We start from the raw sequence: 115,343 nt of genomic DNA on the forward strand, positions 1-115,343 counted from the left end.
GGTCTATCAGTCCGGCTGCGTTAAACGAGTCGATGAGGGCGCCGCCACCGACCAACCACGTGCGGCCGGCGGGCAGTTGTTGGGCCAGTTGCTCCACCGAGTCGGACCAGAGCCAAATGCGCGGGTCAGCGGAAGTAGGCAGCGTGCGTTTGGTGCACACGTAAGTATCAAGGTTCTTGTAGGGCCACTCGGGCATGTCGAACCCGAGTACCTGCTCGTAGGTGCGCGAGCCCATTACCACTGCCTTCAGCGACTTCTGAAACTCGGCGTAACCGTAATCCTGCCCCGAGTTTTCGTAGGGTTTCAGGAACTCCACGCTGCCATCTTCGGCAGCAATGTAGCCATCGAGACTGGCGGCGATGTACAATACAACTTCACGCATAACGGAAGATAGCAACCAAGCCCTAGGTGCAAAAACAAAACGCCCGCGGTTCCGGCCGCGGGCGTTTTGTTTTTGCACCTAGGGCTTGCTTAGCAGACCCACAAAGCAGAAGTGTTAGTTTGCCACCTCGCTCAGGAATTTGATGCGCATCAGGCGCAAGTCTTCCTCGGTGTAGTCGTCGGTGCCGAGTTCCTTCAGGGCCACCGCAATGTTATCGGTGGTGGCGCTCATGAAGTAGTCGTAAATCTCGTCTTGGCGGTCTTGGTCGAGTACCGAGTCGATGTAGTAATTGAGGTTGAGCTTCGTGCCCGAGTAGCAAATGTGCTCAATCTCCTCAATCAGCTCGCGCATATCGATGCCCTTGGCGGAAGCAATTTCCTCCAGGTCCATCTTTTTGTCGATCTGTTGAATGATGTAGATCTTGATTTTCGACTTGTTAACGGCCGATTTTACTACCACGTCGGCAGCCGTTACAATGTCGTTTTCCTCCACATACTTCTTGATCAGCTCCAGGAAGGGCGCACCAAACTTCTGCGCTTTGCCTTGGCCTACGCCCGACACGTGCGCGAGGTCTTCCATCTTCACGGGGAAGGTGGTAGCCATTTCTTTCAGCGAGGGGTCCTGAAACAGCACGTAGGGCGGCAGGCCTTTCTGGGCGGCCAGTTTCTTGCGCAAGGCCTTCAGCATGTCGAACAGCGCGGCATCGTGCCCAGCCGATTGCTGCACTTCTTCTTTCTGCTCTTCCTGCTGTACTTCTTCCTCGTAGTTGTGGTCCTTCGAGAACTTGATGGAGTACGGCTCCAGCAAAAAGGCTTCGCCTTTTTCGGCCATCTTCACCACGCCAAAATTCTCGATGTCTTTTTCGAGGAAGCTGGCAATCATGCACTGCCGGATAACCGAGTGCCAGAAGGGCATATCGTGCTCGGCGCCTCTGCCGTACACGGGCAGGCGGTCGTGGCCGTAGCTCTCCACATGCGGGTTTTTCATGCCCGTGAGCACCGTGGTCAAGTGCTCAATACCGAAGCGCTCCTCGGTTTGCTGCACGGCCTGCAAGGCCAGCTTCACAAAATCCTTGGCCTCGTACTTCTCGCGCGGGTGCTTGCAGTTGTCGCAAAAGCCGCAGTCCTTTTCGTACACCTCGCCGAAGTAGTGCAGCAGCTGCTTGCGGCGGCACACCGCCGAATCGGCGTAGTTGGCCATTTCCTGCAGCAGCAGCTTGCTGTTGTCGCGTTCGGTTACGGGCTTGTCCTTGTTGAACTTCTCCAGCTTCACGATGTCGTCGTAGCTGTAGAACATTAGGCAGTGGCCGTCGAGCCCGTCGCGGCCGGCGCGGCCGGTTTCCTGGTAGTAGCCTTCGATGCTCTTCGGCGTGTCGTAGTGAATCACGAAGCGCACATCGGGCTTATCAATGCCCATGCCGAACGCAATGGTCGCCACAATCACGTCGCACTCTTCGTTCAGGAACGCGTCCTGGTTGTGCATGCGCGTTTGCGGGTCGAGGCCGGCGTGGTAGGGGAGGGCGCGCACGTCGTTGACGCGCAGCAACTCGGCAATTTCTTCTACCTTCTTGCGGCTCAAGCAGTACACAATACCTGCCTGGCCTTTCATGCCCTTTACAAACTGAATGAGGGCCTTTTTGGTCTGGTGCTTGGGCCGAACCTCGTAGTAAAGGTTGGTGCGGTTGAACGACGACTTAAACACCGAAGCGTCGTCCATCTGCAGGTTTTTCTGAATATCGAGCTGCACCTTGGGAGTGGCCGTTGCCGTGAGGGCAATGATGGGCACGTTCATCCCAATGTTGTCGATGATGCCGCGGATGCGGCGGTACTCGGGCCGGAAGTCGTGGCCCCACTCCGAAATGCAGTGCGCCTCGTCGATGGCCACGAACGAGATAGTAGCCTTCTGCAGAAAGTCGAGCGTTTCGTCCTTGGTAAGCGACTCGGGCGCCACGTACAGCAGCTTTACGTCGCCGTTAATCACGTCGCGCTTAACCTTGTTGGCTTCGGTTTTGGTGAGCGTGGAGTTCATCACCTGCGCATTCACCCCGAAAGCATTCAGCTGATCGACCTGGTTTTTCATCAGGGCAATGAGCGGCGAAATAACGATGGCCGTACCCGGCAACACCAAAGCCGGCAACTGATAGCACAGCGACTTACCCGCGCCCGTGGGCATAATCACGAAGGTATTGTGGCCTTCGATGACGTTTTGGATGATGGCTTCCTGCGTACCTCGGAACTGACCGTAGCCAAAAACTTCCTTTAACTTGGCCTTCAAATCAGCCCCTAGGGGTTTGGCAGCCTTTTTAACGGGAGCCGTAAGTTCTGCTGTGTTTGCTGCTTCTGACATCGTTCTTCCTCGCTGAGCAAAGGGGTAAACCGGGCGAAAACTACGTTCGGGCTTTACTGCTCAATCTAGACAAATTTAGATTGAAACCGTTGACTGACGTCAATACCATAGGAAAAAATGTGCTTCTGCAAGAAGCAGAGGCCATTCGAGGTGTAGCCGAGGCTATTAGCCAAACCGGAGATTTCCAAGAATGTGTTACTACTATTCTCGGGCTTCGCGGCCGGGTAGTAGTAACCGGCATCGGCAAAAGCGCCCACATCGCCGGCAAGATGGTGGCTACCCTCAACTCCACCGGCACACCGGCCTTGTTCATGCACGCCGCCGATGCCATCCACGGCGACTTAGGCATGATTCAAGCCGGCGATTTTGTCATCTGCATCAGCAAATCGGGCGATACGCCCGAGATAAAAGTGCTGGTGCCGCTGCTGCGCCGCAAGCAAGTGCCCATGGCCGCCTTGGTAAGCAACCGCGAATCGTACCTGGCCAAGCAAGCCGATTTCATCTTGCACGCCCCGGTAGAGCGCGAAGCCTGCCCCCACAACCTAGCGCCCACCACCAGCACCACCGCCGCCTTGGCCTTAGGCGATGCGCTGGCCGTGGCCTTGTTGGAGTCGCGCGGGTTTACCTCGCGCGATTTTGCCCACCTGCACCCCGGCGGTACCCTAGGTAAAAAGCTGTACCTGAAGGTGGGGGATGTAAGCCGACAAAACCAAGCTCCGCAGGTATCCGATAACGCCGGCTTGCGCGAAATAATTCTGGAGATTTCGGGCAAACGTTTGGGCGCTACGGCCGTACTAGACGCCGCCGGCTCCTTGCAAGGCATCATCACCGACGGCGACCTGCGCCGCATGCTCACCAACTTCGAGCCCGAGCGCCTAGGTGAGGTGCGGGCCCGCTCCATCATGACCCCCAACCCCGTTACCATTGAAATAGACGAGTTTGCGGCCGAGGCCCTGGCCCGCATGCAAGCACGCAACATCACACAGCTTGTGGTAACCGAAGCGGACCGTTTTCAGGGGTTTATTCACCTGCACGATTTGCTGCGCGAAGGGCTGGTATAGCCCAGTAGTTTTTCGGCTGAAGAAAAATCGGATATTAGGCGCACAGGTGCCCCTCGGTTTTCTCTTCTTCCTCTCCAACCAAACCGCATAATGGCTTCTCCCGGTGCTCCTTACTTAGTGGTTATGGCCGGCGGCATTGGCAGCCGCTTCTGGCCTTTCAGCCGTACTCACCACCCCAAGCAATTCCACGATGTACTTGGCGTCGGCAAGTCGATGCTGCGCATTACGGTTGATAGATTTCAGGGTATCTGCCCGCCCGAAAACGTGTTCGTGGTTACCAACCGCGACTACGTGGAATTGGTGCAGCAGCACCTGCCCGAAATTGCCCCCGACCAGATTTTGGCCGAGCCCATTGGCCGCAACACCGCCCCGTGCATTGCCTACGCGAGCTACCGCATTGCGCAGCGCGACCCGCAAGGGGTAATCGTGGTAACGCCCGCCGACCATGCCGTACAAAAGGAGGACGAATTTCGGGGAGTAATCCGTACGGCCATTGATGCTGCCCGCACGCAGGATGTGCTGATTACCCTAGGTATTCAGCCCTCGCGCCCCGACACGGGCTACGGCTATATTCAGTTCCACGACGACGAGGCGCAGCAGCTGGGTGGCGGCCTGAAAAAGGTGAAAACCTTTACCGAAAAGCCTAATTCTCAGCTGGCTCACATGTTTGTGGAAAGCGGCGACTTTTTGTGGAACTCGGGCCTGTTTATCTGGCGTGCCGATTCCATTCTGCGGGCTTTCCACCACTACCTCTCCGACATTGCCGAGGTGTTCGACGAAGGCCGAATGCTTCTAGGTACCCCAGCCGAGAAAGGCTTTATACAGCAGGCGTATTCGCGCTGCCGCAACATCAGCATCGACTACGGGGTGATGGAGAAGGCCGACAACGTGTACGTGCTGCCCGCCGACTTTGGTTGGAGCGACCTAGGCACCTGGGACTCGCTGCACCGCATGGGCCACCACGACGCCGACGGCAACGTGGTGGATGGCGACGCCCTGCTCTACGATACTCGCGAATGCGTAATTAAAACGCCGTCGGAACGCCTCGTGGTAGTGCAAGGCTTGGAGGGTTACATTGTGGCCGAGTACGACAACGTGCTGCTCATTTGCAAGCGCACCGAGGAGCAACGCGTGAAGGACTTTGTGGCCGACGTGAAAAGCAAAAAAGGCCAAGGGTACAACTAACTCTTGCGGCTAATCGTGAAACAAAGAAGCCGGACTCAGCTGAGTCCGGCTTCTTTGTTTTCAGTGTGCAACAGCTTACTGTTGAGGTGCCACCAAGCGCTGGCGCAGTACCTCGTACAGCAAAATGCCGCTGGCTACCGACACGTTCAGCGAGCCGATTTGGCCAATCATCGGAATGCGCAGGCGGGCATCGGCCAACTCGAGCAGGTCGGGGTTGATGCCGTCTTCCTCGCTGCCCATTACCACTAGCAGCGGGCCGGTCATATCAATCGTGGCTTGCTCGAGGCTTTCGTTGCCTTTCTCGGTACAAGCCACCACTTGCAGGCCCGAGTCTTTAAGGCGGCGGATGGTAGAGTGCAGATTAGGCTCGCGGCACACCGGCACGCGCATTAGGGCGCCGGCCGAGGTTTTCAGCGCGTCGCCGTTCAGCTGGGCGGCGCCACGGCTGGGCACCACCACGGCATCTACCCCCAAGCACTCGGCCGAGCGGGCAATGGCGCCAAAGTTGCGCACATCGGTAATGCGGTCGAGTACCAGCAGCAGCGGGCTTTTGCCTTGCTCGAACAAGCCGGCCAGCAGGTTGTCGAGCGGGGCGTAATCGATGGGCGAAAGGAAGGCAACCGCGCCCTGGTGGTTTTTGCGGGTGAGGCCGTTGAGCTTCTCGATGGGCACCAGCGAAACCGGCGTATCGGCGGCGCGGGCCAACTCGCTGATTTCCGCAACCAGGCTGTGCTTCTGGCCTTTGAGCAGGAAGATTTTTTCGAGCGTCTTGCCTGCGTGCAACGCTTCCAGAATGGGGCGCAAGCCGAAAATCATATCGGCCGTGCGCTCAGCCGATTGCTGGCGGGGTGGGTACTTTTTATAGGAAGGGCGGCCTTCGTTCATCGGGCGGCCCCCTGCGGGACGGTCAAACCTTTTCTCCATTGCTCTACGGCACGAAACCAGAGCCATTCGTACTCGGGCCGGCGCACCAATTCGTAGTATTCAGTAGCAAAGGTACTGGGTTTGGGGCGGAACACGTACGGGCCGCCCTGCACGGGGTCGAGGTACTCCCAACGTTCCTCGGTGCTGGTGCGAAGCACCCGTTCGGGCGGGCCAAGTACCACGTACAGCAGCCCGCGGTCGGTCATCCAGCCGGGCTTATGCGCCGAAAACAAACGGTTGGCATCGGCCACGCGGCCGTAAAACGTGCGGATAAGCTGCCGGGCCACGGGTTGCTGGTCGGCGGCCGCGCGCAGCCAAAACAGGTCAACAGCACGCTTCGGAGAATCGGCCCGCAGCAGCCGCTCGCGTTCGGCGGTGGTGCTGAGGTAGCGCAGCGGCTCGATAAGCTCCGTGGCAGTGCGCATCTCGGGGAATAAAGGTGGCTGCACCAATAAACCCATCGGCGCGGCATTGGCCACTTGCAGCGTATAAAGCCCCGGCTCGGCAATGCGCAACCACTGGCCAGCACGCAGCTCGGTTACCTCGCGGGCCGATAAAGTACGGCTGCTAGGTCCTTGCACGGCGGGGTTGGTGTGGGGCGGCAGGGCAGGGGCAAAATCGTCGGCGAAGCGGCGTAGCGTGGCAGGCCGGTCGGGGCCGTAGCAGTCAACTTGCACTACTTCGTTGGCAAGTAAATAGCGGCGCAGCAGCGGCTGGTTGCTAGAGTCGGTTAGCACGAATGGCCGGTTCAGTACTTCAGGGGTGAGCACTAGCCAAGCAGCTGCCCCAGGGCTATCCGGAATGGCTGTGCTGGGCCAAACGGCCAGTAGCTTAGCCGATTGCAAGGCCGCGGCCGGTACACAAAAGTCAATCCACACGGGCTGTTCTGGGTCGCGGTGCTGCGGCCCGCGTTGCCGCACAGTGTCCTGCCACACGGGCTGGCGGGCATCGTAGTTGGCCCACGCCACTACCCGCAGTGGCTGCCTAGGCGAGTACAGCCCGCTTGAGCTAGGCAACCGCACATACAGGCGCAAACTATCGCCTTCGCGCCGGGCTTCGGCTACGGCGTGTTGCTGCGTTTGGTAAAGCCCCGCAAGGTTCAAGCGATTGAGCACGGGCAGCCGCTGCCCCACCGCGGCGGCGCTTACAAGCAGCTGAAGCAAAACCAGTAGCACACGCATGGTGCGGTAATTAACGCAAACCCGGCGAAAAGCTGCAAAAGGCTGATGCTAAATGCACAAAATCAACGCGGCCCCGCTGGGTAGCGGGGCCGCGTAATACCTAGGGCAAGGGTACAGGCTAACCTTGCGGGTAGTACTGCTGCAACAGTTGCAAGGCCCGGGTGGCGCGCGTACGGTCGCCGATTTGCTCGGCGGCGCGGTACACGCTTTGCAGCGTGAGCAGGCTCAGCTGCATTTCCACATCAAACAGGCTGCCCTCGGGCGAGGTGCTGTAGTAGGCCAAGGCTTGTTGGGCGCGGTTGGTCATGGTATCCATGATTTCGTTGGCCTTTTGCGTTTCGCCCACTTTCACCAGCGGTACCACAAACTGCGGCACGTAGTAATCGTACGGAATGCTCTTGTCGGGCATCACCTTGAAGCAGTAATCCATTACCTCCTTGGCCTTGGCCAGGTTGCCGGCATCCACGTAGCTCTGGGTTAGGCGGTAGAACTTGTCGCGGTAGTTGGCCGGGAAGCGCAGGTTGTTTTCGTCGTAGAAGATGTCGGCGCGGTCGAGGTTGCGGAAGGCAAAGCGCTTCATCAGGATGTCGTGCATCAAATCGTTCACCACGTAGCCCTCGTTTAGGCCGCGCGGGTCGTAGTTCGGATCCTTAAGCGGCAGCACGCGGTAGGCCAAGCCCTCGAGCTGGAAGTACGGCTGCAAGCTCATGAAGTCCTGCGAGTTCACGGTCGAGGAGAAGTAAACCGGGCGCTGCCAGTTGTTGGTGGCCAGCATGTCCAGAATCACCAGGTTCTTCTTCTCGATAGCGCCCCGGCCCATATCCCATTCCATGCGCGATACCAGCTGGCCACGGCGCTCGGCCGGAATGATGCCCAGCTTTTCAACGGCAGTGGTGTCGATGGGGAGGTAGAACTTGCGCGTGGGGAACGACAGCAGCGGGCGGCCGCTTTGCGTTTGCACTTGCAGCAGCGGCGAGTTTTGCTTCACCAACTGCATAAACTCGTTCAGGTTCACCGAGGCCACCGAGGGGTTTTCCACGAACGGCAGATAATCGTTGGTGCCTTGGCGGTAGGTGGCATTATCCATCGAAATGGGCAGCGGCTGCGACTTGTAGCTGCGGCGCTTCATTTGATCGATGTACCAATCGGTGTTCAGGTAGCTGAGTACGGCCACGCGCACGTCGGTGCGCACGCCTTCCACCTCTTGGGCGTACCACAGCGGGAAGGTGTCGTTGTCGCCGTTGGTGAACAAGATGGCGTTGGGCTGCAACGAGTTCAGTAGGTTTTTGGCCGAATCGACAGAGTTGTAGCGGTCGGAGCGGTCGTGGTCGTCCCAGCCTTGGGCTACCATCAGCACGGGGGCCAGCAAGCCTAGGGCTACGGCTACGCCGCCGCGCAGGCTATCGGCTTTCAGCACGGCCCGTAGCAAATCGGCTAAGCCCAGCACACCCAGGCCAATCCAGATGGCAAAAGCGTAGGTGGCGCCGGTAAAGGTGTAATCACGCTCGCGCGGCTCGATGGGCGGCTGGTTGAGGTACACCACAATGGCCAAGCCCGTGAACAGGAACAGCAGGCCCACCACCAAGGCATTGCGGCCGTCGCGGCGCACGTGGAAGAGCAGACCTAGGACGCCCAGCAGCAGCGGTATGGCGAAGAAATTGTTGCGGGCTTTGCTATCGGCGATGCGCTCGGGCAGGCCGCTTTTGCCAGCTTCGGTAGGCCACAGCACGCCGGCTTGTTGCACATCGGAGTCGCGGCCTACGAAGTTCCACAGGAAATAGCGCCAGTACATGTGGCCCATTTGGTAGCGGAACAAGAAGCCGAGGTTTTGGCCCATGCTTGGCTTCGCGTCGGGCTGAATATCTACCCACTTCTGGTACTGCTGAATGTGGCCCGGGTCGGGTGAATACAGGCGGGGCAGCAGCATCTTGTCGGCATCGTCGTAGATGGTTTCCAGGCGGTGCTCGGCTACTACGTACTTATCGCCCTGGCGCACGTAGCGGGGCGCGCCCTCTTTCTGATCAATGGGCTGGGCGTTGAACTGCGGGCCGTACAGCAACGGCCGGTCGCCGTACTGCTCGCGCTTCAGGTAGCTCACAAACGAAAGCACGTCGTTGGGCGTGTTTTCGTTGATGGTGGGCAGGAACGACGAGCGGATCGGGATGATCAGGTACGAGGTGTAGCCGATCAGGATGAACACCAGGCTCAGCAGGGCCGTGTTCAGCAGGCGGTTGCCGGTGCGGAAAGAGTATCGGAAGCCAATCCACAGCAGCCCGACGAACAGAATCAGGAAGAAGATTACGCCCGAGTTGAAGAAAAGCCCAAGGGAGTTGACGAAGAATACTTCGATGCTACCGGCAATTGACGGCAGGCCCGGGATAATGCCTACCAAAATCAGCCCCACAATGATGCTGCTGATAACGAGCGTAATCAGGCTGCCAACCCAAGTAGGCTGAGCCGTGCGGCGGAAGTAATAAATCAGACCTAGGGCCGGAATGGCCAGCAGGTTGAGCAAGTGCACGCCAATGCTGAGGCCCATTACGTAGGCAATCAGAATCAGCCACTTATCGGAGTCGGCTTCGTCGGCGCGGTTTTCCCACTTCAGCATCAGCCATACCACCACCGCCGTGCACAACGACGACATGGCGTACACCTCGGCCTCCACGGCGTTAAACCAGAACGAATCGGAGAAGGTGAGGGCCAGCGCCCCCACTACGCCGCTGCCCAAAATAAGCAGCGTTTGGCCCGTGGTGGGCTCCAGCGTGCGGTCGTCGTGCATGCCGGGGCGGTGCATCACCAGCTTTTTGGCCAGCATGGTAATGCTCCAGAACAGGAACAGCACCGTGAACGACGAGCTAAGCGCCGACAGGGCATTGACCAACACGGCCACCTTGGTAACGTCGCCGAACGAGAGGAGCGAAAACAGGCGCCCCAACAGCAAAAAGGTGGGCGCCCCGGGCGGGTGCGGCACCAACAGCTTGTAGGAGCAGGCAATAAACTCGCCGCAGTCCCAGAAACTAGCCGTGGGCTCGAGCGTGAGCAGATAGGTAACGGTGGCAATGGCAAATACCAGCCAGCCCACCAAGTTATTCAAACGCGAGTAACGCTGCATAGAGGGTTGTTCAGGAAGGCCAAAAGTAGGCATAAAAGCGGCACGTGCCCAGGTGCCTATGCGCAACGACCCCTAGGCGCAAAAAAAGCCGCCGCTCTTGGGTAAGAACGGCGGTCCGCGGCGGAGCTTGTACGAGGCAAGCAGTTAATTCTGCAACGTCAGGCGCTTGGTAGCTACTACTTGCTCATCCATCAGCAGCGAGCAGAAGTAAATGCCGCCCGGCAGCGTCGATAAATCGATGAGCTGGCCCTGCACGGCCGTTTCGGAGCGAAGCTGTACCGAGCGCACTTCGCGGCCAATAATGTTGCTGATGCGCAGGCGGTACGCTTTGCCCGGTTTGCTTTCGTTGAAAGCGATGGTGGCCTGCCCGCCCCGCACCGGGTTGGGGTACACCGTGAGCGGGGCCGCGTTTGCTACCGGCTCCTGCGGGCCTTGCGCTCGGCTGCGGGCACCTAGGCGCAGGTGCGTGGCCGTGGCAACCAACTGCGTGAGCAGCAGCGCGGTGAATACCAGGATGTATGTAAAAATTTTCATCGGAGTTGGAGCAGGTAAGGTACTGTATGGTACAGCAGTGTGTTGATAAATAGACGGTTAGTTGCCTGGCAAGGTTGCTCAGCTCAACCGCTCTATTTCACTATGGCAAGCGCCGTGCCGCTAATTCGACCTAGGCAACTTGCTGCTTTCTCAGACAAGCAACCCGGCCTAAAGTTTAACCGCGTTCGGCAGCACGTGCTTTATCTCCTGCAGGCCAAACTGCCGGTGCTGCCCGTTGCTTAGCTCCAGCACCAGCTGTCCGGTTTCGGTTACGTCGGCAATGCGGCCCTGCAGCGGTTGGCCGGCTACCTCAAAGGCGTGCCACTCGCCATCGTGGCGGTACAGCACGCGCAGGTAATCGGCGCGCAAGGCTTGGTACTGGCCGGCGCGCAGCTGCAGGTAGCGGCGCTCTAGGTGCTCGAGCAGGCGCGTGGCCAACGGACCTAGGGCATAGGCGCGCCCAGTGAGCAGCCCGAGCGACGTGGCCGTGGGCACGCCGAAGCCGGTCTGGTTAATGTTCAATCCAATTCCGACTATACTAAAATGAATTTGTGCGCCGCTAAGTGTGTTCTCGATCAGAATGCCGCCCAGCTTCTGATCTTGGTAAAACAAATCGTTGGGCCATTTTAGCCGCAGGGCGGGGTCGGGGCCGAGCAAGCCGGCGGCCCAATCGTGCACTCCCAACGCTACGGCAAGGTTCAGCTGGAACTGCGCCGCTGCTGGCAAAAACACCGGCCGCCACACCACCGATAACGTTAGGTTTTCGCCAGGCGCCGCCTCCCACTGGTTGCCCCGCTGCCCACGGCCGGCCGTTTGGCTGTTCGTTATGACGGTGCAGCCCTCGGTGGCGCGGTTTTGGCCTAGCAACTCGCGTGCTTCGGTGTTTGTGGAGCCGCATTCGGGCAACCATATTACCTGTTGGCCCGTGAACAGGGTTTGAGGGCTGATTTGCTCCACCTGATTTTTCCTACTTTGTGTTGACAAACCTACTTCTCTCACATGAAAATTACCCCGGTTCGGCAGGATTCGGACAACTTGGCAGACATCATCGTGCGCGGCATGCAGGACAAAAAGGCGTCCGACATCGTTGTGCTTAATCTTAAAAATCTCAAAAACGCTGTTGCCGATTACTTCGTCATCTGCTCGGCCACTTCCGATACCCAGCTCGATGCCATTGCCCGCTCGGTGGAAGAAGAAGTAGAGAAAACCACCGGCCAAAACCCTTGGCAGAGCGAAGGCCGCCAGAACCGCGAGTGGGTACTGCTCGACTACGTCGACGTAGTGGTGCACGTGTTCCTGCGCGACCGTCGTTCGTTCTACGCGCTCGAGGAGCTGTGGGGCGACGCCGAAATTTCGTACATCGAAGAGGAAACGGCGGTTAAGTAAGCCGACCGAAGCAGCTTTGCCGGTTTTTTCTTGCCCCTAGGTAAAGTAATGCCGGCAAAGCTACGTCTGCCCTGCCAACCCCTGCTGCCCCGCACATAATGCAGCCGGACCGAACAAACCCCCGGCGCGGGGTGTTCTCCTTACTGTGCTTCTTTAGTTGAAGACTTTCCTTATACATGCCAGATAACACCCCTTCTCCGAAAAAGAAAAAGCCCATGCTGCCCACGCCCGGTGCCCCGCGCCCCGGTGTGCAGCTGTGGGTGCTGCTCGGGCTGACGGTGCTCGTGTTTGGGTTTTACTACCTAAGCAAGGGCAGCTCGGCTATCGAAATCAAGCAGCAAGAGTTCGAGCAGATGCTGCAGGCTGGCGACGTGCGCGACGTAACCCTCGTGAACGACCGCCTGGTAGAGGTAACGCTGAAGCGCGAAGCCCTGCAAAATGCCAAATACAACCAACAGCTGCGTACCCGCGGTCCGCTCGTGTCGGACCAAGGCCCGCACTACAGCTTCCGCGTAATCGACGGCAAAACCTTCAAGGAAGACTACGACAAGCTGCAGGCCACCATTCCGGCCGAGCAGCGCGTAGGCCTTGGGGTAGATACCCGCACTGGCTTTGGTGAAATATTTACCAACTGGGCGTTCTTTATCATTCTGTTGGTGGGCTTCTGGTTCTTGATGCGCCGCATGAGCGGGGCAGCCGGACCCGGTGGCCAGATTTTCAGCATCGGTAAGTCACGCGCGGCTTTGTTTGAAGGCGGCGACAAGGTGAAAATCACCTTTAAAGACGTAGCCGGCCTCGAGGAAGCCAAAGAAGAGGTGCAGGAAATCGTAGAGTTTCTGAAGAACCCTTCGAAGTTCACCGTGCTGGGTGGCAAAATCCCGAAAGGCGCTTTGCTGGTAGGCCCCCCCGGCACCGGCAAAACCTTGCTAGCCAAAGCCGTAGCCGGCGAGGCCGATGTGCCTTTCTTCTCGCTGTCGGGTTCCGACTTCGTGGAGATGTTTGTGGGTGTGGGCGCTGCCCGCGTGCGCGACTTGTTTAAGCAAGCCAAGGCCAAAGCTCCCTGCATCATCTTTATCGACGAGATTGACGCCATTGGCCGCAGCCGTTCGCGCGGCAACGTGCCCGGCGGCAACGACGAGCGCGAGAACACGCTGAACTCGCTGCTGGTAGAAATGGACGGTTTCGGTACCGACTCGGGGGTTATCATCCTGGCCGCTACCAACCGCCCCGATACCCTCGACTCCGCGCTGCTGCGTCCCGGTCGCTTCGACCGTCAGATTTCCGTCGACAAACCCGACATCATCGGCCGTACCCAAATCTTTGGCGTGCACCTGAAGCCGCTGGCCTTGTCGCCCGACGTGGACGCCAAGAAGCTGGCCGCCCAAACGCCTGGCTTTGCCGGCGCCGAAATTGCCAACGTTTGCAACGAAGCCGCTCTTATTGCCGCCCGCCGCGACAAGAAGATGGTAACGATGCAGGACTTCCAAGATGCCATCGACCGCGTGATTGGTGGCCTCGAGAAGAAGAACAAGCTTATCTCGCCCGAGGAAAAGAAAATCGTAGCCTACCACGAAGCTGGCCACGCCATTGCGGGCTGGTTCCTGGAGCACGCCGATCCGTTGGTGAAGGTGAGCATTGTGCCCCGCGGTGTGGCTGCCCTAGGTTACGCGCAATACCTGCCCAAAGAGCAGTTTCTATATAACACGGAGCAGCTCACCGACGAGATGTGCATGGCCCTAGGTGGCCGCGCCGCCGAGGAGTTGGTGTTCGGCAAGATTTCAACGGGTGCTTTGTCCGACCTGGAGCGCATCACCAAGATGGCTTACAGCATCGTGACGATGTACGGCATGAACACCAAGCTGGGCAACATCTCCTTTTACGATTCGAAAGGTTCGGGTGAGTACGGCTTTACTAAGCCCTACTCCGAAGCCACGGCCCAGATGATCGATGAAGAAGTGCGCAAAATCATCGAGGATGCCTACAACCGCACCAAAAACCTGCTCACTTTGCGTCGGCGCGAGTTGGAAATAGTAGCTCGCGAACTGCTCGAAAAGGAAATCCTGCTGCAGGACGACTTGGAGCGCCTCGTAGGCAAGCGCCCGTTTGATGCGCAAACCACTTACCAGGCCCACACCGCCGGAACCGACCGCTCCGAAACCCTGAGCGAACGGAAGCAAGAGCACCCGGTGCCCCTGAGCAACGACTTGCCCGAGCTGAACCTGCCAGGCCACACCAACGGCACGCCGGATGGGCACTCGGCCGCGGAGCCATCGGTACCAACCGGCAGCACCATTGCCTAACGCTTATCGGTGGCTACCTAGGTAGCGAGCAACAAAAAAGAGGAGTCGCGGCCCGTCTGGCAGCGGCTCCTCTTTTTTTCGGTTGTCTCTTCATTTTAAAGAAAAAAACCGCAGCCAAGGGCCGCGGTTTTTTCAACACACCTATTGCAACAACCTATACAGAAGGACAACTACTAAGTAATTGATCCTCCGGAGTATGGTACCTGAGCCGGCGCCGCGTTGCAAATCGACGCCGAGCTTTTATATTGGGTTGGTCCGGCGGTTCCGGAACACACAGTGTTCAAGCATTTGCAGCCGCTACGCTGAGCTGGCCGTTTTCGAAGTGGCCAGCTTGCCCCGGGTTATTGGGGTTTTGGCTGCCTTTCTGATACAATGTTACGGCACGCTACGAGGGAAGTAAAGGAAGAAAACGCCTTCTGTGTGACAGGGATTTATCGTGGCTTGTTGTGCTCGTTTCGAAGGCGGCTAAATAATAAAACAGCTTGTTTGGCCAGTATTCCAGCTTTTTACCACGGTTATACTCTTGTTGCTGCCAAGAAAAGGCTTTCAATAAATGGGTGAAATGTGACAAAAGGCCCCCTAAAAAAGGTGCTAGCAGCGGCTATTTATGCCCCGATCGGGTAGCTAACAGCGCGTGCAGGCAAATAATGGTAGTAGCCAAAGGCAGCGCTGCCCCCATTACTACCCACCAAGCCGCAGGCTCGAGCCGAGCCGTGGCCAGCGTGCGGCCCCAATCGGCGCGCTCGGGCGATAAGCCAACACCCAAAAACGCCAGCGTGGTTTGCAAGGCAATGCACGTGGCCAAGTTTAGCGGCAGCGCGGCCCGCAACGTGGCCCAGGCGTTGGGTAACACGTGGCGCAGCAGCACCCGCCTCGCAGTGAAACCTGCGGCGTATGCTGCCTCGATGTAGCCTTGCTGTTTTATTTGAATTACCTGAACGCGAACCAGCCGGGCGGTAGACGGCCAGCACGTGAACGTGAGCAAACCGATAAGCCACAAGGTGGAAGGAGCGTGGACGGCCGCAAGCAGCAGCACCAGCAGTAACCGCGGCAACGAGCCCAAAAAAGTGCTAACTAATTGCAGCAGCTGATCGAGGGGTATGGCAACGGAGCGTTGGGGCACACGGCTGGCAGCCGCAGCCGCAAGCAAAGCCGCCGTAACCCACCCCAGAAAATGAGCTGCCGGCATCAATAAGGCTAGTAGCAGACCGGCGCCAGTTACACCCAAAGCCAGCCTAGGTGCCCGCAGGCCCGCGTTGCCCCAAGAGCCGGCCGCTGCACCCAGCAACATGCCGCACAGCGAGGTAAGCACCGCCGCCGGTACACTCAGCGTCAGCAGCGAATGGGTACCGGCCACCACGTCGCGGAGCACGTCGCGACCGAATGCATCGGTGCCGAGCCAGTGCTGCCCCGAGGGCGGAAGATTGATTTGCAGCACATCAACCGGCACGGTAAGCCACTGCTCGGGCCGCAGCACGGCAAGCGCCGCTGCAACGCCCAGCAACAGCAGCCAAGCTACGGCCGCCGCACGCCCAACCCAAGCTGCCGACGCTGTGCGCATTAGCTGGTGCGGGTGCGTGGGTCGATTACCATTTGCGCAGCATCGGCCAATACCCACGCCAACACGCGCGCCACGGCCACTAGCAGCACTCCGCCAATTAGCAAGGGCAAGTCGCGGCTGGCGGCGGCCTCCACCAGCAGGCGGCCCATACCGGGCAGGGCAAACACCAGCTCAACTACCACTGCGCCGGCCACAACCTCGGGCAGCAGCTCGGTTACGCGGCTCACAAAAACGGGCAGCGCATTGGGCAACACGTGCCTCCGCCAAACCCTTGGGGCGGGCGTGCCCTTGGCCAGGGCCGTGGTAACGTAAGGTTGCTGCCACTGCTGCCGCAGCGCCGCCGCCGTAGGCAAAAACACAGCCGGGAAGCCGACTACTACTAGGCTCAGCACCGGCAGCACCAAGTGGTAAGCTCGGTCGAGAAACGGGTTGCCCAGCCAGGGCGCCGCGCCCGACTCAAGGCCGTAGGAAGGAAACAGCGGCCAAAAATCGGGGCTGGCCAGCAGCACCAGCAACAACAAACCCACCACAAACAAAGGCAAGCTATCGAATAAGTACACCAGCGGCAGCAGCAAGCGGCGTACGGGTGCCTTGCGCGCAGCGGCCATGGCTGCACCTAGGGCCAGCAATGCCGTTAGCACCAGCGCCGTGCCTGTAAGCGGCAACGTAACCCGCAGCGCAGCTCCGAGGTGCTCTTCCACAGCGGTGCCGTCGCGGTACGAGGTGCCTAGGTGCCCGCGGCTTAAATGGGTTAGCCAGCGATGGTACTGGTTGCGCGGGCCGTGCCACTGCCAAGGCAGCAAGCCAAAGTAAAACAACGGTTGATGCAGGCCCAAGCGCAGGCGATATTGCTGCTCCGTTGCTACGCGGGCAGCCGAGCTGGCTGTGGGCGTAAGCTGCTCGGCGGCAAACAGCTGCGGCGAGCTGGCGGCCACGGCGCGGCTCAGCAGAAACACCGCCGAGGCCACCAGCCACGCAGTGCCGAGGGCTACGCCAATGCGCCATACCAGCAGTTTTGCCATGCGCACCTAGGGCCTTGGGGTTGGCGTCAGGGTGAAGGCGGGCAAGTCGTAGCCTGGTTCGAGGCCGCTCGGGCGCACGCTGCCGAAGCGTTTCGCCACGGCCAGGCGGTTGGGTTCGAAAAACAGCGGCACCATGGGCGTTTGCACGTACAGCACCGTTTGCAGCTTGTGCAGCAAACGCACCTTTTGCGTCGAGTCTTCGGTGCTCACGATAGCGTCGAGGAGGCGGTCGGAAGCGGGGTTGCCGAAACGCGTACGGTTTACCCCGCCTTCGCCGATGCTGCCCGTATGCAACAGCGGGCGTAGGTCGTACGAAAATGGGTTGCCGTACAACGTGCGCAAGCACAAATCGAAGTTGCCCTCGCGGCGCAGGGCCGAGAGCTGCCCGGCTTCGGTGGGGTGCAGGCTAATGGCAAGGCCAATTTGCCGAGCTGCTTGTTGCAGCAGCAAGGCAATGGTTTCGTAGGTACGGTCGCCGGCGGCGTAAAACAAGCGCGGAGCCAGCACTTGGGCATTGTTGCCCGCACGGCGCCAACCGTTGGAGCTACGCTGCCAGCCAGCTTGCTGCAGCAAAGCCGCGGCCTGCGGAGGCGAATAGGGGCGCAGGGGCAGGCTATCGTGGTAAACCCACCGCTCGCGCGGGCTAATAAGACTCGTGCTGCGCTGGCCCAGCCCAAATTGCGTTGCCTGCATCAGGCGCTGGGCATCAACCAAATGAGCAAAAGCCTGGCGGGTACGCGCCTCGCTTAGGCTGCGCTGTTGGGTGTTGATTTCCATCACCACCACCCGGTACGACGCCGGGGAGTACAAATGAAAATCAACCGAATCGGTGTTGCGCAACTGCGCAAAATCGGGGCCTGGCATGTTTGGGTACACATCCAGCTCGCCGCGGCGCAGGGCCAACAGAGCCGTTGCAGCGTTGGGCACTATGTGAAACTCCAGTCGCCGCGGATTGGCCACCAACGGAAAACCGGCGTTTTGGAGCGCATCGCCCCACCATTTGTTTTTGCGCTCCAACACCACGCGCTGGCCCGCTTGCCAGCTTACGAGCTGATACGCGCCGCTGCCCCGCACGGTGCGCGGGTCGCGCCACTGCCCGCCTTGCTCAAAGCGCTGCCGAAAAGCCTGCACCGCAGCCACCTGGTTTAGTGCCGAGTCGCCGGCGAGCAGCTGGCGCGCGGGCACCCGCCGGAGCAGTGTATCGGGGTCGAGCAAGTACTCGGGCAACACCGGGAAGTCGCCGCTGGTGGTGCGGTATTCCGGCGCGTAGCCCCGGCACACCAGCGTAAAGCGGCGCGGGTTTTGGGCATCGAGCTGCACATCCTGCACAAAGCCCAGCGTGCTGCGCAGGCTTTCGTTGGGCAGGCCTGGGCAGGCAATGGTTTTCAGGCTAAATAATACGTCCGAAGCCAACACTGGGCGGCCGTTGTCCCAGGTAGCTTCGGAGCGTAGTTGGTAGCTGATGTATGTCAGGGAATCGGTGCGCCGCACCACCGGCATGGCGGTGGCCAGCCACGGCACAAAGCGGCGCTGGCTGCCATCCACCGTCAACAGGCTTTGGTAAAGCAGGTTGTTGATTTGGATGGCGTAGGCGTTGGGCAGGGTTACCGGGTTCAGGGACTCAGGGTCGCGGGGCCAGCACACCCGCACCGTAGTCGGCGCGGACGATTGCTTGGATGACGACGAGGTACAAGCGCAGCAAACGCACAGGCTGAGAACAACAATCAGCCTAGGGAACGAGAATTGTAACATGAGCCTGGCGCGTCCGGAGTAGATGAACCGGCCCAAGTTACCGAATACTGCTCTGAAGACGCGAATTAGTGCGTTTCGCCCCACCCGTTGCCGCCAATGCTGGGGGTGCCGCTAGGCGGCGGCGGGGTGGTTCCGGTGCCGGGGCCAGTGGGTTGCGGCGATTGAGACTGAGCCGCGCCGCCAGCCGGGTTAGGGGTGGCGTTCTGAGTTGTGGTGCCAGCACCCAACAAGGTGCCTAGCTTCAGTAAAGCAATGAGTAGCAGCTCCAACATTGTGGTATGATTTGGGGTGGACTATAACCGAGGACACAACAAACATACCAGGTATGCAGGGCTAAGTAAAGGAAGAAACCAGCGTGTATGTGACTGACAAATAGAAAGACTAATTGTAAAAAAAGCAGCCGATAAAGCCCTTTTGGCCTATGAGGCTACACTTTGGGCTATTAGAGCTGAAAAATATTGACCTGTTTGTGACATAGTGCCGCACAAAAGCTACATCTTTCATCCTGCAAATGTGAGGTGGTTGCCCGGCCTATAAAAGGAAGAAATCGGGTATTCTGTGACGCTGGGTATTGGGCCCTTGTGCGCTGTCAAATGCAGTTGGCGCGCGTTAATCGTACGTTTTTCGATGCACGAGCTGATAAATTTGGCCAAAATTGTGACCAACCGCCGCCTATCAACGCTGCCGTTGGTCGACTTTGCCGAGGGCCACGCTTCGAAGTCGAGAGAGGAGGAATTGCTGGAGCTTTTGGTGTCGGGTGAAAGCCTGACTAACCTGCAAGTGGCCAAGCGCTTATACCAAAGCACCTCGGCCAACAGCATGGCCGCGCTGCGCAAGCTTAAGCAGCGCTTGCAGGAAAAACTGCTCAACCACTTGTTTTTCCTCGACCATACCGACCTGCGGCACCCGGCGTTTCGGCGCTACGAGCAACAGTGCCTCGATTTGCTGTACCAAGCCACCATGCTGTGGCGCGAAAGCGAGCGGGTGCTGCTGCCCCAACTGCTGCGGAAGGTGGTGCGACTAGCGGCAAGCGGCGAGTTTACCCAGCAGGAAATCAGTGCGTGGGAAATGCTGCGCACGCTTTACGCCGAGTCGAACGACTACACCCAGTACCAGCACTGCGTGAAGCAACTGGCCAAGCTCTACGAAACCCTGGCGGTAGAGCGCGAGGCCCAACGGATAAACTGGGACGCCAAAATGAAGCTTGTCCGCTCGGTGGTGGCCCGGCGCCGCTTGCTGCAAGAGCTACCCGGCATAATCAGCAAGCTGGAAAGCCTGTACAAACAAGTGCCCACTTACAACGTGTACGACCCGTTGCTAAAGATGCGGCTGATGCAGCAGGAGCTTAGTGGCAACTTCGAGGAGATTATTCGCATTACCACCGCCGCCGAAAACCTGTTCGCCGCCGGCAAGCTCAACCCCAAGCGTTTCGATAGCCGCTTTACCAAGTTTTACAGCATGTACGCCCACTTGCGGGCGCGGCGCATTACCGAGGGATTGGCGCTGGCCGAGGGCTACCTCGAGGCTTTTCACCGCTCCAACAACAACTGGTTCGCTTTTTTGGAGCTGTATTACTTGTTGGCCATGCACGACGGCGACTACGCGCAGGCCGGCATCTTGCTGCGGCGCATGCAGCAGAACCCGTTCGTAACGAAGATACCGTTGCCCGCGCAGCAGCGCTGGGAGCTGATGCAGGCGTACTTGTTTTTTGTGCGCCCGGCCGAGGCGCGCCTGCGCCCCCTGCAGTTTGCGCAACTGGTGCAGCGCATCCCCGACCACAGCCGCGACAAACAAGGTTACAACGTGGCCATCCTGATCCTGCAGTTTTTGCACTACCTGCGCGAGGGCAACAAAGAGGCTTTGCTGGCCCGCCTGGAGGGCTTACGCAAGTACGAAAAGGCACACTTGCGCGAAGCCTCTACCTTGCGCAGCCGGCTTATGTTCCGGCTGCTGCAACTAACTGTAAAGGAGAACTTTGAGCCCGAAGCCAGCGAGAAAAAAGGGCAAGCGTTGCTGGCGCGTTTGCGCGACACGCCCCCGCCCGGCGAGGCCTTTGCCGAAATCGAGATTATACCTTACGAAAACCTATGGGCGCAGGCCCTAGGGCTGTTGCGCGAGCTGCACGCCCAGCAAAGCAACTAGGCACCTAGGGGTGCTGCGCGGCCACGGCCTGGGCGGGCGCAGCGGCCGGAGCGGTGCTGGCAACCAGTTGCTCGTAGCGGTGGAGCTGCGTGGGCGTCAGTACGGTTTTCAACTGAGCGTAGTAGGCATCGGCTACGGCTTGCAGCTTGGTTTTGCGGGCGTCGGCGTCGCCGGCGTACATACGCTCCACTTCTTGCTCTTGTTGCAGGCGCTGATAGGTAAGGCTTTTCACCTTCAGGATGCGGGCGTCGTCGAGGCCAAGCTGCGGCGTGAGGGCGCGCGTAGCTTCGGCTGCTTTTTGGCTGAGTGTGCCGCCGTCTTGGGCAATGGCGCCCGTAAAGCAGCAGGCAAGTACAGCAGTAACGATTAGCTTTTTCATGAAGGTGTGTTGGTATTAAGGTTATATTTGATAGGATTTACGTGACAAATAAAGCGAAAATTATATATAAGCTGAACAATTGCGATAAATAATTGCACATTATTCGCGGGGTTGGCTTTGCGCTGAACTCGGCCATACCGGCTGCGGCGCTATGCGCCCATGGGCGGCCCCTTTGGCCGCACGGGCCGCCGCCACCTAGTCCGCTGGGGCGCGCCACAGCAGCCCCAACCAGCGCCGGTTTGCCGGGCTTGGTTGGCAAAGCCGGACGCCTGCTGTACCTTGCTGCGGTTGCACACGCGCCTGCCGTTTTTCCTTCCTCAGACGTACCTGCTTGCCTAAGCCGATGCCCGCCACCGCTGCCCCACGTACCGCCGATTTCCTCGACCAAATGACCCGCGCTGTGGAGGAAGCGCGCACCGTTGCGCAGGAGCGTTTCCGGCCCCTCAGCGAAGACCAGCTCAACCGCCGGCCTTCGCCCAGCAAGTGGAGCGTAGGCCAGTGCCTCGAGCATCTCAACATCATCGGCGGCCTGTACTTGCCCGTAATGAGCCAGCGCGTGCGCAAAGCCCAGGAGCGCGGTGCCCGTCCGGCCGAGTTCGTGAAAAACGGCTTTATCGGCCGCCGCCTTACGGCCGCCATGCTCACGCCCGCCCGCGAAAAGCCCATGAAAACGCCCCAGCAGTTTGCGCCCAGCGGCTCGCGCCTGCCGCGCACGGTGGTGGAGGTGTTCATTCGCCAGCTCGACGAACTGCTGAACGTGTTGCACCAGGCCCGCGACATCAACGCCAACGCCGTGCGCATTCCCAACACGCTCATCCCGTTGGTGCGCCTGCGCCTTACCGATCAGTTTGCTTTCCTGATTGCGCACCTGCAGCGCCACGTGGCCCAGGCCGAGCGCGTGCTCGACTCGAAACCGCGCTAGCTGCCTATGCCCGCTGCGCCGCCGGCCACCTAGGGCTTTGGCGCCCAGCTCGCTTCGCCAACCAGATAGGCAGCCGTAAGCTGCGAGCTGCTCAGGTAGTACTGGTGGCGGCGGTGCCGTTCGATGTAAGCCGGCAAAAGCTGCGAGAAAATAGGCGCCACGCCCAGCTGCACCTGCGTGCGGCCGTGCCGGTAACCTACGCCTGCTTCGGCCCCCAGGTAAAACGGACGGATGTCGCCGGTGCGGCTTCGGCCGAATGTAAAGCCGTAACCGCCTCCTGTGCTATTGAGGTAGCCGTACGTTAGAGCTTTGGCGCCGCTGTAGTGCTGCGTGCCGGCCAGCGGCCCGGCTGCATAATGCCGCTTCTCGTCGTAAACATCAGAAGCCGAAGTGCCTACGCCGGCCTGGCCGCCCGCGTAAAGGTGCCAGCCGGCGGGTGCGCGTTTGCCCAGGGCCAGCACTACGCGCATGGCTGCCTGCATGTAGTTTAGCCTGATGCGGCCCCGCTCGCGGATGAAGATTTAGTCGGAGGTGCCAGCGTACAGCAATTGCTCGCTCCGGTACTGGTAGCCCTTGTTAATATTGCCCAGGCTGGCTTGCGCGCTCCACCGGCGCGTGAGCTGCTTTTCAGCCCAGCAGCGGCGAGGTATCCTCGGTTTTTTCGCCCGCTACGCGCACTTGCGTGAGCACCGGCCCGGCCTGCAGCCCCTAGCGCGTTTGGGATACGCCCGCGGTTGCAATCAGCAGGCACGAGCCCACGGCAACCACCACGATAAGCCGGGGCCAGCGGGCTCTCCGGGCATCAGGTACATAAACTGGCATAACAGTTGGCAATAACACGTAGGCAATTGCGACTAAGGTAAACGGGGCGGACCACGCCGCGCAGGTTGCCGGCAAAATATTGCTACTTCGGATGTGGAATCGGGGCCGACGCCGCATCTAGTTGGCAGAAGCTCCCACCGCTTACCCTGCTTTGCCCATGCGTTTCTTTCTGCTCATCCTGGCTGCCTGGCTGTTGCCGATGGTTGTTCCTTCCAATGCCTCGGCCCCGCCGGCGGGCGGGCCCTACGCCGCGCAGTGGAAAAAAATCGACGCGCTGTTGGCCAAAAACCAAACCGAGGCGGCCCAAAAGCTGGTGCTCGGCATTTACCAGAAAGCCCGCGCCGCCAACCAACCGGCCGATTACGTGCGCGCCCTGGTGTACCGCCTGCATTTGCTGCGGCAGCGCGAAGAAGACGCCGACGCCAAAGGCATTCGCTTGCTCGAAGCCGACCTAGGCGCGGCCACGTTTCCGGCCCGGCCCATTTTGCACAGCCTGCTGGCCGAGCAGTACCACCAGTACCTGCGCCAAAACCGCTACCGCCTCTACGACCGCACCCAGCTGGCCGCCGCCACTGCCGACTCCCTAGGTGCCGCCGACCTCCAGACCTGGGATGCCGCCCGCCTGGCCGCGCAGGTGGTGCGCCACTACCGCGCCTCCGTCGGAACCGAGGCCGCCCGCCAGCAGCAAACCACCTTGCGCGACCTGGGCCAACTCGCCATGCCCGCCGATGCCCAAGGCCAGCAGTTGCGCCCCACGCTCTACGACCTGCTCGCCCACCGCGCCATCGGGGCCCTCAACGACGACGAGCTGTACCTCACGCGCCCCGCCGAGCAGTTTCGCTTTATTGATGCGCGCCTGCTGGGGCCCAACGAGGAGTTTGCCCAACTGCCCCTAGGTGCGCCGGCCGCCGACTCACTCAACGGCCCGCTGCACGCCTTGCGCCTGTGGCAACAGCTCACGGCTTTCCGGCTGCGCGATGCCCAAAACCAAGCCGCTCTGGCCGATGTGGAGCGCTTGCGCCTGGCCTTTGTGCACGAGCGTGCGGCCTTTGCTAACAAAACCGTGGCCTACACCGCGGCCCTGCGCCGCGCCCAGCAGCGCTACGAGGCCTTGCCTGCGTGGGCCGATTTTCAGGCTGACATTGCGGAGCAAGCCCAGCGCCAAAAGCGCCTCACCGAGGCCATGGAGCTGGCGCGGGCCGCCGTGCAGCGTTATCCCAAATCGGTGGGCGCAGCGCGGGCGCAGGGCATCATCAACGAGCTGGAGCGGCCCGAATTGCAGGTGCGAACAGCCGAAGTACAGCTGCCCAACGAGGCCATGCTGCTGAGCGTGCGCTACCGAAACCTGAAGCAGGCGTACGGCTTTGCCTGGCGGCTGCCCGCCGCGGCCATGCTGCGCGAGCGGCAAGGGCTGCGCAATACCGACATTCAGAAGGCCTACGCCAAACGCCTCGGCACCAAACCCACCGCTACCTGGGCAATGGCCCTGCCCGGGCCCACCGATTACCGCGCGCACCGCGCCGAGGTAGCCGGACCCAAGCTGCCCGCCGGGCATTACCTGGTGCTGGTGAGCACTGCGGCCCAGCAGCCCGGCAAGGAACGCGACAACATTGCCACGGCCTACGCTTTTGTATCGGTGAGCGAGCTGGGCGAGGTGCACCGCGCCGCCCCCGCGAGCGGCACCGACCTCTGGACGCTCGACCGCCGCACCGGCCAGCCACTGGCGGGCGTGGGCGTGCAGCTGTGGTACCAGGATTACACCAACGCGAAAGTGCGACACTACGCCGGCCCCATGCGGCCGAGCAGCGCCGAGGGCTTCCTGAACATACCGCCCGATGATAACCGCCGCGCCTATCAACAAGCCTTGCTGCTGCGCCGCGGTGCCGACACCCTGGTGGTGGAAACCAACATAGGCAACAACCGCCCCATTCCGAACCGCAACACCGAGCAGGAGCGGCGCCCGCGGGCTTTCCTCTACACCGACCGCGCTATTTACCGGCCCGGCCAAACGGTGTCCTTTAAAGGCATTGTGGCGCAAAACCTAGGCGGCCGCAGCCAAGTGCTGAAGAACACGCAGGTGCAGGTACGCTTGCTCGATGTGAACGGCCAGCCCGTGCAGGAATTTGCCTTCACCACCTCCGATTACGGCAGCTTCCACGGCTCCGTAACGCTGCCCACGGGCTTGCTCAACGGGCAAATGCAGCTGCAGGCGCGCACCAAGTACTTGGGTGAAGAACAGTACCTAGGCGAAGCGTTTATATCCGTCGAGGACTACAAGCGCCCTACGTTCTTCGTCGCGCTCGACCCCATAAAGGGCACGCCCAAGCTCGGCGATACGCTCTCGGTGCGCGGCACGGCCACGGCCTACGCCGGCCAGGCCATCGATGGCGCCACGGTGCAGTACCGCGTGGTGCGCCGCACGGTGTGGCCTATGTTCGGGTGGGCCGAGCTGAACTTCGGCTTCGGCAGCTCCTCGGGCATCCGCCGCCCTTACTACCCAGGCCGCGGCGGCGAGCAGCAAATTGCCACCGGCACTGCTACTACTGATGCGCAAGGCCGCTTCCGGGTAAGCTTCGCGGCCACCCCGCCCGACGAAGCCGCCAACGACGACACGCCCGAAGAGGGCGAAGACGATGAAGACGGCTACCGCCCGCCCAGCCCGTGGCGCCCCAGTTACGTGTTCGTGGTAACCGCCGATGTAACCGACCCCAACGGCGAAACGCGCTCCGCCGAGCGCGGCGTAACCCTAGGTGGCCAAGCGCTGAACATGTCCCTGAGCGGCCCTAGGTTGGTAAATCAGCAGCAGATTGAAGATGCGTTTGTGCTGCGCAGCCAGAACGCCACCGGCGAGGCCGTGCCCGCCACCGGTACCCTGCGCCTTTACCGCCTCACGCCGCCGGTGCGCGTGCTGCGCCCGCGCCTGTGGCCAACTCCCGATCAGCCCGGCCTCGGCCGCGACGAGCACCAGCAGCTTTTCCCGCACGATGCTTGGCTCAGCGAAGACAACCCCGACAAATGGCCGCGCACGTTACTAATTGAGTGGCGTTTCGATACCGGCCAGCGCACCCAATTGCCCGAGGTGGCCCGCGCCCTAGGTGCCCAAACGCCGGGCGCTTACCTGCTGGAGGCCAGCACCCTTGCCGGCACCGATACGGCCCGTACTCGTCTGGGCTTCACGCTCTACAACCCTGCCGCGCCGCAGCTGCCGTTGCCCGTGCCGCAGTGGCTTACGGCCCTGCAGGATACCGTAGCCCCGGGCCAAGCCGTGCAAGTGCTCGTCGGCTCGGGTTTTGAGGCGGTGCAGGCCCGGTTGGAGGTAGAAAGCCAAGGCCAGCTAATACGCACCGAGTGGCTGCCGCTGCGCCGCGGGCAACGGCTCATCAGCCTGCCCACCACAGCCGCCAACGCCGGGCCCATGCACGTGCGGCTGATGTTTGTGCACGCCGGACGTTTCTATCAGCAGGAAGCCACGGTGCAGGTGGCTGAGCCGCAACGGCCGTTGCAGCTTGCAATCAGCACCTTCCGCGACAAGCTGCAGCCCGGCCAGAAGGAAACCTGGCGCCTCACCATTCGCAATAGCCAAAACCAGCCCGCCGCGGCCGAGCTGCTGGCCTCGCTCTACGATCAGTCGCTCGATTACTTCCGTCCGCATGCTTTCGCGAAGCCCGAGCTGCCGCAGCCGTATTTCGGGCAGCGGTTTGGGTGGATTGCAGCGTCTTTCGGGGCCGAGAACTGGGAGTTGCTGCTGGATGAATTTGCTGGCAAGCCCACGGGTTTGCAATACTATAGCCACCCCGAACTCCGTCTTGTTCTGTGGCAGTGGCAATTGTTAAGCGTGAAGTTTACGCCGCCGGTTATCAAGCACGACGACGAAATTCCTGACCAGGAAGCGTTGCCGAGTCGTGGCGGTGGCGTACGAAGGGCACTTCAGGGGCGAGCTGCAGGAGTTATGATCCGCGGAACTGCCGCACCGGCCCCCGTAGCCGCCATGGCTGTAGCCGATGCTTCCACCGAGTCGGCATCAAGTAAAAAACAGTTAAATGAAGTCGTAGTAACTGATTTAGGAGCACCGCAACAACCCAAAACCTCAGACCTCGCTACCGTACCCGTCCGCTCCGACTTCCGCGAAACGGCCCTGTGGGCACCCGCCGTGCGCACCAACGACCAAGGCGAAGTGGTGCTGGAATTTCAGATGCCCGAGGCCGTGACCCGCTGGCAGCTGCTCACGCTGGCGCACACGCCCGATTTGCAAACCGGCATGCTGGCGCGGCAGCTCGTTACGCAAAAGCAGCTGATGGTAACGCCCAATGCCCCGCGCTTCTTCCGCGAAGGCGACCAGCTGCGCCTCACGGCCAAAATCAGCAACCTCACCGGCAAAGCCCTAGGTGGCACGGCCCAACTCATCTTGTTGGATGCCCGCACCAATCAGCCCATAGCCAAGCAACTGCTGCGCGGCAAAGCCCAAACGAAGTTTAAGGCAGCCGCCAACCAGAGCACCACGGTAGGGTGGGAGCTGAGCATTCCGGCCGGCCTCGAGGCCGTAACCTACCGCGTGGTGGCGCAAGCCAAAAACTACTCCGATGGCGAGGAAAACACCCTGCCCGTGCTGCCCAACCGCCTGCTCGTAACGGAGGCGCTGCCGCTTACCGTGCGCGGCAACTCGGTGCGCGAGTTTGAGCTGAAGAAGCTGACCAGCACCACCTCGGCCACGCGCCAAAACCAGAGCCTCACGCTGGAGCTAACCAGCAACCCGGCCTGGTACGCCGTGCAGAGCTTGCCCTACCTGATGGAGTACCCCTACGAGTGCTCCGAGCAGGTTTTCTCGCGCCTCTACGCCAATACGCTTGCCGCCCGCATTGTGCAGCAAAATCCGCGCATCCGGCCCGTACTGGAAGAGTGGAAGCGCGCCGTTGCCAGCGGCGACCCGAACGCGCTGCGCTCCAAGCTCGAGCAAAACCAGGAGCTGAAAGCCCTGCTGCTGCAGGAAACGCCGTGGGTGCGCGAGGGGCAGTCGGACACGGAGCGCATGCGCCGCTTGGGCGAGTTGTTCGACGAGCCGCGCCTGCAAGCCGAAACCCAGCGCGCCGCCCAAAAGCTCCAGGAGCTGCAAAGCCCCAGCGGGGCCTTCCCGTGGTTTAAGCAAATGCCCGACAACCGCTACATCACGCAAGTGGTGGTGGCCGGCTTTGGTCGCCTGCGCCGCTTAGGTGCTTTCGATGCCTTGCAGGATGCCCGCACCGCCGACATGCTGCGCCGCGCCGTGGCTTACCTCGACCGCGAACTAGCCGACGACTACGCCCAGCTGCGGCGGCAAAAAGGCGTAAAACTCACCGACGACCACCTAGCCGACGCCACGTTGCAGGCGCTCTACGCCCGCTCGTTTTGGGCGGCCGAGCTGCCCGTACCCGCCGAGGCCAAACCGGCCTACGACTACTACCGCGAGCAAACCGCCAAGTACTGGCCCAAGCGCAACCGCTACCTGCAAGGCTTTGCCGCCATAGTGCTGCACCGCAACGGCCAGGCCAAGTCCGCCCGCGAGGTGGTAGAGGCGCTGCGCCAAAACGCCCTCCGCTCCGACGAGCTCGGCATGTACTGGAAAGACGTGCAGCCGGGCTTCTACTGGCAACAGGCACCCACCGAAACCCAGGCGCAGCTAATCGAGGTGTTCAGCGAAGTAGCCCAAGATCAGCCGTCGGTGGAGGAAATGCAGCTGTGGCTGCTGGCGCACAAGCGCACCCACAACTGGGAAAGCACCCGCGCCACCGCCGATGCCTGCTACGCGCTGCTGCTGCAAGGCGGGCGCAACTGGCTCGAGCCCGCGCAGCCGCTGCAGGTTTCCCTAGGTGCGCAGGGCATCAACACCAGCCAAGGAGCCGAGGCTGGCACCGGTTACCTCAAGCGCAGCTACCCAGCCGCCGAGGTAAAGCCGGCCCTGGGCAAAGTGCGCGTGCAGAAAACCGACGCCGGTGTGGCGTGGGGCGCGCTGTACTGGCAGTACTTCGAGCGACCCGATAAGATTACGCAGGCCGATAAAGCGCCCATTACGCTCACGCGCCAGCTCTTCCGCGAAACACCGAGCAACAACGGCCCGGTACTGGCGCCCATGCAAGCCAATGCCCCACTGCGGGTAGGCGAAGTGCTGGTGGTGCGCCTGGTGCTGAAAACCGACCGCGAGCTAGAGTTTGTGCACCTGAAAGATACCCGCGCCGCGGGCCTCGAGCTGATTGGCCAAACCTCGGGCTACCGCTACCAGCAAGGCCTCGGCTACTACGAGAGCCCGCGCGATGCCGCCACCAACTTCTTCCTGGACGTGCTGCCCCGCGGCACGCACGTGTTCGAGTACCGCTTGCGCGCGGCCCAGGCCGGCGACTTCTCGTCGGGCATTAGCCAGGTGCAGTGCCTTTACGCGCCGGAATTCACCAGCCACTCGGCCGGTCAGCGCCTGCGCATCGGGGCGCAATAACCAGGGCCGCCTAGGGCACTGGGTAGCTACGCAGCAACCAACTGCCGGCTATGTCGGCAGCTGGTTGCTGCGTAGCTACCGGCGCGCGCCCGCCTTCGGTGGTACATGTGGTGCCCAAAAAACCTCGGACATGAGTTGTTTCCGCGCTGCTGAGCCAAGCCCTGTTTGGGCAAGAGCCGCGAAGTACCTATAGGTTAAACAAAGCCGTTTTTCAGCGTTTAGGCGGCATATCTTAGCTCGACTATAATAAGTAGGCGGGCTGCGGCGTTTTTCACCTTTCCAGGAATAAAATGGCCGCTAAGATGCTATTCAGCAGAGGTTTTGCCTCTTTCCAAGATGCGTGGTATTTTTGCGCCCCGGTTGATTTTTTGGACTGAGAGGATTGCTGATGATACGAACCGCTTTACTTACGGCTGCCCTGGCCGCTCTTGCGCTGACTACCCAGGCCCAACAAGGGCGCCGTTCGGCCGTTTCGCACGCCAAGCAGCCCGATACGGCCGGCAAAGTAGCCGTACCCGTGGGCCCCGTGTTACCCGGCGAGGAAACCCTTTCGGCCCAGGAGCGCGCCGAGCGTACTTTCCTGATGCCGGTGCGCAAAAAGATGCCCTCGGCCGTGCGCCCCGGCGCCGCCCCGCGCCCCCAACTCGACCCCGCCAGCGCCGATGCCGTAGCCATTGGCCCGCCCACGGCCGAAGAGGCAGCCGAAGAAGCCGCCAGCAAGGCCGAGGCTGCTAAAACCACCGCTGCGCGTTCGTCTCGCTCACGGAGCAGCAGCGCCCGGCGCAGCAGCAGCTCGCGCAGCCGGAGCAGCAGCAAAAAGAGCTCTTCGGCGCGGCGCGGCACGGCCAGCAAAAAGAAGAGCACAGCCAAGAAAAGCACCAGCAAATCCTCGGCCGCCAAAAAGAAAACTTCCTCGCGCCGCCGGCGCTAGCACCCCAGGCCATCAACAAAAAAGCACCGCCCGTTGGCGGTGCTTTTTTGTTGATGGCCTGGGACCAACGGGCAACGGCACCTAGGGCTAGGCGTTTTGCGGCATTAGGCGCACCACCAACCCATCGAGGCGGGACGTAATGCGGATTTGGCACGACAAGCGGCTGCCGCTCGACATAATGGGCAACGATTCGAGCATGGCCATTTCGTCGTCGCCGGGCTCGGGCAGCTCGGGGCCGGCCAGCACCTCCACGTGGCAGGTACCGCACAGGGCCATGCCGCCGCAAGTAGCCTGAATATCATAGCCCGAGGCTTTCATTACCTCCATCAGGCTCAGGCTCATGTCGGTAGGGGCTACCAGCTCGGTACGCTGGCCTGGGGCGTCCTCAACGTATACGCGTACTTCGGTAATATCTTCCAGGCTCATAGCAAGAGTTCTTGGTTGTCAGTTGCGAGTTGTTGGGCTTGGCAATTGGCCCAACGGCGGTGCGAAAAAACGCAAAAACCGGGAGCCAATCTGCATTGGCTCCCGGTTCTTGCGCATCAGCCCGGTAAGCTGACAACTAACAACTGATAACTGACAACCGATTTACAACGTGGGTACGCCGTTTACGGTGGTGTACTTCAGCACGTACTTTTTGTCGGGGTACATGTATTTGTAGGCTCCTTGCGCCATCAGGGCCGCTTCGTGGAAGCCGCACAAAATCAGCTTCAGCTTGCCGGGGTAGGTGTTGATGTCGCCGATGGCGTACACGCCGGGTACCGAGGTAGAATAGTCGAGGGTGTTCACCTTCACGGCGTCGTCTTCGAGCTCCAGGCCCCACTCGCCAATCGGGCCGAGCTTGGGCGTGAGGCCAAACAGCGGAATAAAGCTATCGACGGTGATGGTGTTGGTGCTGCCGTCGTTGGCCGTGATGGTAACGGCCTCCAACTGCTCCTGGCCGTGCACGTGCGTCACGTTGCTGCTGAGCACCAGGTTTACCTTGCCGGCTTCGTGCAGGGCTTTTACTTTCTCGGCCGAGTCGGCGGCACCGCGGAAAGTGGTGCCGCGGTGCACCAGCGTAACCTCCTTAGCCACGTTGGCCAGGAAGATCGTCCAGTCGAGGGCCGAGTCGCCGCCGCCGGCAATCACGATGCGCTGGTCGCGGAAGGTTTCGGGGTCGCGCACCATGTAGTACACGCCCTTGCCGCCTTCGTACTTCTCTAGTTCCTCGATGGCGGGCTTGCGGGGCTCAAACGAACCTAGGCCGCCGGCAATGGCAATGGCTTTGCAGCGAATCTCGGTGCCGTCGGTGGTGGTCAGCACAAAGGAGCCGTCCTCCAGCTTCTCGAACGACTCAACCCGTTCGCCCAGCGTGAAGGTGGGGTGGAAGGGCTCGATCTGGCGCATGAGGTTTTGCACCAAGTCGCCGGCCAGTACCTCGGGGTAGCCCGGAATGTCGTAAATGGGTTTCTTCGGGTAGATTTCCGACAGCTGCCCGCCTACTTGCGGCAGGGCGTCGACTACGTGGCAGCGGAGCTTAAGCAAACCGGCTTCGAAGACGGCAAACAGCCCCACGGGGCCGGCGCCGATGATGCAGATGTCAGTGGAAATGGTAGCGTGCATTACGGAGGTAAAACAATCAGCAAAGGCCACCGCGGCCGGCGGTTGCCCGTTTGTATCTGGTAGATAACCAATGCCAAGGGCAAGAGGTTGCCGCTCGTGCAAAAACGGTGCGCAAAGGTACGGCGCTTCGGTTAAAACATAGTGCCCTAGGTATAAACATGCTGGCGGCCGGCGGGGTCCAAACGCACCACGGGCGGGCGCACCTAGGTGCGCCCGCCCGTGGGCTGGGATGAGAGCTGAAGGGCTAGCGCGCTAATCCTGCAACTCCACGCGTACAAACGTGCTTTGCTTGCCCGTAACGAGGCGCGCAATGTAGAGGCCGCCGCGCAGTTTTTGCTTGGCAAACTCGTAGCGGTACTGCTGGCCCACGCGGCCTTCGCCTTCGGCCAGCACGCGCACCACGCGGCCTTGCATGTCAATCACCTCGAGGCGGAACGGCCCGTTTTGCGGCACCTCGAACGAGAAGGTGGTGCGGCTGCCGGCGGGGTTGGGGGCAGCCGTGAGCACGGCGGCGGCCGGTGCGGCAGGCGCGGCCTGCGCTACCTCGGCGCCGCACACGCCCAGCTTGTCGCCGTGGGCCAGGTGGTCGGTGGCACCTAGGGCATCCACGCACAGGGTGCGGCCGTTGTGGCACACCTGCACCTTGTCGTTTTTGTTGCCGCAGCGCATATCCAGCACCGTAATGGTTACCTGCGCGGTTTCCACGCACTGGTTTTTATCGGTGGCGGTTACGGTAAAGGTGTAAGTGCCAGCCTGGGTGGGCGTAAAGACGGTTTTGGCTTCGGTAGGCATGCTTAGGCCCGTAGCCGGCGCCCAGCGGTACTGCTCGAAGTCGGCGCTGCGAGCGAGCAGCGTTACGCTTTGCGGGCCGTAGCCCAGCACAATGGTGGTAGCGGGCTGACCAGTGCGTTCGGCCGAGTAAGTCGGAATCACATCAATGGTGGGGGCCACGCAGGCGTACATCGGCGGCAAGTCAAACGCTTCTACTTGGTCGAGGCGGCTGGTGTTCAGGCCTTGCTTGGCGCTGAAACCCAGGCCGCGGCGAGCAAACACCTGCCAGATCAGCTTCTGGTTTTTGCCGCCGTAGCGCAGCTGATCGGCTTTCAGGATGGCGTCGCGGGCATCCACAAAGCCGGGGCTACACGGTTGCAGCTTCAGCCCGTCGATTACCAAGAACATGGCCATGTTGTTGCCGCCGGTGCCGGTGTGCAGGTTCGCATCAAAGCCGTAGCGCTCCACAAACGCCCAGGTCATGTCCCAGAGCATAGTGGCCCACACAAAGCCCACGCCGTGCGGCTGCGATATGGCCGGGTTGTTGGTGGCGGCGTATGTAAAGTTGTTGATGGCAAAATCGGTGCTGTAGGGTGCCGGCCGAATGCCGCGGGCCGTGGTGGGCTGGCCCTGGGCATAGGTGCCAATGCCGCGCACTTTGCCGCCCTTGTCGCCGGGCTTCATGGTCAGCATCAGGCCAAACCAGTCGCTCCAGCCTTCGCCGGCTTGCTCGGCGTTGTTGAGGCAGCTCGAGGTAAGGCGGCCGCCCGTCAGGCGCGTCGAAATGCCGTGGCCGTACTCGTGGGCGATGATGCCGTTGTCGAAGTCGCCGTCGATTTCGGGGCCCGCGCCGGCGTTTTTCAGCGCCACTTCCACGGACGTGCCGGTATCAAGCAGCGCGCGCAGGGTAGCGCCGTCTTGTTGGCTGATCATCAGGGCCGGAATGGTTACCGGAGCTGCGGGCGTGCCGCCCATCACGATGGGGGCTCCCGGTGCGTTGTTAATTACCACCACGGCGCGCGCGCCGGCTTGCTGCGCGTTCAGGGCTTTAAGCCAGAAGTCGCAGCCGCCGCGGTACACCACCGCAATGTTGTTGGCTACGGCTTCGGGGTTGCTTAGGGCCGAGCAGCCTTGCTCGCTGATGCCGGTGGCGGTGGCCACAAGCACCAAGCGGCCTACGAGCGGTGTGGCGGTAAGCGGCTTGCTGAAAGCGGCCTCCACGGCCGGGTAAGTGGCCGCAACGCGGGCCGGGGCGGTTACCCGAAACATTTCGCGGTCGGGGATGCCACTCCACAGGTACATCTGCATGCGGGGCCGGAACCCGTCGATGGGCGTGAAGAAGTTGGCGTTGTTGCGCGTGGTGGCAATGGTGCGGCTGTCTTGGGCTTCGGCGCGCACATCGTCGTTGGCGCCGGGTGCGCCGCTGTAGTTCGTCACCTGAAAGTTACCGCTGGCTTCGTCGAACCCGTAGCGCTGCCACACGTCGTGCATCATGTTGTTCAGGTAGAACAAGTTGGTGATGGCCGCGTCGCGGTATTCGGCGGGCTGCTTGCTGAAGTCGACGGGGTAATCGAACAGCAAAGCGGGGCCGGCGTTGGGGCTGTAGTTGAGCGCGCCGTTGTTGTTGTTGGTGGGGTCTTCGTAGGCGTGCACGTTGTTGCCGCGCGTGGTGGTGTGCTCAGGCCCGGCTTGTCCGTTGGTATCGTGCCAGCCATAGGGCGAGGCTACGGCATCGGCCGTGGTGCCGCTCACGTACGCGCGCGGGCCGTGGCTGGGGCTTTCGGCGGGCAGCGCAAACACGTGGTAGGCGTTGCTGGTGGGGGCGGCATAGGGCGCTTGCGCGGCGGCCGGTTGCGGGGTAAAGGGCGCCAGCAGCGGGTGCCGCTCGTTTAGGGCCACGCCGCCGGGGCCGTCGTTGTCGAACTCGCAGTGGGTTACCAGGTTGTTTTTATCGAGCACTTCGCCCGAGCTGGCATCGAGCCGAATGTTCCAGCAGTTCAGGGCGCTTAGCTCGTAAATGGTTACCTCCCAAGCCAGGCGGAGCGTGCCGTCGGGCAGGGGTTGGTACACCAGTTTGGCCGTAATGGGCTCGAGCGAAATGCCGGCAGTGCCAAACACGGTGCTGCGGTCGGCCTCGGTGCTGCGGCTGCGCGCAGCCAAAGCGCCCTTCGGGCTCAGCCCTAGGTGCCGGGCGGCCGCGGCCACGGCGGCATCGGCCGTGAGCGTGGTGCTGCCGGCCTTGGCGCGCCGGCCCAGGTTGTTGTAAAAGCGGTTGGCCACGTGCAGTACCTCGTCGGTACGGCTGGTGTTCACGGTGCTGATGGCGTTGTGAATTTCGATGCCGCGGTAGCGCTGCTGCACGTACAGGTGCCGCATGCCGTTGTGCTTGCTTTCGGCCTCGCTGCTGATTACCAGGTTGCTGAGGTCGTCGTCGGCCATTTGCAGGGCCTTTTGCTGCTGCCGCAGCTGCTGGGCCACGCGGGTGGGCACGGCTTGGTTGCGGCCTTCGGGCCGGGTTTGCGCGAAACCGGCAGCGCCAGCCAGCAGCGCCGCCGATAACAGCAAGGGCCGCCCTAGGGTAAGTAGATGGTTTGGCATAGAATAGTGGGTAAAGCGGTTATTGATGAGGTAATATATTTATATTATAGTTACATTGTATATAATTTAAATTATATTCATACGTCCCGTTAATAGTGCTATTGTCGGGCTCACGCTCAAAAAAGCCTCACAACCACCTAGGGCGCCGGCTTACCAAATTGGGTTGCCAGTGGTGTATAATGCTTGTCCGGCCACACCGGGTTTGGGGCTGGGCACAAAAGCAACGGCCGGTGCAAGCCAAGCCCGCACCGGCCGTTGCCAGTATGCCGTGGTAGCCTAACGGCCGCGGCCGTAGCGCTCAAAATCATCGTCTTCGCCGTATGAGTCGCGGCCGCGGCGGCTACCGTAGCTGCTGCCGCTGCGGCCGTAGTCGTCGTCGAGGCTACCCGAAAACTCGTTGCCAAACGACGAGCCGTACATCGAGGCATCGTACGAACCGTAGTTGGAGCCGTAGTTCAAGTTGTTGCGGCCCATGTCGCCCGTGCTGCCCGCGCCGCTCATGCCGGCCCCGCGGTGGCTGCCGCCGCGGTAGTTGTCGGTGTTGTCGTAGCTATTGCGGTTGCCCATGCTGCCGAGGTGGCGGTCCATGTCGCGGCTAAACGACTGGTCGCGGCCGCCCATGCCCATGCTGCCGCGGCCCGACGCTGAGCCGTAGTTGCTGCTGCCGTAGCCATCGTAGTCGGAATTATCGCCGCCGCGGCCCATGCTGCCGCGGTTCATGGCGTTGCCACCGCCGTAGCCGCCCGGGTGGCGGTTGTTGCCGAAATCATTGTCGTCGTACCTCGACGAAAAAGTACCACCCGAGTAGCTACCGCGGTCCTGCATGCCGTAGCCGCGCGAGTCGTCGTCCATGCGGCCCGTCGCGTCGCCCATTCCAAAGTCCGAGCGGCCGCCGTAGCCTTGCGCACCGCCTATGCCGCCGCTCATGTCGCGGCCGCCGCGGTAGTCGTCGTAGCCGGAACCCATACTCATTCCGTAGCCTCGCTGCTCGCGCATCGAGTTGCCTTGCCTCGAGTGCATGTCGCCGCGCGAGTCGCTGTAGTCTGCGCCGCGCCCGTAGCTGCTCCGGCCTTGCAAATCGCGGTTGCTGCCCGAGTACGGGTTGCGGTTCCGGCTATCGTATCGGTCGTCGTCGCGGTACTGATTTTGATTTGCCATGGTACAAAAGGGTTTTGGTTTGGCCTTGTTGTACCGCTGCCCAAATCGAAAGGTTACCCACTGGAGTCAAGCGTAAGGGTACTATTGTTTAGCTTGTTACCTGTAATTTGCTGGCTCGCAAAAGCTTTGGTGCGCGCAGTGGTTGGCGCAGATGAGTCAGCCTAGGTTTAGGTGATAACAGCACGCGTTGGTACGTAGTACCAGCCAATATTGAAAGCTTCTGCGAGGGGCTTGCGGCGGGGTGTAGGCCGCATTGGTAATGTTACGATAATGTTACCTACTTTTGCCGGCATGAGACCCAAGCGAACATCCGAGTTGCCGCCGCGCATTCAGGGTATGCTTGATAAGCTGCTGCTTGCCGCGCTTATAGTATTGGTACTCATAAGCATGCGTTCGTGCGTGCGCAACGTAGCCGATGCCATCGGCCTAAGTACCCTTACGGCCTCCGAAAACCAGGCACGCGAACGGTCGCACCTGTCGTCGGACTAAGCCTCAGGCCGCTACCCTACGAAACGAGGCGGCGTTTGCTTACGCCGATGCGGTACCGATTACAGTTGGATTCGCACAACCCAAGTGCGAAATGCAATTTCATCTTGCTTCCATCACTATATTGCTTGCCTTCTATATAATTAGGCATGAAGCAAGCTGTACCCTGTTGGTTGCTGTTGATGACGCTTATGGTGTTTGGCGCACCGGCGTGGGCCCAAAGCCCGCAAACGCCGGCCCTGCGACGCGCACTGGCGCAAGCCACCTCCGACACCGCCCGGGTGCTGTTGCTGGCCGATTTAAGTGCTTCGTACCGGTATTCTGATTTCGACTCGGTGCAGCACTTTGCCAAGCAAGGATTGCAATTGGCTCGGCGCATCGGCTACACCAAAGGCGAGGGGCGCTGCTTGTCGCGCATTGGCATTCTGATGGGCGAACGGGGCAACCTTCCGCAGGCCTTGCGCACCGATTTGCAGGCACTGCAACTCAACGAAGAAAGCCACGACCTGGAAGGAACCGCGCGCACGCTCAACCAAACCGGCCTGCTGTATTTTGCCCTCGACGATTTTCGCCCTTCGATTGCGTACTACTTGCGGGCCAAGCGCATCTACGAGCAAGCCGGCGTAACCGACGACTCCCAGCTGGCCAGCGTGTTCACGAACCTAGGCGCCAGCTACGAGGGCCTGGGAATGCTCGACTCGGCCGTGTACTACCTCAACATGGCCTACACCCGCACGCGCAATTCGCGCAACGTGCGCACCAGTTGCTGGGGCAACCCTGCGCCCTACGTGCTGCGCGAGCTGGGCTTGCTGCAGGTAGCACTGGGCCACGATGCCGCCGCCATGGCTTATTACCACCGCAGTGCCCGCGCCGCCCGCCCCGAAAACGACCGACGCAGCCTGTGTCGCACTTTTCAGTACCTGGCCGAGCTGTACAAGCAACGCCAGCAAACCGATTCCAGCATTTACTACGCCCGCCAAGCCCTGGTTGTGGGGCAGTCGTTGCCGTTTGTGGTGGGCGTGGCGCGCACCAGTTCGTTGCTGGCCGATGCCTTTGAGGCCCGTGGCCAGCGCGACAGCACCCTGAAGTACCTGTGCATCAAGCAGCAGGCCGAAGATAGCCTTTACAACCCCCAGCGTATTAAACAGCTTGATGCCATTGGTTTTGCCGAGCAACAACGCTTGCGCACCCTGGAGCATGAGCGCCAGCATTACCGCCAGCAAGGGCGCACCTATGCCATGCTTACGGGTCTGGGCGCCCTTGGGCTGCTGGCCTTGCTGCAGTGGCGCAACATCCGGCGGCAGCGCAGCACCAACGCGCGCCTCAGCGTGCTCAACCGCCAGGTAACTCAGCAGAAGGAGGAGCTCACCAACCAACGCGACCAGCTGGGCACCATGCTGCACGAGCTGAAAACCACGCAAAGCCAATTGGTAATGCGCGAAAAAATGGCCTCGCTGGGCGAGCTAATGGCCGGCGTGGCCTTTGAAGTGCAGGTGCCCATGAAGCAAATCCGGAACCTGGCGGGCGTAAATCAGCAGCTGCTGGCCGAGTTGAAAGCCGAGCTAACGCAGCTGCCCGTGGCGCACCACGAGCTGGCGCACCTCTACGACCCGCTCAACGCCCTAGGTCTCAACCACGCCAAAACGGAGCAGGCCAGCCAACGGGCCGATTCTATTGTGCGCGGCATGCTGGAGTACGCGAGCAGCAGCCCGGCGCCGCGCCAACTCACCGAGCTTAATACCTTCGTGGAAGACTACCTCCGCCTGACGTACCACGACGTCCGCGTCAAAAACAAAAACTTTCATGCCGCGCTGCTGCCCCGGCTCGATGCGGCCGCTGGCAGCCTAAGCGTGGTGCGCCACGACCTAGGGCGCGTGCTGATTTCGTTGTTTACGCACGCTTTCAACGCTGTGCAGCAGCGCTTGCTGCTGGCCGAAGAGGAGTTCGTGCCGCAGGTGATGGTAAGTACGCTCCGCACCGAGGAACACGTGGAAATCCGCATCCGCGACAACGGTATGGGCTTGCCCGAAGCGGCGCAAGCGGCCGTGTTCGAGCGGTTTCTGGCGCCCGCAGCCGCCACCGAGCACGCCAACTTAAGCCTTTCGCTGAGCCACGATTTGATCGTGCACGGCCACCAGGGCACCCTCACCATCAGCAGCGAAGAGGGCCACGGCACCGATTACTTGGTTACGCTGCCCTTGCACGTGCACAAGCAGCCCACCGACCTAGGGGTAGCGTACGCCTAAGCGCTGCCGATGCACCCGCGCAGCCAGCCGCGCAGAACCGATTACCCCAGAAACGCAGAAGGATAGGCACAAAACAAAAACGCCCTCGGCGCGGTGCCAAGGGCGTTTTCTGTGGTCGCGTAGGGAGTCGAACCCCAAACCTCCTGATTCGTAGTCAGGTGCTCTATCCAGTTGAGCTACGCGACCGTTTTTTGTTTTGGTGCTGCAAAGATAGGTCGTCTTTTTCGGCATCTGCAAGTGTTACGCGAATATTTCCGGGCGGAGGGCTTTGCGGCAACGGCAAGCAGCTGAAAGTCAGGCCGAATTTTTTTGCGTTTTTTTCAGGGCGCGTTTCAAGGCGCGGTCGAAAAGCCAGTACAGGCCAAACACCGATACGGCAATGAGGCCGGCCACAAGCAGCTTGCCGGCCGTGCCGCTGTCGGGGTCGCGTACCAGGGCCACCACATCCTGGGCTTTGGTGCCGAGCCAGTAGAAAAACATGCTGCGCGGGAGCATGCCCAGCACCGAGGCCGACAAAAATCGTTTCTTCTCGACGCGCATTACCGTGAGCACAAACGTCATGAGGGCAAACGGCAGCACTGGCGAGATGCGCGTAAGCAAAATCAGTTGCCAGCTTTCGTGCTTCAGCTCCTGCATCACGGCGTCGGCTTTCGGAAAGTGGTGCAGAAAGCGCATCATCTTGCCGTGGTCGAGGCGAGAGGCCACGGTGTAGCCCACCATGGCCGCCAGCATGTAGCTCAGCACCATGCCCGGAAAGCCCCACCAACCTAGGTAAAACCCCGTGACCAAAGCCACAAAGGTGGTTGGCGTAAGGGCAAACGCCATGGTAAAGGCAATTACGGCGAAGTACAGCAGGATTTGCCAGGCCGTGAGGTGCTGCAGCAGTTGCTGGTTTTGGTAAAGCACCCACGAAAGCGACGAGCTGCCCACTACCGGCAAGGCCACCAGCAGCCCCATCGAAAATAAAGTGGAAAAGTTGGTGCGGAGCAGTTCGCGGAAGATGCGCATAGGCCACTAATAAAAGCACGGACCGGGGTGCTGGCCGGTCCGTGCTCAACAAAACGTAATCAACTGAAAAAAGTCGAGGCGCACGGGTTTGCCTGGCATGCTGCCGGTGCTGGCTTCGGCACGGGCCGGTTGCGCGCCGCGAAAGTAGCCAAATTGCACAGCGGCGTTGGCGGGCGAGGGTAGTGGAGCTGGATGCGCCCACGGGGCGTTTTGCGGGTCTGTTATCTTTGCCGGTGGGTGCGCCGCGTTGCATCCACTTATTCGTACTGGGTATCATGTTTTCAACGCAACAGAAGGCGCTATTCCTGCTTTTCTACATACTGCTGATGTTGGCGGTGCCGCACGCCGGGTTCAAGGGCGATGTGGATTGCTGGGCGCGCTGGTCGGATAACATCCTGAAGGAAGGACTGCCCAACCTCTACCAGTACCCCGATGTCAACTACAACCCCCTGTACCCCTACGTGCTGTGGGCGTATTCCAAGCTGATGGGCACGCATGAGAAAATCATGCACTACCCCAACGCGCTGAAATACTTTACGCTGCTGTTCGATTTTGCCGGCGCGTTTGCGGCCGTGTCGTTGGTGAAGGGGCAAGAGCGGCGGTTCATGCTGGCGCTGTTGCTGCTGTTCAACGCGGGGTACATGTACAACACCTTGGTGTGGGAGCAGATCGATGCCATTTACACCTTTTTCGGTTTTGTGGCCGTGCTGCTAGCCCTGCGAGGCAATACCATTTTCAGCGTGGTGTGCTTCCTGCTGGCCCTGAATACCAAAGCCCAGGCTATTATTTTTCTGCCGCCGTTGCTGCTGCTTTGGCTGCCGCAGTGGCTGCGCGCCGCGCGCCGGCAAGTGGTGCCGGCATTGGGCATTGCGGTGGCGCTGCAGGTGCTTATCCTGACGCCGTTCATTTGGTTCGGGAGCATAAACTACGGCCCGCGCATCGCCTACATCAACCTGCACGCCGCCGATATGTACCCGCATTTGTACATGGGCGCCTGTAACTTATGGACGATCATCGCGCCCGACAGCCCGCTGAAGGTAGTGGAAAACTGGACCGACCTGGCCGTGGCGCACGGCCTTACGTACCGCCAGTGGGGCATGCTGATGTTCATGGGGGCCTCGGCGGTGGCGCTGTTGCCGTTGCTGGTACTGGCTTGGCGCAGTTGGCGCGCCAACCGGCGACCCGAGCGCGCGGAGCTGGCGTTGGTGCTGCTTAGCTTCGGCATCATACCGCTGCTGGCTACCTACTTCAACACCCAAATGCACGAGCGGTACTGGCACCCGGCCGTGCTGTTTTTGGCGGCGTACGGTTTTCTCACGCGCCGGTACTGGCTGTACGTGCTGCTTTCGGCGGCGTACTTTCTGCAGCTCGAAACCATTATGCAGTACCTGAAACTCAAAAAGTACACGGTGCTGCTGTTCGATAAGTACTTTATTGCCGGCCTGTTTACGCTGCTGGTACTGGGGGCTATGGTTGAGCTGTATTGGCAAGCCCTGCGCACGTTGCGCGCCGCCGCGCCGCCCGCCGCTACCGATGCCACCACCCCGGGTGCACCGGTGCTGGCCACGCCTTCGTTTACTTAAACCTAGGGCCCTCGGGCCAACGAGCCGTACCGAAACGTACTAGAATAAGCGCAGCAGGCCCGCAACGCGTTGCGGACCTGCTGTTTGGCAAACGGGGTCCGGGCACCTAGGCGTTGTCGGCAACGGCGGCTCCTGCGTTTAAGGTTGTCTGGTTTAACTTTGACGGGCCGCAGCCCCGCGGCCCTGTATCTGCAGCACTAGCGCATGAAATTCGGAACGAAAGCCATCCACGCCGGCGTGCACCCCGACCCAACCACGGGGGCCATCATGACGCCGATTTACCAAACCTCGACCTACGTGCAACGCTCGCCCGGCGACCACAAAGGGTTTGAGTACTCCCGCACGCACAACCCCACCCGCACGCAACTGCAGGATGCTCTGGCTGCGCTCGAGAACGGCCAGCACGGCTTGTGCTTTGCCACCGGCATGGCCGCCATCGATGCGATAGTGAAGCTGCTGGAGCCCGGCGACGAAGTAGTAGCCACCAACGACCTGTACGGCGGCTCGTACCGCATCTTCACCAAAATTTTCGCCAAGTACGGCTTGGTGTTCAAGTTCGTGCCGATGCACGACGTACAGGCCGTGCGCGCCGCCATGACGGAGCGCACCAAGCTGGTATGGGCCGAAACCCCCACCAACCCGCTGCTGCACATCATCGACATCAAGGCCATGGCCGAGGTGGCGCACGAGTTCGGCGCGTTGCTGGTGGTGGATAACACCTTTGCCACCCCGTACCTGCAAACTCCCCTCGACCTAGGCGCCGACGTGGTGATGCACTCGCTCACGAAATACATGGGCGGCCACTCCGACGTGGTAATGGGCGCCCTGATCGTGAAAGACGACGAGCTGCACCAGCGCCTGGCCTTTATCCAGAACGCCTCGGGTGGCACGCCCGGCCCGCAAGATTGCTTTTTGGTCTTGCGTGGCCTGAAAACCCTGCACGTGCGCATGCAGCGCCACTGCGAAAACGGCCGCGCCGTGGCCGAGTTTCTGCGGCAGCACCCGCGCGTGGGGCAGGTGTACTGGCCTGGCCTGGAGTCGCACCCCAACCACCAGGTGGCCCGCCAGCAAATGCGCGATTTCGGCGGCATGATTTCCTTCGTGCTGAAGGATGATAAAGTGGAGGATGCCGTACGGGTGCTCGAAAAATTCCAGCTGTTTTCGCTGGCCGAGAGCCTAGGTGGCGTAGAGAGCCTGAGCGGCCACCCCGCCACCATGACGCACGCCAGCATCCCGGCCGAAGAGCGTCGCAAAGCCGGCCTGTCCGATTCGCTGATTCGCCTGTCGGTAGGCATCGAAGACGCCGAAGACTTGATTGAAGACCTAGCCCAAGCCTTGGACTAGCCCCAGGTGCTGCGAGCTGATAAGCTCGCAGACAGCAACAAAAAGCCGATGCTCGCTCCGAGCATCGGCTTTTTGCTTTTCGGCGGACCGCTACTTGGCCGGCGTCGAGTTCGACTCGAGCATTTGAAACAGCTCGTCGAGCTTGGGCGTGAGGATAATTTCGGTGCGGCGGTTCAGGGCCTTGTTTTGGGGCGAGTCGTTTTTGGCTACGGGCACGTACTGCGAACGACCCGAGGCGGTTACGCGCTCCGGCTGCACGCCGCCTACGGTTAGCAGGCGAGCAATTTCGGTAGCGCGGAGGGCCGAAAGGTCCCAGTTATCGGCCATGCCGGCGGTGCCTTTCAGGATAGGTACGTTGTCGGTGTGGCCTTCCACTACCACGTTCACGTCGCGCTGCTCTTTCAGCACGCCGGCCAGCTTGGTAAGCGCCTCTTGGCCCTTCGGATCGACTTTGGTAGAACCCGACTTAAATAGGAGTTGCTCCGATAGCGACACGTACACCTTGCCGTCTTTTACTTGCACCTGCAAGTCGCTTGCCTTGAACGAGAGCAAAGCGTTGCTCACTTTGGCTTTAAGCGCGTTTACGGCCGCATCCTTCTCCGCCAAGGCTTTTTCCAATTCGGCCAGCTTCGCCTCGCGCGACTTCACATCGGCGGCCAGTTTGTCGATTTCGTTGCGGCTCTTGTTGAGGTTGTTGGCTAGGTCGCCCAGCTCGGCTTCGCGGCGGGCCAGGTCTTGCGCTACTTTTTGGTAATCGGCGTTTTTGTTGGCCAGTACCTTCTCGTTGTTTTTTAGCAGCTTGTCGTAGGTGTCGCTCAGCTCGCGGTACAAGCCCTGGGTGCGGCGCAAAATGGTGCCGGTTTGGGCCGAGTCGTTTACGAGGCGCTTGTTTTCGAGGCGCAACGCGCTCAGTTCTTCGTTGGCTTTTTTCAGCTCGGCTACGGCTTCGCGGGCCTGGCGCTCGGCCGATTCGCGGGCTTGTTCGGTGGCCTCGTGGCGGGCCTTCAGGTCGTCAAACTTTTTGGAGGCCACGCAGCCGGGCAGCGCCGTGCTGGCTACCACAAAGGCCGCCAGCAGCAGGGGGGAGGTTGACTTCTTCACAGACAAAATTGGGCAAAACACGTGGGCTAGCAAGCCGCACATACGGCCGTGGCAAGGTAACCTTTTAGCGGCAGCCGGCTTTCATGCAAGGCACTAATTAATGCGCTCAGCAGGTGCCCGAGGCCACGCCGCCGCCGCCCACCTAGGGTTTGGCGGGGCGCCGGCCAGCGGCCGAACGTACGTTAGCTTTTGGGACTTTCAGAACGGATTTACCCTATATATTTGCCGCATCGTTCTATTTCCCTTCCCACCCTTTTTAGTCAGTTTAAATGGAAACGAGCACCCTCCAGGTAAGCGCCGAAGTTGAAGCGCTGCTCCAGCACGAGTGTCAGACCATTACCAAGGACCAGATTCACCAGCCTGGCCCCGACTTTATCGACCGCTGCTTTCTGCAGTCGAACCGCTCGCCGCAGGTGCTGCGCAGCCTCGGCCAGCTCTACAACACGGGCCGCTTGGCCGGCACCGGCTACATGAGCATCCTGCCAGTGGATCAGGGCATCGAGCACACGGCCGGCGCCTCGTTCGGCCCGAACCCGATGTACTTCGACCCCGAAAACATCATCAAACTAGCCATTGAGGGCGGCTGCAACGCGGTGGCCACCACGTTCGGCACGTTTGGCACGGTGGCGCGCAAGTACGCCCACAAAATTCCGTTCCTAGTTAAAATCAACCACAACGAGCTGCTGACGTACCCGAACAAGTTCGACCAGATCATGTTCGGCTCGGTGGAAGAGGCCTGGAACCTGGGCGCTACGGCCGTGGGCGCCACCATCTACTTCGGTTCGGAAGAGTCGGGCCGACAGATTCAGGAGGTAGCCGCGGCCTTCGAGCGTGCCCACGAGTTGGGCATGGCTACGGTGCTGTGGTGCTACGCCCGCAACAACGCCTTCAAAACCTCTGAGAAGGACTACCACGTGTCGGCCGACCTCACGGGCCAAGCCAACCACCTAGGCGTAACTATTGGGGCCGATATCATCAAGCAGAAGCTGCCCGAAAACAACGGCGGTTTCTCGACCTTGAAGTTCGGCAAAACGCACAAGGCCATGTACGATACCTTGTCGTCGGAAAACCCCATTGACCTGGCGCGCTACCAAGTGGCCAACTGCTACATGGGCCGCATCGGCCTCATCAACTCGGGCGGCGAAAGCAAAGGCGCCACCGACCGCGACGAGGCCATCCGCACGGCTATCATCAACAAGCGCGCCGGCGGCCAAGGCCTGATTTCGGGCCGCAAAGCCTTCCAGCGTCCTTTCGAGGAAGGCGTGGATTTGCTGAACGCCATTCAGGACGTGTACCTCGACGAGCGCATCACGCTGGCGTAAGTTTTTTAAGCCAATAGCTGCTGGCTGTTAGCTGTTAGCTTTCTTTGCAGAAAGAAAGCGACGCTGGCAGCCAGCAGTTTGCTTTGTTTGCGCAACTTAAAAGAGCAGTTTCAATAAGCTAGCAGCCAGCAGCTGATAGCTAATAGCTTACGACACAATGGCTTGGTTTAAGCGTCAGGAGAAAGGCATTATTACCCCCACGGAGCAGAAAAAGGAAACGCCCGACGGCCTCTGGTACAAGTGCCCAGAGTGCGGAACCGTGAGCGACATGGGCGAGCATCGCCGCCTGCTGTACACGTGCGCCAAGTGCAACTACCACGACCGCATCGACTCGGCTGAGTACTTCGAGGTGTTGTTCGACAACAACCAATTTGAGGAGCTCGACGCCGAGCTGTCGTCGGGCGACCCGCTGCACTTCGTCGACACCAAGCCTTACCCGCAGCGCATTAACTCCACGCAGCGCGCCACCGGCCTGAAGGACGCCGTGCGCACCGCCCACGGCCAGATTAACGGCCTCGACCTAGTGGTGGCCTGCATGGATTTCAAATTCATCGGCGGCTCGATGGGTTCGGTAGTAGGCGAGAAGATTGCCCGCGCCATCGACTACGCCCGCAAAAACCGCATTCCGTTCCTAATGATCAGCAAATCGGGCGGGGCGCGCATGATGGAGGCCGGCTACTCGTTGATGCAAATGGCCAAAACCTCGGCCAAGCTGGCCTTGCTGGCCGAAGCCGGCGTGCCGTACATTTCTTTGCTCACCGACCCCACCACCGGCGGCGTTACGGCCTCGTACGCCATGCTCGGCGACTTTAATATTTCGGAGCCCGGCGCACTCATTGGCTTTGCCGGACCTAGGGTTATCAAAGAAACCATTGGCAAGGATTTGCCCAAGGGTTTCCAGAGCGCCGAGTTCGTGCTTGAGCACGGCTTCCTCGATTTTATAGTAGATCGTAAGCAACTGAAGCAACAGCTCTCCGACTTGCTTACCATGCTCCGTCCTGCCGAGGTGCCCGCAGCCCCGGCCCGCGCCTAGGTCGAGTTCGGCACACTTGTTGGTAAACCCCGTTTGGCTTTGCACGAAAGCCAAACGGGGTTTGCTGTTTTGCGCCCGTTGTTGGGCCAGGCGGGCACTTGGCAAAACAGCGCCCCGCAAGGGTCCGGCTCCCGCGTCCGGCCGAACATTTTCGGACCGAATACAGTAAGTACCGGCAAAAGACAATCTGGCTACGCCTCTCAACTCTTTCCAAACATATGCACATGAAGTCGTTTAAATCCCTACTGGCGCTGCTGATGGTATTTACCATGTTGTTCAGCGCGTGTCAATCGTCGCGTCCGGCTGCAGGTGGTAGCACCGGCAGCACCAGCACTAGCACCAACTCCGACCTGCCCTCTGGCAACGGCTCGGGCGAGCGTAAAACCGGCATGAGCAAAACGGCCAAAGGCGGCCTTATTGGTGCCGGTGCCGGCGCTGCTGCCGGCGCCGTACTGGGCCGCGTAATTGGCGGCAAAAACGGTACGGCCGCGGGCGCCATCATTGGCGCTACCGTGGGCGGTGCTTCGGGTGCCGTTATCGGCCGCAAAATGGACAAGCAAGCCGAGGAGCTGCAGCGCGACATGAAGAACGCCCGCGTGGAGCGCGTAGGCGAAGGCATCAAGATTACGTTTGATGCCGGCATCCTTTTCGACACGAACAAATCGGACCTGCGGGCTGCCTCGGTGCAGGAAATCGACAAGATGGCTGAGGTGCTGAAAAAGTACCCCGACACGAACGTTATCGTGGAAGGCCACACCGACAACACCGGTTCTGACGCCATCAACCAGCCGCTGTCGGAGCGTCGCGCGCAGGCCGTAGCCAACGAAACCGTTTCCAAAGGCGTAGAGTCGGGCCGCATTACCACCAAAGGGTACGGCTCGTCGCAGCCGGTGGCCGACAACACCACGGCCGAAGGCCGCCAGGCCAACCGCCGCGTGGAAATTGCCATTTTCGCCAACGAAAAGATGAAGAAAGCTGCCGAGCGCGGCGAGCTGTAAGCCAGCTGCCCAACGGCTAATTACCTAAGAAGGCTGCACCTTGGTGCGGCCTTCTTTTTTTGTACGGAGCTGAGGCTGGGCAATATATCTGCGGCGCAGTGCAACCTAGGGAGTACAGTTTGTCGTAAAAAGTGCTATAAAAACCAGATATGTCAATGCTCTTCATCGAGCTTCATGTCTCCTAACTCGTACTACCATGAAACTTCATAAAGTTATTGTTGCCGCCGTGCTTTCGGTTACGCTGCTCGGCGGTGCTGCCGAAACGGCCCAAGCCCAGGATAACCAACCCCGCCGGGGCTGGAGCAAAAAAGGCAAAGGCGCTGCCGTAGGCGCAGGTGCCGGCGCCGTTACGGGTGCCGTAGTTGCCGGCAAAGGCGACCGGGCCACGGGTGCCCTTATTGGGGGCGCAGCCGGCGCTGTAGGCGGCGCGCTGATTGGGCGCAAAAAAGACAAGAAGCGCGACCCGCAGCGCTACGAACAGTACACGCGCAAAGACTAACCTGGGCACTTGCCCTAGGTGCTTTCCAGCAAAAAGGCCGCCCTGCAAGCAGGGCGGCCTTTTTGCTGGAAAATTGGGTGGCAACTTTTAGCTTAAGGGCGCGTTCAAGGGCACAGCTCAACAATGACGGCCGGGGTGCCTAGGTAGCTGCGCTGCGGTCCTTGGCCAGGAGCACCACTGAATAACTTACATCCGGTTTGCAGAGCTTAAAAATAAACCGCTGAAATTCAGGTCGTGCAGCGAAATATTCGTTGACTTGGCTGTTTTTGGCAAGGAGGTTGCCTTATGCCATTGCAACCGGCCAGTAACTGACAGAAGCTATGTTCGCGTTAAGTTTGCCAACCGGCGTACATTCCGAAACTCAACAACCCAATTCCATACCCATGAACAAGCTCCGTTCGACGTTTGCCTTTTTGCTGGCATTCGTGCTGCTGATGACTTCGACCCTCTCGCAGGCTCAAACTACTACCACTCCCAAGAAGCCGATGAGCAAAACCGCTAAGGGCGCCATCATTGGTGGCCTAGGTGGTGCTGCCGGCGGTGCCGTACTGGGCCGCGTAATTGGTGGCAAAAAAGGTACGGCTGCCGGTGCCGTAATCGGTGCTGCCGTGGGCGGTGGTGCCGGTGCCCTGATTGGCCGCCGCATGGACAAGCAAGCCGAAGAGCTGCGCCGCGACATGGCTGGTGCCAAGGTTGAGCGCGTGGGCGAAGGCATCAAGATTACCTTCGACTCGGGCATCCTGTTCGCTAAGAACTCTTCGACCCTGACCTCGACCGCCCAGAACAACATCCAGACGCTGGCCGAAACCCTGAAGAAGTACGGCGACACCAACGTGCTGATCGAAGGCCACACCGACAACACGGGTTCCAACGCCATCAACGATCCGCTGTCGGTACGCCGTGCACAGGCCGTAGCTAACTACGCTATGAACCAAGGCGTGGAGTCGTCGCGCTTCGAGGTGAAAGGCTACGGCTCGAAGCAGCCGATTGCTGACAACACCACCGAAGAAGGTCGCCGCCAGAACCGCCGCGTAGAAGTTGCCATCTACGCCAACGAAAAACTGAAGAAAGCTGCCGAAAAAGGCCAGATCTAAGCCGGGCCGGCCATAGCCGCAGTCCCGTTGCTCGTCCGGCGGTTTCCCCTAAGTGGGAAGCCGCCGGATTTTTTTTGGCTTGATTCAGCGGCGACTTCACAAAAAGATAATACTGTTGAGGCAACGGAGGCGCTTTTATCTTTACCCCATGTCGCATACGATTACTTTTTGCCGCCGGGCCGCGCAGGCTGTCGCCAGCCTGTTTCTGGCAGCCTTGGGCGGTACAGCCTTGGCCCAATCTGCCCAGCCTGGCGGCTCGCCAGCAGCGGTAGCGCCCACCCAAGCTGCTGCCCGAGCCACCGCCAAAACAGCCAAACCCAAACCGGTGCGCGGGGCTACCGCCCTGTTGCGCTCAGGGCCTATGGTGGGCTACTCCGAAATGCGCGAGGTAATGCTATGGGTGCAAACCACCGCCCCGGCCACCACCTACATTGAATATTGGGAAAAGGGTAAGCCCGACGAGCGTTTCCAAACCGACGAGGTAGAAACCGACGAAACCACGGGCTTGGTGGCCCACCTGCTGGCCAACAAGGTGCAGCCCGGGCGGCGTTACGAATATGCGCTGTACCTCAACCGGCGGCCCGTGGCGCGGCCCTACCCGTTGGAGTTCCAAAGCCAGGAGCTGTGGCAGTGGCGCAAAGACCCCGCGAATTTCCGGATGGCCATGGGCAGCTGCACCTACGTGAACGAGCCCGCTTACGACCGGCCCGGCGCGCCTTACGCTGGCGACTACGGCATTTTCACGGCCATCGATCAGCAAAAGCCCGACCTGATGCTGTGGCTGGGCGACAACGTGTACCTGCGCGAGGCCGACTGGAACACCCGCACGGGCATTTGGCACCGCAACGCGCACACCCGCGCCCTGCCCGAAATGCAGCCGCTGCTGGCTCACACCCATAACTACGCCCTCTGGGACGACCACGATTACGGCCCCAACGACTCGGGCTACTCTTTCGCGCACAAACAGCTCACGCTTGAGGCTTTCAAGCAATTTTGGGCCAACCCCAACTACGAGCAAGGCGGCGGCGGCATTACGGGCACGTTTCAGTGGAACGACGTGCAGTTTTTTCTGATGGACGACCGGTGGCTGCGTGCCGCCAACAAACTGCCCACTGCCAACGCCAGCTACCTCGGCGAGAGCCAGGTGCGGTGGCTGCTCGACGCGCTGGCCAGCAGCACGGCCACGTTTAAGTTTGTGGCTGTGGGTGGGCAGGTGCTCAACCCGGCCAAAGTGTTCGAGAACTACAGCAATTACGAGCAAGAGCGCAGCCGCCTGCTCGAGGCCATTGCCGCGGCCCGCATTCCGGGCGTAATTTTTTTGAGCGGCGACCGGCACCACACCGAGCTTACGCGGCTGGAGCGCTCCAACGGCTACCCGCTCTACGACCTCACGGTATCGCCGCTGACCAGCGCGCCCGCCCTAGGTGCCCGCGACGAGGCCAACACCAGCCGGGTAAACGGCACCCTCGTGACGCAGCGCAACTTTGCCATTCTGGATGTGTCGGGCCCGCACTTCGATCGGCGCCTGCAAATCCGCATTCACGATGCCAAGGGCAAGCTGATCTGGGAGCAAAGCCTGGCCGCCAAAGAGCTGCGGTAGCCCGCGAGTTGTAGCTGCTGCGCCAGCGCTTATGCTGCAAATTGGCCTGCCCAAGCAAAGATCAGTTAACGCTTTGGCAAGCTGGTTGGCGCCGGCTTGGGTGCGTGGCACCTAGGGCGGCGCCCGCCGCGCGTGTAACCCAGCAGCGGGCGCCGCGGTACAACCCAGCATGCCCATTGCCGCGCTACCCGTTGCCTACCACCTGCCCGCAGCCGACAAAACGCTGCTGGTACACCATGTACTGAACGACTTTTATGGGCCGCTGCCCACGGCCCCGCGCCGTTCGCCCATGCGCGAACTCATCAGCACGGTGCTCTCGCACCGCACTACGCACCGCGACGAAGAGCTGGCCTACGACCGCATGCTCGAAACGTTCGGGGATTGGGCTGCGGTGGAGCAGGCACCCACGGCTGAGCTGGCCCACGCCATCCGGACCACGCGCTGGCCCGACACGCAGGCGCCGCGCATTCAGGAAATTTTGCGCCGCATTCGGGCCGAATTTGGCGCCTACTCGCTCGATGCTTTGGCCGATTGGCCCACTGAAAAAGCCCTGACCTGGCTTACCGACATGCCCGGCATCGGCCTAAAAACGGCCTCGCTCGTGCTGCTGTTCAACTTTCAGAAACCCGTGCTGCCCGTGGATACGCACGTGCACCGCGTGGCCCAGCGCGTTGGGCTGATCGGGCCGAAAACATCCGTGGAAAAAGCGCACCAAGTGCTGCTGGCGCAATTGCCCGCCGATGCCGTGGCGCTGCTCAACTTTCACAAACACAATTACTGGCTGGGGCAGCACATTTGCTTTTTTGCCAAGCCCGATTGCCCTAGGTGCCCGCTCAAAGGCGTGTGCAACCATTACCTCGAGCACTACGGCCCCGCCGACGAGGCGGCCCTGGCCGAAGTGCCCCGCAGCTGGGAAGGGGAGAAGCTGCACTAGGCACCTAGGGCCCGCAGTCCGCTCCGTGTACGCCGGCTCCTCTATCTTTACGCCATGCGCCTCGTTCGTCATCCGGTTTTGTGCAACTACTACGTTACCTACCGGTGCAACGCCAAGTGCTCGTTTTGCGACATCTGGGAGAAGCCTTCGCCCTACATTCAGCTAGCTGATGTGGAACAGAACCTGCGCGACCTGAAGCGGTTGGGCGTGCGGGTAGTTGACTTTACCGGCGGCGAGCCGCTGCTGCACCGCCAGCTGCCCGAGTTTCTGCAGCTGGCCCACGACCTAGGTTTCGTAACCACTGTTACCACCAACGGGCTGCTCTACCCCAAATACGCCGAGCGCCTGCGCGGCAAAGTGGATATGCTGCATTTCTCACTCGATAGCAGCGAGAAAGAGCAGCACGACCGCGGTCGGGGTGTAGCTTGTTTCGATTTTGTGCTCGAAAGCATTCGGGTGGCCAAAAGCCTGGGCGAGCGGCCCGATGTGCTGTTCACGGTTTTCCGCGAAAACTTAGGGCAACTCGAAGATGTGTACCGCAACATCACTCGGCCCAACGGCTTGGTGCTCATCATCAACCCGGCTTTCGAGTACAACGCCGTGGAAACCGGCGAGCGGCTGACGGAAGAAGAGCTGCAGTACCTTTCGGCGTTTGGCAAGCGCCCCGGCGTGTACCTCAACGAGGCGTTTATCGAGCTGCGGCGCGACGGCGGCAACCACGTGGCCGCGCCCGTGTGCCGCGCCGCCAGCACCACGCTGGTTATTTCGCCTTCCAACGAGCTGGTGCTGCCCTGTTACCACCTGGGGGCGCGTAGTTTCCCGATTGAAGGGCGCTTGCACGAGCTGTACCGTTCGGAAGAAGTGCAAACCCTGGCTGCGCTGGAGGGGCGCTTGCCGCAGTGCGAGGGCTGCACCATCAACTGCTACATGCAGCCGAGTTTTGCCGTCGAAACCAGCAAATACTTTTGGCAAGCCTTGCCCAGTACGCTCAAATACAACTGGTACAAGGGCACCTGGAAGCGCATGCTCGCCCGCTAGGTGGTGGGGGCCGCCGCAGGGGCGTTGAGTGCGGCCAGGGCTTGCCGCAACTCGGCAGGCCGCTGAGTGCCCAGCAGCAGCCGGGCGCCGCTGAGTAGCTCCAACTGAAACCGTCGGAGCCGGCGATGTTCAGGGCGCGGTTGCTGCCAAAGCCTTTCAGGCCCCAACCGCCATATTCGCCCAACGGGTCGTAGCTCCGCACGTAAGCGCGGCTGATCTGGCTCCAGGTCTGGTGCCGCCAGCTGCGGTGCAACGGAGCCATGCGGTAGTGCACGCCAGTTGCATCGAGGCGAGTTTCCAGGCGCAGCGTGAGCAGCAGCGCAGCTATCAGCAGGGCCGTGGCTCCGCCAACCCACGCGAGGTACGCCGTGTTGGGCCGCAGGTCGGTTACTTGCAGCACCAGGGGCAGTAGCGCCACTACGGCCGGCACCAGCAGCAAGGCCCACCAATGCCGCAGGAAACGCTGATTCGAGGTATACCACCGGAGAATTCATGCCGAATAATGAAAACGCTGCGCCGGGTTTCTACTTTCGGGCCGCGTGGCAAGCTACTCACCCGCGCCCAAACCCTTTCGTTATGCCCGCTACCATTCTGCCCGTACAAGGCAAACACCCCGAGCTTGGCCCCAATTGCTTTGTGGCCGACAACGCCACCATCGTGGGCGACGTGCACCTAGGTGCCAACTGCACGGTGTGGTTCAACGCCGTAGTACGCGGCGACGTGAACAGCATCCGCATCGGCGACCAAACCAATATTCAGGACGGAGCCGTGATTCACTGCACCTATCAGCGCGCCGCCACCATCATCGGCTCGCGCGTGAGCATTGGCCACAACGCCATTGTGCACGGCTGCACCGTGGAAGACGACGTGCTCATTGGCATGGGCGCTATCGTGATGGACAACGCCGTGGTGAGCAGAGGCTGCATAATTGCGGCCGGGGCTATTGTGCTTGAAAACACCATTTGCGAGCCGGGCTACCTGTACGCCGGCGTGCCGGCCAAAAAAATAAAGCCCGTAACGCCCGAGCAAACCCATAACATGAGCCGCACCGCCGACAACTATGTGATGTATGCCGGTTGGTTTGAACAGAACACAGGCGCGGAGAAGAAATAATACAACCGGCTTAGGAGAATACCAAAAGCGCTAAGTTTGCCGCGAACTGCCCGGTGGATATTTGGCTACCGGCAGCGCATTCAACTTCTCTATCCCTAAAGCCTGTTTAATGAAGAAAATTTATTCTTACGTGGCCGTGTTGCTGCTGGCCACCACCTCTTTGTCGTCGTGCGGCCGGGCTTCTTTTGCGTTTCGCACCGAAAGCCCGGTAGTTGCCACAACCGTTGCGCCAGCGGCCCAGCCAGTTGCCAGCGAAGCAGCCGCTGCCGAAGCCGTTGCCTTGAGCACCGACCTAGGCAACCCCGCCCCGGCGCCCCTGCGGGCTCCGGCCCAGCAAGCAGCCGCTGCGCTGGCCGCCCCAGCCGCCGCCGCACCCGCAGCAGCGCACGAGCAAAGCCGCGTGGCCGCAGCCTACCCAGAAGAAGCAACCAAAAAGAAACGCCCGCGCCGCAAAAAAGGCGGCTCCAAAACCTGGCTGATTGTGGCGGGCGTGGCCCTGGGAATACTCATTGCCGTGCGGGCCGCCACGGCCGCTTCGGCCAATTAGCGCCCTAGGTACTTGGTAACGCAAAAAGGCCCGGCAGCTACAGCTGCCGGGCCTTTTTGCGTTACCAAGTACCTAGGGCCTTACTCTTCCATATCGGGCATTTCGCCGGCGGCTTCGCGTTCGGCGGGCTCCAGCACGCGCAGCTGCACCAGCTCCACGGCACGGCGCGAGCGGTTAAGAATGCGGAATTCGTAATTCTCGAACACGGCCACGTCGCCCACTTCCGGAATGGTGCCGTAAATCACGTTCACCAAGCCGCCCACGGTTTCGTAATCGTCGCCCTCGGGCAGCGCAAACGGCAAAAACTCGTTGGCGTCGCTGATGGCCGTGGCAGCGTTTACGCGGTACTCCAGCTCCGATACCTTCTCTACCACGGGTACTTCGTTGTCATACTCGTCCTGGATTTCGCCCACCAGCTCCTCCATAATGTCCTCGATGGTGACAATGCCCGACACGCCGCCGAACTCATCCGACACGATGGCCATGTGCAGGTGCTTGCGCTGAAATTGGCGCAGCAAGCGGTTGATTTTCTTGGTTTCGGGCACGAAGAACGCCGGCCGCATAATCTTGGCTAGGTTGATGTCTTCGTTGCGCCGAATCAGGGCAAACAAGTCCTTCACGTACAGGATGCCCACGATGTTGTCGATGTTGTCCTCGTACACCGGAATGCGAGAGTAGCCTTCGTTGAAAGCCGTTTCCACGATTTCCTCCTGCGAGCAGCTCACGTCGATGGCCGAAATCCGGGTGCGCGGCACCATGATTTGCTTTACCATGCGGTCGTTGAACTGAAACACGTTCTCGATCAGCTCGTGCTGCGACTCCTGGATTTCGCCGCTTTGCTTGCTTTGGTCGATGAGCAGGCGCAGCTCCTCGGCGGTGTGCACCTCGTGCTCGCCGGCGGGCTGTACGCCAAACAAACGCAGAATGGCGTTGCTCAGCGCGTTCATGAGCCGGATAACCGGGCTCAGCAGCTTGTAAAAAATGTACAGCGGCCACGATACCGCCAGGCTCACTTGCTCGGAGCGCTGAATGGCCAACGACTTCGGAACCAATTCCCCGAGCACAATGTGCATCACGGTAATCAGGCTGAAGGCAATCGGAATGGCAATGCTGTGGGCCAGCGCGGGGGTAAGGGCTAGGTTAAACTGCTTCAGCAGTTGCTCCACCCCTAGGTAGGGCAACACGGCCAGCACAAGCTCGGCCATTACGGCCTCGCCTACCCAACCCAGCGCCAGCGAAGCCAGCGTAATGCCCAGCTGCGTGGCCGATAAGTACGCGTCAAGGTTCTGAACAAGCCGCAGCGTAAGTTTGGCAAACCGGTTGCCGTCCTGCGCGCGTAACTCTACCTGCGATAAGCGGACTTTGACGATGGCAAACTCAGCGGCTACAAAAAAGCCGTTTGCGAGAACCAACAGAAGCGTCCAAAGGATGTTTAAGCCCATAAAGCCAGAGCCGACCGGCACCCGCGGCGGGTCTCTGTATGCAACAAAAGTACGAGAATCCGCCTAAGCGGTTCGGGCCACGTGCCCGCGCATCGGGATGCAACGCTTAGCGTAACTTTGTTTCTTCTTCGGAAATTCCGACTTCCCTATGCTTTTGCGAATAACAACCTGGCTGCGTTTGGTTTTGCTGCTCCTTGTGGGCACCGCCACCACGGCCCAGGTGCTCGAGCCAACCAAGCTCAGCACCGCCGTGAGCAAGCCCACGGCCAAAGTAGGCGACGAGATTGAGCTCATCGTCAACGCCCGCATCGACCCCACGTGGCACCTCTACGCCACCGACTTCGACCCCGACCTAGGGCCCACGGTGTTCACCTTCACGTGGGCCAAGTCGGTGGCCTACGAGGTAGTGGGGGTACCCAAATCGGTGTCGCCCAAAAAGAAATTCGACACCGTTTTTAAAGGCGACGTAACGTACTTCGAAACCACCGGCCAAATCCGGCAGCGCATCCGGTTGCTGCAGCCCGGCAGCATTAGCATCAAAGCCGACGCCGAGTACCAAAGCTGCACCGAAACCGACGGCCGCTGCATTCCCGGAAACAACGCCCTCACCTTCGGGCCGATTGAAGTAACCGGTATCGCCGCCGCACCGGCCAGCGTACCTGCCGCGCCGGCTACCAAAAGCCCGACCGCAACTGCCGTACCTAGCACCGCCGCTCCTGCAAGCGTAGCCACTACGCCCCCAACTGCAACCCCCGACACTGCTTCGGCGGCCCTAGCTACGGCGCCGGCTACTGCCACTGCCCCCGATGCTCCGGCGGCTGTTTCTGCGGAAGCCAAGGCATCGGCGCCTGCAGCAGCAGTGGCGGCCGTTGGTGCGCCTGCGGCCAGCCCCCAGGCTACCCTAGGGCTGCTCGAGTACATGCTGCTGGCGTTTGGTGCCGGCTTGCTGGCCGTGCTGATGCCCTGCGTGTACCCCATGCTGCCCATGACGGTGTCGTACTTCACCAACAGCAGCGGCTCGCGGGCGCAGGGCATTGCCAAAGCGTTGGTGTACGGCCTTTCAATTATTGCCATTTACACCACCGCGGGCGTGCTGCTGAGCGTGCTGCTCGGCGCCGATGCGGCCAACGTTATCAGCTCGCACTGGCTGCCCAACGTTATTTCGTTTGCCATTTTTGTGCTGTTTGGGCTTTCCTTCCTAGGGCTGTTCGAAATTCAGGCGCCCTCGGGGCTGGTGAATTCCGTTGATCGGCAGGCCGACAAAGGCGGTTGGTCGGGCTTGTTTTTTATGGCCGCCACGCTGGTGCTGGTGTCGTTCTCGTGCACGGTGCCGTTCGTGGGTTCGGTGGCCATAGCCTCGGCCGGCGGCGAGCTACTGCGGCCCACGTTGGGCATGATGAGCTTTGCCCTGGCGTTTGCCCTGCCGTTCGTGCTGTTTGCCTTGTTCCCGTCGTGGCTCAAGAGCATGCCTAGGTCGGGAGGCTGGCTGAACACCCTAAAGGTGACGATGGGCTTCGTGGAGCTGGCTTTGGCCTTTAAATTCCTGAGCTCAGCCGACCTCTCGTACCACTGGGGCTTGCTGCCGCGCGGCGTATTTATTGCCATTTGGGCGGTGCTGGCGTTGCTGCTCGGCTTGTACCTGCTGGGATTCATCCGCCTGCCGCACGACGACGAAAGCACCCGCGTGAGCGTACCGCGCCTGCTGCTGGCCGGCGTGTCGCTCACGTTCATGCTGTACCTGCTGCCCGGCTTATTTGGCGCGCCGTTGCCGGCGTTGTCGGCGCTGGTGCCGCCGCCCAGCCGCCACGATTTTTCGCTGGCAACACCTTCCGCCGCTGCCGCAATGCCGGTTAGCACCGCCGCCAATACGCTTTGCGAAACCCCGCGCCACGCCGATTTCCTGGAGCTGCCGCACAACCTGCAAGGCTACTTCGATCTGAAACAAGCCCTGGCTTGCGCCAAAGCGCAAAACAAGCCGGTGTTTGTCGACTTTACGGGCCACAACTGCGGCAATTGTCGCCTGATGGAAGCCTCGGTGTGGGCCGACCCGCGCGTGCTGCAGCGCCTGCGCAACGACTTTGTGGTGGTGGCGCTGTACGTCGACGACAAAACCGAATTGCCCCAGGCCGAGTGGTTTACCTCGCCGCGCGACGGCCGCCAGAAAAAGTCAATCGGCGAGCAAAACCTCGATTTCGAAATCAGCCGCTTCGGGGCCAATGCCCAGCCGTACTACGTGCTGCTTTCGCCCGATGGCCAGCAATTAGTCGAGCCCAAAGCCTATGAATCGGACGCGACACGCTTCGTGGAGTTTCTGGACGCCGGCTTGGCACGCCACCGCGCAGCCTCGCCGGTGGCCGCTCGTTAGTAAAGTATCGGCAGCCTTCGTTAATTGTCCTCCATGAAAAAGCTCCTCTACCTGCTGCCTTTGGCGCTGCTGCACCTAGGCGGGGGCGCGCAGGCCCAAACCACGACGGCCGCTAAGCCCGCCGCGGCCAACTCTGCCGCCGATCCTGGCCGCATCACCCTGGTAATTCATGGCGGGGCCGGCACCATCACCCGCGCCAACATGACGCCCGAGCAGGAAAAAGCCTACCGCGAGGTGCTCAACCAAGCGTTGCAGGTAGGCTACGGAGTGCTGCAAAAGGGCGGCACCTCGCTCGATGCCGTGGAGGCTACCGTGCGCGTGATGGAAGACTCGCCGCTGTTTAACGCAGGTAAGGGCGCCGTTTTCACGCACGAGGGCCGCAACGAGCTTGATGCTTCCATCATGGATGGCAAAACCCTGAGGGCGGGTTCGGTAGCGGGCATCACCACCGTGCGCAACCCTATAACGGCCGCCCGCACCGTGATGGAAAAATCGGAGCACGTGATGATGGTGGGCCCCGGCGCCGAGCAGTTTGCCAAGGAAAAAGGCCTGCAGATCGTGGAGCCGAGCTATTTCTATACCGAAGCTCGCTACAACCAGCTGCAAAAAGCCATTGCTAAGGAGCAAGGCGCCGTGCCCGATCAGCTGAACACGCCTACTAAGGCGGCCGCGCCAGCCACTGCACCCGCTACCGAGTCGAAAAAGATAAAGGTGAAGCAGAAGGCTGGCGGTAAGCCGCAAGGCTACCTCGAGCCGCCCATCTTCACCGAAGGCCGCAAATACGGCACCGTGGGCGCCGTGGCGCTCGACCAATACGGCAACCTGGCCGCCGCCACCAGCACCGGCGGCATGACCAACAAACGCTACGGCCGCGTGGGCGATGCGCCCATCATCGGGGCCGGTACCTACGCCGACAACCAATCGTGCGCCATTTCATGCACGGGCTGGGGCGAGTACTTTATCCGGGCCACCGTAGCCCGCGACATTGCCGCCCGCATGGAATACGGCAAGCAGCCGCTGCAGCAAGCTGCCCAGGCCACCATCGATAAAGTAGCCCAGCTTGGCGGCGACGGCGGCCTGATCGGGCTCGATAGGCAGGGTAACATCACCATGCCTTTCAACTCCGAAGGCATGTACCGCGGCTACATCAAGGCCAACGGACAGAGCGAGGTGCTCATTTACAAATAAGCCGCCTGCCTTATGCCACCTCAACAAGCCGCCGTTCCTGCGCAAGTTTGCCGGAGCGGCGGCTTTTGTATGGCCCTAGGTACCACCGGCGAACCGCTTAATTGTGGGGCCTCGGCCGGGCGAATGTTTGGCAAAGCCGGAAACATGTGGACTTTTGCAGCGCGAAAGCTCGCTTTACCTGCCTCCAGCGCGTTTGCCCGCGCGTCGTTCATGCTGCCCCGATTAACCCATTCCCGAATCTGCCGCCAAGCCTCAGTTGGCTGGCATATGGGCATAAAAAAGGCGGCACCCACCCAGATGCCGCCTCTAAAACAGGACGTACCCACCCAGATACGCCCCGCAAGTTTCCTCTTCACAAATCCTCACTTGGTTGTAGCCGAAGGAGTTGCGCCTTCGCAAGCCATCGTTGCGGCTGGGCCGCGCAGTTTGGTTGGCCACCTGCTTGGCCGTGGCCACAGGGGTGCGCTGCACTACAAAGTTCTCAACGCCGGCTGCGTTTTGTTATCACAAATGTAAAGCCGGCGCGTAATAGGTAAAATATTAACAGCATATATGACGAACATTTACATACTTCTTCACATTTAGTTCGTTCTCTTGAAAATCTCGCAAGTTAAACCCGATAAGATGTCTCGTAATTACGAACTTGACGACACCGACCGTAAGATACTGGCGCTGCTGCTCGAAGACGCCAAAATGCCCTATACAGAAATAGCGCGTCGGGTACATGTTTCGGGCGGCACAGTGCACGTGCGAATGGGCCGCCTCGAGGAACTAGGTATTGTGCGCGGCGCTACCCTCAAAATCGATTATGCCAAGCTGGGCTACGGCGTAAACGCCTTCTTGGGCATTTACTTGCTTAAAAGCTCGGTGTACAACAGCGTAGCCGAGCAACTGCGCGATATTCCGGAGGTGGTCAGCATTCACTTTACCACGGGCGCCTACGGCGTGTTTGCCCGGCTGGTATGCCGCGATACGCAACACCTGCGCGATGTACTGCACGACAAAATTCAGCTGATCGAAGGCATTGAGCGGACCGAAACCCTGATTTCGTTGGAGGAAACGCTCAACCGCCCCATTCAGCTAATGTAGGCAACTCAAGCATACGGGCCGGCCCTAGGCGTAGCAACCTAGGGCCGGCCTTGCATTTTATTGCACTCAGCGGGGGAGTTTTGTACATCTAAAAAAATTAGCTGTAAAAAATACAATGAGAGTTACCGGGGTATGATATATAGCATTATTATTACAAAAAATTGAACAGTAGCTCATCGGCACCGTCCCTCCAAAGGGCTGGCAACGGATGGCCTCGCCCTACTTAGCAACCCCCATGGTTTCCGAACACTACCATTTTGCTCACAGAAATAGCTTGGCGCCTTTACAGCGCCTGAGCTTCTTCGAGCATTCTGGTCTGAAACCACAGGCTATGCAAAAACATGAAATGCCGTTGGGTAATAGAAATCCGTTGTTGGATTATTGCAATAACACTGGGCTGCACAGCTTAGTAGCTTGGTTTAGCAGACCTGGGGCTCTGGGCGCCCTCAACAGCTTCGATGGCCTCGGTACTGAGGCGGTGCAACGGCCCTCAGCACTTGGGCACCGGCCTAGGTGCTGGCCGAAGCAACTGGGTGCTGGCAACAGGCAACTACCAGGCGTTCGGCCCAAAAAGTACTTGATTGCCAGCCGCAACCAACGCGCTTGCTCGGCTGTTGCTACGCCCGGCTAATGATTTGACTACTGGGGCGGCACAAGTTGGTGCCTTTCCTGATAATACTGCACTACAGCCTCAACTTCGTGCAGGTGGAGACGAAGTTGAGCAGTGTGCGAGGGCGTTTACCTCCGTGGTAGCGTCCGGCGTCGGCCGTGGGTGGCGCCACGGCCGACGTTATATTTTGTAAATAACCGAGGTGGCTGCGTTTTTCTTTGTTGCCGCTGGCGTATATTTCGGAACTGTTGCCCTGCCCATGAAAGCGTTGCTCGCTGCCTTGCTGCTTGTTGGTGGTGCCTCGGTTGCCGAGGCTCAAAGCCTGCCGGCCGTGTACCTGAACGAGCAAAACCAGGAAGCCGTGCCCGACAGTGCCACGCACTACCGCGTGGTGGAGCAACAACCCGAAAACGGCTTGTACCCCATGCGCGAGTATGCCCTGAACGGCACCTTGCTGCTACGGGGTTATCTGGAAAGCCTCGAGCCGCCCAAGCGCAGCGGCCTGTTCACGACATATTACCCGAGCGGTGCCAAAGCCAGCCAGGTTAATTTCCAGAACGACCAGCCCAACGGCGTGTACGTGGCCTGGTACGAAGACGGCAAAGTGCAGGAGCGCGGCGAGTACTACAATGGCGAGCGAACCGGCCGCTGGCTTAGCGTGCACCGCAACGGGCAACGGCGCTCTACGGGCATGTACCATCAAAACCAGCCCACCGGTGAGTGGCGCTACTACTACAGCTCGGGCCAACCAGCCGCGGTAGAGCAAATAGGGCAGGAGGCCAGCGCGAAGCTATTCAACGAAGACGGAACCCGCCACGACGGATTGGTGCAGCGCCGGCAGGCACCCGAGTTTCCGGGCGGCGAGCAGGCCCTGGTCGAATACCTCATTCAGCACACCGTGTACCCTAAAGACGCCCGCCGCAAAGGAATTACCGGCAAGGTGTACGTAACCTACACCGTGGGCGAAGACGGCCGCGTGGGCCAAGTGCGCGTGCTGCGTGGCCTCTCGCCCGAAGCCGACCTAGAAGCCAAGCGCGTGGTGGAAAGCCTGCCTAGGTTCCGGCCCGGCCGCGAGTACAACGTGCCCACCAGCTTTACCTACACCGTACCCATTTACTTCGCGCCGCAGTTCAACTTGTTTGGTGGGCCCAAGCCCCCGCCCACGCCGCCCGTGGAGGCGCGCGCCAACTGGGAGTAAACGCAAAGCGGCCCCGCCACCTAGGTGGCGGGGCCGCTTTGCTTGGGCAGGGGCGCCTTAGGCGGTTACTTGCGCATCCAGCTTTTGGGCCAGCACGTGCTTCGGCACGGCGCCTACTTGCTTGTCAACTACCTGGCCGTTCTTGAACACCAGCAGCGTAGGGATGCTGCGAATGCCGAACTTCATCGAGGTTTGCGGGTTGGCGTCTACGTCAACTTTGCCAATTACGGCGCGGCCTTCGTACTCACCGGCCAATTCCTCAACTACCGGGCCTACCATGCGGCACGGGCCGCACCATTCAGCCCAAAAGTCTACCAATACAGGCTTATCGGAGTTGATGATTTCGTCGAAGTTGGCGTCGGTGATTTCAATGGCTTTGTGTCCCATTGTCTTATGCGGGTTAAGAAAGTGAGTGCCTAGGTTAACTAACCTGCTTACGCGAGTTGGGCGCGCAAGGTAGCAGATTGGATGGCAAACATAGAAGCTCCGGGAAAGTTCGAGTATTCGATTGGACTCAGAAGGTTGACCGGAGCAAACCAAAAGAACGTTATTCCTGGCCAAGCCTAGGCTACCTGTATACTGCCGTTAAACAGCAATTGCTTTCTGCGCCAATACACAGCTTGTTCCGGGCCACTTGTAGCGATGTTAGCTAGTGATTGAGTTTGAGGTTCCGGTTTAAATCAGCTGGCAAGTCTCAATTTCCATTTCGCGCATCTTGAAGATAAACGACTTCGGGTCAATGCGGTAGCGGCGCGAGTACGTATCCACCGTGAGGTGCTCGTGCGGTTCAGCAAACTTGATTTCGAGCTTCTTCGAGCCGGCGCATTCCTCCACGGCGGCCATAAAGCGGTCCATGAACGGCTCCGTAATGGTGCGCAGATCGAGTTGCACGCGCACGCCGTTGGCCAGCTTTTCGGCCACGTTGAACAGGGGCTCCATGGTCAGAATCTTGAACTCGAACTGATCGGAGTCGCGGAAACGTTGCGCGTACTTGCCCCGGATGTACATGGGCGGCACCTGCTCCTTGTCGTAGTTGCGCGGGTTGATGATGGCCGAAAAGCGGGTGTAATCGTCGCGGAACAAAGCCAGGTTGATGCTGGAGTCGTAGTCTTCCACGTTGAACGACACAAACGGTTGGCCCGTCTTGGTCGTCTTAAACATCACGTTCGAAATCAGCCCGGCCACCGTGATGTCGCGGTTCTTGTAGTTCTCGATTTTATCGAGCCCGCAGGTGCAGTACGAATCAATTTCCAGCTTGAAGTCGTCGAGCGGGTGGCCCGATAGGTAGAAACCCACCACTTCCTTTTCGCGGCGCAACTGCTCGGTAGCGGGCCAGGGCTCCATGTCGGGCACCTTGGGCAGCGGCATGGCCACTGCCCCGAACGCGCCGCCCCCAAACAAGCTCTGCTGGGCCGAGTCCTGGTCGGCCTGGTGCTGCTGACCTAGGCGCACGGCCTTGTCGATGAGGTGCTGGTCGCCGGACGGCGCCTCCACAAACTGGCGGCGGTGGTAGCGCTCAAACGAATCGAAGGCACCGGCCAAGGCCAGGCTTTCGAACGTTTTCTTGTTCACGGCGCGCAGGTTCACGCGCTTCGCAAAGTCGAAGATATCGGAGTACGGGCCTTTTTTCTCCCGTTCGGCCACAATGTTCTCGATGGCGGCTTCGCCGGCGCCCTTTACGGCCGCCATGCCAAAACGAATCTGGCCCTTTTCGTTTACGTTAAACTTCAGTACCGATTCGTTCACGTCGGGGCCGAGTACCTGCACGCCCTGCCGGCGCGCCTCCTCGATAAAGAAGGTCACCTTCTTGATGTCCGACATGTTGTTCGTCAGCACGGCGGCCATGTACTCGGCCGGGTAGTTGGCCTTGAGATAACCCGTTTGGTAAGCCACCACCGAGTAGGCGGCCGAGTGGGAGCGGTTGAAGCCGTAGGCCGCAAACTTCTCCATCACGTCGAACACCTCGTTGGCCTTCTTTTCTTTGATGCCGTGCAGCTCGAGGGCGCCTTTGCAGAATTTCTCCCGCTCCTGCGCCATCTTTTTCATGTCCTTCTTACCCATGGCCCGGCGCAGCAAGTCGGCGCCACCTAGGGAGTAGCCGGCCAAAATCTGGGCCGTTTGCATGATCTGCTCCTGGTACACCATAATGCCCTGGGAGTAGTTCAGGATGGGCTCCAGCAGCTCGTGCGGGTATTCAATGGGTTCGCGGCCGTGCTTGCGGTTGATGAAGTTCGGGATGAACTGCATCGGGCCGGGGCGGTACAGCGCGTTCATGGCAATCAGGTCCTCAATGTTGGTGGGCTTGAGGTCCTTGAGGTACATGCGCATGCCCTCCGATTCGAACTGGAACGTGCCGATGGTGTCGCCGCGCTGGTACAGCTCGTAGGTTTTCGGGTCGTCGAGCGGAATGTCGTCGATGTTGATGTCGACGCCGTGGTTCTTCTTGATCAGGGTAAGCGCGTCCACGATAATCGTGAGCGTCTTCAGACCCAGGAAGTCCATCTTCAGCATCCCCGCCGACTCAATCACCTTGCCGTCGAACTGCGTCACCAGCAGGTCCGAGTCCTTGGAGGTCGAAACCGGGATGTACTTCGTGATGTCGTCGGGGGCAATGATGACGCCGGCCGCGTGGATGCCGGTGTTGCGCACCGAGCCCTCCAGCTTTTCGGCCAGGCGCAAAATTTGCCCGCGCAGGTTGTCCGGCGCGTCGTCGCGGCGGATCATGTCCAGCTCCTGGTTTTCGGCAAACGCCCCGGCCAACGTGGTGCCGGGTTTTTCGGGCACCATCTTGGCCAGCTCGTTGGTGGCGGGCAAAGGCAGCTCCATGGCACGGGCCACGTCCTTGATGCTCGACTTGGCGGCCATGGTACCGAAGGTGATGATTTGGGCCACCTGCGTTTTGCCGTACTTATCCACCACGTAGTCAATCACGCGCTGGCGGTTCACGTCGTCAAAGTCGATATCGATATCGGGCATCGACACGCGCTCGGGGTTCAGGAAACGCTCGAACAGCAGCGAGTACTTGATGGGGTCGATGTTGGTGATGCCGACGCAGTAGGCCACCGCCGAACCAGCGGCCGAGCCACGGCCCGGGCCCACGGCCACGCCCATGTCGCGTCCTTTGTTGATGAAGTCCTGCACGATCAGGAAGTAGCCGGCAAAGCCCATCGTCTGGATAATGCGCAGCTCGTACTCCAGCCGTTCCTCGATTTCGGGCGTGCGCTCCGAGTAGCGCGGCGGCTTGGTCATCGTCACGATGCCCTTGCCCGCACTCGGTCCGAAAGCGCCCACGTACGTCAGCTCGCGCAGGAATTCGTCGGCGTTGGCAAAGCCAGCCGGCAGCGGGAAATTGGGCAACAGAATGTCGCGCGCCAGCTTGGGCGGCGTGATTTTGTCGACGATTTCGTTCGTGTTGTCCAGGCTTTCGGGCACGTCGTGAAACAGCGCCGCCATTTCCTCCTGCGTCTTGAAGTAGAACTGGTCGTTGGGGAAACCGAAGCGCGAGCGGGGCTTGGGCATCTGCATTTCCTCGTCGATGCGCATCAGCTGGCGGCGCACTTGGTCGTCGCGGCCGGCCAAGGGGCGCAGGTTGTCGAGGTGGTCGTAGAGTACCTGGTTTTCGCCCGAAATCAGCCGGAAATACCTGGTCTGAAAATCACCGACCGGGATGCTGTGCTCCTCGCCGGTATTCACGCACAACAGCAAATCGTGCGGGGCAAAGTCCTGCTGGTCGACGTAATGCGAGTCGTTGGTGCAAATCACCTTCACGTTGTACTTCTTCGCCCACTTCAGCAGCGTCTGGTTCAGGTCTTCTTGGCTTTTGCCCGTGTTGTCGATGTTCTGAATGCCGTGGCGCTGAATCTCGATGTAGTAGTCCTCACCGAATACATCGAGCCACCACTGCAGCAGCTTCTCGGCCTCTTCCTCCGATTTCCACAGCAAGGCCTGCGGAATTTCGGCGCCGATGCAGCAGGAGGTAGCAATCAGCCCTTCGCTGTACTGCAGCAGCAACTCCTTGTCGATGCGCGGGTACTTGCTGTACACACCCTCGATAAAGCTCATGGAGCAGAGCTTGGCCAGGTTCTGGTAGCCGGCTTGGTCTTTGGCCAGCAGCAGCTGGTGGAAGCGGTTGTCCCGCTCGCCCTTTTCGCGGCTAAACTGCTTTTTGTGCCGGTCTTCCACCAAGTAAAACTCGCAGCCCACAATGGGCTTCACGTTGTACTTGTTGGCCTCGGCCACAAAGTTGAACGCCCCAAACATGTTGCCGTGGTCGGTGAGGGCCACCGCGGGCATGCCGTCCTTCTGGGCCTTTTTCATCAGCGCCGAAATGCTGGCCTGGCCGTCGAGCAGGGAGTATTGGGTGTGGCAGTGGAGGTGCGAAAACGTAGGCATAAGCGGGGGCAATGCGGCACAGGGTTGGGGTGCTGCATCAGGTAAAGTTACCGCTGGGGTAGGGGAAAGAGAAATTGGGGGAACGGATGTTTTTGTGTATCAACAACAAAAAACTGCCGCGTTTCGAGCCCTTGGCAGCGTGGCTTACCTAGGGCCCCGCTGGTGCCGCAGGCACCGGCATTCGCCACCACCTAGGAAACCCGTGCAAGTTGGCCAAGGGCCGTGTTCCGGTGCAAAGGCTTACCTTGATGTCGGGCTGTTGCGAGCGGTGCGCGCCAATGCGGCCAAGAGCGGCACAACACCTATCGGCAACCCGCGTTTGTAATACCGGAAGCGTAACAGGTAGCAGCAAGGCGCTGCAAACCAAGTAGTATAATCGGTAGCTACTTAAGCCAAGTTCTGTTATGAAGTCCTTATCTGCGCTTACCGATCCGGTTTACCAAGAACCCAGCCAGTATTCGGCCATTGACCGATGGCTGCTGCGCTTTATTCAGGATAAGCGCGACTTGCCCTTTGCGCGGCTGGTGCTCAACATTACCCTTACGCTGGTGCCGTTGGCGGGGCTGCTGTACTGGCCCGGGCTGCCCGGCCCGGTGTGGTGGGCGGCTGCCATAGCCTATCATTTTCTCAACAATGTTACCTACAAAGGGCCTTTTGGGCTGATGCTGCACTGCACTTGCCACCGCATCCTGTTCAAGAAAAAGTACGCCTTCCTCAACCACTACCTGCCGTGGGGCATCGGGTTGTTTTTCGGGCAAACTCCCGAAACCTATTTTACCCACCACATGGGCATGCACCACGCCGAAAACAACATGCCGGAAGATACCAGCTCGACGATGCGCTACCAACGCGACTCGGTACGAAGCTTTTTGCTGTACCTAGGTACGTTCGTGTTGGTGGGCTTGTACCAGATGTCGAGCTACTTTGTCAGAACCGGGCGGCGCAAGTTTCTGTTTCGCTCCATTCGGGGCGAGGTGTTTTTCTTCGCTCTGTGCGTGGGCCTGAGCTTTGTGAACTGGCCGGCTACATTCACAGTGTTCATTCTGCCGTTCCTGATTTCGCGCGTGGTAATGATGCTTGGCAACTGGACGCAGCATGCCTTTGTCGATCCGGCAGCACCCAACGACGAGTACCGCAACAGCATCACCTGCATCAACACGAAATACAACCACAAGTGCTGGAACGATGGCTACCACGCCAGCCACCACTTAAAGCCCGCCTTGCACTGGACGGCTCACCCCGCCGAATTTACCCGCACCGTGCACGAGTACGCCGCCCACGACGCCATTGTGTTCGACGGCATTCATTACCTGCACCTGTTTGCCTGGCTTATGCTCAAGCGCTACGATCTTATGGCCAAGCACTTCGTGAACCTAGGCGACCGGTATGCCTCCGATGCCGAAGTAATTGAATTGCTGAAAACCCGAACCCGGCGAATTGCACCCGGACAGGCGGTTGCTGCAGCCGCGGCTGCCTAGCGCCAACGCGGTGTAATAAATACTACCGGGTACAACAGTTGAAGGCCCAAAAACGAAACGGGCTGCCCTAGGGCAGCCCGCTTCGTTTTTGGGAAGCAAGAGCTTATTTAACAGGCTTAATGACCAGTACTTCGCCGGGGCGCACGTTGAAATCGGGTTTGCCGTTCCACTCCATGATGTCCTTGATGGTAACGCCGTACTTGCGCGAAATGCCATACATCGACTCGCCGGGCGCTACCGTGTGCTTGATTGCGCCCGAGGCAGCGGTTGGGCTTGCAGCAGGGGCCGATGCAGCAGGTGTGGCCGGTTTAGTGGCCGGTGCCGGGGTAGCAGCCGGCTTGGCCGGGGCCGCGCTGGGGGCCGGAGCAGCCGAGGCCGTAGCACTCGGCGCCGGCGGCGCTACCCGGATAACCTGCCCAATCAGCAGCGCGGGGCTGGGGGGCAGGTTGTTCCAGGCAATAATATCAGCTGGCCGAATGCCAAAGCGGCGAGCAATGGAGTACACGTTCTCCTTGGGCTGAACCGTGTGCAAGCCCGAACTCGGCACCGGCTCTACGGTGGTAGCAACCGGGGCCGGAGCCGCTTGCGCAGCGGGGGCCGGGGCGGGCTTATCGGCTGAAGCTGCAGGTACCGAGGTAGGTGCTGTTGGCTTGGCTGCAGTGGGTGCTGCTGCCGGTGCGGGAGCTGGTGCCGGTTTGCTGGCGGGCGGCGTACTTGGCGCGGGGCGGCTGGCTGGCGTTGCGGGGGCCGCCACCACAGCCACGGGTTCTTCCTCAGCTGCGTCGGCGGCGGGCTCATCGGCCACGGGCGCAGAGGCCGGAAGTCCTTTGTTGCTGCCGGCAGTGGTGCTAGCGTACGCGGGTTGCTGGCTGGGCGCCGGTGCCGCTGCCGAATCGGGGGCAGCCACATCGTTGATGTTTTCGAGGTTCGAATCAGCAGCAGCTTCGCCGGTACCCACCGTGGCATCGGCTACCGCCGGCTCGTCTTGCACCGGTTGCGCGGGAGCGGGTTTGCTGGCCGTAGTAGCCGGGGCAGGGTTGATTGTGGCTGGTTTGCTCGGAGCAGGTTTGGGCGCAGTAGCCGGCGCAGGAACGGGTTCGGCAGGAGTGGGGCTGCCTACCGGCCGCTCCAAAGCTGCCGCTACGGCCCCGTTGGTATCTTTCACGTACTCCACGGCCACCTCGCGGGGGCGGGTGTGCTGCATCCAGAGTACGCGACCGGTTTGCAGCTGCTCGTTGGCAGCCATGCGGTTTTTGCTCCGAATGGCCTTGCTGCGCATTCCGTACTTCTGCGACACCGAGGCCACGCTTTCGCCTTGTTGCGCCACGTGGTACTCCACGGCCGCCTTGTCGCGCTTTTTCTGCACAAAGTAGGGCTGGCCAATTACTATCTGATCGAAAGGCTTAAGGTCGTTGTATTGCAGCAGCTTGCGCAGTTTTATGCCGGTGCGTTGGGCCAGGTCTTCTTTGCTCTCGCCGGGCAGCGCCACCACGGCGCGCAGGCCGTTCACGGTAACAAAGGCGGCGTTGGTGGGGTCAACTTCGGGCTTGGTTACCAGCTTGGAGGCGGCCTGCCGCTGCTGCACGGCCATAGCCAGCAATTGCAGCGAGTCGGTTACGGGCACCAGCGCCGTGTACGACTTATCGGTGGGCACCGCGGCGGCTAGCAGCCAACGGTTGTGCTTGCTCAACTCGGCTGCCGGCGTCTGGATGGCCTGCGCCAGCATTTCCAACGAGTGGCCTCCCATAGCGGGATACTCGCGCAGCATCATGGCCGGACGCGGGTTGGTCCCCACGGCGGGCTCGTAGGCCAGCTTGTGGGCCAGAAAGGTGAGGATGTACGGGTGCGTCTTCTCCGACACTTCCATTTCCGTGGCCGTCGCGTCGGTGGGCAGGGTGTAAGGTTTCACGCCGCCGGGCCCTAGGTTGTAGCTGAGCAGGGTGTTCAACCAGTTGCGGTACATCTGCTGCGAGCGGAGCAGGTACTTGGCCGCGCCGTGGGTTGCGGCTACCAGGTGCTTGCGTTCGTCAACCTGGTCGTTCACGAGTAGGCCAAAGTCCGATGCAGCTTCGCGCTTAAACTGCCAGTAGCCCACCGCATCGTGAATGCTCTGCGCATCGCCCTGCAAGCCGCTTTCCTGCAAGCAGAGGTAGCGAAAATCGAGGGGTACGCCTTCTTCCTGCAGCACTCGGTCGATGATCGGGAAAGCAGCATCGGCCAGGGCTACCCGCGCCTGAAACGACGAAGGGTGCCGCCGCAGGGCATCTACTTTTTGCTGCACGGCCGCCCGCCCCCCATCGGTAAGGCGCAGGCGCAAGCCGGCAAACTGAATTTCGGCGGGTACGGGTACGCTCTGGGCCGCCACCAGCAACGGCAGCAAGCAAAGCAACAAAAGCAGCAGTCTTTTCATAAGCAGGCGGAGCAGACGGAACCAACGCCGCACGGCTTATTCGCCGGTTCCTCAGCTTACAAAGTAGGCGAAAAAATGCGTCGGCGCGGCCTACTAACGCCTGCCAATGTTGTTTTTATATGCGAGCACCTAAGGCTTTTATTGCAGGAAAGGCGCTGCACTCGTGCTATACCCGATCTAGAAACCGCCGCCGGGAGGCGGGCCACCCGGGAAACCGCCTGGCCGGCCGCCGGGGCCAAAGCCACCGGGGCCGCCAGGATTATTGGGCTGATCGTTGGCCGGGGCGCCCGCCCCACCGAAGTTGCGGATGTTGTAGGTAAACATCAGCATCACGTAGCGCTGCAAGATGTTGGTGCGCACGTCCTCCGTGTAGGCCGGCGTAATGTTGCGCTGAATGCTGTTGTTCTGGCCCAGCAGGTCGAAGGCGTACAAACGAATCTCGCCCTGCTGCTTCGGCAGTATCTTTTTACCCAGGCTGGCATTCCAGAGCACAAAATTCTGGTTGAAGCCCGCCGCCAGGCCCGAGTAGGCAATGTGGTTTACATCGGACTGCAGCGTAACGCCCTTGGTGATAATCCAGCTGAAGCGCAGCGTGGTATTCTGGCGGAAAAACTGGCTGTTCGACTGGGTTTGCAGCGTGTTGCGCACGTACGTTTGGGCCGAGTTCGACGACACCGTGAAGTCGAGCTCGGGGCTGATGTTGCTGCTTAGCACTGCCCCGAAGGTGAAGGCTGGCGCGCGGTTGTAGTTCAGCCGCTCGTTTACGAGGCCCGGCGTTTGGCTGTAGCTGGCGCCCGCGTTCAGGTTTAGGTTCGATTTGATGAACGCCAGCGGCAGGGTGTAGTTGGCAAACGAGCGCAGCGTGTACTGCTGGTTCAGGTTTACGGGGCGCGTAATCTGGCCGCCGGCCGGCACAATCACGCCGCCAATGGCCGTGGGCCGCTCCACAATGCGCGTGCTGTTGGTAATAAAGTTATCGGTGTGCGAGCCGCCAATCAGCGCAAAAAACGACGTCGACTTTTCGGGCTTGGCGGCCGAGTAGCGCACAAACAGGTTGTGCGTAAACTCCTGCTGCAGCAAAGGGTTGCCGGTGGTAATCTGCAGCGGGTTGGCGTTGTTTACCACCTCCTGCAACTGGCCGATGCTGGGCTCCTGCGTGCGCATGCGGTAGTTGAGGCGCAGGTTTTGCTGCCGCGAAAAGTTGTAGCGCAGCATGGCATTGGGCAGCACGTTCAGGAAAGTGCGCCGCGTGCGGGCAGCCTGCGGAAACTCCTGCTCGTTGCGCAGCACGGCTTGCTGCACCGAGGCGCCCACCATCCATTGCAGCTGCTGGTCGTTGTAGCGGTAGCTCAGGCCGGCGGCGTTGGTGGTGTAGCTGCTCTCAAACACGTTGCTCAGCGGCGTGTTCAGGGCGGTGTAGCGGCCGGTGCTTGGGTCGAAGTTGTACGTCTTGCGGTCCGAGTCGTTGGGCGTGTAGCCGACGGTGTAGTTCAGCTGCAGTTGGCTTTTGAGGCTGATGGGCTCGGTGTAAATGGCCGAGGCATTCCAGTTCCAGCCTAGCTGGTCGAGGCGGGCGTACTGGTCGGTAAGCCGCCGCGACTCCGGCGTGCTCGTGAAGTCGAGGTTTTCTGAGAACAGGTAGTTGCTGCCGCTGCGGTCGTTGTAGGTGGTGTTCAGACCTAGGGAGAAGGTGCGGCCGCGCTTCAGAAAGCGGTGGCGGTACAGCAGTTGGTTGCCCAGCGTAATGCCCGTGTTGGCCGAGCGGTAGTCGCTGCTGTTGGTGCTTTGGGTGCTGTCGGGCACATCGGCAAACGCTTCCCGGTAAATGCGCCCATCGAGCGTGTTGTTGCTGGTGTTGCGCTGCACCGAAAGGCGCGGCTGCCACAACAGCGAGTTCAGCGAGTCGAACTTGTGCTCGATGCGCAGGCTGGCGCGGTTATTTATGTTGCGGCTGGTGGTAAGCGAGTTCTCGTTGTAGCGCAGCAAATCCACGTTGAAGGCGCGGGCCGTGGTGCTGTTGAGCGTATTGTCGCTTAGGTTGAAAAAGTAGCTGCCTTGCACGTCGGTCTTCTTGCCCCAGCTGTCGGAGTAGTTCAGACCTAGGGCATGGGTGCGCGAAATGCCGCCGCTTTGGTTTACCAAGAAGTTGCTGGCGTTGTTGCCGCCGCCTTGCCCGCCTTGGAAGTTGCCGCCGCCCGGGCCGCCGCCCCCGGGGCGTCCGCCGCCACCCCCGCCGGGGCGCCCGCCACCGCCACCGCCCTGGCGCGAGTTGCCCACCACACCAAGCAAGTCCTCGGTGCCGAAGTTCTGCTCGTTTACGTTGTTGCTCTGGGCAATAACCGAAATGCGCTGCTTGCCCTTAAACGAGTTGATGTTGCCGCTGGCGCGGTAGCGCGTGTCGCCGTCGGTGCCTTGGCCGGCGCCGGCCATTACGCGGCCAAACTGCCCGTTGCGGAATTGCGGACGCGTAACAATGTTGATGGTTTTCTGTTGGTTGCCGTCGTCGAAACCGGTGAACTGCGACTGGTCGGAGGCGCGGTCGTACACCTGAATTTTGTCGATAACCTCGGCCGGAATGTTGCGCAACACCGCGTCGGGGTCGTTGCCGAAAAACTCCTTGCCATCCACCAAAATACGCTGCACTTGCTCGCCCTGGGCCTGCACCTTGCCATCGGTGCCCACAGTTACGCCGGGCATTTTGGTAATCAGGTCTTGCGCGTTAGCGTCGGGGTTCGTCTTGAAAGCGCGGCTATCGAACTGCGCCGTATCGCCTTTTTGCACGGCGACCGGGGCGCGGCCCGTTACCTCCACGCCGCGCAGCGTAACCCCCGAAGCCTGCAACGCAAGCGTGCCAAGGTTCAGCGGCGCGCCGCTTACCGTAACTGCCCGCTTGAGCGTTTGATAACCCAAGAAGGAAACTGTAAGGCGGTAAGTGCCCGCTTCGGCGCCCGGAATGGTGAAGCTGCCATCGGGGTTTACGGCCGCGCCCACCCGCACCGAATCGGCCTGTAGGCGGGTAAGCAGCACGTTGGCGCCTATCAGCGGGGCTTGATCTTTGCTATCGAGCACGCGGCCGCTCACCGGGTAGGTTTGGGCCTGGGCTTGCGCGGCAGCAACAACAAATGGCAAGAGTATCCCTAGGGAGGCGTGTTTCATGACAGCGTAGCGTAGCCTGACGAGCGCCTTAGACAGCCCAAAGCCGCAAGCGTTTAATCGTCGGGGCGTATACGCAAAGCGCCGCCATTAGGTAGTTGCAGCTAATTGGCTGAAGTGCTACCGTTTGCGCACCAAAAATAATCCGTCGCGGATGGGCAAAAACACATTCTCGACGCGCTCATCCTGCTGCACAAAGTCGTTGAAGTCGCGCACGGCGTGGGCGTCTTTATCGGCTGGCTTGAGCGGGTAAGAGGGCAAGGCCTTGCCGCTCCACAGCACGTTGTCGATGAGAATAAACCCGCCCATACGCACTTGCGGCAGCACCAGCTCGTAGTACACGCGGTTGCGAATTTTGTCGGCGTCGATGAACACCATATCCCAGGTTTCGGCCAACGTCGGAATTACCTGCTCGGCGTCGCCGATGTACAGGTGCACGCGGCCACCTAGGCCCGCTTGCTCCACGTAGCGCTCCACGCGGCTGCGTAGCTCGGGGTTTTGCTCCACGGTGTGCAGCTCGCCGTCGGGTGCCAAGCCTTCGGCTAGGCATAGGGCCGAGTAGCCCGTAAACGTGCCCAGTTCCAGCACGCGCCTCGGTTGTACCATTTGGCTTAGCATGCTCAGCAGCCGACCCTGGTAGTGCCCCGACAACATGCGCGGCATCAGGGTTTGCAAATGCGTTTCGCGCACCAAGCGGCCAAGCAGCGGCGGCTCGGGCGAGGTGTGGTCGTCGGCGTATTGCTGAAGTTCGTCGGCGTGGTACATGGGCAGAGTTTGCGCGAAGCTACGCGGTGGTTTTTGCTAGAGCTAAAGAGCTAACCTTGGGGTTGAGGGGTTAGAGCTAGTTCCCCTCCTCAGATGAGGAGGGGCTAGGGGTGGTTGAAAAACTAGAACCAGAAGCTAGATCTAGTAACCGTTCAACGATCCGTCAACCACCCCTAACCCCTCCTCATCTGAGGAGGGGAACTAGCTCCTAATTCTAGCCCTAGCCTAAGCTTTTTGGCCATAGTAATTATCAAGCTTGAAACGGCACCAGCCGAAACTGCCACACGCCTTTGCCCGATTTGCCGGTTTCGAAAGCATGGCCGACGACGCGGTATAATCCCTCGTAGCGAAACACCAGCTCGTTGCTAAGCTCATCAAGCACTTTCCGAAAAACGCGCACGGGCAGGCCGGTTTCGGTGCTCTTCACCAAGGCTAGGTTACGGTCGTTCAGCACTTGATCTGACACTTGGTGCCCCGATTTTGGGTCGCGGCCGCCCTGGCCGGTGTAGATGATTTCGTCTTCGGTGAACACGTCGTCCTCGTACACCTGCGACATCACGATGCTCTCGGCGCCGGTGTGCTGCGAGCCGGCAATGCCCGCCCGCACCGGCCGGTGCATGCCCGACAAGCGCAGCTCGAGCCGGGAGCGAAACGTGTCGCCGGGCAAATACGAACCCACATGACCGAACTGCGGCTGCGCCATAATGCAAGTGTGGCGCGAAGACGTGCCCCGCGCCACCTAGGGTTAGCTGGGTTAAGTTTAGCGGCCTTGGCTGGTGCCGATCTTCGATTCGGGCACGTACTGCAACACGCTGAGCTGGTCTTCGCGCAGCACTTCGTTGGCGAGGTCTTGCAGCTCCGGCGAGGTTACTTCCCGGATTCGCTCGAATATTTCGTTGAGCGACTCCACGCGGCCTAGGTCGAGGGTGCTCTTGCCCAGCAGCTGCATCATACCGCCGTTGCTTTCTTCGGCCATGGCCAGCTGGCCCATCAGCTGCTCTTTGGCCATGTGCAGCTGCGCGGTAGTCAGGGGCTTTTCGCGCAGCAGGCGCAGCTCGCGCAGCACTAGCTGGGTGGTGCGCTCGAGGCGGGCTTTTTCGGTAGCGAAGTAAATACCGAACAACCCCGTGTCGGTGTAGGGCGCGTAGTTGGCGTCGATGCTGTACACAAAGCCGTACTTCTCGCGCACGGCCAGGTTCAGGCGCGAGTTCATGCCCGGCCCACCTAGGATGTTGGTGAGCATGAAAAAGGGCAGGCGGCGCGCATCGGGCAAGGCATAAGCCGGGCAGCCGATAAGCGAATGGGCCTGCGTAATGGGCTTTTGCTCGGTTTGGTGCTTGGGCTTGTAGTCGGCGAAGGGCAGGCGCGGGCGCGCACCCAATTGGGCCGGCAGCGGCGCCAAGTATTTATCGGCCAAGCGCCTTACTTGCTTAAACGGCAGGTTGCTCACCGAGCTAAACACCAGCCGATCGGTGCGCAGGTTTTCCTGCAGAAACCGGAAAAAGTCTTGTTGCTGAAAGGCCGATACGCTCTCGCGCGTACCCAGGATGTTGTGACCTAGGGAGTGCTCGCCGTACACCACCCCGTCGAAATCGTCGATGATAGCGTCCTCGGGCGTGTCGACGTACATCGACATTTCCTCCAGAATCACGCCGCGCTCTTTCTCAATTTCCTTCACCGGAAACACCGAGTTGAAGGTAAGGTCAGTCAGCAGCTCGAACGCCCGCTCGAAGTGCGTGCTCAGCAGCGAAGCGTAAAAGCAGATTTTCTCCTTGGTGGTGTAGGCGTTCAGCTCGCCGCCCACGGCTTCCAAGCGGTTGAGAATGTGAATGGAGCGGCGCTTTTCGGTGCCTTTGAAGGCCATGTGCTCCCAGAAGTGCGCCAAGCCGTACTGCTCGGGGCGTTCGTCGCGCGAGCCAATATCGAGTAGGAAACCGCAGTGGGCTACTTTGGTGTGCGGCACTTGCTTGTGCAGCACCCGAATGCCGTTGGGTAACTCGTAAAAATCGTATTCGAGCATGGATATGGAAATGCGGAACGGGGCTAAGCAGCGCCCAAAACGCTAAAAACCAGAGAAAGACAGTTGGTTGACCTAGGCTGGTGAGCCAAGGCAAAGGGCAGCAAAGGTACAACAGCAAAGTACGCCACTGTTACCTAGGTAAGTAATACGGCGCGGGGCACCTTAGCGTGCCGCTGCCACCGGCGCTGCCCACGCCTCGGCTTCGGCCAGCACACCTAGGAGCTGTTGGGTTTCGATGCCGTGGGCGCACCGGAAATGGCCTAGTGGGCACTTGCGGTAGCCGTGCAGGCCGCAGGGTTTACACTCCAGCTCCTCGGCAATTTCCACCACGCGGGCAAAGGAGCTAAGCGGGCCGAAGCCGAAATACGGTACCGTGGAGCAGAATACGGCGCAGGTAGGCGCATCCACGGCCGAGGCCAAGTGCTGCGGGGCCGAATCGTTGACGTAGTTGAGCACGGCGCCGCGCATCAGGGCCGCCGAAGCCAGCAACGACAGCTTGCCCGCCAGGTTTATTACCCGGGGCCGTCCGGCTTTTTCGAGCAAGTCCTGGCACTCGGCTGCATCGGGCGGGCCACCTAGCAAGTACACGGTGTAGTGCGCGGGCAAGGCCCGCAGCAGCTTAGCCCATTGCTCCCGCGGAAACTGCTTGGTAAACCATACCGAGGTAGGGGCAATGCAGATGTACGGGCCCGCCTCGGAGTAGGTCGCGGCGGCGGCCTCGTCGGCGGCGGTGGGGTAGAGGCGGGGGCGGGTAAGCGGAGCCGGTATGCCCGGCTCGAGCAGGCTAAGGTTGCGGCTCACCTCGTGCACCCCTGGCGCAAAGCCGTGGGGCAGCCGGTGCGTAAACAAAAAACTCAGCGGGTTCTTATCAAAACCAATGCGCTGCCGAGCACCCGAAAAAGCCGTGAGGAAGCCCGTGGAGGCAAAGCGTTGCAGGTTGATGACGCGCCCATAGTGGGTAGCGCGCACTTGCTGGAGCAGGCGCCACAAGCCCCCGTATTTTTCGTTCTTCTTATCCCACACCAGCACCTGCCGCACGTGCGGGTGGCCTTTCAGCAAACCTTCGTTGCCGCGGCGCACGAGCACGTCCACGGGCGTATCGGGCTCGGTTTCGTGCAGGCGCTCGAGCAATGCCGTAGCCAAAATCACATCGCCGATAAAGGCGGTCTGAATCAGCAAAATGGCTTGGTTAGCGGCTGGGCTTTGCATAGGATAAAGCAAGGATACAAATATACCTGCGGGCCGCTTTGCTGCAACTGTTATTGTACAATTTGCGAAAGCGGGCCTTTACCACCGGGCGCATCCTATGTTGCTACAACATATCGGCCCGAATAATTAGCTCCCGGGCGGGGCAGTTTGCCGTTAGCCCCTGGGTGCAAACTGCCAATTCCGGCCTTGGCACCTAGGGGCTAAAACCTAACTTGCACCCGGCTGCGCTGGCGGCCGCTATTCCGCACGCTAATACCCACTCCATGCGCTACGGCTCAATCTCCCCCGAACTCTTCGTCCACAACCGCCGCAACTTCGAGCGGCAACTGCTGCCCGGCTCGTTGGCCATATTCCACTCCAACGACATCATGCCTACCAACGCCGATGGCACCATGGCGTTCCGGCAAAACAACGACCTGTTCTACCTTTCGGGCGTCGATCAGGAAGAAAGCATCCTGGTCATCTTCCCCGATGCCAAGCTGCCGCAGTACCGCGAAATCCTGTTTCTGAAGGAAACCAGCGAGCATATTCTGGTGTGGGAAGGCTACAAGCTCACCAAAGAGCAAGCGCGCGAGCAGTCGGGCATCAAAACCATCATGTGGCTCGACTCTTTCAAGCAGGTGCTGCACGCCCTGATGAACGAGGCCGAGCACGTGTACCTGAACACGAACGAGCACATCCGCTCGGTGGTGGAGGTGCAAACCCGCGACGCCCGCTTTATCCGCGAAATCCGGGAGCAGTACCCGCTGCACAACTACAAGCGCGCCGCGCCCATTATGCACCAGCTGCGCGCCATCAAGAGCCAGGAGGAAATCCGGCTGATGCGCCGCGCCTGCGAAATCACGGGCAACGCGTTCCGCCGCTTGCTGGGCTTTGTGCGGCCCGGCGTGATGGAGTACGAAATCGAAGCCGAAATCTTCCACGAGTTCCTGCGCAGCGGCTCGCGCGGCCCCGCCTACGGCAGCATCATCGCCTCGGGCGCCAACGCCTGCATTCTGCACTACGTGAGCAACGACCGCGAATGCCACGACGGCGACGTGCTGCTGCTCGACTTCGGCGCGGAGTACGCCAACTACGCCGCCGACCTTTCGCGCTCCATCCCCGTGAACGGCAAGTTTACCGAGCGCCAGCGCCAAGTGTACGACGCGGTGCTGCGCGTGATGAAGTTTGCCAAATCGCAGCTGGTGGCCGGCAACAACATCGAGGATTACCACGCCGCCGTGGGCCGTACCATGGAGCAGGAGCTCATTGGCCTGGGCTTGCTCAGCCAAGGCGACGTGAACAACCAAGACCCCGCCGCGCCGCTGTACAAGAAGTACTTTATGCACGGCACCTCGCACTACCTAGGACTTGATGTGCACGATGTGGGCGCCAAGTACCGCACCTTCGAGCCGGGCATGGTGTACACCGTGGAGCCGGGCATCTACATCCGCGAGGAGGGCCTGGGTATCCGCCTCGAAAACGACGTGGTAATTACCCGCTCGCAGTGCGAAGACCTAATGGCCGACATTCCGCTGGAGGCCGACGACATCGAGCGCCTGATGGCCCAACGCTAGCAACACTTCATCTTGAAGTAATGCAAAACGCCGCCCCGGCCCGGGGCGGCGTTTTTCTTTTTTTGGCAGCGCCGGCAGGGCTTTGAGCAGTACGGCCAAACAAGGGCGCCAGCCGCTGGCACTCAGCAGGAACAGCCGCTTGTGCTACCCGCCGAACCGCAATAATATGCCCGAAAACACAACTAAGTAAGGCTTTGAAAAGTATAGTGTGGCGTTAATGTATGGGATGCAATAGCGTATTTCGCGCCCCAAACTGCTTTTCCTCACTTAAGCGTTTCGCTCATGAAACACCTTATAACCACATCTGTCCTGGGTCTGGCGCTGCTGGCGGCGGCCCCGCGCGGACAAGCGCAAAACGCCGACCGTCGTTGGGGCCTGGGCCTCAACGTAAGCACGTTTCAGTACAAAGGCAACTTCGGTTCGGAGTACTGGAAGCTCGATCAGGCGGAGTTTGGTCCCGGCCTCAGCATCAACCGCTACATTTCGCCGGGCCTCGACATGGGCCTGCACCTGAGCTACGTGGAGCTAAAGCACACCACCGCGCAGGGCAATCCGTACTTCGGTTCGAGCTTCGAAACCAACGTGATAAATGCCAACCTAGGCTTTAAGCTGAAGCTGAACAACGGTTGGGCCCTGAAGGAGGACGCCCGCGTGCAGCCCTACCTGCTGGTGTCGCCGGGCTTGGCCTTTGCCAGCGCCGGGGGTACCCTCAACCGCGACAACCAGTCGCGCACCTTCGACGAGAGCAAGACTTACTTCGATGTGCACGGTGCAGCGGGCATCAACTTCCGCCTGGGCGATGCCGTGGGCCTGTTCGTGCAAACGGGCCAGCACTTCCCGCTAGGTGCCAACCTCGATAACCAGCCCAACCGCGACGACAACAGCATCGACGACCGGTACCTGCAGCACACCGTGGGCCTGAACATCGGCCTGGGCAAAGCCAAGGATACCGACGGCGACGGCGTACGCGACAAAAAAGACAAGTGCCCGGACACCCCCGCTGGTGTGCAGGTTGACGAAAACGGCTGCCCGCTCGACGGCGACAAGGACGGTGTGCCGGATTACCAAGATCAGTGCCCCACCGAAGCCGGCAAAGCCGAGCTGCAGGGCTGCCCTGATAAAGACAACGACGGCGTACGCGACAAGGACGACGACTGCCCCGACCAGGCTGGTACGGCTGCCCTGCGCGGCTGCCCCGATGCCGACGGCGACGGCGTAGCTGATAAGAACGACAAGTGCCCCGACACCCCGAAAGGCGTGCAGGTAGACGCCAACGGCTGCCCGATTGATGCCGACGGCGACGGTGTGCCCGACAGCGCCGACCGCTGCCCCAACACCCCCGCCGGTGCCAAGGTAGACGCCAACGGCTGCCCCGAAATTCCGCAGGAAATCCGCAAGCTGGAGCAGCCCATCCGCTTCCGCACCAACAGCACGCAAATCCTGCCCTCGTCGTACCCCACGCTAGATAAGATGGTACGTGCCCTGCAAGAGCACCCCGAGTACAGCATCCGCATCGTAGGCCACGCCGACTCGCGCGGTACCGATGAGTACAACCAAGGCCTGTCGGAGCGCCGTGCTATTTCGGCCAAGAACTACTTTACCCAGAAAGGTGTGGACCCGAGCCGCATCCCGACGCTGGGCATGGGCGAAAGCGCACCCGCCGCACCCAATACCTCGGCCAAAAACATGTCGCAGAACCGCCGCGTTGAGTTCCGCTTCGAGTTCTTCATCCCCGGCCAAGAAGCTGCCCCGCAGCCCTAAGTCCTAGGTGATGATTCGCTAAAAAGCGGCGCCCCAGCAATGAGGCGCCGCTTTTTTTGTCGGCGAGGGGTGGCTCCTGTCATCCTGAGCTTAAGCGAAAGGCCTTCTCACGTCGGGACCCCCCCGACCCCCTCCCCAAAAGGAGAGGGGGAGCCTGATGACCTAGGGCCGTTGTCATGTCGAGCAGAGCGAGACATCAGAGGTGCTGACGCCGGATAGCATACACTCCCCTCTGCTTTTGGGTAGGGGCTGGGGGTGAGGTCCCGACGTGAGAAGGTCCTTCGCTAGGCTCAGGATGACAAACGGCGCAGCGGAGCCTCGGGCCTGCAGAAACAAAAGGGCCGGGGCAGCACTGCTGCCCCGGCCCTTTGGGTAAAAACCAGGAATGGCTACCTAGGCTACTTGGTGATTTCGCCAGTCATGCCCGGCAAAATCTTGGTTAGCTGATCGAGCTGCGCTTGCGTGAAGTCGCCGCTGATGGCCATCATCAAAAACGAATCGGGTACGTCCTGCACGCGGCTGGTAGCTACTACCTCGCGTATCCGGTCGCCGCTGCGGCGTACGGAGTAGCGGTAAGTGTTGCCGGCCGCGCCCTCGGTGGGCGTGGTGTTCAGGGGTTCGTAGCGTTCGTTGCGCAGCAGGCCGTCTACCTCATTCAGCAGGCCGCGCTCGGTGAGGTTGCGGGCGCGGGCCGAGGTAGGCGTAAAAGTTAGGGCCCGAATGCTGCGCACAGCCGTAATGGCCTGCACGGCGTCGGCGTCGGACATGCGGCTTACGCGGCCCAGCACAATCCGGGTCAGCAAGTTGGGCTCGTACGTAGTGGCCCGAAAGCCGGAGCGGTTTTCGTATTTGTTGAAAAACTCAGCAACGGTGCGAGCCGGAGTTTCGGGGCCGGCGGCGCGGCAGGCACCAAGCCAAAGCAGCAACAGCAGGGGCCAGAGGCGAAGCAGGGTAGGTTTCATCATGGCAGCGAAGTAAGGCGTTTGCGCAGATATGCACGCCTCTACGTGCCGCTGCGGCCGCAAGATTTACTCAAATGCCACCACGTTCAGGAAGAACACCTCGCGCGGGCTGCCTTGCTCGGGGCGCACGCGCTGGTAGCCGTAGGCCAAAAAGCGGCTGCCGTACCAGGGCAAAATACCCGTGCGCGTGGTGGAAACGGCTTTTTCGCGCAGGCCTTGGGTGTTGGTGGCCAGCGGCACGTGCAAATCGTTGGGCGAGGGCGCGGTGCGGTCCACAATCTTGTAGCGTATTTTATCCTCGTCGACGTAGGCCAAGGCCAAGCGGCGGCCATCGGGCAAGGGGCGGGCACGCACGGTTTCGGTAAGCGTGGGTCGCTCGGCGTTTTTCAGCACGAAGGTGTTGTCCCAGAGCAAGGTGCCGTTGCGGTCGAAGCCGCACACAATGGCGTGCGACGACCGGTAGCCGTCGAAGGTGCGGTTGGGCGCAAACAGCACCAGGCCGTACGAATCGTAGCGGTAGCGCGGGTAATAGATTTCGGCCATCAGCACGTAGCCATCGTCGAAGGGCAACATGCGGTGCGTGAGGATGCGGTAGCGCAGGCGCAAATCGCGGCCGGCGGCGCGGCGCTGCGCGCTGCGGGCCCGCAGGCGCTCGGCCCGGCGCGGCTTCATGAAATCGAAAAAGTGCTTGAGCACCGTGAAATCGTAGAAGCGCAACGGTGGCCGCGCGGTGGGCCCGCCCGATAGGTCGGTGGCAAACAGGCCCTGCGAGTACCTAGGGTCGCGCAGGGTGTAGGTGCCCGTGAGCAAGCGCCGCACGCTGTCGCCGGGGCTGAGCTCGGCCGTAACCAGCCCGCGGCCGCTTTCGGCCTGGATAAACTGCGAAGCCAGCAACTGCCCGCGCGCCGAAAGCTGCTTTACCTGCAAGCGCGACAGCCGCCCGTTGGTTTGGCTGAGCACGTAGCCCACGCGCTCGGTAGCCGAGTCGGCCAAAAAAGTAAGCTGCGTGGGCAGCGGCTCGTACACCGAGGGCAGCAGCCGGAACTCTTCGCCGTCCATGTCGATGTGCATTACGGTGAGGTGCTGCGCCACCTGCACCGTGGCAAACAGCTTGCCGTTAAGCACCTCCAGATCGTAGAGGTCGTTTACAAGTTTGGTATCGAAAGAGAAACCTTGGGTTTGGCCGTTGCGCAAATCGAGCCGGAACACCTGAAACCGCGACTGAATGTAGCCCGACTGAAACAGGGCGTAGGCGTAAGGCGTTTCGGCGCAGGCAAAACGCAGATCGAACTCGGTGGGCACCTCCACCACGGCTTCGCGCGCCAGCTGCAGCTCGCGGTTGAAATGCTGGAAGCGGTATTCGATCTTGAAGGAATTGCTGGGCTCGTTTTCCACGAACAACACCACCGTGCTATCGGGCAATGGCACCACCTGCACGTCGCTGTAGCTGGGCTCAAGCTTTAGCTCCAGGCGCTTGGGCTGCGTGGGAGCGAGCTGCGCACGCAAGCCCAGCGGCAGCCACAGCAGCAACAGCATCAGGTAATGGCGAGGCATAAGCAGGGGGTAGGGGTAGGGCGAAAGCAGCTTCCTTAAAAATACAACAAAGCCTGGCCAAAAGACATACCCCTAGGTGGCTTAGTGCGCCAGCTCGAGCAGCACGTCGAACTCGGCCGGTTGTAATGGCATTACGGATAAGCGCGATTGGCGGAGCAAGCTAATTTGCCGCAGCCGCTCATCGGCCTTAATGGCAGCCAACGATACGGTGCGCGGCAGGCGTTGGTGCGGGCGCAAATCCACGGCTACCCACGGTGTGTTGGGCTCGGCGGTGCGGTCGGGGTAGGCGGCGCGGGCTACCTCGGCAATGCCCACTACTTCTTTATCGGTAACGCTGTGGTACACGAGCACTAGGTCGCCGGGTTGCATTTGGGACAAGAAGTTGCGGGCCTGGTGGTTGCGTACGCCGGTCCAGTCGGTTTGGCCGTCGCGCTCGAGGTCGGAAAAGCTGTACGCGGCAGGTTCGGATTTAACGAGCCAGTAATTCAATGGAAGTAACAAGTAACAGGTGACAAGGAACACGATGCCGCAAACCAGCAGGTGCAAGTCAAAAGTAGCTACCAGCTTTTAGCCAACAGCCAACAGCTAATAGCTAACAGCTTATTTCCGTTTCACCTTCAGCACGTCGTTTTCGAGCGACACGATTTCCAATTGGTAATCGGGGTCTTTTTTGTCTTCGAGGCTGATGCGTAGGGTATTGTCGTTTGCGGGCGCCCAGGTGCCTTTGCGGCCCTCAATGCCGTCGGTGGGGGCAATGTCGTATTGCGTAAACAAGCCGTTTTGCTCGAAGGCAAAGCCCGTGCGCCCGCGCGACGGCGGAAAGTTGTAGGTATTGGGGCGGTACACGCGAATGTCGCCTTGGTCTTCTTCGTGGGCGTGCAGCCAGGTGCGGTACAGCATTTTCATTTTTAGCTCGGTGGCACTGCCCGAGTCGTTACGGCAGGTGCTCGAGAGCAACAGCACACAAAGGGCAAATAGCAAGGCAGAGAGTCGCATAGCGGCTAACATACGTAACCTAGGTGGCTTTTGCCGTAACCCTACCACGCCGCCCTGCGGTTTTGCGTATAGCTTTACTGCTTCAAACGATACTTGCCTTGGAAAACCGCGCCCTCATTCGCGCCTTTCGGCTGATGGCCCAGCTGCTGGAGCTGCACGACGAAAATCCTTTTAAGGTGCGCGCCTACGAAAGCGCCGCCGCTGCCATCGACCGCCTCGAGCAGCCCTTGGCCAACCTCGAGCCCAGCGAGTTTACTACCGTTGGGGGCCTAGGTAAAGGCGCTGCCCTAGCGGCGCAAGAGCTGCTGCGCACGGGCACCTTCCCCGAGCTGGCGCGTCTGCAAGAAGCCACCCCGCCCGGCGTGGTGAGCATGTTAAGTATCAAAGGCTTTGGGCCGAAAAAGATACGGGCCCTGTGGCGCGAGCTAGGCGTTGAAACCGTTGACGCGCTGCGCGAAGCTGCCGAGCAAAACCGCGTGGCTGCGCTCAAAGGCTTTGGCGCCAAAACCCAAGAGGCGCTGCTGCAAGCGTTGGAGTTCACGGCGCAAAGCAAGGGCAAGCTGCTCATCAACCAGGCGCAAAACCTGGCCGCGCAGTTGGTGACCTTGCTGCAGGAAGCCCTGCGCACCGAGCAAGTGGCCGCGGCGGGCGAAGTGCGCCGTGCCCTGCCGGTGGTCGAAACCATCCGGGTGGTGGTGGGCACCAACCAGCCATGGGCCGTGCACGAGGCCCTAGGTGCCATCGAAGCCTTGGTGGCCGATGATGCCAACTCGGGGCCCTTTGCTTGGCGCGGCACGGCGCAGGAGTCGGGCGTGAAGGTGGAAGTGCAAATTGCTACCCCCGAGAACTACACCAACTGCCTGTTTCTGCAAACCGGCTCCGATGCCCACCTCTCGGCGCCCCTAGGTGCCAAAGCACCGGCGGCCACGTTGCGCCAATTGGTGCGCCAAACCAAGTTTTTCAGCGAAGCGGCCATCTACGAAAAAGCCGGCCTGCAGTACATCGAGCCCGAAATGCGCGAGGGCGCCGGCGAAATAGAGGAAGCCGCCGCGCACAAGCTGCCTGTGCTGCTTACCGAAGCCGACCTGCGCGGCTCGCTGCACAACCACAGCACCTACTCCGATGGGGCGCACTCGTTGCGCCAAATGGCCGAGTTCCTGCGCGACAACGGCTACCAGTACCTAGGCATCTGCGACCATTCGCGCGCCGCGCACTACGCCAATGGGCTCAGCATCGAGCGGGTGGAGCAACAGCACCAAGAAATTGAACGCCTCAACCGCGAGCTGGCGCCCTTCCGCATATTCAAAGGCATTGAGTCGGACATCCTCTCGGATGGTTCGCTCGATTACCCCGACGAGGTGCTGGCTTCTTTCGACTTTGTGGTGGCCTCGGTGCACAGTGGGCTGAAGATGGACAAGGAGCGCGCCACCGAGCGCCTGTTGCGCGCCATTGCCAACCCGTACTGCACCATGCTAGGGCACCCCACCGGGCGCCTGCTGCTGCGCCGCGAGGGGTACCCGCTCGATTACGAAGCCATTATTGATGCTTGCGCCGAGCACAACGTGGCCATCGAAATCAACTCGAACCCTTGGCGCCTCGACCTCGATTGGCAATGGGTGCGCTACGCCTTAGGTAAAGGTGTGCGCCTGAGCATCAACCCCGATGCCCACCACACCGATGGCTACGCCGACATGCGTTACGGCGTGGAGCAAGGCCGCAAAGGCGGCCTCACGGCGGCCATGACGCTGAACGCCCTGACAGGGGAGGAGCTGGCGGCGTATTTTGAGCAGCGCCGCGCCCAAGCCGTAAAGTTTTCGGGGCCCAAGGCCGCCGCCACGAAACCCGTCGACTTCGGCCCGCTGTTCGGCTAAGGCGCCTCGGCGGTAGCCTAGGGGCTGGCATCAGAGAAACAAGCTTAACCAGTGAAGATTTTAGTTCTGCGCTTTTCCTCCATTGGCGACATTGTGCTGACCACGCCGGTGGTGCGCTGCCTCAAGCAGCAAGTGCCCGATGCGCAGGTGCACTACTGCACCAAACCTGCGTACCGGGACATGCTCGAGGCCAACCCCTACGTGGATAAAGTGCATTGCTTAACCGGTTCGCTCAAGGAACTGGTGCGCGAACTGCAGCAGGAGCGGTTCGATTTCATCGTCGATCTGCACAACAACCTGCGCACCTTCCTGATTAAGCTGCAGTTGGGCCGGCCGAGCGCCAGCTTCAACAAGCTCAACTTACGCAAGTGGCTGCGCGTGAACCTGAAATGGGATGTGCTGCCGCGCGTGCACATTGTACAGCGCTACCTGGCCGCTGCCGCGCCCCTCGGCGTGCACGACGACGGCCGCGGCCTCGACTATTTTATTCCGCCCGATCAGCGCGTTGACGTGGAGCAAACCTTGCCCGCCGACTTTCACAACGGCTACGTGGCCTTTGCCATCGGTGCGCAACACGCCACCAAGCGCCTGCCTGTGGAGCGCATTATCGAGCTGTGCGGGCAGTTGCGCCGCCCGGTGGTGCTCCTGGGCGGCCCCGAAGACGAAAGCACCGGCCACGTGATTGAGCTGCACTTCGAGCAGCACCAGCCCCGCGAGCATTCTGGGGTTACGCCGCATAACATTCCGGCATCGCCTTACTATTTCGACAAAACCGCGCTGCCGCCTTCGCGCACCACTATCTACAATGCTTGCGGCCGTTTTTCGCTGCACCAATCGGCGTCGCTGGTAAAGCAGGCGCAGTTGGTCATCAGCCACGATACCGGCCTGATGCACATTGCAGCGGCTTTCCGCAAGGAAATCTTTAGTGTGTGGGGCAATACCGTGCCCGAATTCGGCATGTACCCGTTCCGCACGGAGTTTCGGGTGCTGGAGGTGGAGGGGTTGGCCTGCCGGCCGTGTTCCAAGATTGGCTACGATAAGTGCCCGCAAGGCCACTTCCGCTGCATGCGCGACATCCGCTTCGACCTTGATTTGCCGCCCGCCCGCGACGCCCGTTAAGCACCAGCTTCCACAACCAAAAAGCCGACCTAGCATCCTAGGTGGGCTTTTTCAGGTCAGGCCACGGCAGGTTTGCCGCAAGCAACGTAGTTAGGCAAGCACCCACTTGCCCCAAGCTTGTTGCCGCATGACTGAAAACACTCCCGCCGCCACCCAACCGCCACCCGCCGACCACACCGTGGTGGTGCGCGTAGGCCCCGATGCGCTGCTTGCCGATGTGCAGGCCGGCCGACATACCTTCATCATCGACGAGCCCGTGGCCGTTGGTGGGCACGACCGCGGCCCCACGCCCTACGATATGCTGCTCTCGGCCCTAGGTGCCTGCACGGCCATCACGCTGCGCCTGTATGCCAACCAAAAGCAATGGCCGCTCGAGGGCGTAGAGGTACGCCTTTCGCACGGGCGCGAGCACCGGCTCGACTGCGAGCAATGCGAGCAGGAAGCCGGTGCCAACCTCGAAGTGGTGCGCAAGCAGCTGCGCCTGCTCGGGCCCCTCACGGCCGAGCAACGCCAGCGTTTGGAGGTAATCTCGGCCAAGTGCCCGGTGCAGAAAACCCTCAGCAAAAGCCTGCGCATCGAAACCACTTTGGTGCCCGCCGATGCTTGGGTGTGAGCCCTAGGTACCCACAGCTTGCGTTGCCATAAAGGGCCTACGCACCGAACAAAAAACCTTGCCGACTCCAGATCAAGCAATGCCTGCGGTAGTCGTTCTGCATAAGCCCAACAAAAAGCCCGGTTGCTGTTAGCAACCGGGCTTTTTGTTACCTAGGCGAAGCGCTGGAGCTAGCCCAGCTGCGCAAAGCCGCAGTAGCGGTGCAGCACCTCGGGCAGGCGAATGGTGCCATCGGCTTGCTGGTTGTTTTCGAGCAAGGCTGCCACAATGCGCGGCAAGGCCAGCGCCGAGCCGTTGAGCGTGTGCAGCAGCTGCGTTTTGTTGTTTTCGTCGCGGTAGCGCAGCTTCAGGCGGTTGGCCTGGTAGGTTTCGAAGTTCGAGCAGGAGGATACCTCCAGCCAGCGCTGCTGCGCCGCCGACCACACTTCCAAGTCGTAGGTGAGGGCCGAGGTGAAGCCCATATCGCCGCCGCAGAGGCGCAGCACGCGGTAGGGCAGCTCCAGCTTCTGCAGTAGGCCTTCGATATGGCCCAGCATGCGCTCCAGGGTTTGGTACGAGCGCTCCGGCAGATCGATTTCCACAATCTCTACCTTATCGAACTGGTGGAGGCGGTTGAGGCCGCGCACGTGCGCACCCCACGAGCCCGCCTCGCGGCGGAAGCAGGGCGTATAGCCCGCGTTGCGCACGGGCAGGCGCTCGGTGGCAATAATTTCGTCGCGGTAGAGGTTGGTAATGGGCACCTCCGCCGTCGGAATTAGGTACAGGTCGTCGGCGGTGGCGTGGTACATCTGGCCCTCTTTGTCGGGCAGCTGACCGGTGCCGTACCCCGAGGCCTCGTTGATGAGAATGGGCGGCTGCATTTCGGTGTAGCCGGCGGCCATGGCTTCATCAAGGAAGAAGTTGATGAGCGCGCGCTGCAAGCGGGCACCCTGGCCTTTGTACACCGGAAAGCCGGCGCCCGTAATCTTATTGCCGAGCTCAAAATCGATGATATCGAGCTTCTTAATCAGGTCCCAGTGGGGGAGGGCTTCGCCGGGTAGTTCGGGCTTATTGCCTACTTCGCGCACCACCTCGTTATCGTCGGCCGAGCGGCCGGCCGGCACGCTCGCGTGCGGCACGTTCGGAATGCGATACAAGGCGTCCTGCAGCTCCTTTTCCACGCCGGTTAGCTCTTCGGCAGCGGTTTTGGTTTGCTGCTTGAGGGCGGCGGTGCGGCTTTTCAGCTCTTCGGCGCCGGCTTTGTCGCCGCTTTTCATCAGCGCGCCAATTTGCTGGGCCAGCTTGTTGGCCTCGGCCTGGGCCGAGTCGTGCTCGGTTTGCAGCTGTCGGCGGCGTTGGTCGAGCTCCAGCACACGTTGCACCTCGGCCTCAGCGTTGGGGAAATTCCTTTTGGTTAGGCCGGCCAATACCCGGTCGGTTTGTTCTTTCAGGACGGAAACTTGCAGCATACTTCGGCGACGATACGCGATGAAACGTGGCAAAAGTAGCGGTTTTCGGGTGCCGCCGGCAGTTCTGCCGCCGAGTTGGTGCGCTTCGGCACCTAGGAGCCGAAAAGCAAACAGCCCGCTCGGAACTAAGCCAATCTGCGAAAAGTTAAATTCTCGAGCACTGTTTATAAAATCGGTGCATCCTATTGGCCCTTTTGGCCGTATTGCGTAACATTGCGCAAGCAAGCCGGCGTCTGATGCCGGGCCCAGCCCTAGGTGGTTTCCGGCCCGATTGGTTCCAGCGCCCAGAGTCTCTAGCTTTTCTGACATCCTGCCCGCGCGTTTGCGCTGCTTATCTGTTGGGTTTGTGCCGTGGCAGCTCGCCAAAGGGCCGCGGCGGCATTTGCCGGGCATCTCCACCCCGATTTCTCTCCCTCCCGTACCCATTTATGTACACTATTGACGAGCTCAAGGACCGCTTGTTGTCCGAGCTGAAGGAAATAGCCGAATCCCTTAACGTGGGCAATTTCCGCCGCCTGAGCAAGCAGGACCTTATCTACAAGATTCTGGATCAGCAAGCTATTACGCCGCCCGATAAAATGCCTACCAAACGGGCTCCGCTGGCCGAAACCATTGATGCCGCCCCTGCGCTGAATGGCAACGCAGCCCCAGCCGGCCGCCCCGAGCGCCGTGGTGGCCGCACTGCGGCACCGGCACCTGCGCCGTTGGCCGCCGAAGTTCCCGCACTCGAAGCAGCTGTGGCAGTAGCCGACGCACCCGCCGTTGCGGTGCCGGAGGTACAAGCCAACGGGCGCCCGCCGCGCGGCGCACAGCGCGGTGGCCGCGGCCGTCGCAACGACGCCCCGGCCGTTTCCCTTGCCCCCGACGAAGACGCCAACACAACTGCCGCACCGCTGCCGCCCGTGGAGGCCCCGGCCCCCGACGCGCCCGTTATTGCGCAACCCGTACCCGAAATTCCGCAGCCCGCCGAAGCACCTGCGCCGCGCCCGGCCGAGGAGCAGCCCCGCGAGCAACGCCCCGTGCGTTTTGTGGTGCCGCAACCCGGCCGCGAGCCGCGCGAAATTCGCCCGGCCGATTACCGCCGCGACGCGCCGCGTCCCAACCGCAACGAGCCCCGCGAGCCGCGCCCCGTGCAGCAGGGTGCCCCCGAGCAAGCGCCCCAGGCGCCGCGCCCCCTAGGTGAGCAGCCGCGTCCGCTCAACGGGCAGGCACCGCAACAGCAGCAGCTACCCCGCGATGAACGCGAAGTGCGCGAGCCGCGGGAACCCCGCGAAATGCGCGAAGGCCGCGAACCCCGCGACCGTGACCAGCGCCGCGAAGAACGCTTTAACCGCGAAGGCCGCCAACCGCAGCAGCAAGGGCCGCGCCAGGCCGGCGAGCCAGGCCAGCAGCCGCAACAGCAGCGGCAGCCGCAATTGCCGCGCGTCGAGTCGTTGGATATCACCATCCCGAGCGAAGGTGCCCTGGAGATGATGCCCGACGGCGGCTACGGCTTCCTCCGCTCGCCCTACTACAACTACTTAGCCTCGCCCGACGACATTTACGTGTCCCCGCAGCAGGTAAAGCAGTACTCGCTCAAGGCCGGCGACACCGTGAAGTGCACCGTGCGCCCGCCCAAAGAAGGCGAGAAGTATTACGCTCTGGTAACGGTAGAGAGCGTAAACGGCCGCTCGGTAGAAGACGTGCGCGACCGGATTTCCTTCTCGCACCTTACGCCGTTGTTTGCCGAAGAGCGCCTGAAGCTGAGCACCTCGCCCTCGCAGTACAGCACGCGTATTCTGGATTTGTTTGCCCCCATTGGTAAAGGCCAGCGCGGCCTGATTGTGGCGCAGCCGAAAGTAGGCAAGACGGTGCTGCTGCAAGAAATTGCCAACTCCATCGCCGAAAACCACCCCGAGGTGTACCTGATGATTTTGCTCATCGACGAACGCCCCGAGGAGGTAACCGAAATGCAGCGCACGGTGAAAGCCGAAGTGCTCAGCTCGACCTTCGACGAAACCGCCGACCGCCACGTGAAAATCGCCGGCATGGCCCTCGACAAAGCCAAGCGCCTGGTGGAGTGCGGCCACGATGTGGTAATTCTGCTCGACTCGATTACCCGCCTCGCCCGCGCCTACAACACGGTGCAGCCCTCGTCGAGCCGCATCCTGTCGGGTGGTATCGATGCTGGCGCACTCCAGAAGCCCAAGCGCTTCTTCGGTGCCGCCCGCAACGTTGAGAATGGCGGTTCGCTCACCATCATTGCCACAGCCCTGACGGACACCGGCTCGAAGATGGATGAAGTAATCTTCGAAGAATTCAAGGGCACCGGCAACATGGAGTTGCAGCTCGACCGCAAGCTGGCCAACAAGCGCATCTTCCCGGCCATCGACGTGCCGGCATCCGGCACCCGCCGCGAAGACCTGCTGATGGGCAAGGAAGAGCTCAGCCGCGTGTGGGTACTGCGCAAGTTCATGTCCGACATGACCTCCACCGAGGCCATGGAGTTCCTGAAAGACCGCATGAAAGGCACCCGCGACAACATGGAATTCCTGGTATCGATGAACGGCTAAGCGCTGTTCATTCAACCGCTAACAAAAAAGCCCCGCCAGCAATGGCGGGGCTTTTTTGTTAGCGGTTTAACCTAGGGCAGGTTAATCTTGCTTGAAGAACTTCTGCACCGAGCGCTGGCCACCGGTAGTTACCTCGAAGAAGTACACACCGGCACGCAGCGAAGACACGTCAACCGACGAGCTGGCTTGCGCCGAGCCTTTCTTCATCAGCTGGCCTACCGAGTTCACAATGCGCCACTGTAGCTCGCCGCCGGCATACTCAAAGCCAAGTTGGCTGGTAGCGGGGTTTGGCGTGAGGTGTACTTGCTGGCTGCTATTGTTCACTACAACCACTTGCGAGTAGGAGGCAGTGCCGTCGAAGTCAACCTGGCGTAGGCGGTAGTAGCTAGTGCCGGCTAGTGGGCGGGTATCCTCGAAGCTGTACTGGCGTACGTTAAGCGCATTTCCAGCACCAGTTACACGACCGATCTTTTGGTAAGTAACGCCATCTGCCGAACGTTCAATCTCGAAGTGCGAGTTGTTCTTTTCCGAAGCAGTAGTCCAGCTTACGTCCACACCGAAACGCTTAGCGCTTGGTACAGCCGAAAACCTTACCAGCTCGACGGGAAGTACCGAAGCTGCGCAGGCTGCATCTGAATTGTAATTGGTGTTGGGTGTGGCACCAACAGGTGCACTACATCCGGTAGGTTGCGTAGCGCCGTTTTGGTAGTTCAGCACGCAAAACGTTACGTTGACGCCAGTGCTGCTGTTGCTCTCTGGATCGTTAATAACGTCGGAGCCGTATACGCTTCCCCCTACACGAACACCACTACCGCCAGGGCTACCATTACCGGTTTCCGTGTCAATAATAGTAGCAGAACCTGTAGCCCCTGTCAAATCTAGGTTGCCTAAAATGTTTAGTCGCCCATCAACAGTAAGAATCACGTTGTTTCGCAGAACTATGTTGCAGCCTATTTCAAGCACGCCTATCTGCGAGTTCAAAGCGGTTGAACCACGATTGGCCTCGATGAGGATATTCCCCTTGTTGGCAGAAAGAATATTGACGGAAAGAAGACCGAGAGGAGAGATTACAAAGGAGTTGTCTCCCTGCTGGCCATTCGGAGCGGAAAATGTATAGTTGTTATTTGCAGCTTCAGTGACAGAAGCTGCAACATTGGTCGTTGTCAAATTACCGTTGACTATAGCGGGGTCCTTGCCAACGATTATGGCTGTTTTGTTGTTAGAAAGTTCTAGGTTCGCATCAATTACGACATCGTTCTTTATATAAAGTACAATGTCTCTAAGTTCGTATGTATTAGTGCTAGATGTATATGCTCTATCAATATCGGCTAATGTGCCTGTCGTGGGGGTACAGTTACCACTCACGAGCTGAAATCGAATTTGCGACAGCAAATTGCTTCCTCCAGAAGTAGGAGTAATAGTTTCGTACACGCACTGGGCCTGTACGCCCCCAGCGTAAGCAAGTAGGCCTCCGAGTAAGAAAGTAAGTTTTCGCATCATATCAGTGAATGTAGAGCGTGTTGCACAGGTAGTTGGGGGTGAATGTAAGAAATTTGGATTGTACTATCACCGAAAGACAGTAATCAACGCAACAACAGCCGATCTTTTTACGGTGCTATGCGTAAAGGCCTGACTTTTATGTAATGACACTGTTTTGCTAACACTGGGCCTAAGCATTTCGTCTACATAAGCTAACAATACTCTAAGCACTACCTCCTCGCTAACCAAAAAACGGCCTCTGTTTCTAATCTGCCACCTTTGCAGCTATGCAACAACTGCCCGACACCCAACTCCTCTACATTTTCGATCCGCTGTGTGGCTGGTGCTACGGCATGAGCCCCGTGGTGAAGCGCTTGGCTGAAGAGTACGCCGACCGGGTACCATGCACGGTGCTCAGCGGAGGTATGGTGGTTGGCGAAGACATAGAGCCCATCAGTATTCGTTGGGGCTACATCAGCCAGGCGCTAAAGCAGGTGGAGCAGATAACGGGCGTGCAGTTCGGCGAGCCTTTTTTGCAGCTAGGAGCCGAGGGCAGCCACATTAATAACTCCGAGCCGCCGAGCCGTGCCCTCATGGCTTTCAAGCAGCTCGATCCGCTGAACCGCGAGGTGGCGTTTGCGCACGACATTCAGCAGGCGCACTTTGCCGAGGGGCGCGACCTGAACGACCCCGCCACTTACGAGCAGTTGGCCAAAGCATACAGCCTGGATGCGGGCGAGTTCAGGCGGTGGTGGGAAAGCGACGCCACCCGCGAGGCCACCCAACACGAGTTTCAGATGGTGCGTCAGCTGGGCGTACAAGGTTTTCCGACGCTGGTGCTGGTGCACGGGCACCAAGGCTACGTGCTCACGCGCGGCTACCAGCCGTACGAAGAGTTGAAATCAGGGCTGGAGCAGTTGCTGCGTGATACCGCTCAGCAGTAAAGCACTGTTTTGCCCCCATGCCAAAGGCCGGCCTAGGTACCTAGGCCGGCCTTTGGCATGGGGGTGTGCTAACCGCCAAACGAGGCGTAGCGTACCACCTGCTTTTTCAGCGGCGACCACGCAATGCGCCGGCCGTCTTCCTTGCCTACTTTGTACTCGAAACCCACAGCAGTGGGGCGGCGGCGCAGGTCATCCCACGTGGCGCGGTCGGTGGTGTTGGGCTGAAAGGCGTCGGTTGGTTTGACGGCAGGTTGGCGGAAGTTGCTTTCGGCGAAGAACGTATCCATGCGGCGGCGCAGGTAAGCCTGGCGCTCCTGGCTTGAGGCGCCGGGCGTTTTCATTTCGTATACCATAGCGGCTTCCAAATCGGCAGAGCTGAGCGACTCGCGAAAGATGACCGTGCCATCGGCGGCGGTGATGCTGAACGTGGCCTCGCTGCTCAAGAGCGAATCGCCGCGCAGCACGAGCTGAAATAAGTCGGGCGAGGAAGGCGAGGAAAACAGATGCCGGGCGCGGACCGCCTTCAGGGTGTCGGATTGGGCGTGGGCGGCCGAGGCGGCCGTGGTGTCCATGGGCTCTAAGGCAGGGCTGTCGGCGGTGTCGGCTGCGGCGGTGCCGGCCTGCTCGGTGCCTGGCCCAGACGATGGATTGGAACAGCCCAACGGCGCTGCAAGCACTAGCACGAAGGGCAGAAGGCGCGTCGTAGTCATATGTGGGCCTACGCAGGCGGCTGCGGGCGAGTTGGGGCCCGCGGCTAGGGCAACCAATGACGCAGCGCTAGCATCAGCACAAACGCTACGCTCAGGCACACCGACGACACTTGGTTCATGCGCATGGTGCGCCGGAAATCGGCCGCGGCGGAATTGCGCCATACCTGCCAAACCCAACGGCCGAACAGTGCTACCACCGGCAGCGTGGCCACGGCAAACACCAGCAGAAAGCCAAGCTCTCGTCGCCCTAGGTACGCCGTGCCCAAAACCACGGCACCGGCCAGCAGACCCAGGCCCGCAAACACAAACGTACCCCGCACGCCCAGCAGCAGGCTCAGGGTACGGTCGCCGCGGCGGGCGTCCTCCTGGTGCTGATACACTTGCGTGAGTGGGTAAGAGCCGCACAAAAACAAGCTGCTGACGGCGGCCAGCAACAGGTTGTCAGTGGCAAAAACCTCCGACCACACTGCGTCGGCCCCAATTTGCGTCACCAGAAATGTGAAGGCGCCCTGAAACAAAACCACCACCAGCGTGCTGATGACGGGGTATTTTTTCAGGCGGATGCGGTCGTAGCTATAGGCTTTGGATACCAGCAGGTACACGGCCAGCAGCGCGGCAAATAGCGGCGAAATCAGCAGCGCACCCAGCACGGCCAAGGCATCAAAAGCGACAACAAGGTGCCACAGCGCGGGCGTAACCTGCGGGGGGCGTTCCAAGCCGCCAATGCTGCCTTCGTCGCGGTCGAACCAAGAGTTGTAGCCGTTGGACGCGGGGTAGGCCAGCAAGTGCAGCACCACAAACACGCCCGCGGCGCGGGTAGCCGAAAACGGTTCGCGGAGGCTGCTCAGGGCAAACCAGTACACCGGCATCAGGTACACCGAAAACGGAATGCGTAGCAGCGGCAGGGCTTTTTTGTAATTGTCAATGACCAATGAGCAATGAACAATTAAGGGTGATGAGAGTGGACCGGGCGTTTGATTCAAGCAGGTAAAAACGACCCGTTGGTAGCAAGCAGAGCAAGAAACCGATTCAACCGCGCTTTACCGCTCATCAGCTGCGCCTTCCTTCGGTTGTCCATTGCTCATTGATAATTGTTCATTGATTTTTCGGCCAACCCACGAGGTAAGTTACCTCGGGGCCCCAGGCGTGGCGCACTTTGCCTGCCTGCCAGTGGTAGCGGCCCTCGGGGTCGGCCTGCCGACCTAGGGCCAGCAGCTGCTTGGGCGTGTACATGCGCAGGATGGAAACCACGCCGTCCCAGATGGTGCAAAGCGGAATAAGCGGAATTAGGTAGGTAAACAGCAAGCGGCTGACGCTAAAGGGCCGGATAAATGGAGTGATGAGCAGCTGCGCCACGGGCAGCACCGTAAGCGCCAGCAGGATTTCCCACCAATGCTTGCCGGCGCCCTCAAACACACCCACACCCGTTTGGGCCTGCACCGCGTTGCGCAGCAGCTGGGCACCTAGGGCCGGCCGGAAATGATGAAACGCCGAAAACACCGCCCGGAAACCCGCCAGCTGCGCCGGTACCTGCAAGGCGTTTACGGGCGCGGGCTCGAAGCCGATAGCACCGTTTGATTGCTTGCCGATGTGCTGCCACGCGGCCGGCTGGGGGTACAAATCGGTGAGGGTAATGCGCACCTTGGGCAGATTCTCGGCTTGCAGGGCCTGCAGCACATCCTCGGTGCCGCCGCCGGCGCCGGCGCACAGCTCCAGCACGTGCTGCTGGTTGGTGCGGCGCAGGGCTTCGGCCAGCAGCGGGGCAATGGGTCGGTAGGTGTGCAGGTGGGTAATCATGAAGCGGAGGTAATCCATCATGCCCGCCCGCACCACGGCCGGAAACCAGGGCTGGTCTTCAAACTCAAACAATTGTAGGCGAAGCTTCATGAGTACGGCAAACCGTTGGCTGTACGAGGCTACGGCCACCAACGGTTGAGTTAAAATGGCCAGGCCGAGCTATTGCAGCGCTAAAAGGGGGTGTTCTACCCATTCCACCGGCTTGTTTGTTGGTTCCCGGCGCGGCGTGCCTGGAAATGTCTAGCGAAGCCGACTCAGGTTAAAGCCAGATTCTGCATTTTGTTTTCGGGAAAGTATTGTAAACCGATGTTGTAAGATTAACTTTGCCTTACAAAGTGCTCTGAATACATGAAGCCAGCCGTCGACCCGTTAGCCCAATTAGCCGAAATCCGCTCGATAATGGAGCGTTCCTCGCGGTTTATCTCGCTGAGTGGTTTGTCGGGCATAGGGGCGGGCGTGGTAGCGTTGGCCGGGGCGGGCCTGGGGCATTGGTATTTGCACCGGCTCCTAGGTGGCTCGCCTGGCACCGATGTGTACGGCAGCACCTTGGGCAACTCATCAGGTTTGATTTCGATGCTTGAAGAGTCGCCCACGCTGCGGCTCGCGGTGTTGCCCCACTTGCTGGTGCTGTGCCTAGGTATAATTGTGCTGGCGGGCGGAGTAGCTGTGTTTTTTACCCGGCGCCGCACGCGTTACACCGGCGCCTCGCTCTGGGATGGAGCCGCAAAGCGCCTGTTCTGGAGCATGGCCTTGCCGCTGGTTGCCGGCGGGCTGTTTTGCTTGCAGCTGTACCTGCGCGGTGCGGCGGGGCTGGTGGTGCCGGGTATGCTCATCTTCTACGGCGTGGCGCTGCTCAACGCCAGCAAGTACACCTTGCCCGAAATTAAGCTGCTGGGTTTCTCGCAGATACTGCTGGGCCTGGTGGCTAGTTTGGCCGTAAACTGGGCCTTCCTGTTCTTTGCAGCGGGGTTTGGGTTGTGCCACATCGGCTACGGGCTGCTGATGTATAACCGCTACGAGCGCGAAAGCAACGTGGCTCCTGCCAAATAACAGCGCTTTTCGCTCAAGGCTACCACGCTGGTCTTGGGCTCACTAACCTTCTGCGGCGCAAACCGCGCCAGGCTTTTTCAACGCATCCGTGAAGCACGTAATCCATCAGCTCAACAAGGCCTTCGACCACCGCGTGCGGCTGGGCGTGATGGCCGTGCTCATGGCCAACGACGAGGTCAGCTTCAACGAGCTAAAAGAAACCCTCGACCTTACCGACGGCAACCTGGCCAGCCACGCCGCCGCGCTCGAAAAAGCCGGCTACGTGCAAGTAAACAAGCAGTTTGTGGGCAAAAAGCCCAATACCACTTTCACTGCTACCAAGGAAGGCCGCCAGGCGTTTCAGGAGCACCTCGATACGCTTGAGAAATTGCTACGGGGCGGCGAATAAATTTTTTTGTGCTTGAACTTTGAAACACAAAGTACTTTAAAGGATATGGATGCACTCCCGTTATTTTCCACCACTTCGGTACAAAGCTCTGCCAGGCCTGCGCAGGCGGCTGCTTGGCGGCCCGTGGTATTGGTGCTGAGCACAACCCAAAAATGGCTGCTGCCCGTGGGGCTGTTGTTGTTTGATGTGTTGTTTTGGGAGCAGCACCTAGGGCTGAATCTGGCCGTGTACGCGCTGCTGGCCGTGGCAGTGTTGCTGGCCAGCCGGCCGCGTAGTGCGTGGCGCTCGGGCTACTTTCGGTTGGTACTGCTGGGTACGCTGGTATCGGCCGGGGCGGTGGCCTGGTACGGCTCGGGAGCGGCGGCACTGGCCTGCTCCGCTTCGTTGCTGATGCTGTGGGGCTACGCCAACCAGCCCCCGCTAAAGCAGGCCAGCTTGGCGTTGCTTACGGGCCTAGGAGCGGCGGCCGAGGTGCTGGCTGGTTTGCCCAACTTGCTGCTGCGGGCGCTGCCCAGCCGGCAAACCAAAGTTGGCCGCGTGGGGTGGTATGTGCGGTTGCTTGCCATGCCGTTGCTGGTGCTCGGGGTGTTTCATGTGTTGTTTGCACTGGCTAATCCGCGCTACCGGGTGCTGGCCGGCGAGGTATGGGCCCGCTTTGCCGAGTGGCTGGCCAAATACTTAGCGGTGTTGTCGGTGGGACACTTGCTGTTTTTGCTAGTGGGTTTGGCTGCCGCGGCGGTGGCTTTGTTGCGGGTGCCCGCACCCAGGTTGGCGCAGTGGGAGGCCGGCTTTGCCGAAGCAGTGGTGCGCCGGCGCGACGGGGTAGCCTCGTTTGCCGTGCGCAACCCCGATTTCCGGCGGCGCACGTTCCGCCTCGCCGATTTGCGCAAAGAGTACCTAGGGGCCGTAGCCGTGTTTGGGCTCGTCAACCTGCTGCTGTTGGTCGTCAACGCCATCGATGTGCAATGGCTGTGGTTTGGTTTCCGGCCCGAGGGCAATTTCAACCTGGCGCAGTTCGTGCACGAGGGCACCTACGTGCTCATCTTCAGCATATTGCTGGCCATGGGCATCGTGCTGTGGTTTTTCCGGCGCAACCTCAATTTCTACCAACCGGGTTTGCCTTTGCTGCGCTGGGGTGCCACGGTGTGGGTGGTCCAAAACGCTGTGCTGGCGGTATCGGTAGGGTTGCGCAACTACTATTATATCTCGCACATGGGCTTGGCTTACAAGCGCATAGGCGTGTGTTTCTTTCTGCTGCTCACGCTGTTTGGGCTGGTTACCATCCTGCTCAAAATCTGGCAGCGGCGTTCGGCTTTTGCATTGGTTCGGCTGAACAGCGTAGCCGCGTACCTCGTGCTGCTCTGCTTGGCACTGGGCAACTGGGAAATCTGGATTGCGCGCTACAACCTGACCTCCGGGTTTCGGCAAATCGATTACGGGTTTCTGCTGAGCATGCCCGGCCGCGTGCTGCCCGAGCTGGTGCGCCACCGCGCTACCCTCAACCGCACGCCTAGCATCACTACCGCCGCTACCTACAGCGGCTACGGCAGCCAAGCCCTAAAACCCGATGCTGCCCAGCGCCTGCTCGATGCACGCGTGGCGCGCTGGCGCGCTTACTACCAGGCAACCGCCAGCTGGCAGGATTGGACCTACGCCGATTGGCAGGCCTACCGCCAGCTCAGCCAACGGCACTAATCCGGCTGCCCTAGGTGCTGCGGGCAGCTGCGGCACCTAGGGCACTGCCCCAGTTTATCACCCATAAACCTGCCTGCTCTGCTGCCGGGCCCGCACCCTTTGCCATGATGACGTTTGCCGACTGGACTGCGTACTTCCGCGCCAACCAAAACCACCTGGCCGAGCTGAGCTGGGACGATACCTACCGCCTTACCGAGCGCGAACGACGCGCGGCGGGCCGCTCGCTACAGCACTTTCAGCGCGGCGAAAGCTCCGAGGGGCACCACTTGTACCACCACGCCCAAACCAGCCACGATGCCGACTACCTCGCGGCCATGCGCCTGTTTATTGCCGAAGAACAAGGCCACGCCAAGGTGCTGGGGCGTTTTTTGGACGTGCAAGGCTTACCCCGCCTGCGCGTGTGCTTCACCGACAACGTATTTCGCTGGCTGCGGCGCCTCAGCAATTGGGAGCACACCATTCGGTTGCTGCTCACGGCCGAGATAATTGCTGCTGTGTACTACCGCGCCCTGTACCACGCTACTTACTCGGGGCTGCTGCAGCAAATATGCCTGCGCATTTTGCGTGACGAGCGGCAGCACATTGCCTTTCAGTGCAGCACCCTGCGGTATTTGCGCCCGCGGCGTAGCAGCCTGGGGTGGTGGCTCAGCCAACAACTACACCGCGGCCTGATGATTGGCACGACGGCTGTGGTGTGGGTGTGCTACAACCGCACGTTGTGGGCAGGGGGCATGGGGCCGGTGGGGTTTGCGGCCGGCGTAGCGCAAGAGTGGGAGCGGGCCCAGCAACTCCTGCGGACCCCGGCTGCCGAGCTACCTGCCGCCCAGGGCAGCGTTGGGCACCTAGGCCCGGCGCACCTAGCAACTCAGGGGCAATGATAGCGCTGCTCGTGCGGGGCGTGCAGTTGGCGCCAATGGCCATGTGGTGGGGGCTGGGCATGGCGGTTGTTGCGGCCCTAAATTTACTTGGCCAGGAGGAGCTGTGGCCCCATACCCCGGCCGCCGCCATGGCCTGCCAAGCCATGCTCGCGGCTGGGGTAGGCTGCGTGGTAGCATCGGCACCCGTTGCGGCATGGCGGTGGGCGGCGGTACTGCCGGGGCAGGTGCTGCCGGCCCTGGCCAGGCTAGTGGCTATTGCAGGTGCAATTGTGGCTGTACCCGTGCTGATATTTCTGGTTGTATCGGTTGTGTGGGCCGCCGGCGAGGCAATTACCCGCTACTGAACCGGCTCCCGGCTGGCAACTGGTATATTTGTATTTCAGCCGGAGCGTTTACGTGCCAGCTCCCCGGTTTTTCTTGCCCGATGCCCTCGACTGAAGCTCAGCATATTAACGCCGCTACGCCCCCAAAGCCCCGCCCCAAGCGTTCTTGGCCTAACCGCCTTTCGCGCATTGCTTGGGCTGCTTTTGCTGCCGCGGCTGGTTTTTTTCTGCTGCTGCCTATTCTGGTAGCTTCCAACTTCTTGTTCCTGTTCGGCAAATCGCCGAGCCTCGAGGAGCTGGAAGACCCCAAAGTAGAGCAGCCTTCCGAGGTGTTTACCTCCGACGGCGTGCTGCTTGGGCGCTACTACCGCGAAAACCGTTACCCCGTGCCGCTCGACAGCATGTCGCCGTGGCTGATAAAGGCCTTGGTGGCTACCGAAGACATCCGCTACCAGGAGCACTCCGGCATCGATCCGCAGGCATTGGTGGGCTCGGTGGTGGCTGCCGCCCGCGGGCAAAAGCGCGGGGGCTCCACCATTACGCAGCAGCTGGCCAAAAACCTCTACAAAACCCGCCGCGGCGAGCAGGGCCTCCTAGGTCATGTACCCGTGGTGAGCACCATCATTGCCAAGCTGAAGGAGTGGCTGACGGCCGTGGAGCTGGAGCGCCGCTACACCAAGGATGAAATCCTGCGCATGTACCTCAACACCGTCGATTACGGTTCGCAGTCGTACGGCATTAAGGTGGCGGCCAAAACGTTCTTCAGCACCACGCCCGACAGCCTCCGCCCCGAGCAAGTAGCGGTGCTGGTAGGCGCCCTCAACAACCCCACGGCTTTTAACGCGCGCTTCCACCCCGAAGCCGCCACCCGGCGCCGCAATTTGGTGCTCGAGCGCATGGGGCAAGCGGGGGTGTTGCCCGCCGCGCAAGTGAAAATTCTGCAGGCGCAGCCCATCGTGCTGAAGTACCAGGTAGAAAAGCACGTCGACGGCCCCGAAAACTACTTCCGCACGGCCATCAGCCAGTTCGTAAACGACTGGTGCGAGAAGAACGGCTACGACATGTACCGCGACGGACTGCGCATCTACACCACCATCGACTCGCGCATGCAGGAGCACGCCGAGGACGCCGTGCAGAAGCGCATGAAAACGCTGCAGCGCAGCTTCGATAATTTCTGGCGCAACCGCGGCAAAAACCCGTGGGTGGATGAAGATGGCAACGAAATTCCCAACTTCATTGAAACGCAGATTAAGCGCACCGAGCTATACAAAGAGCTGGCCACGCGCTACAAAGGCAACCCCGCCGGCCTGGATTCGGCCCTGAACACCAAGCGCCCCATGAAGGTGTTTACCTGGAAGGGAGACGGCGACACTACGCTGCTGCTTTCGCCGCTCGACTCGTTGGCGTACTACAAACACTTTCTGCACGCCGGCATGATGTCGATGGACCCGTACACCGGGCACATCAAAGCCTGGGTGGGTGGCCTGAACTATCGTTTCTTTCAGTACGACCACGTAAAGCAGGGCAAACGGCAGGCCGGCTCCACATTTAAGCCGTTTGTGTACCTCACCGCCATCGATAAAGGCTACGCGCCCTGCGACCGGATTCGGGACGAGCGCGTGACGATAAATTACGTGGAGAACGGCAAGCCCATGGAGTGGAAGCCCGACAACGTAACGCGAGAGTACACGGGCATCAACATGACGCTGCGCCACGCCATGGCCCGCTCGGTAAACTCCGTAACGGCCCAGCTTACCGAGCGTGTGGGCTGGAACGAGGTAGCCAAATATGCCAACAAAGTGGGCATCCGGAGCAAGCTGCTGGGCGTACCGAGCATCGGCCTAGGTTCGGCCGGCGACGTGAGCGTGTACGAAATGGTGAATGCCTACAGCACGTTCGTAAACGGGGGCTTCCGGCCCGAGCCGCTCATCGTTACGCGCATCGAAGACCGCAACGGCAACGTTATTAAGCAGTTCGATCCGCAGCAGAAACGCGTGATTCCGGCCGAAACGGCTTGGCTGATGGTGTACATGCTGCGCGGCGGCATGGACGAGCCCGGCGGTACCTCGCAGGGCTTGTGGGAGTACGACCTGTGGAAGAAGAACAACCAGATCGGCGGCAAAACCGGCACCACCTCCAACTATTCCGACGGCTGGTACATGGGCATTACCAAAGACCTCGTGACTGGGGTGTGGGTCGGTGGCGAAGACCGCTCCATTCACTTCTTCCGCTCGGAGCAGGGCGAAGGCGGCCGTATGGCGCTGCCGGTGTTCGGCATGTTCATGGAGCGTATTTACAAGGACAAGGAGTTAGGTATTACGCCCGGCCCATTTCCGAAGTACCCCGGCAAAATCAATCGCAAGTACATCTGCTACTCCGAGGATTCGCGCCCGCGCCGCCAGAAAGTGGAAGTAGACTCGATTGTGGTGGACAACCTGCTCGACCGCATTAACGAAGGCACCATTGAGGTGCCCGATAGCCTGAAGGCGCAGTAGCACCTAGGCTTGCTAATCCGCGTTGCGGCGGGCCTTGGTGTAGCGCCGAGTGCCACTCGGCGCTGGCGCGGCGCGCGCCAATCCGGCACCGCGCCATATGACATAGAACCACGCAGTCCAGCATGGCGGCTGTTGGCCGCCGCGCCGAGTAACACTCAGCGCTACTGCGGACGCCTCGCACCTGGGCTTGCTAGTGCGCTTGTGCCCTAGGTGGCGCGCACAGTGCCAGCCCAAAACACCGGGCCCGCCAAGCAGTATTGCACTGCCTGGCGGGCCCGGGTTGTTTTGGGTGACGCAGGTGCGTTAGCCTTCCTCGCGCTGGTAGAATGACTCCAGTGCTTCGCGCAGGTGCGGGTGTTCAAACTTAAAGCCTTGCTCCATTACTTTTTGGGCGCTAACCCGCTGCGAGGCCAGCACAATCTCGCTCATCTCGCCCATCAGCAGTTTCAGGCCGAACTCCGGCACCTTGGGCAATACCAACGGGCGATGTAGTACATCGGCCAGGGTGGAGGTAAACTCCTTATTGGTAACCGGGTGCGGCGACACCGCATTGTACGTGCCCTGCCACTCCGGTTCTTCCATCATCTGAATCAGCAAGCGGCAGAGGTCGTCGATATGTACCCACGACATGTACTGGCGCCCCGAACCTAGGGCCGCACCGGCCATCAGCTTAACCGGGCGGGCAATGCTGGGCAGCGCGCCGCCCTCGTCGCTGAGCACAATGCCGATACGCGTGATGACGGTGCGGATGCCTAGGTCTTGCACCTGTTGGGCAGCCCGTTCCCATTGCGTCGCTACGTCGGCCAGAAAGTCGTCGGCCGGAGCGGGTGGAGTCTCTTCCGTCAGCATCCGGTCGTCGGCGTCGCCGTAAATGCCGATTGCCGAGGCCGAGATAAATGCCTTCACGTGGTGCGGCCGCTCGCGCAGCTCGCGGGCCAGCAGGTTGGTGCCGCCCACGCGGCTCGACATGATTTCGTGCTTGCGCTCCTCCGACCATTTCTCGTCCGAAACGCTGGCGCCGGCCAGGTTCACAATGAAATCGGCGTAGCCGATGGCGGCCTCGTCAATTTGGCCGGCGGAGGGGTCCCAACGGAAGCTGCAGTAGTGGCCACGCCCGGTTTGCCGGCTTAAGTGGGCCACTTCGTAGCCTGCGTCAATCAGCATTTCGGAAAGGCGCATGCCGATAAGGCCGCGGCCACCCGAAATCAACACTTTGCGCAACGATGGTTTCATTGTGTAAGCAACACGAAAGGACCGATTACTGCCGGTAAGTTCAAAAAGGGCTGCAAGTTAAACTGCAGGCGCCACATGCTTTTCACCGCAACAGCGCGGCCAACGATTAGGTGCGCTGCCAGCCACGAGGGTTACTTGCCGATCAGTCGCAAAAACTCGCGCCGCAGTTGTTCGTCGCGCTCGAAAGCCCCGCCGTATTCTGCCGTAATGGTGGAGCTGCTGGTATCGTTTACGCCGCGGCTCATCACGCACAAGTGGTCGGCCTCGATGAGCACGGCCACGTCGTCGGTACGCAGGCTTTGCTTCAGCTCCTCGGCAATTTGGCGGGTGAGGCGCTCTTGCACCTGCGGGCGGCGGGCGTAGTACTGCACCACGCGGTTCAGCTTAGAAAGGCCAACCACGTGCTCGCCGGGCAGGTACGCTACGTGGGCCTTACCTATAATAGGTACAAAGTGATGCTCGCAGCACGAGAACAAAGTGATGTCGCGCTCTACCAGAATATGGTGGTACTGGTACCGGTTTTCAAACAAACGAACCTCGGGGCGGTGCTGCGGATCGAGCCCGCGGAACCACTCATTCACGAACATCTTGGCCACGCGGCGCGGCGTGCCGTTCAGGCTGTCGTCGGTGAGGTCGAGGCCGAGCAAATGCATAATCTCGCGGAAGTGCGCGGTGATGCCCGCAATTTTATCTTCCTCGCTAAGCGCAAAAGCATCGTCGCGCAATGGGGTGCGCAACTCGGCATCGAGGTGGTCGTCGGCGCCCGGAAGGGCTGCCGGATCGGGCTGTTTAGCCATGATATTCTACAAAGTTGCGGTCCGTTTCGAAAAGCGTGACCGATAAGGCCAAGTTGGTGGCCAGGTGAGGCCGTAGCCGCTGCCAGCACACGCGGGCAATGTTCTCGGCCGTAGGGTTCAGGTGGCGAAAATCTTCGGTGTCGAGATTCAGGTTGCGGTGGTCAAAGGTATTTAGAATCTCGCTTTTGATGAGGTTACTCAGCTCCTTCAAATCGTACACATAGCCCGTGTCGGGGTTGGGCTCGCCGGTAAGGCGCACCGTCAGCACGTAGTTGTGGCCGTGGTAGTTGGGGTTGTTGCACAGGCCAAACACGCGGTCGTTTTCCTCGTCCGTCCACTGGGGGTTATAAAGGCGGTGCGCGGCGTTGAAGTGCTCGGTGCGTCCTACGGTTACTTTCATGTGGTCCTTAACTCCAAGTTCGGGTCGTTTGTTTCGGTATTCGCATCCTGCTCAATAACAGTACTTTATCAAGTATATATTTTTCTAATCTTGAACTTATCAAATATTGCGAAGGATATATCTAATAAAAGTGATATTGAGTGAAAAAAATCTAGCCCCTACTCTGGCGCTTTGTGTAGGGGTGGTTAAATTTGGTGAGTTGTTACCCGCAAATAGCGAGCGGCTGCACTTCACACTTCGTTTTCACACACTTATTTCACTCTCTATGAAATCAGGCGTACTCCTCTCTCTGTTGCTGTTCGTCCTGACGACTGCAGGCTTCGCTCAACGCTCGCCCGTAGACGAAACGGAAATGGCAGTAAAAGGCATCCCTCGTAAAGGTCAGCGCGTTACTATTCAGCTGGATAGCAAGCGCGTAGAAGACTCGTGGGTAAAGCTCATCAACGAAAAAATCGGCAAGGTAAAGGCCGATAAAGGCGTGTACTCGATGGATGGTGTCGTGGTTGAGTCGATTTCAAAGACTCCGATCCGCATTATCTCGAAGGTTGACGCCGTACCGACCGGTACTACCGTTTGGTGGTCGATTGACTTGGGCAACGCTTACCTGAGCAAAGACGCTACGCCGCAGCAGTGGAAGTCGGCCGAAAGCTACCTGAAGGACTTTGCCCGTCAGCTGTACCGCGAAGACATTGCCCTGCAAGTGCAAGAAGCCGAGCGCGCCCTGATCAACTCGCAGAACAACCACATGGCCGTTATTGCTAAGCAAGACGCCATCAAGAAGGACATCGAGCGCAACAAGCAGAAGAAAATTGAAATTCAGCAGCAGCTGGCCGAAAACGCTGCCGAACTGGTGAAGCTCAACAACATGGTTGACTCGAACCTGAAGGAGCAAGAAGCCGCTCGCGCCGACATTGTGAACATGCGTGTGCAGCTGGAGTCGGTTAAAGAGCGCATGAACAAAATCGAGTAGTTCAGCGTCCAGCTTATTAATAGCAAAGCCCCGCCGTTATGGCGGGGCTTTTTGCTTTCAGGCCGGTTCTAAATCGGTGTTGTGGCATGGTGGCAGGGCCCTAGGTGCTGGTGGTTGCCTGCCGACTGGGGGCTAGTTGCGGGCAAGGCGTATTTGCTGCTCGGCCGCTTCGGGCCCACGCCACCCAACCACTCTTACCTCGCCTGGTTCGCCGGTGTGCTGGTACCACAAACGCAGGGTTTCGCGGGCGGCGGGGTAGTGTGCAACCAACTCCTGCCACGAGGTTACGGACAAGTTGCGCTGGCTGGGGCGGGCGGGCACGGTTAGCACCACCGACTGCATTTCGCCGCCGTTGTCGAGCAGCAGCAAGGCCAAGGGTAATACTTCGAGGACGGTGCCCGGCGGCTGGCTTTCGGCCAACACAATGGCGGGCTGCGGCCGACCTAGGGGGTGCAGTTTGGAGGCAGGCAAACGGGTGGAGGGAATAAACCCCGCGTTGGCCGGGTAGGGCAAAAAGTCCACTCGCTGCTCAACCCCGGCACGCAACGCCGGCCGAAAATCGTTGTGGCGCGCGTCGTAGCGCAGCACGCGGTTTGAGCCGGCGGGTGTTTCTACTACCACTTGCAGCAAGCGTCGCTCCGCCGAGTAGGTGGGCAGCTTATCAAAACGCTCCTGACAGCTGGTAAGGCCAGCCGCCAGGAGCGCGAATGATGCAGCAACTGCAGAACCTGAGTTACCGAAGTGCCTGGTCGATGAGGCGCAGCGGGTTGGCTTTTTGCAGGTTGAGTACAAAGCGAATGTTGTCGGTGAAGTTTTTGCGGCTGCTGGGCAATCCGTTGTCGTACTGCGAGCCAGCAATCGGCAAATAAAGCCGGAAAGCATCATTCATTAAAGGCAAGGCCAAGCCGGCGTCGTAAAACAGGCGCTGGTTGCCGCCGTTGGGCAACACAAAGCGGCGGTTGGCGGCGCCTAGGTCGGCAAAAACCACCAGCGGCGTTTTGGGTAAATCGGCTTCCAGGTTGAGCGTGGTGAGCCACTTATCGGCAAACACAGGCAAATATGCTTTGAAAGCGCCGTCGCGGTCGTCGGTTTGGTGCACTTGGGCCGTCAGGGCGTCGGAAATTTGCCGACGATCGAGGAAGGCTGTTTGACGCCGGTAATCGGGGCTGCCGCTCAGGCCAATGGCATAGGGCGACTCAGCAGCCTGCGACAGGAAGCGGCCACCAAACAAACGCGCCCGGAAGCTGCGCTTTTCGGCGTAGTGCTGCTCGTAGCGCAAAGCGGCGCGCAGCAGCTGCGGCGAATCGTAGGTGGTGCCTGCGCTGCGCGGGGTAAACGCGTTCAGCTCCACATCGGCGCCGTAGTTGCGGGCCGCATCGCCACCTAGGAGCTCGTAACGCAACGTCGGGATGATGTTGCCGGTTGAGGTAGGGTCTTGCTCGGTGCGCACGATGGTGTAGGCTAACTGCACCTGCTGGCGCAAGTTGCCCCACTGGGTGCGGCGAAGCTCCAGCGACAAGCTTGGCTCCAGCTTTGTGTACCGCTCGAAGCTAGCTACCTGGAACGAGGTGGTAACGCGCTGCAGGTAGCGGCTGCTTGGCAGAGCCGTGAGGTTCACCTGGCCAATGCCTTTTAGGTCGCGGCGGTTAATGCTAAACATGGGCATGGCCACGTAGCTTAGCTTGTTGAGCACCAAAGGGTTGTTGTAGAAGGCGGCACCCAGCATAAACTTGTCGTGGGTGTTGGCGCCTACTACCGGCAGCCAATACAGGTCCGTGCGGTCCCAGCGCTCCACGCCGGCCAGGGGCCGGATGCGCAAGGGCTCCATCGTGGGGAAGGTGCCGTCGAGCAGGCGCTGGTCGTCGCGGCGGTTGAGTTGCGGCGTCAGGTACTCGGGGTCGACGACTACGGCGGCTACCTCGGGCGTGCGGCGGAAGTTAAGTTGGGTTACGTCGGTGTCTTCGTCGCCGGTAGATCGGTCTTCGGCTTCGCGGCCGCCAAACACGGGTGTCCACTTCAGCTCCAGCACCTTGCCTTGGGCATCAACGGTAGCAACCGGCACCGACCAAGCAGCCGTCGACTCGTTGCGAACCAACACCTTCACTTGCTCGCCGGCCAGCAGCAAATCCGATACCGTAGCGTTGTAGCGGGTGGTGGTACCGAGCATCTGCTGAAAAAACCAATCGAGCTTTTGCCCGGCGGCCTCTTCAAACGCGGCTTGCATATCGGCCGGCGATGGGTGACGAAACTTCCACCGGTCGTAATACAGGCGCATGCCCTGGTCGAACTTTTCCTGCCCTAGGTACCCGGCAAGGTAGCGCAGCAAGCCAGCGCTTTTCACGTACACAATAGCGCCGTAATTGTAGCTGGTGAACTGGGCCGAGGCCGGACCCGCGTTGGGCTGGTCGTAGCCGCGGCTGGCCACCGCCTGCCATTGGGTTTGCGCTACCGCTGCCGGCGGTACACCTGCAAGGCCAAGCTTTTGGGCCACTACCGGGCTGCTAGCAGCTTTGGCCAGCGGGTCGGAGGGGGTTTGTTTAAAGGCTTCCATCACACGGCTTTCCATGTAGGTGTTCACGCCTTCGTCCTGCCACGGGTGGTCGCGTTCGTTGGAGGCCAGAATGCCGTAAAACCAGTTATGGCCGACTTCGTGCACAATAGCAAACGGATCGGTTACGGTAACCATGGGGTACTCCATGCCCGAGCCGGCGCTCAGGGCGCCATCCACGGCGGTAGCCGCCGAGTAGGGGTACTCGCCCACCCAACGCGAGTAGCCCTCCAGCGCGTACCGGATGTCGTTGCGGTGCTTCAGCCAGTCGGCAGCGTTGCGGTTGGTGAACATCATCCAAGCCGTAACGCTTTTGCCCGACGGCAGCTGCACCACGTCCTTGAGCACGTTAAAACGCTTGTCGGCAAACCAGGCGAAGTCGTGCACGCGGTCTTGCGTGTAGCGCAGCGTTTTGGTGCCCGACGCCGACGCCGGAAATTCCTCGCTGGTGCCAAATTGTTCGGGCTTGGTTTTGGCCGCCGCTGCCGTAGCCAACTCGTCAAGACGTTGCAGCTCGGCGGGCGTTTGCAGCTCGCCTGTAGCGCCCACCACGTAGTTTTCGGGTAAGGTAATGCGCACATCGAACGAGCCGAACTCAGAGTAGAATTCGCCCTGGTCGAGGTAAGGCATGGGGTGCCAGCCGGTGCGGTCGTACACGGCGGGCTTGGGGTACCACTGCGTTACTTGGTAGCTCTGCCCTACGTGGCCCATCCGCGAAAAAGAGTCGGGCAGCTTCACGCGGAAGGGCGTGCTGATGGTAACACGTTGCCCCGGTTGCAACGGTTGCGGCAGCAGCAACTTGGCAATGTCGGGGTTTTGGACATCGTATTCGAGGCGCGCCGATTGGCCATCCACCTTGAAGTCGAGCTGATCGATGTAACCGCGCGCTTCGGGTTTGGCAAACTCGAACTTCAGCTTGCCAACTTGGCGCTGCTGCCGGGCAAATGCCGTGGAGTTGTCGCGGTAAGCGTTAGGCCACAAATGGATGTAGATGAACGGCAGCGCGTCGGGCGAGTTGTTGACGTACTGCATCTGCTCGCGCCCGGTAAGCACGTGCTGCTTGTCGTCGAGGGCTACGTCGATGGAGTAGTTTACTTCTTGCTGCCAATACGGGCGCTCGGTTTGGGCAACGGCCGCCAGCGGCAGCACTGCCAGCACAAGGCTGGCCACTAGTTTTTGCATAGAGTTAAGGCGAATGCGTGGCGAAAGTACGTGTTCGGCACGTATGCCGGTTGCTTTGCCATAACCTAGGCGCTACCACGGCCGTTAGCCAACGCACGGTGCCGCTCGGCGCCATTGCCCAACCATACACCTAAGCCCGATGGAAAAGAAGTATGTGCAGCACGAGGTACACCTCGATGCAGCCGCCAAGCTGCTCGGCGGAGACTTGCAAGAAGAAGCCAACCGCGCCGGCCTCGACAACAACCTGCAGCGTTGGATTGAAGACCTAAAAGATGCCGGCCACCAAGATTTTCACGAGCTCATCGTGGATTTGCAGGCACTTAAAGCCCATTTCGGTGGCGGTGCCATCGATGCCAAGCTGGTAGGACAGCTGCTGCACCGCCTAGGTGAAAACACGGCCAAGGTGGCGCACCTGGCCGAAGGCAACGTTCGGCCGCGCGTTGAGAACCTAGGTAAAGCTTTGCTGGAGGCTGCCCGTGAGGTGGCCGGTGGCCGCACCAGCCCCGACGAAGACCTGCGGCAAGACTCTGCCCAACGCAGCCAGCAGTAGCAACTAGCCGACCCGCGCTGTAAAAAAGAACAGGGCCTCTACCGGTTGGTAGAGGCCCTGTTTGTAGCTGGAAGCAAGATGCTTTAGGCGCGCTTCTCCTTGATACGAGCAGCTTTGCCCGACAGGCCACGCAAGTAGAACAAGCGGGCACGACGAACTTTACCGCGACGGATCAGCTCGATCTTGTCGAGGTTCGGCGAGATGATCGGGAAGATACGCTCCGTACCGATTTGGTTCGACACCTTACGAACGGTGAAAGTTTCGCCGTTCGTGTTAGCGTTCCGGCGCTGAATAACTACGCCTTGGAACTGCTGGATGCGCTCCTTGTTGCCCTCGCGAATTTTAACGTGAACGTTAACGGTATCGCCGGGTGCAAAATCGGGGAAGCTGGCGCGGCGCTCTTTGGCTTCCTGGTTGATGAGGTCGAGAAGTTGGCTCATGACAGCAAAAAATCTTGAAAGGACGGCGCCGCCGCCCAAGTGGTTTCGGTAAGGAGGCGCAAATATAGCGGTTGTAAAGCTTAGCTACAATACTAAGCGTTAGGTTTTTTGCGGCGTCGCCTAGGTTGCGGTGCCTCAAAGGCCTCGGCAGGCAAATCGGCCAACAAATCGGGGCGGCGCTGGCGGGTGCGTTCGAGGGCTTTTTCTTGGCGCCACTCGTCTACTTTGGGTGTATCGCCCGAAACCAGAATAGCCGGAACCTCGCGGCCGCGCCACTCAGCGGGGCGGGTATACACGGGCGGAGCCAACAAACCATCCTGAAACGAGTCGCTCAGCGCCGATTCTTCGTTGCCCAACACACCGGGCAGCAGGCGCACTACGGCGTCTACCACCACGGCGGCACCTAGTTCGCCGCCGCTGAGCACAAAGTCGCCGATGCTGATTTCTTCGGTTACATACTCCTCCCGAATGCGCTCGTCGATGCCTTTGTAATGGCCGCAGAGCAGGATAATGTTCTGGGCCATGGAAAGACGGTTGGCGGCAGCTTGCCGGAACGTCGGGCCGTCGGGCGTGAGGTAAATAACGGCGTCGTACTTGCGCTTGGCCATTAGCCCATCGAGGCAGGCCGCTATGGGTTCGGGCCGCAACACCATGCCTGCGCCGCCGCCAAAAGCATAGTCGTCGATTTGGCCGTGCTTGTTGATGGCAAAGCGCCGCAAATCGTGCAGGTGAATCTCAGCCAAACCCTTATCCTGCGCCCGCTGCACAATGGAGTGTGCAAAGGGGCTGGTAAGCAGTTCGGGCTGGCAAGTTACGATGTCGAAGCGCATAGGAGGAAGGCGTTGCACGCGCCCAGGGCATTGAACGGCAGGAGGAGTAAAGCACGCGGCTCTGCCAAGCAAAGCGCGCAGCCAAACCTAGGGTTCGTCGAATTCGTCGGGCTCGTCTTTTTCGCGCGAGGCGGGGTTCAGGTACACGTCGAGCAAGCCTTCGGGCAGGGTTACGTGCAGCTCACGGGCTTCTTCATCGGCGTACTGCACCAACTCATCCACCACCGGAATCAGCACTTCCTTGCCTTGGTAAGCCATGGCAAGCAAATCCTGCTCGGGCATTTCGTAGAAGCTCTCCACGGTGCCCAGCTTGCCTAGGTTCGCATCAACCACGGTGTACCCCACAACGTCGTGAAAGTAAAACTGGTCTTCGTCGAGTTCGGGCAAATCGGCAAGGGGGCGGTAAAGCTTCAGGCCCCGAAACAGCTCGGCGTCCTCAACGCGGTCCACGTTCTGGAGCTTGAGCAGCACGCGCGAGCCGGCTTGCACCGACAAGCGCTGAATCTGGAAGCGGTGGAGCTTGCCCGAGTCTGCCGGGCGCTCCACGTACACTTCTTCCGCGCCTAGGTACTCCTCAACGTTATCGACGTCGAGCTCGGCTACCATCTGCCCTTTAAGGCCGTGGGCTTTCACCACGAAGCCTAGTTCGTAGCATTCGTCGAGAGTCATAGGGGTTGGCGAGTTAAAAAATTCAGGAGTTTTTGGGTTGGCGGCCCCAAGAATTTCCGAAGGAAACTCCCGCGCCGCTAACCCAAAAACTCCTGAACAGTGAAGACTCCTAAACTAAATTAGGCGTTGGCTTCTTCGGCGTTTTCGGCCGGAGCCTCAGCAGCTTCGCCTTCAGCAACCGGAGCTTCGGTTGCAGTAGCAGCGGCTTGCTTCTGGCGCAGGGCCTCGGCGCGGGCTTCGCGCACTTTGGTTTCGGCTGCAAGCTGCTGCTTGCGGGCTTCGTCCTTGGCGGTGCCTACGTCGGTGCGCTTGCTTTCGATCTTGGCGTTCTTCTCCTCAATCCACTGAGAGAAGCGCTGGTCGGCTACGTCCTGCGTGATGGCGCCTTTGATTACGCCGAGCTGCAGGTGCTTGCGGAACAGTACACCGCGGTACGACAGCATAGCCCGCACCGTGTCGGTCGGCTGAGCGCCTTTCATCAACCAATCGAAAGCCTTGTCGGCGTCGAAGTTGATGGTAGCCGGGTTGGTGAGCGGGTTGTAGGTGCCGAGCTTCTCGATGAAGCGGCCGTCGCGGGGCGAGCGGGAGTCAGCAACTACAATGTCGTACATAGCGGCCTTCTTGCGGCCGCGACGGGCGAGGCGGATTTTAACTGCCATAAACCGTGTCGGTTAGGTGACGGAACTCGTCCGTCGGATGAAAAATGATTTGGAGGCGCAAAGGTAGCAATTTAAACGACTACCCCGAGCACTGCAGCAATCATTTGTCGTTTGTGCACGCTTGCTATTCGGTAATTAGCGGGTGTTGTTGCGCTCACTGCGGACCCCGCCCCTAGGTGGGAGCGTGGCAAGATTCTCCGAATACCACCTTAGGCTAATCAGATAGCGACACCCGCGCGGGACGGACCAAAAGAAAAGCCGCCCCGTTTTTGCGGGGCGGCTTTTACGGAAAGGTTGCGCAGCTTGCTTACGCCGCGAGGCGCTCGGGCTCCTGGGCCGCTACTTTGCGCTTGAGCTTGATGATGCCCACTTTGTCCAGCGTCCAGATAACGGGGTAGGTGGGGTCGAGTTCCCACCATTTTACGCCGAAGTTGACGCGCATGGGCAGCTTATGGTGGTTGTTCTGGAACAGCTCGCCGCCGGTCAGGAAATCGAAGAACAGCGAGTTGCGCGACTTATCGTTGTTGTCGAAGTTCTGGTAACCGTACTTGTGGCCGCTCCAGTTCACGATGGCGCCGTGGATCGGGCCCATCAGAAAGTGGATGGGCAACAGCAAGTATTGCCACCAGGCCGTAGCAAACGCCACATAGAACAGCACGTAGGCCGTGCCCCAACCCACGCGCGACTTCCAGTTGTCGCCGATGCGCTCGAGCAGGTTCCACACGGGGTAGTCGCCCTCGAAGCGCTTGGCCAACTCATAATCGTTGTTGAGAACCGAGTTGTAGATGTTTTTCGTCTTCCACATCATCGTGAAGGCATTCGACGAAAAATGCGGCGAGTGCGGGTCCTTCTCGGTATCGGAATAGGCGTGGTGCATGCGGTGCAGCAGCGCGTACGCCCGTGGTGAGAGGAACGATGAACCTTGCGCCGCGTATGTCAGCCCAAAGAAAAACCGCTCCCAAAACCGGTTCATGGTGTACATTTTGTGCGCTGCGTAGCGGTGCAGGTAAAACGTCTGCACGAACAACGATAGGTACCAGTGCCCGACAAAGAACAGCAGGATCGGCATGGA

General features: G+C 60.4%; 89 protein-coding genes and 1 tRNA gene (1 of these 90 cut by a window edge). 42 read left to right on the forward strand and 48 right to left on the reverse strand.

Going from position 1 to position 115,343, the window contains the following annotated elements; translation table 11 throughout:
* Window positions 1-382, reverse strand: the 5' portion of a protein-coding gene (locus tag D3Y59_RS17015; protein ID WP_119446130.1) for a dihydrofolate reductase family protein. It extends 155 nt beyond the left edge of the window; 382 of the gene's 537 nt are visible here — the first part of the coding sequence; its start codon is at window positions 380-382; its stop codon lies off the left edge, out of view.
* Between the two features lie 114 nt (window positions 383-496).
* On the reverse strand, window positions 497-2,728 hold the full coding sequence (gene recQ / locus D3Y59_RS17020) for a DNA helicase RecQ (RefSeq protein WP_119446131.1): 2,232 nt from the start codon (window positions 2,726-2,728) through the stop codon (window positions 497-499).
* An 80-nt stretch (window positions 2,729-2,808) separates the two neighbouring features.
* Between recQ and D3Y59_RS17025 the strand changes: the two genes are divergently transcribed.
* Both D3Y59_RS17025 and D3Y59_RS17030 read left to right on the forward strand, forming a co-directional pair.
* Complete coding sequence (locus D3Y59_RS17025) at window positions 2,809-3,789, forward strand: KpsF/GutQ family sugar-phosphate isomerase (RefSeq protein WP_119446132.1); 981 nt, start codon at window positions 2,809-2,811, stop codon at window positions 3,787-3,789.
* Window positions 3,790-3,879: 90 nt separating this feature from the next.
* Complete coding sequence (locus D3Y59_RS17030) at window positions 3,880-4,974, forward strand: mannose-1-phosphate guanylyltransferase (protein ID WP_119446133.1); 1,095 nt, start codon at window positions 3,880-3,882, stop codon at window positions 4,972-4,974.
* A 75-nt stretch (window positions 4,975-5,049) separates the two neighbouring features.
* Here the strand turns inward: D3Y59_RS17030 and rlmB are convergent, their stop codons facing one another.
* From rlmB to D3Y59_RS17055, 5 genes are all read right to left on the reverse strand, one after another.
* A complete protein-coding gene (rlmB, locus tag D3Y59_RS17035; protein ID WP_119446134.1) occupies window positions 5,050-5,859 on the reverse strand; it encodes a 23S rRNA (guanosine(2251)-2'-O)-methyltransferase RlmB in 810 nt (269 codons plus the stop codon).
* Window positions 5,856-7,061, reverse strand: coding sequence for a GWxTD domain-containing protein (locus D3Y59_RS17040; RefSeq protein WP_205590850.1), 1,206 nt, complete (start codon window positions 7,059-7,061; stop codon window positions 5,856-5,858). Before D3Y59_RS17040 ends, rlmB begins: the two co-directional genes overlap by 4 nt.
* Window positions 7,062-7,197: 136 nt before the next feature.
* Entirely contained in the window at window positions 7,198-10,191 is a 2,994-nt protein-coding gene (locus D3Y59_RS17045) for a glycosyltransferase family 117 protein (RefSeq protein ID WP_119446136.1), read from the reverse strand.
* 144 nt (window positions 10,192-10,335) lie between these two features.
* Window positions 10,336-10,725, reverse strand: a complete 390-nt coding sequence (locus D3Y59_RS17050; RefSeq protein WP_119446137.1) for a T9SS type A sorting domain-containing protein — start codon at window positions 10,723-10,725, stop codon at window positions 10,336-10,338.
* 168 nt (window positions 10,726-10,893) lie between these two features.
* Window positions 10,894-11,709 (reverse strand): biotin--[acetyl-CoA-carboxylase] ligase, encoded by an 816-nt coding sequence (locus D3Y59_RS17055; protein WP_240410413.1) that lies wholly within the window; start codon window positions 11,707-11,709, stop codon window positions 10,894-10,896.
* A 15-nt stretch (window positions 11,710-11,724) separates the two neighbouring features.
* On the opposite strand from D3Y59_RS17055, the gene rsfS reads away from it, so the two are divergent.
* On the forward strand, window positions 11,725-12,111 hold the full coding sequence (gene rsfS, locus D3Y59_RS17060; protein ID WP_059072328.1) for a ribosome silencing factor: 387 nt from the start codon (window positions 11,725-11,727) through the stop codon (window positions 12,109-12,111).
* A gap of 176 nt (window positions 12,112-12,287) precedes the next feature.
* Window positions 12,288-14,411, forward strand: a complete 2,124-nt coding sequence (gene ftsH / locus D3Y59_RS17065; RefSeq protein ID WP_119446139.1) for an ATP-dependent zinc metalloprotease FtsH — start codon at window positions 12,288-12,290, stop codon at window positions 14,409-14,411.
* A 601-nt stretch (window positions 14,412-15,012) separates the two neighbouring features.
* On the opposite strand, the gene D3Y59_RS17070 is transcribed toward ftsH, so the two are convergent.
* Genes D3Y59_RS17070 through D3Y59_RS17080 form a run of 3 tightly spaced genes read right to left on the reverse strand, consistent with a single transcriptional unit; the run spans window position 15,013 to window position 18,746 of the window.
* Window positions 15,013-15,972 (reverse strand): ABC transporter permease, encoded by a 960-nt coding sequence (locus tag D3Y59_RS17070; RefSeq protein ID WP_119446140.1) that lies wholly within the window; start codon window positions 15,970-15,972, stop codon window positions 15,013-15,015.
* Entirely contained in the window at window positions 15,972-16,994 is a 1,023-nt protein-coding gene (locus tag D3Y59_RS17075; protein ID WP_162910867.1) for an ABC transporter permease subunit, read from the reverse strand. The genes D3Y59_RS17070 and D3Y59_RS17075 overlap by 1 nt, the downstream gene beginning before the upstream one ends.
* Window positions 16,995-17,000: 6 nt before the next feature.
* The gene (locus tag D3Y59_RS17080) at window positions 17,001-18,746 is read right to left on the reverse strand and encodes an ABC transporter substrate-binding protein (protein WP_119446142.1); all 1,746 of its coding nucleotides are present in this window, start codon (window positions 18,744-18,746) and stop codon (window positions 17,001-17,003) included.
* A gap of 627 nt (window positions 18,747-19,373) precedes the next feature.
* Here D3Y59_RS17080 and D3Y59_RS17090 point away from each other — a divergent pair.
* Window positions 19,374-20,888, forward strand: coding sequence for a hypothetical protein (locus tag D3Y59_RS17090; RefSeq protein WP_119446144.1), 1,515 nt, complete (start codon window positions 19,374-19,376; stop codon window positions 20,886-20,888).
* 4 nt (window positions 20,889-20,892) lie between these two features.
* Here D3Y59_RS17090 and D3Y59_RS17095 read toward each other — a convergent pair whose 3' ends face one another.
* Window positions 20,893-21,267, reverse strand: a complete 375-nt coding sequence (locus D3Y59_RS17095) for a hypothetical protein (RefSeq protein WP_119446145.1) — start codon at window positions 21,265-21,267, stop codon at window positions 20,893-20,895.
* Window positions 21,268-21,610: 343 nt separating this feature from the next.
* Between D3Y59_RS17095 and D3Y59_RS17100 the strand changes: the two genes are divergently transcribed.
* On the forward strand, window positions 21,611-22,189 hold the full coding sequence (locus D3Y59_RS17100) for a DinB family protein (RefSeq protein ID WP_119446146.1): 579 nt from the start codon (window positions 21,611-21,613) through the stop codon (window positions 22,187-22,189).
* A gap of 29 nt (window positions 22,190-22,218) precedes the next feature.
* Here D3Y59_RS17100 and D3Y59_RS17105 read toward each other — a convergent pair whose 3' ends face one another.
* Window positions 22,219-22,671, reverse strand: coding sequence for a hypothetical protein (locus tag D3Y59_RS17105; RefSeq protein WP_119446147.1), 453 nt, complete (start codon window positions 22,669-22,671; stop codon window positions 22,219-22,221).
* Window positions 22,672-23,168: 497 nt separating this feature from the next.
* On the opposite strand from D3Y59_RS17105, the gene D3Y59_RS17110 reads away from it, so the two are divergent.
* Together D3Y59_RS17110 and D3Y59_RS17115 are read left to right on the forward strand one after the other, a co-directional pair.
* Window positions 23,169-29,474, forward strand: a complete 6,306-nt coding sequence (locus D3Y59_RS17110; RefSeq protein WP_119446148.1) for an alpha-2-macroglobulin family protein — start codon at window positions 23,169-23,171, stop codon at window positions 29,472-29,474.
* A gap of 388 nt (window positions 29,475-29,862) precedes the next feature.
* A complete protein-coding gene (locus D3Y59_RS17115; RefSeq protein ID WP_119446149.1) occupies window positions 29,863-30,405 on the forward strand; it encodes a hypothetical protein in 543 nt (180 codons plus the stop codon).
* A gap of 87 nt (window positions 30,406-30,492) precedes the next feature.
* Here the strand turns inward: D3Y59_RS17115 and D3Y59_RS17120 are convergent, their stop codons facing one another.
* The 4 genes from D3Y59_RS17120 to D3Y59_RS17135 all read right to left on the reverse strand — a co-directional run bounded on the left by D3Y59_RS17120 (window position 30,493) and on the right by D3Y59_RS17135 (window position 36,537).
* Window positions 30,493-30,831 (reverse strand): 2Fe-2S iron-sulfur cluster-binding protein, encoded by a 339-nt coding sequence (locus D3Y59_RS17120; RefSeq protein ID WP_119446150.1) that lies wholly within the window; start codon window positions 30,829-30,831, stop codon window positions 30,493-30,495.
* Window positions 30,832-30,993: 162 nt separating this feature from the next.
* Window positions 30,994-32,010, reverse strand: a complete 1,017-nt coding sequence (locus D3Y59_RS17125; protein ID WP_119446151.1) for an NAD(P)/FAD-dependent oxidoreductase — start codon at window positions 32,008-32,010, stop codon at window positions 30,994-30,996.
* Between the two features lie 252 nt (window positions 32,011-32,262).
* Window positions 32,263-35,379, reverse strand: a complete 3,117-nt coding sequence (locus D3Y59_RS17130; RefSeq protein WP_205590851.1) for a T9SS-dependent M36 family metallopeptidase — start codon at window positions 35,377-35,379, stop codon at window positions 32,263-32,265.
* A 276-nt stretch (window positions 35,380-35,655) separates the two neighbouring features.
* The gene (locus D3Y59_RS17135) at window positions 35,656-36,537 is read right to left on the reverse strand and encodes a hypothetical protein (protein WP_119446152.1); all 882 of its coding nucleotides are present in this window, start codon (window positions 36,535-36,537) and stop codon (window positions 35,656-35,658) included.
* A 291-nt stretch (window positions 36,538-36,828) separates the two neighbouring features.
* Here D3Y59_RS17135 and D3Y59_RS18400 point away from each other — a divergent pair, with 291 nt between their 5' ends.
* Both D3Y59_RS18400 and D3Y59_RS17140 read left to right on the forward strand, forming a co-directional pair.
* Window positions 36,829-37,026 (forward strand): hypothetical protein, encoded by a 198-nt coding sequence (locus D3Y59_RS18400; protein WP_162910868.1) that lies wholly within the window; start codon window positions 36,829-36,831, stop codon window positions 37,024-37,026.
* A 146-nt stretch (window positions 37,027-37,172) separates the two neighbouring features.
* On the forward strand, window positions 37,173-39,269 hold the full coding sequence (locus D3Y59_RS17140) for a tetratricopeptide repeat protein (RefSeq protein ID WP_119446153.1): 2,097 nt from the start codon (window positions 37,173-37,175) through the stop codon (window positions 39,267-39,269).
* A 112-nt stretch (window positions 39,270-39,381) separates the two neighbouring features.
* On the opposite strand, the gene D3Y59_RS17145 is transcribed toward D3Y59_RS17140, so the two are convergent.
* Both D3Y59_RS17145 and D3Y59_RS17150 read right to left on the reverse strand, forming a co-directional pair.
* Window positions 39,382-39,455: transfer RNA gene (locus tag D3Y59_RS17145), tRNA-Arg, on the reverse strand.
* A 108-nt stretch (window positions 39,456-39,563) separates the two neighbouring features.
* A complete protein-coding gene (locus tag D3Y59_RS17150; protein WP_119446154.1) occupies window positions 39,564-40,277 on the reverse strand; it encodes a TVP38/TMEM64 family protein in 714 nt (237 codons plus the stop codon).
* A gap of 275 nt (window positions 40,278-40,552) precedes the next feature.
* Here D3Y59_RS17150 and D3Y59_RS17155 point away from each other — a divergent pair, with 275 nt between their 5' ends.
* Both D3Y59_RS17155 and D3Y59_RS17160 read left to right on the forward strand, forming a co-directional pair.
* The gene (locus D3Y59_RS17155; protein ID WP_119446155.1) at window positions 40,553-41,860 is read left to right on the forward strand and encodes a hypothetical protein; all 1,308 of its coding nucleotides are present in this window, start codon (window positions 40,553-40,555) and stop codon (window positions 41,858-41,860) included.
* 204 nt (window positions 41,861-42,064) lie between these two features.
* Complete coding sequence (locus D3Y59_RS17160; protein ID WP_119446156.1) at window positions 42,065-43,204, forward strand: cystathionine gamma-synthase; 1,140 nt, start codon at window positions 42,065-42,067, stop codon at window positions 43,202-43,204.
* Window positions 43,205-43,294: 90 nt separating this feature from the next.
* Here the strand turns inward: D3Y59_RS17160 and D3Y59_RS17165 are convergent, their stop codons facing one another.
* Entirely contained in the window at window positions 43,295-44,305 is a 1,011-nt protein-coding gene (locus tag D3Y59_RS17165) for an OmpA/MotB family protein (RefSeq protein ID WP_240410415.1), read from the reverse strand.
* A gap of 269 nt (window positions 44,306-44,574) precedes the next feature.
* Between D3Y59_RS17165 and D3Y59_RS17170 the strand changes: the two genes are divergently transcribed.
* From D3Y59_RS17170 to D3Y59_RS17205, 8 genes are all read left to right on the forward strand, one after another.
* A complete protein-coding gene (locus tag D3Y59_RS17170) occupies window positions 44,575-45,627 on the forward strand; it encodes a class I fructose-bisphosphate aldolase (RefSeq protein ID WP_119446158.1) in 1,053 nt (350 codons plus the stop codon).
* A 157-nt stretch (window positions 45,628-45,784) separates the two neighbouring features.
* Window positions 45,785-46,660, forward strand: coding sequence for an acetyl-CoA carboxylase, carboxyltransferase subunit beta (accD, locus tag D3Y59_RS17175; protein WP_119446159.1), 876 nt, complete (start codon window positions 45,785-45,787; stop codon window positions 46,658-46,660).
* A gap of 224 nt (window positions 46,661-46,884) precedes the next feature.
* The gene (locus D3Y59_RS17180) at window positions 46,885-47,658 is read left to right on the forward strand and encodes an OmpA family protein (protein ID WP_240410417.1); all 774 of its coding nucleotides are present in this window, start codon (window positions 46,885-46,887) and stop codon (window positions 47,656-47,658) included.
* Between the two features lie 196 nt (window positions 47,659-47,854).
* The gene (locus tag D3Y59_RS17185; RefSeq protein ID WP_119446160.1) at window positions 47,855-48,157 is read left to right on the forward strand and encodes a glycine zipper domain-containing protein; all 303 of its coding nucleotides are present in this window, start codon (window positions 47,855-47,857) and stop codon (window positions 48,155-48,157) included.
* 383 nt (window positions 48,158-48,540) lie between these two features.
* The gene (locus tag D3Y59_RS17190; RefSeq protein WP_162910869.1) at window positions 48,541-49,251 is read left to right on the forward strand and encodes an OmpA family protein; all 711 of its coding nucleotides are present in this window, start codon (window positions 48,541-48,543) and stop codon (window positions 49,249-49,251) included.
* Window positions 49,252-49,399: 148 nt separating this feature from the next.
* On the forward strand, window positions 49,400-50,851 hold the full coding sequence (locus D3Y59_RS17195; protein WP_119446161.1) for an alkaline phosphatase D family protein: 1,452 nt from the start codon (window positions 49,400-49,402) through the stop codon (window positions 50,849-50,851).
* A 169-nt stretch (window positions 50,852-51,020) separates the two neighbouring features.
* Window positions 51,021-51,785, forward strand: coding sequence for an endonuclease III domain-containing protein (locus D3Y59_RS17200; RefSeq protein ID WP_119446162.1), 765 nt, complete (start codon window positions 51,021-51,023; stop codon window positions 51,783-51,785).
* A gap of 54 nt (window positions 51,786-51,839) precedes the next feature.
* Window positions 51,840-52,823, forward strand: a complete 984-nt coding sequence (locus D3Y59_RS17205; protein ID WP_119446163.1) for a radical SAM protein — start codon at window positions 51,840-51,842, stop codon at window positions 52,821-52,823.
* Here D3Y59_RS17205 and D3Y59_RS18405 read toward each other — a convergent pair.
* Window positions 52,774-53,262 (reverse strand): hypothetical protein, encoded by a 489-nt coding sequence (locus tag D3Y59_RS18405; protein WP_162910870.1) that lies wholly within the window; start codon window positions 53,260-53,262, stop codon window positions 52,774-52,776. The genes D3Y59_RS17205 and D3Y59_RS18405 overlap by 50 nt on opposite strands.
* 137 nt (window positions 53,263-53,399) lie before the next feature.
* Between D3Y59_RS18405 and D3Y59_RS17210 the strand changes: the two genes are divergently transcribed.
* Together D3Y59_RS17210 and D3Y59_RS18480 are read left to right on the forward strand one after the other, a co-directional pair.
* Complete coding sequence (locus D3Y59_RS17210; protein WP_119446164.1) at window positions 53,400-53,936, forward strand: gamma carbonic anhydrase family protein; 537 nt, start codon at window positions 53,400-53,402, stop codon at window positions 53,934-53,936.
* Between the two features lie 109 nt (window positions 53,937-54,045).
* On the forward strand, window positions 54,046-54,483 hold the full coding sequence (locus D3Y59_RS18480; RefSeq protein ID WP_205590852.1) for a hypothetical protein: 438 nt from the start codon (window positions 54,046-54,048) through the stop codon (window positions 54,481-54,483).
* Between the two features lie 80 nt (window positions 54,484-54,563).
* Here the strand turns inward: D3Y59_RS18480 and D3Y59_RS17220 are convergent, their stop codons facing one another.
* Window positions 54,564-55,895 carry a hemolysin family protein gene (locus D3Y59_RS17220; protein ID WP_317127414.1) on the reverse strand — a complete coding sequence of 444 codons (1,332 nt, stop codon included), beginning with the start codon at window positions 55,893-55,895 and terminating at the stop codon, window positions 54,564-54,566.
* 178 nt (window positions 55,896-56,073) lie between these two features.
* Between D3Y59_RS17220 and D3Y59_RS17225 the strand changes: the two genes are divergently transcribed.
* The 4 genes from D3Y59_RS17225 to D3Y59_RS17240 all read left to right on the forward strand — a co-directional run bounded on the left by D3Y59_RS17225 (window position 56,074) and on the right by D3Y59_RS17240 (window position 62,375).
* Window positions 56,074-58,290, forward strand: a complete 2,217-nt coding sequence (locus tag D3Y59_RS17225; protein WP_119446165.1) for a protein-disulfide reductase DsbD family protein — start codon at window positions 56,074-56,076, stop codon at window positions 58,288-58,290.
* A gap of 33 nt (window positions 58,291-58,323) precedes the next feature.
* A complete protein-coding gene (locus D3Y59_RS17230; RefSeq protein ID WP_119446166.1) occupies window positions 58,324-59,478 on the forward strand; it encodes an isoaspartyl peptidase/L-asparaginase family protein in 1,155 nt (384 codons plus the stop codon).
* Window positions 59,479-60,102: 624 nt separating this feature from the next.
* Window positions 60,103-60,567 (forward strand): Lrp/AsnC ligand binding domain-containing protein, encoded by a 465-nt coding sequence (locus D3Y59_RS17235; protein WP_119446536.1) that lies wholly within the window; start codon window positions 60,103-60,105, stop codon window positions 60,565-60,567.
* 869 nt (window positions 60,568-61,436) lie between these two features.
* Entirely contained in the window at window positions 61,437-62,375 is a 939-nt protein-coding gene (locus tag D3Y59_RS17240; RefSeq protein WP_119446167.1) for an energy transducer TonB, read from the forward strand.
* A gap of 57 nt (window positions 62,376-62,432) precedes the next feature.
* Here D3Y59_RS17240 and trxA read toward each other — a convergent pair whose 3' ends face one another.
* Together trxA and dnaE are read right to left on the reverse strand one after the other, a co-directional pair.
* Window positions 62,433-62,762, reverse strand: coding sequence for a thioredoxin (gene trxA / locus D3Y59_RS17245; protein ID WP_059072360.1), 330 nt, complete (start codon window positions 62,760-62,762; stop codon window positions 62,433-62,435).
* Between the two features lie 288 nt (window positions 62,763-63,050).
* Window positions 63,051-66,767, reverse strand: coding sequence for a DNA polymerase III subunit alpha (dnaE, locus tag D3Y59_RS17250; RefSeq protein ID WP_119446168.1), 3,717 nt, complete (start codon window positions 66,765-66,767; stop codon window positions 63,051-63,053).
* 404 nt (window positions 66,768-67,171) lie between these two features.
* On the opposite strand from dnaE, the gene D3Y59_RS17255 reads away from it, so the two are divergent.
* The gene (locus D3Y59_RS17255) at window positions 67,172-68,245 is read left to right on the forward strand and encodes a fatty acid desaturase family protein (RefSeq protein WP_119446169.1); all 1,074 of its coding nucleotides are present in this window, start codon (window positions 67,172-67,174) and stop codon (window positions 68,243-68,245) included.
* A gap of 103 nt (window positions 68,246-68,348) precedes the next feature.
* On the opposite strand, the gene D3Y59_RS17260 is transcribed toward D3Y59_RS17255, so the two are convergent.
* The 6 genes from D3Y59_RS17260 to D3Y59_RS17285 form a co-directional block, all read right to left on the reverse strand.
* A complete protein-coding gene (locus tag D3Y59_RS17260) occupies window positions 68,349-70,655 on the reverse strand; it encodes a LysM peptidoglycan-binding domain-containing protein (protein WP_119446170.1) in 2,307 nt (768 codons plus the stop codon).
* Between the two features lie 177 nt (window positions 70,656-70,832).
* Entirely contained in the window at window positions 70,833-73,811 is a 2,979-nt protein-coding gene (locus tag D3Y59_RS17265) for a TonB-dependent receptor (protein ID WP_119446171.1), read from the reverse strand.
* 117 nt (window positions 73,812-73,928) lie between these two features.
* Complete coding sequence (locus tag D3Y59_RS17270) at window positions 73,929-74,573, reverse strand: O-methyltransferase (protein WP_119446172.1); 645 nt, start codon at window positions 74,571-74,573, stop codon at window positions 73,929-73,931.
* Window positions 74,574-74,823: 250 nt separating this feature from the next.
* On the reverse strand, window positions 74,824-75,276 hold the full coding sequence (locus tag D3Y59_RS17275) for a YDG/SRA domain-containing protein (RefSeq protein ID WP_119446173.1): 453 nt from the start codon (window positions 75,274-75,276) through the stop codon (window positions 74,824-74,826).
* A gap of 57 nt (window positions 75,277-75,333) precedes the next feature.
* A complete protein-coding gene (locus D3Y59_RS17280; protein ID WP_119446174.1) occupies window positions 75,334-76,593 on the reverse strand; it encodes a M16 family metallopeptidase in 1,260 nt (419 codons plus the stop codon).
* A 162-nt stretch (window positions 76,594-76,755) separates the two neighbouring features.
* A complete protein-coding gene (locus D3Y59_RS17285) occupies window positions 76,756-77,802 on the reverse strand; it encodes a glycosyltransferase family 9 protein (protein WP_119446175.1) in 1,047 nt (348 codons plus the stop codon).
* A 263-nt stretch (window positions 77,803-78,065) separates the two neighbouring features.
* Between D3Y59_RS17285 and D3Y59_RS17290 the strand changes: the two genes are divergently transcribed.
* Both D3Y59_RS17290 and D3Y59_RS18835 read left to right on the forward strand, forming a co-directional pair.
* Complete coding sequence (locus D3Y59_RS17290; RefSeq protein WP_119446176.1) at window positions 78,066-79,358, forward strand: aminopeptidase P N-terminal domain-containing protein; 1,293 nt, start codon at window positions 78,066-78,068, stop codon at window positions 79,356-79,358.
* A gap of 282 nt (window positions 79,359-79,640) precedes the next feature.
* A complete protein-coding gene (locus tag D3Y59_RS18835) occupies window positions 79,641-81,119 on the forward strand; it encodes an OmpA family protein (protein WP_119446177.1) in 1,479 nt (492 codons plus the stop codon).
* A gap of 398 nt (window positions 81,120-81,517) precedes the next feature.
* Here D3Y59_RS18835 and D3Y59_RS17300 read toward each other — a convergent pair whose 3' ends face one another.
* The 4 genes from D3Y59_RS17300 to D3Y59_RS17315 form a co-directional block, all read right to left on the reverse strand.
* Window positions 81,518-82,084 (reverse strand): DUF4252 domain-containing protein, encoded by a 567-nt coding sequence (locus D3Y59_RS17300; RefSeq protein WP_119446178.1) that lies wholly within the window; start codon window positions 82,082-82,084, stop codon window positions 81,518-81,520.
* 63 nt (window positions 82,085-82,147) lie between these two features.
* Window positions 82,148-83,635 carry a hypothetical protein gene (locus D3Y59_RS17305; protein WP_162910871.1) on the reverse strand — a complete coding sequence of 496 codons (1,488 nt, stop codon included), beginning with the start codon at window positions 83,633-83,635 and terminating at the stop codon, window positions 82,148-82,150.
* A gap of 81 nt (window positions 83,636-83,716) precedes the next feature.
* Window positions 83,717-84,124, reverse strand: coding sequence for an EVE domain-containing protein (locus tag D3Y59_RS17310; RefSeq protein ID WP_119446180.1), 408 nt, complete (start codon window positions 84,122-84,124; stop codon window positions 83,717-83,719).
* A 111-nt stretch (window positions 84,125-84,235) separates the two neighbouring features.
* Window positions 84,236-84,631, reverse strand: a complete 396-nt coding sequence (locus D3Y59_RS17315) for a hypothetical protein (protein ID WP_119446181.1) — start codon at window positions 84,629-84,631, stop codon at window positions 84,236-84,238.
* A 98-nt stretch (window positions 84,632-84,729) separates the two neighbouring features.
* On the opposite strand from D3Y59_RS17315, the gene polX reads away from it, so the two are divergent.
* The 3 genes from polX to D3Y59_RS17330 all read left to right on the forward strand — a co-directional run bounded on the left by polX (window position 84,730) and on the right by D3Y59_RS17330 (window position 88,234).
* The gene (gene polX, locus D3Y59_RS17320) at window positions 84,730-86,502 is read left to right on the forward strand and encodes a DNA polymerase/3'-5' exonuclease PolX (protein ID WP_119446182.1); all 1,773 of its coding nucleotides are present in this window, start codon (window positions 84,730-84,732) and stop codon (window positions 86,500-86,502) included.
* A 51-nt stretch (window positions 86,503-86,553) separates the two neighbouring features.
* Window positions 86,554-87,621 (forward strand): glycosyltransferase family 9 protein, encoded by a 1,068-nt coding sequence (locus D3Y59_RS17325; RefSeq protein WP_119446183.1) that lies wholly within the window; start codon window positions 86,554-86,556, stop codon window positions 87,619-87,621.
* Window positions 87,622-87,748: 127 nt separating this feature from the next.
* The gene (locus D3Y59_RS17330) at window positions 87,749-88,234 is read left to right on the forward strand and encodes an OsmC family protein (RefSeq protein WP_119446184.1); all 486 of its coding nucleotides are present in this window, start codon (window positions 87,749-87,751) and stop codon (window positions 88,232-88,234) included.
* Window positions 88,235-88,404: 170 nt separating this feature from the next.
* Here D3Y59_RS17330 and serS read toward each other — a convergent pair whose 3' ends face one another.
* Window positions 88,405-89,682 (reverse strand): serine--tRNA ligase, encoded by a 1,278-nt coding sequence (gene serS, locus D3Y59_RS17335; RefSeq protein ID WP_119446185.1) that lies wholly within the window; start codon window positions 89,680-89,682, stop codon window positions 88,405-88,407.
* Between the two features lie 428 nt (window positions 89,683-90,110).
* On the opposite strand from serS, the gene rho reads away from it, so the two are divergent.
* The gene (gene rho, locus D3Y59_RS17340) at window positions 90,111-92,234 is read left to right on the forward strand and encodes a transcription termination factor Rho (protein ID WP_119446186.1); all 2,124 of its coding nucleotides are present in this window, start codon (window positions 90,111-90,113) and stop codon (window positions 92,232-92,234) included.
* A gap of 81 nt (window positions 92,235-92,315) precedes the next feature.
* On the opposite strand, the gene D3Y59_RS17345 is transcribed toward rho, so the two are convergent.
* Window positions 92,316-93,734, reverse strand: a complete 1,419-nt coding sequence (locus D3Y59_RS17345) for a T9SS type A sorting domain-containing protein (RefSeq protein ID WP_119446187.1) — start codon at window positions 93,732-93,734, stop codon at window positions 92,316-92,318.
* A gap of 266 nt (window positions 93,735-94,000) precedes the next feature.
* Between D3Y59_RS17345 and D3Y59_RS17350 the strand changes: the two genes are divergently transcribed.
* Window positions 94,001-94,657: a DsbA family protein gene (locus D3Y59_RS17350; RefSeq protein ID WP_119446188.1), complete on the forward strand. Its 657-nt coding sequence runs from the start codon at window positions 94,001-94,003 to the stop codon at window positions 94,655-94,657.
* 68 nt (window positions 94,658-94,725) lie between these two features.
* Here the strand turns inward: D3Y59_RS17350 and D3Y59_RS17355 are convergent, their stop codons facing one another.
* The 3 genes from D3Y59_RS17355 to D3Y59_RS17365 all read right to left on the reverse strand — a co-directional run bounded on the left by D3Y59_RS17355 (window position 94,726) and on the right by D3Y59_RS17365 (window position 97,254).
* Window positions 94,726-95,367: a hypothetical protein gene (locus tag D3Y59_RS17355; RefSeq protein WP_162910872.1), complete on the reverse strand. Its 642-nt coding sequence runs from the start codon at window positions 95,365-95,367 to the stop codon at window positions 94,726-94,728.
* Between the two features lie 44 nt (window positions 95,368-95,411).
* The gene (locus tag D3Y59_RS17360; RefSeq protein WP_119446190.1) at window positions 95,412-96,299 is read right to left on the reverse strand and encodes a UbiA family prenyltransferase; all 888 of its coding nucleotides are present in this window, start codon (window positions 96,297-96,299) and stop codon (window positions 95,412-95,414) included.
* A gap of 163 nt (window positions 96,300-96,462) precedes the next feature.
* A complete protein-coding gene (locus D3Y59_RS17365; RefSeq protein WP_162910873.1) occupies window positions 96,463-97,254 on the reverse strand; it encodes a class I SAM-dependent methyltransferase in 792 nt (263 codons plus the stop codon).
* A gap of 258 nt (window positions 97,255-97,512) precedes the next feature.
* Here D3Y59_RS17365 and D3Y59_RS17370 point away from each other — a divergent pair, with 258 nt between their 5' ends.
* The 6 genes from D3Y59_RS17370 to D3Y59_RS17395 all read left to right on the forward strand — a co-directional run bounded on the left by D3Y59_RS17370 (window position 97,513) and on the right by D3Y59_RS17395 (window position 103,993).
* A complete protein-coding gene (locus tag D3Y59_RS17370; RefSeq protein WP_119446192.1) occupies window positions 97,513-98,214 on the forward strand; it encodes a hypothetical protein in 702 nt (233 codons plus the stop codon).
* A gap of 88 nt (window positions 98,215-98,302) precedes the next feature.
* The gene (locus tag D3Y59_RS17375) at window positions 98,303-98,602 is read left to right on the forward strand and encodes a winged helix-turn-helix domain-containing protein (protein WP_119446193.1); all 300 of its coding nucleotides are present in this window, start codon (window positions 98,303-98,305) and stop codon (window positions 98,600-98,602) included.
* Window positions 98,603-98,647: 45 nt separating this feature from the next.
* Window positions 98,648-100,297, forward strand: coding sequence for a DUF4153 domain-containing protein (locus D3Y59_RS17380; RefSeq protein WP_119446194.1), 1,650 nt, complete (start codon window positions 98,648-98,650; stop codon window positions 100,295-100,297).
* A 104-nt stretch (window positions 100,298-100,401) separates the two neighbouring features.
* Complete coding sequence (locus D3Y59_RS17385) at window positions 100,402-101,175, forward strand: ferritin-like domain-containing protein (RefSeq protein ID WP_162910874.1); 774 nt, start codon at window positions 100,402-100,404, stop codon at window positions 101,173-101,175.
* Window positions 101,172-101,519: a hypothetical protein gene (locus D3Y59_RS17390; protein ID WP_119446196.1), complete on the forward strand. Its 348-nt coding sequence runs from the start codon at window positions 101,172-101,174 to the stop codon at window positions 101,517-101,519. The genes D3Y59_RS17385 and D3Y59_RS17390 overlap by 4 nt, the downstream gene beginning before the upstream one ends.
* 80 nt (window positions 101,520-101,599) lie before the next feature.
* On the forward strand, window positions 101,600-103,993 hold the full coding sequence (locus tag D3Y59_RS17395; protein ID WP_119446197.1) for a transglycosylase domain-containing protein: 2,394 nt from the start codon (window positions 101,600-101,602) through the stop codon (window positions 103,991-103,993).
* 303 nt (window positions 103,994-104,296) lie between these two features.
* On the opposite strand, the gene D3Y59_RS17400 is transcribed toward D3Y59_RS17395, so the two are convergent.
* From D3Y59_RS17400 to D3Y59_RS17410, 3 genes are all read right to left on the reverse strand, one after another.
* Window positions 104,297-105,226, reverse strand: a complete 930-nt coding sequence (locus tag D3Y59_RS17400) for a TIGR01777 family oxidoreductase (RefSeq protein ID WP_119446198.1) — start codon at window positions 105,224-105,226, stop codon at window positions 104,297-104,299.
* 131 nt (window positions 105,227-105,357) lie between these two features.
* Window positions 105,358-106,023, reverse strand: a complete 666-nt coding sequence (folE, locus tag D3Y59_RS17405) for a GTP cyclohydrolase I FolE (protein WP_119446199.1) — start codon at window positions 106,021-106,023, stop codon at window positions 105,358-105,360.
* Window positions 106,016-106,423, reverse strand: coding sequence for a 6-pyruvoyl trahydropterin synthase family protein (locus D3Y59_RS17410; protein ID WP_119446200.1), 408 nt, complete (start codon window positions 106,421-106,423; stop codon window positions 106,016-106,018). Before D3Y59_RS17410 ends, folE begins: the two co-directional genes overlap by 8 nt.
* 265 nt (window positions 106,424-106,688) lie before the next feature.
* Between D3Y59_RS17410 and D3Y59_RS17415 the strand changes: the two genes are divergently transcribed.
* Window positions 106,689-107,393 carry a hypothetical protein gene (locus D3Y59_RS17415; RefSeq protein WP_162910875.1) on the forward strand — a complete coding sequence of 235 codons (705 nt, stop codon included), beginning with the start codon at window positions 106,689-106,691 and terminating at the stop codon, window positions 107,391-107,393.
* A 132-nt stretch (window positions 107,394-107,525) separates the two neighbouring features.
* On the opposite strand, the gene D3Y59_RS17420 is transcribed toward D3Y59_RS17415, so the two are convergent.
* Together D3Y59_RS17420 and D3Y59_RS18410 are read right to left on the reverse strand one after the other, a co-directional pair.
* Window positions 107,526-108,014, reverse strand: coding sequence for an inorganic diphosphatase (locus tag D3Y59_RS17420; protein ID WP_240410607.1), 489 nt, complete (start codon window positions 108,012-108,014; stop codon window positions 107,526-107,528).
* 112 nt (window positions 108,015-108,126) lie between these two features.
* A complete protein-coding gene (locus D3Y59_RS18410) occupies window positions 108,127-111,123 on the reverse strand; it encodes a M1 family metallopeptidase (protein ID WP_162910877.1) in 2,997 nt (998 codons plus the stop codon).
* 139 nt (window positions 111,124-111,262) lie between these two features.
* Here D3Y59_RS18410 and D3Y59_RS17425 point away from each other — a divergent pair, with 139 nt between their 5' ends.
* The gene (locus D3Y59_RS17425) at window positions 111,263-111,673 is read left to right on the forward strand and encodes a hypothetical protein (protein WP_119446203.1); all 411 of its coding nucleotides are present in this window, start codon (window positions 111,263-111,265) and stop codon (window positions 111,671-111,673) included.
* Between the two features lie 83 nt (window positions 111,674-111,756).
* On the opposite strand, the gene rplS is transcribed toward D3Y59_RS17425, so the two are convergent.
* The 5 genes from rplS to D3Y59_RS17450 form a co-directional block, all read right to left on the reverse strand.
* Window positions 111,757-112,113, reverse strand: a complete 357-nt coding sequence (gene rplS / locus D3Y59_RS17430; RefSeq protein ID WP_119446204.1) for a 50S ribosomal protein L19 — start codon at window positions 112,111-112,113, stop codon at window positions 111,757-111,759.
* 92 nt (window positions 112,114-112,205) lie between these two features.
* Window positions 112,206-112,943: a tRNA (guanosine(37)-N1)-methyltransferase TrmD gene (gene trmD, locus D3Y59_RS17435; RefSeq protein WP_119446205.1), complete on the reverse strand. Its 738-nt coding sequence runs from the start codon at window positions 112,941-112,943 to the stop codon at window positions 112,206-112,208.
* Window positions 112,944-113,030: 87 nt separating this feature from the next.
* Window positions 113,031-113,612 (reverse strand): ribosome maturation factor RimM, encoded by a 582-nt coding sequence (gene rimM, locus D3Y59_RS17440; RefSeq protein WP_119446206.1) that lies wholly within the window; start codon window positions 113,610-113,612, stop codon window positions 113,031-113,033.
* 119 nt (window positions 113,613-113,731) lie between these two features.
* The gene (locus D3Y59_RS17445; protein WP_119446207.1) at window positions 113,732-114,271 is read right to left on the reverse strand and encodes a 30S ribosomal protein S16; all 540 of its coding nucleotides are present in this window, start codon (window positions 114,269-114,271) and stop codon (window positions 113,732-113,734) included.
* A gap of 307 nt (window positions 114,272-114,578) precedes the next feature.
* On the reverse strand, window positions 114,579-115,340 hold the full coding sequence (locus tag D3Y59_RS17450) for an acyl-CoA desaturase (protein WP_119446208.1): 762 nt from the start codon (window positions 115,338-115,340) through the stop codon (window positions 114,579-114,581).
* Window positions 115,341-115,343: the final 3 nt, after the last annotated feature.

The organism is Hymenobacter oligotrophus, from assembly GCF_003574965.1.
Classification (GTDB): domain Bacteria; phylum Bacteroidota; class Bacteroidia; order Cytophagales; family Hymenobacteraceae; genus Solirubrum; species Solirubrum oligotrophum.

What these genes read in the sequence shown, in the direction of transcription:
- recQ (WP_119446131.1), bottom strand. Translation starts at nt 2,728, where the DNA reads ATGTCAGAAGCAGCAAACACAGCAGAACTTACGGCTCCCGTTAAAAAG.
- D3Y59_RS17030 (WP_119446133.1), top strand. Translation starts at nt 3,880, where the DNA reads ATGGCTTCTCCCGGTGCTCCTTACTTAGTGGTTATGGCCGGCGGCATT.
- rlmB (WP_119446134.1), bottom strand. Translation starts at nt 5,859, where the DNA reads ATGAACGAAGGCCGCCCTTCCTATAAAAAGTACCCACCCCGCCAGCAA.
- D3Y59_RS17045 (WP_119446136.1), bottom strand. Translation starts at nt 10,191, where the DNA reads ATGCAGCGTTACTCGCGTTTGAATAACTTGGTGGGCTGGCTGGTATTT.
- D3Y59_RS17050 (WP_119446137.1), bottom strand. Translation starts at nt 10,725, where the DNA reads ATGAAAATTTTTACATACATCCTGGTATTCACCGCGCTGCTGCTCACG.
- rsfS (WP_059072328.1), top strand. Translation starts at nt 11,725, where the DNA reads ATGAAAATTACCCCGGTTCGGCAGGATTCGGACAACTTGGCAGACATC.
- ftsH (WP_119446139.1), top strand. Translation starts at nt 12,288, where the DNA reads ATGCCAGATAACACCCCTTCTCCGAAAAAGAAAAAGCCCATGCTGCCC.
- D3Y59_RS17070 (WP_119446140.1), bottom strand. Translation starts at nt 15,972, where the DNA reads ATGCGCACAGCGTCGGCAGCTTGGGTTGGGCGTGCGGCGGCCGTAGCT.
- D3Y59_RS17075 (WP_162910867.1), bottom strand. Translation starts at nt 16,994, where the DNA reads ATGGCAAAACTGCTGGTATGGCGCATTGGCGTAGCCCTCGGCACTGCG.
- D3Y59_RS17080 (WP_119446142.1), bottom strand. Translation starts at nt 18,746, where the DNA reads ATGTTACAATTCTCGTTCCCTAGGCTGATTGTTGTTCTCAGCCTGTGC.
- D3Y59_RS17090 (WP_119446144.1), top strand. Translation starts at nt 19,374, where the DNA reads ATGCACGAGCTGATAAATTTGGCCAAAATTGTGACCAACCGCCGCCTA.
- D3Y59_RS17095 (WP_119446145.1), bottom strand. Translation starts at nt 21,267, where the DNA reads ATGAAAAAGCTAATCGTTACTGCTGTACTTGCCTGCTGCTTTACGGGC.
- D3Y59_RS17100 (WP_119446146.1), top strand. Translation starts at nt 21,611, where the DNA reads ATGCCCGCCACCGCTGCCCCACGTACCGCCGATTTCCTCGACCAAATG.
- D3Y59_RS17105 (WP_119446147.1), bottom strand. Translation starts at nt 22,671, where the DNA reads ATGCAGGCAGCCATGCGCGTAGTGCTGGCCCTGGGCAAACGCGCACCC.
- D3Y59_RS17110 (WP_119446148.1), top strand. Translation starts at nt 23,169, where the DNA reads ATGCGTTTCTTTCTGCTCATCCTGGCTGCCTGGCTGTTGCCGATGGTT.
- D3Y59_RS17115 (WP_119446149.1), top strand. Translation starts at nt 29,863, where the DNA reads ATGATACGAACCGCTTTACTTACGGCTGCCCTGGCCGCTCTTGCGCTG.
- D3Y59_RS17120 (WP_119446150.1), bottom strand. Translation starts at nt 30,831, where the DNA reads ATGAGCCTGGAAGATATTACCGAAGTACGCGTATACGTTGAGGACGCC.
- D3Y59_RS17125 (WP_119446151.1), bottom strand. Translation starts at nt 32,010, where the DNA reads ATGCACGCTACCATTTCCACTGACATCTGCATCATCGGCGCCGGCCCC.
- D3Y59_RS17130 (WP_205590851.1), bottom strand. Translation starts at nt 35,379, where the DNA reads ATGCCAAACCATCTACTTACCCTAGGGCGGCCCTTGCTGTTATCGGCG.
- D3Y59_RS17135 (WP_119446152.1), bottom strand. Translation starts at nt 36,537, where the DNA reads ATGGCAAATCAAAATCAGTACCGCGACGACGACCGATACGATAGCCGG.
- D3Y59_RS18400 (WP_162910868.1), top strand. Translation starts at nt 36,829, where the DNA reads ATGAGACCCAAGCGAACATCCGAGTTGCCGCCGCGCATTCAGGGTATG.
- D3Y59_RS17140 (WP_119446153.1), top strand. Translation starts at nt 37,173, where the DNA reads ATGAAGCAAGCTGTACCCTGTTGGTTGCTGTTGATGACGCTTATGGTG.
- D3Y59_RS17150 (WP_119446154.1), bottom strand. Translation starts at nt 40,277, where the DNA reads ATGCGCATCTTCCGCGAACTGCTCCGCACCAACTTTTCCACTTTATTT.
- D3Y59_RS17155 (WP_119446155.1), top strand. Translation starts at nt 40,553, where the DNA reads ATGTTTTCAACGCAACAGAAGGCGCTATTCCTGCTTTTCTACATACTG.
- D3Y59_RS17160 (WP_119446156.1), top strand. Translation starts at nt 42,065, where the DNA reads ATGAAATTCGGAACGAAAGCCATCCACGCCGGCGTGCACCCCGACCCA.
- D3Y59_RS17170 (WP_119446158.1), top strand. Translation starts at nt 44,575, where the DNA reads ATGGAAACGAGCACCCTCCAGGTAAGCGCCGAAGTTGAAGCGCTGCTC.
- accD (WP_119446159.1), top strand. Translation starts at nt 45,785, where the DNA reads ATGGCTTGGTTTAAGCGTCAGGAGAAAGGCATTATTACCCCCACGGAG.
- D3Y59_RS17180 (WP_240410417.1), top strand. Translation starts at nt 46,885, where the DNA reads ATGAAGTCGTTTAAATCCCTACTGGCGCTGCTGATGGTATTTACCATG.
- D3Y59_RS17185 (WP_119446160.1), top strand. Translation starts at nt 47,855, where the DNA reads ATGAAACTTCATAAAGTTATTGTTGCCGCCGTGCTTTCGGTTACGCTG.
- D3Y59_RS17190 (WP_162910869.1), top strand. Translation starts at nt 48,541, where the DNA reads ATGAACAAGCTCCGTTCGACGTTTGCCTTTTTGCTGGCATTCGTGCTG.
- D3Y59_RS17195 (WP_119446161.1), top strand. Translation starts at nt 49,400, where the DNA reads ATGTCGCATACGATTACTTTTTGCCGCCGGGCCGCGCAGGCTGTCGCC.
- D3Y59_RS17200 (WP_119446162.1), top strand. Translation starts at nt 51,021, where the DNA reads ATGCCCATTGCCGCGCTACCCGTTGCCTACCACCTGCCCGCAGCCGAC.
- D3Y59_RS17205 (WP_119446163.1), top strand. Translation starts at nt 51,840, where the DNA reads ATGCGCCTCGTTCGTCATCCGGTTTTGTGCAACTACTACGTTACCTAC.
- D3Y59_RS17210 (WP_119446164.1), top strand. Translation starts at nt 53,400, where the DNA reads ATGCCCGCTACCATTCTGCCCGTACAAGGCAAACACCCCGAGCTTGGC.
- D3Y59_RS18480 (WP_205590852.1), top strand. Translation starts at nt 54,046, where the DNA reads ATGAAGAAAATTTATTCTTACGTGGCCGTGTTGCTGCTGGCCACCACC.
- D3Y59_RS17225 (WP_119446165.1), top strand. Translation starts at nt 56,074, where the DNA reads ATGCTTTTGCGAATAACAACCTGGCTGCGTTTGGTTTTGCTGCTCCTT.
- D3Y59_RS17230 (WP_119446166.1), top strand. Translation starts at nt 58,324, where the DNA reads ATGAAAAAGCTCCTCTACCTGCTGCCTTTGGCGCTGCTGCACCTAGGC.
- D3Y59_RS17235 (WP_119446536.1), top strand. Translation starts at nt 60,103, where the DNA reads ATGTCTCGTAATTACGAACTTGACGACACCGACCGTAAGATACTGGCG.
- D3Y59_RS17240 (WP_119446167.1), top strand. Translation starts at nt 61,437, where the DNA reads ATGAAAGCGTTGCTCGCTGCCTTGCTGCTTGTTGGTGGTGCCTCGGTT.
- trxA (WP_059072360.1), bottom strand. Translation starts at nt 62,762, where the DNA reads ATGGGACACAAAGCCATTGAAATCACCGACGCCAACTTCGACGAAATC.
- dnaE (WP_119446168.1), bottom strand. Translation starts at nt 66,767, where the DNA reads ATGCCTACGTTTTCGCACCTCCACTGCCACACCCAATACTCCCTGCTC.
- D3Y59_RS17255 (WP_119446169.1), top strand. Translation starts at nt 67,172, where the DNA reads ATGAAGTCCTTATCTGCGCTTACCGATCCGGTTTACCAAGAACCCAGC.
- D3Y59_RS17260 (WP_119446170.1), bottom strand. Translation starts at nt 70,655, where the DNA reads ATGAAAAGACTGCTGCTTTTGTTGCTTTGCTTGCTGCCGTTGCTGGTG.
- D3Y59_RS17265 (WP_119446171.1), bottom strand. Translation starts at nt 73,811, where the DNA reads ATGAAACACGCCTCCCTAGGGATACTCTTGCCATTTGTTGTTGCTGCC.
- D3Y59_RS17270 (WP_119446172.1), bottom strand. Translation starts at nt 74,573, where the DNA reads ATGTACCACGCCGACGAACTTCAGCAATACGCCGACGACCACACCTCG.
- D3Y59_RS17275 (WP_119446173.1), bottom strand. Translation starts at nt 75,276, where the DNA reads ATGGCGCAGCCGCAGTTCGGTCATGTGGGTTCGTATTTGCCCGGCGAC.
- D3Y59_RS17280 (WP_119446174.1), bottom strand. Translation starts at nt 76,593, where the DNA reads ATGCTCGAATACGATTTTTACGAGTTACCCAACGGCATTCGGGTGCTG.
- D3Y59_RS17285 (WP_119446175.1), bottom strand. Translation starts at nt 77,802, where the DNA reads ATGCAAAGCCCAGCCGCTAACCAAGCCATTTTGCTGATTCAGACCGCC.
- D3Y59_RS17290 (WP_119446176.1), top strand. Translation starts at nt 78,066, where the DNA reads ATGCGCTACGGCTCAATCTCCCCCGAACTCTTCGTCCACAACCGCCGC.
- D3Y59_RS18835 (WP_119446177.1), top strand. Translation starts at nt 79,641, where the DNA reads ATGAAACACCTTATAACCACATCTGTCCTGGGTCTGGCGCTGCTGGCG.
- D3Y59_RS17300 (WP_119446178.1), bottom strand. Translation starts at nt 82,084, where the DNA reads ATGATGAAACCTACCCTGCTTCGCCTCTGGCCCCTGCTGTTGCTGCTT.
- D3Y59_RS17305 (WP_162910871.1), bottom strand. Translation starts at nt 83,635, where the DNA reads ATGCCTCGCCATTACCTGATGCTGTTGCTGCTGTGGCTGCCGCTGGGC.
- D3Y59_RS17315 (WP_119446181.1), bottom strand. Translation starts at nt 84,631, where the DNA reads ATGCGACTCTCTGCCTTGCTATTTGCCCTTTGTGTGCTGTTGCTCTCG.
- D3Y59_RS17330 (WP_119446184.1), top strand. Translation starts at nt 87,749, where the DNA reads ATGACTGAAAACACTCCCGCCGCCACCCAACCGCCACCCGCCGACCAC.
- serS (WP_119446185.1), bottom strand. Translation starts at nt 89,682, where the DNA reads ATGCTGCAAGTTTCCGTCCTGAAAGAACAAACCGACCGGGTATTGGCC.
- rho (WP_119446186.1), top strand. Translation starts at nt 90,111, where the DNA reads ATGTACACTATTGACGAGCTCAAGGACCGCTTGTTGTCCGAGCTGAAG.
- D3Y59_RS17345 (WP_119446187.1), bottom strand. Translation starts at nt 93,734, where the DNA reads ATGATGCGAAAACTTACTTTCTTACTCGGAGGCCTACTTGCTTACGCT.
- D3Y59_RS17350 (WP_119446188.1), top strand. Translation starts at nt 94,001, where the DNA reads ATGCAACAACTGCCCGACACCCAACTCCTCTACATTTTCGATCCGCTG.
- D3Y59_RS17355 (WP_162910872.1), bottom strand. Translation starts at nt 95,367, where the DNA reads ATGACTACGACGCGCCTTCTGCCCTTCGTGCTAGTGCTTGCAGCGCCG.
- D3Y59_RS17365 (WP_162910873.1), bottom strand. Translation starts at nt 97,254, where the DNA reads ATGAAGCTTCGCCTACAATTGTTTGAGTTTGAAGACCAGCCCTGGTTT.
- D3Y59_RS17370 (WP_119446192.1), top strand. Translation starts at nt 97,513, where the DNA reads ATGAAGCCAGCCGTCGACCCGTTAGCCCAATTAGCCGAAATCCGCTCG.
- D3Y59_RS17380 (WP_119446194.1), top strand. Translation starts at nt 98,648, where the DNA reads ATGGATGCACTCCCGTTATTTTCCACCACTTCGGTACAAAGCTCTGCC.
- D3Y59_RS17385 (WP_162910874.1), top strand. Translation starts at nt 100,402, where the DNA reads ATGATGACGTTTGCCGACTGGACTGCGTACTTCCGCGCCAACCAAAAC.
- D3Y59_RS17390 (WP_119446196.1), top strand. Translation starts at nt 101,172, where the DNA reads ATGATAGCGCTGCTCGTGCGGGGCGTGCAGTTGGCGCCAATGGCCATG.
- D3Y59_RS17395 (WP_119446197.1), top strand. Translation starts at nt 101,600, where the DNA reads ATGCCCTCGACTGAAGCTCAGCATATTAACGCCGCTACGCCCCCAAAG.
- D3Y59_RS17400 (WP_119446198.1), bottom strand. Translation starts at nt 105,226, where the DNA reads ATGAAACCATCGTTGCGCAAAGTGTTGATTTCGGGTGGCCGCGGCCTT.
- folE (WP_119446199.1), bottom strand. Translation starts at nt 106,023, where the DNA reads ATGGCTAAACAGCCCGATCCGGCAGCCCTTCCGGGCGCCGACGACCAC.
- D3Y59_RS17410 (WP_119446200.1), bottom strand. Translation starts at nt 106,423, where the DNA reads ATGAAAGTAACCGTAGGACGCACCGAGCACTTCAACGCCGCGCACCGC.
- D3Y59_RS17415 (WP_162910875.1), top strand. Translation starts at nt 106,689, where the DNA reads ATGAAATCAGGCGTACTCCTCTCTCTGTTGCTGTTCGTCCTGACGACT.
- D3Y59_RS18410 (WP_162910877.1), bottom strand. Translation starts at nt 111,123, where the DNA reads ATGCAAAAACTAGTGGCCAGCCTTGTGCTGGCAGTGCTGCCGCTGGCG.
- D3Y59_RS17425 (WP_119446203.1), top strand. Translation starts at nt 111,263, where the DNA reads ATGGAAAAGAAGTATGTGCAGCACGAGGTACACCTCGATGCAGCCGCC.
- rplS (WP_119446204.1), bottom strand. Translation starts at nt 112,113, where the DNA reads ATGAGCCAACTTCTCGACCTCATCAACCAGGAAGCCAAAGAGCGCCGC.
- trmD (WP_119446205.1), bottom strand. Translation starts at nt 112,943, where the DNA reads ATGCGCTTCGACATCGTAACTTGCCAGCCCGAACTGCTTACCAGCCCC.
- rimM (WP_119446206.1), bottom strand. Translation starts at nt 113,612, where the DNA reads ATGACTCTCGACGAATGCTACGAACTAGGCTTCGTGGTGAAAGCCCAC.
- D3Y59_RS17445 (WP_119446207.1), bottom strand. Translation starts at nt 114,271, where the DNA reads ATGGCAGTTAAAATCCGCCTCGCCCGTCGCGGCCGCAAGAAGGCCGCT.
- D3Y59_RS17450 (WP_119446208.1), bottom strand. Translation starts at nt 115,340, where the DNA reads ATGCCGATCCTGCTGTTCTTTGTCGGGCACTGGTACCTATCGTTGTTC.